Consider the following 115,343-nt stretch of genomic DNA (forward strand, 5'->3'; position numbering starts at 1 on the left):
ATTACAAATAAGATATGGAAATCAATGATGTTGTTAGGAGAGAAAAATCTCCTAACAACATCATTGATTGATAAAATATGGATAAATAAATTTGGATTTCAACATAGAAGGACCTCGCACAAGCAGGGCTTTCTTTCTCTTGAGAGGTCCTGAAATAAATTCAGGATGACGGTAGTGATCCACGGCTCAAGATGACGGTAGTGATCCGCTTCAACATTAACAATTACAAGTTACTTTCAATAGCGCCTACTTTTTCTCTATACAAATCAACTGGCCCATCAAGTAAAACAGCAACTACGGTAAGGTCTTTATCAAGCCTGTCAGTTGGAAGAGGGATATAAACTATGCCCGGTACAGCACTCCAATACAATTTATTGTAAATCTGAGGTTCAACCATTGTGCCTTCACCAACAATTCTAATACGACTAATTTTGTTTTTAATTCCTTTTAGTGCAATAGGGCCAGTTGGTTTACCTTCAACAAAAAGATATACAGTTTGTTTATCTGCCGATAATGCACTTAACCCTTGATAATGCCCATCAGGCAATCCTTTTCCTGTTTTGTACAAGCATTCAGCATTTTTTGTAACCCAGTTGTATACTTCTGGCTTAAGTGTTTTTTTACCACTTTCAAAGTTCAAACCATCTACAGCTAAATCGGTATCATTAAATGGGTTAACTCCATTGTGAAGCGAAGTTGCAATATTGTTAATTTGAGACTTGTAATCAGCTTTTTTATCAGCAAGGTCATTAAAGCTTAAAGAAACAGAAGGTTTATTACTTACTTCAACCGGGCTATCAAATTTTAAAGCAATTACGGTAACATCCTGATCCGCTGCGGAAGCAGGGATTTTAATAGAAATGTTTTCGCCTTTGTTTTCAATTGTAACTTTCGAAGCTGAACCTACTATTTTAGCAGAGCTAACCTTCGATTTGATACCGGTTAACAATAAACCAGCATTGTCTGGAGTCCAGTCAGCATATAAGTAAAGTGTTTTTTTATCAGCAGACAATGCAGTTTTTCCAGTAAAATGACCTGCAGGTAAGCCTTCATGCGTTCCATAAATAGCTTCAGCATGTTTCTTAGTCCACCTGCCCAGTCCTTTAAGGATGTTTACCTGTTCAGTAGCAATAGTTCCATCAGCTTTGGGGCCAATATCAAGCAATAAATTACCACCCATGCTAATGCAATCAACCAATGTACGGATAATCATGTTTGGCGATTTATACTTAAAATCATAAGGCTGGTAGCCCCACGAATCATTCATGGTATAGCATAGTTCCCAATACTCACTATTTGGTTTAAGAACTGGAATTCCTTGTTCAGGAGTTTCATAATCGCCATGGTGATTTAGGCGAGAGTTAATAATGATATTCGGATTGTATTTTTTAAGATCTGAAGAGATTTTTCCGGCTTGCCATTCCTCAGCAGAGTGTTCCCAATCGCCATCAAACCAAAGTAAGTCTGGTTTAAAATTTAAGGAAAGCTCATTCATCTGCGTATGTAAATACGTTTGGAATTTATCCCAGCGTTTAGGTTCCTCGCTTAATTTATATTTTTTTCTGTCCCTTGTAAAGCCATCATAGTCAGGATGACTCCAGTCTGGTAAAGAAAAATATATACCGGTTTTAAGACCAGCTTTTTTAACTTCTTTAACAAAAGGAGTAATTACATCTTTTTTTGCAGCACTTTGCTTTAATGTAGTAGTTGCGTCGATAGCCTTAGTATCCCACAGAGACACACCATCATGGTGTTTTGTGGTGATAACAGTGTATTTAGCGCCACTTTCTTTAATCAGTTTAACCCATTCTTCAGGATTGTAATTGGCGGCCGTAAAACCATTCAATTGTTTCATGTAGTTATCATGGTTGATGTAATTGTTGAAAAACGACCATGATTCGGAAATGCCATTTACCGAATAAATGCCCCAATGTATAAATATTCCAAGTTTTGCATTGGCAAACCATTCCATCTTTTGTTTTTTGTCATCAGTCTCCTTGGTACTTAACTGCTGACCATTTACTTTGCTACATAGCGCCACTACAAACAGCAAAAGGGTTATTCTTTTTTTCATTTTATGAATTAGTAATTGTGTTATTTTTGTAAATATGATTTTTGGTAGGAAAGAGGGCTTTTTCCTGTTATTATCTTAAAATGTTTGTGGAAACTGGCAAAATTATGGAAGCCACTTTCATAGCAAATCTGTTTAACGTTCATGCTGTCTTCAATTAATAGTTTGCAGGCATGGCCAACCCTTATTTCGCTTATAAATTGGGTATAAGTTTTACGGGTTCTCGATTTAAAGTATCTGCAAAAAGAATTAGGACTGATGTTGGCAACTGCTGCCATTTCCTCCATTTGAATTTTTCTTTTAAAGTTTGCCAGCGAGTAATTGTAAATCGCATTAATTCGGTCGTTTTCAGTTTCCTCAAAATCATGACGAAACCCAATTGAAGAGAGTAGGCTGCTCTGCGAGTGGTTTTCGATAGCCAGTAATGCCTCTACAAGTAAAATAATTCTTTTTGGGCCTTCAGATAGGAGTATAGATTCAATAAGTTCACCAATCAGTTTTTTACTTTTATCCTGAACCTGAACACCTCTCTGAGCGCGTTCTAATAATAGTTTGATGGATTTATTTTCAGGTAAGTTTAAAAACGAATTACCCCAAAAGTTCTCGCAAAAGTGTACCACAACCACATCAGCATTGCTTTTTTCGTCATTAAAGTAGTTGTCATCAAATCGCCAGTAATGAGGTAGGTGAGCACCAACAAGTACTACATCGCCAGATCTAAATCGTTTAATGCTATCGCCAATAAACTGAGTACCATTACCTTTTTTAAAATAAATCAGTTCAACCTCAGCATGGTAATGCCAGCGGTTGTTAATGTAGGGTACATTGTCTCTTCGCGCGCTAAATGAATTTACAGGATTGTTAGCAACTTTAAGCAATTGAGGTTTCATCTTCGTGTCTAGGTTTAGTTGTCAGATGTAGGTCACTTAACTCTGTTTTTTCAGAAAAAACAAAGCCAAGATTCGGTTCATTTGATTTGGTTAGGTTTCAATATATAAAAGTATAAAAATCTTTTATAATTACATATAATGTTGAATAAATGCTTTTATCTTGTAAAAATCGCTTAATATTTGGTGTTTTTTTACCTAAACGGAAATCACGCAAACGTTTGATAATGGCTTTAAAGCCCGTTAATTATTTATTAATTCATCACATTTGTAATTGGCTATATATTGATTTAGAAAAATAAAACAGAATGATTTTTCGTTTGTTATACTAAGTCGTGTAATTAAAAATAGAATGACAGAATTATCCCCAATTATAGAGCGTAAATCAAAGAGTATACTAATTATTGAAAACGATGAAGGATTAGTAGAATTGTTAGAAGAATTATTTAATTACGAAGGTTACCAAGTTCGTTGTTATAAAGAGGCCGTGGATATTTCTTCCCTAATGGAAGATTTTACACCGGACATTGTGCTGATAGATTATTTATTGCCTGGAATTAATGGAGGCGAATTATGCGCCCAATTAAAACGTGAGCCATCTACAAAACACATTCCGGTAATTATATTTTCTGCTTATTCGCAAGTCCTGCTGTCATTAGGTAGTTATGGCTGTAATGCATTTATATCTAAACCTTTTGAATTGTCTTCGTTGTTAGATCAAATTAATAAATGTTTAGAAAACCCACTTAAAGTGTTTACAGGAGTGGGATTCGAAAAGAGAGCCGCTGCGACAGAGAAAGTAAATGGATAAATAACCATGAATGCAATTGGTTACATAAGGGTTTCGCCATATTTAGATTCAGTAATAGCACAGGAAATTGCTATTAAGGATTTTTGCGATAAAAAAGGGCTAAATCTATTAATCGTATTTAAAGATACAGGAGAGTATAACGAAGATATGGAACGCGAAAGCTGGTTGGCTTTAGAAGAATATGTAAGATACAATACAGAAAATGTTCATTTTTTATTATTCGTATTGCCTGCCAAAATTACCCGGTTCAATAAGATGATAGATCATATTCAGGATCATTTTAAACAGCAGTATGGCGTAATGTTGCTAGCAGTTTTATAGCGTATCCAGATGTTTGCTGATTGCTGCGCCTAACTCATCAACCTGTTTGTGGGTTAATGAGCCCCATATTTGTTCCCATTTTTCGTCTTTTCTAATCTGTGCTTCTTTGCCTTCTACTTTGCATATATAGTAAGGTATGCCATCAGTAGTTTCGGCGTGCCTTATTTCAACTTCAGTTTCTTTTAATTCGTTGTTATGAACTATAACAGTGAACTTAATGTCTTCAGATGCTTCCATGATTCTGTTATTTAGTTTCGTTGCTTTATATAACAACTGATGGGAGGTAAAGTTTAGTGAATAAAAAAGATACACTATCAAAATTTTTAAGATGCTTATATTTGAGTGAACACAAATGTTCATTTTTGGAAAATGATAAAAGGATTAGCGAAATTGTCTTCATTAGGAATTTGGGTTTGGATGGTTTTAACACCAGCCATTGTTAATGCTCAGCTAAAGAAGAGCACCCCTTCTAAACCTAATATCATCTTCATTTTAACAGACGACCTTGGCTATGGCGATCTGGGTGTGTTTTTTCAGAACCAGCGAAGAGAAAAAGCAGATCCAAAACTTCCCTTTCAGTTTACCCCAAATCTAGATAAAATGGCCGCCAGTGGGGCTCAGTTAACTAATCAGTACTGTAATGCTCCGGTATGTGCACCCTCAAGGGCATCTCTTTTAACTGGCCTTAATCAAGGAAATGCAAAAGTAAGAGACAATCAATTCGACAAGCAAATAGAAAATAATCACACCATTGCTACTGTATTAAAAACAGCGGGCTATGCCACCTCTGTTATTGGGAAATGGGGTTTGCAAGGCGAAACCAAAGATGAGCCCAACTGGCCTGCACATCCTCAGAAAAGAGGTTTCGATGATTTCTTTGGCTATATGCGTCATGCCGACGGTCATGAACATTATCCTTATGAGGGAGTTTACCGAGGTAAAAAGGAAGTGTGGGATAATTATAAGAATGTAGCCGATAGTCTAAGTAAATGTTATACTACTGATTTGTGGACTGCCAGGGCTAAAAAGTGGATAGTAGATCATGAAATTTCTAAAGGTGCAGATAAACCTTTCTTTATGTTTCTTGCTTATGATTCTCCCCATGCTGTTTTGGAATTGCCAACGCAAGCATATCCAGAAGGTAAAGGCTTAAAAGGCGGAATACAATGGCTTGGTACTCCCGGAAATATGATAAATACGGCATCCGGTAAGGTAGATTCTTTTGTGCATCCTGATTACCAAAATGCAACTTACGATGATGGAAAAGTGAAAAACGCCCCATGGCCTGATACTTTTAAGCGATATGCTACTGCTACCAGAAGAATAGATGATGCGGTAGGCGATATTTTACAACTTTTAGAGGACTTGAAGATTTCGGAAAATACTATAGTTGTGTTTACTTCTGATAATGGGCCATCAATTGAAGCCTATTTGCCAGCAGAATACGTACCAAATACTCCTCAGTTTTTTGCAAGTTATGGCCCATTTGATGGAATAAAGCGAGATGTATGGGAGGGAGGCTTAAGAATGCCTACTCTAGTAACCTGGGCGCAGCATATTCCGGCCGGAAAAGTTGTAGTATCACCGAGTATGTTATCGGATTGGCTACCTACTTTTGCTGATGTTGCCGGGGTAAGCGCACCTGCCAGAACGGATGGGGTTTCTTTGGTTCCATCTTTAACAGGTAAGGGCACCCAGGCCGAAAGTTTAATTTATTCTGAGTATTCTGAAGGGGGTAAAACTCCCGATTTTAAAGAATTTGAAGCCAGCAGGCGAGGTAGAAAAAGAGGACAGATGCAAATGATCCGTCTTGGAGATTTTGTTGGGGTGCGTTATGATATTAAATCGGCAGATGATGATTTCGAAATTTATGATATTGTAAGCGATCCAAAGCAAACTACCAATCTTGCAGCAGTGCCTTCGTGCGAAGGCCTACAGGCTCAAATGAAAGCGAAATCATTGCAGGTTAGAAAAGCAGATCTGGAAGCTCCAAGGCCTTATGATAAAGCACAAATCCCTTCTGTTGAGCTTTTAGATAAAACAATTCCGGGTCTTTCATGGAAGTTTTTTAAAGGTGATTTTCCATATGTTGTTTCAGAAACCGGTCTAGTTGAAAGTTCAAGTGGGGTTAGCAAACATCTTGGCGAAGAAATGCCCAAATCAAGACCTGGGATGACTTTGTATGAAGGTTATATAAAAGTAGCTACTGATGGCGAGTATAGTTTTTCTTTGCAGGCAAGCGGTAAAGCATATATGCGAATGCATGAAGCTGAATTGATTGATGCCGATTTTGGTTATCAGTCCGTTAGTCAGGAAACTCAACGTGTTTATCTTAAAGCAGGATATCATCCTGTAAAAATTTATTACCTGAGAGAAGCTGGTAAGCAACCAATACTTTCATTAAAGATGAGGTATGGAGGGACTGATTGGAAACCTTTAAAATCGACAGATTTTTATCACACAAAATAAATACGACTAAATTTGTAGTATTCATTGAGAATAATTACTTTTATAGTGAGAGCGTTAATTTTAGGGAGTAGGCCGAAAGGCTTATTCCCTTCTTTTTTATCCGCAAAATTCTAGCCCCTTAAAATTAAATTCATTTCTCATGTTTTGCTGTGTACCCGGTCGGTACCGACTGTATACTGGCTCGGGAATAATGAGGCTTTTCTGAGGGGTTTCTCAGGCTCTTCTCAGGCCAACGTGAGGTAAATCGCCTGAGTTGTCCCTGCCTTTGGCCTCGTTGATGCCTGGGTAATTTGCCCGAGGAATTGGGGCGAAGTTGCAGTCAATTGCAGAAAAAGCAGGTCGGTTTTTCTGTTAGAGGAAGAATTGAAGAAATAAATTTGCATTAGTTTTTGTTACGCAATTTCGTCTTGCAAGAATCTGTAATACAGTTGTTAATGCTGTTTTTTTGGGTTGCGAAATTATCGAGAAACAGCTCTAAAACGATTTAAATAAAGAAGTGTTTTTTGTGCTAATTAAATATATTTCAAAATTAATATGTTTAAACTTTCATTTATTCAAAAAGATAATTACATTTGAGCTTACCCTTTCGGGGGTATGTTTTTCATAGGTAGATGTAGGGTCGAAAATTAATTTTTCGGCCCTTTTTTGTTATCTAAGGTTCCGTATCTTTATCCGAGCTATGAGGAAGAAGAAAATTATTGTCGCAATTACCGGAGCCAGTGGATCTATTTATGCTAAATTGTTGTTAGATAGTTTGTTGAAATTATCAGACCAAATTGAGAAAGTAGGTGTGGTAATGTCTGATAATGCCAAGGAGGTATGGCGCTTTGAGCTTCAAAACCAGGACTACGACAATTATCCCTTTACTTTTTATCCTAAAATGGATTTTAATGCTCCGTTTGCATCTGGCTCAGCTAAATTTGATACCATGATTATTATTCCGTGTTCAATGGGTACATTGGGTAGGATTGCACATGGGATTTCTAATGATTTGATTTCAAGAGCTGCAGATGTAGTGCTAAAAGAACGCAGAAAATTAATAGCAGTGGTTAGAGATACACCTTTTAGCCTTATCCATATCAATAACATGAAAACGGTAACTGAAGCCGGGGGTATTATTTGCCCTGCCAGTCCTTCTTTTTATTCGTTACCAAAAACTATCGAAGAGGTTGCGCAGACGGTTGTTAGCCGTGTAATTGATCTTGCAGGGTTAGAGCAAGATAGTTATCGGTGGAATGAATCGTAATTTCATTTAAAACCTTATCTTTGCAGGCTTATTGGGATATCGAATACTGAATGAAGAAGGTTGCATTTTATACACTAGGTTGTAAGTTGAATTTCTCTGAAACTTCAACAATTGGCAGGTTATTTACCGATGCAGGATATGCTGTGGTAGAATTTACAGAGGGGGCAGATGTGTATGTAATTAATACCTGTTCTGTTACTGAACACGCAGATAAAAAATGCCGTAAGGTAGTTAAAGAAGCATTAAAATATTCTCCTAACGCATACGTAACCATAGTTGGATGCTATGCTCAATTAAAGCCTGTTGAAATTGCCGAAATTGAAGGTGTGGATATGGTGCTTGGTGCGGCAGAAAAGTTTCGTATAGTAGAGTATATCTCTGATCTTACTAAGCAACCTAAAGCTGTTATTCATCAGCAAAATATCGAAAAAGTAAACCATAACTTTATTGCAGCTTATTCAATTGGCGATAGAACGCGTACTTTCTTAAAAGTACAAGACGGTTGTGATTATCCATGTACTTATTGCACTATACCTTTAGCACGTGGTGGCAGCAGAAGCGATACCATAGAAAATGTGGTAAACCGTGCTACGCAAATAGCAGAAAGCGGTGTTAAAGAAATTGTACTAACCGGTGTAAACCTTGGTGATTTTGGTATAAGAAATGGAGAACGTGAAGATAAATTCTTTGATCTGGTAAAAGCACTTGATGAGGTTGAGGGGATAGAGAGGATAAGAATTTCATCAATAGAACCAAACTTATTGAGCAACGAAATCATTGAATTTGTAGCAACATCAAAAAGATTTGTACCTCATTTTCATATTCCACTACAATCGGGTTCTAATAAAATATTAGGCTTAATGCGCAGACGTTACCAAAGAGAATTGTACACTGAGCGCGTTGCTACAATTAAAGCATTAATACCAAATTGCTGTATCGGAGTTGATGTGATTGTTGGATTCCCTGGTGAAACACACGAAGACTTTTTAGATACTTACCAGTTCTTAAATGAACTTGATATATCGTATTTACACGTATTTACTTATTCTGAACGTGAGCAAACAGCTGCAGCCGAAATGAAAGGTGTTGTTGCCGGAAGTGCCCGTGCTGATAGAAGCAAAATGCTACACATTTTGTCTGATAAAAAGAGAAGAGCCTTTTACCAATCGCAGATTGGAACTGTAGGCGAAGTACTTTTTGAGGACGATCAGAAGAATGGTTTTATGCATGGTTTTACCAAAAACTATGTAAAAGTTAAAGCTAAATACGACCCGGTAATGGTAAATGAAATCAAAACCGTTAAACTTGTTGAGCTTACAGCTGATGGTGAGGTAGAAGTTGCGGAAACACAAGAAGTTTTAGCGCATTAATCCTATATTCGCATAAAACTTTTTTATACGTATGTTTCCTACTGTATCTCATTTTTTAGAATATCTTCTCGGTATACAAGTCCCTTTACCATTTAATACATTTGGTGTTTTTGTCGCACTGGCTTTTATTGCAGGTTACTGGGCTTTTACTCAGGAGTTTAAACGTAAAGAAGCATTAGGTATTCTTCATCCGATAAAAAAAACAATAACTGTTGGTAAACCTGCTACTACAATTGAACTGGTTTATAATGGAATATTTGGTTTCCTGATAGGCTATAAATTGGTTTACGCGCTTTTAAATTATCAACTTTTTGTGAGTGATGCTCAAACGGTACTACTTTCATTAAAAGGTAATATACTTGGAGGTTTGTTTTTTGCCGGCCTGTTTGCGTATTGGGATTATAAAGAGAAAAATGCTCATAAATTACCAAAACCAAAAACTGTTGAAGTAGTACAACACCCTTACGAATTAATGGGTTCATTGATAGTTTGGGCTGCTGTATGGGGATTCCTTGGGGCAAAGATATTTGACAACCTTGAGCATTGGGATACTTTTGTAAAAGATCCGATTGGTAGTTTATTGTCGTTTAGTGGTTTAACGTTTTACGGTGGACTGATTTGCGGTGGTGCTGCGGTTTTATATATCGCAAGGAAAAACAACATTAAAGTATTACATATGCTTGATATTGGCGGACCGGGTATGATGCTTGCGTATAGCGTAGGCAGAATTGGTTGCCATATGTCGGGAGATGGAGATTGGGGTATCCCTAATTTAAATCCTAAGCCACTTTCATGGCTTCCAGACTGGTTATGGGCTTATACTTATCCAAATAACGTTGCTAACGAAGGAAATCCAATTGCAGGTTGTGTAGGTAGGTTCTGTAATGAATTGCCTCAACCGGTATATCCAACACCAATATACGAGGTAATAGTATGTTTTATACTGTTCCTAATCTTATGGAAGATTCGTGACCGCATTAAATCTCCCGGAACGATGTTTGGTATATATTTAATGTTAAACGGTCTGGAACGCTTCTTTGTTGAGTTGATCAGGGTAAATACTAAATATAATGTTGCCGGTATACATTTTACCCAAGCTGAATTAATTTCAAGTATCCTGTTTTTGTCGGGTCTAGCACTGGTTTCATATTCTTTGAAAAACAAAGAAAAGCTGGCTAATTATTAAAATCTGTTTCTGAATTGAATTACGAATTAATATGTTCTAAAGTAATTGCTGTTACTCGTTTAACAGGCAATTTTATACGAAAAGAGTCAATGAATTTCGATGCAGCTGCTGTCGAATTTAAAGGCTTAAATGACATGGTTTCTTATGTTGATAAGAGCGCCGAGAAGTTGTTGGTTAGAAATTTATCCAAACTGATTCCGGAAGCAGGCTTCACTACAGAAGAAGAAACGATAAATACTAAGGGGCCTGTGTACAATTGGATTATAGATCCATTAGATGGTACTACTAACTTTATTCATGGTGTACCTACCTATTCTATAAGTATTGCATTGTACGAAGAGGATAAGCCTGTTGTTGGTGTAGTTTACGAGATAAACCGTGGTGAGATGTTTTATACTTACAAAGGCGGCGAAGCTTTCTTAAATAACAAAGCGATTAGGGTTTCTTCCAGACCTACTTTAGCAGATTGTTTACTTGCTACAGGGTTTCCATATTATCAATTTGAAAAACAAGCGCAATACATGAAACTGCTTTCAGAAATGATGCAGAAAAGTCATGGTTTAAGGCGTATAGGTTCAGCTGCGGTTGATTTGGCCTATGTGGCTTGTGGTAGATTTGATGCTTTCTTTGAGTATAATCTAAATGCATGGGATGTTGCTGCCGGAGCTTATCTGGTACAGCAGGCCGGGGGAAATGTAATGAACTTTACAGGAGGTGAGGAGTTCATTGAAACCAGAGAAATTCTGGCTACAAATGCATTGATTGATGGAGAAATACTAGAGGCTATTAAACGAACCTTTAATAGTTAATCAGATAGGTATACACCTCGTCATCCTGAATTTATTTCAGGACCTCGCACTAGCAAGGCTTTCTTTCTCTTGAGAGGTCCTGACCCTGAACTAAATTCAGGATTACAATCGGCTAAAGGCCGAGTATATATTATAACAAAAAAGGCTCTGTATCATCGATACAGAGCCTTTTTTGTTATAATATATAAATCAGCTTACAAAGCTTCAGATACTACTTCTTTTACTTCAGGAACCATACGTTGCAATAGGTTCTGAATTCCAGATTTCAAAGTGATTGTAGATGATGGACATCCGCTGCATGAACCTCTAAGTTCAACAGTTACCACGCCGTCATCAAATGATTTGTAGCTGATTGCACCACCATCCTGTTCAACTGCAGGGCGAACATAATCGTGCAAGATTTGTTGTATTTTAATCTCAAGATCCGTTCCTTCAAAAGTAGGCGTCTCATCAGATGTTTCTTCTTTTATTTTATATTCAGACTCAACCGCTCCTTTAACAAATTCTTTAAGAATCGGTTCGATATCTGGCCATTCAACACCTTCAGTTTTTGTAATTGTAACAAAGTTACTTGCAAAAAACACACCATTAACAAAGTTGAATTTAAACAGTTCCTTTGCAAATGGAGAGTGCTCAGCACTTTCTTTAGTTGCGAAATCTTCACTGCCATTGATCAATAACTTATTGACCATGAATTTCATTGTAGCAGGGTTCGGAGTTTGTTCAGTATATACGTTGATAGTCATTGTCTTCTTTTTTTCTACAAAAATAAATAATTCGCCGATGCAATTTCAGGTATCGATGTCTGTTTTAGGTCATTATATCTAAAACACGCCTGTGTAGTTAAAAGGAGTAATTTTCTTTAGCTCCTGTTTAATCTGATCACTTACCGCTAATCCATCAATGAAGTCGGCCATAGTTGTAGCTGTAATCTTCTGATTGGTACGTGTAAGGTCTTTAAGTGCCTCATATGGATTCGGATAAGCCTCTCTTCTAAGAACAGTCTGTATAGCCTCTGCTACAACAGCCCAGTTGTTTTCAAGATCAGCTTCGATAGCATCATTATTTAGTAATAATTTATTTAAACCTCTTAAAGTAGATGCCATAGCAATGTTAGTGTGAGCCAAAGGAACACCTACATTTCTAAGTACAGTCGAATCTGTAAGATCTCTTTGTAAACGAGAAATTGGCAATTTAGCAGCAAAGAATTCAAATAAAGCATTTGCGATACCGGCATTACCTTCAGCGTTTTCAAAATCAATAGGGTTTACTTTATGAGGCATTGCAGAAGAACCAACTTCACCTTCTTTAATTTTTTGCTTAAAGTAGTTTTTAGAAATGTAGGCCCAAATATCTCTGTCGAGATCAATAATGATGTTGTTAATTCTTTTTAAAGCATCACATTGCGCCGCAAACTGATCATAATGTTCAATTTGAGTGGTGTATTGAGGACGAGTAAGACCTAATATTTCGTTTACAAAGTTATTAGAGAAATCTACCCAGTTTACATTAGGGTAAGCAATGTGGTGTGCATTAAAGTTTCCTGTTGCACCGCCAAATTTTGCGCTGTTAGGAATGTTCTTTAAAGCGTTTAATTGAATCTCTAAACGTTCTGCAAATACCATAAACTCTTTACCTAGTTTAGTAGGAGAGGCAGGTTGGCCATGCGTATGTGCAAGTAAAGGCACATCTTTCCATTCGGTAGCCAGGCTTTTTATTTTAGCTATTAATTCTGCAATTTGAGGATAGTAAACCTCGTTTAGCGCAAGTTTAATAGTATATGGTATCGCGGTGTTGTTAATATCCTGAGATGTTAACCCGAAATGGATAAATTCTTTATAAGCTTCAAGACCTAATTGATCAAATTGTTTCTTTATAAAATATTCAACCGCTTTAACGTCGTGATTAGTGATTTTTTCAGTGTCTTTAATTTCCTGAGCATGAGTATCGTTGAACTGCTCATGAATTAGGCGTAATTTACTATAAATAGATTTATCGAATTCTTTTAAACCAGGCAGGCCAGTTTCGCAAAGTGCTATAAAGTATTCGATTTCTACAAATACTCTGTATTTTATTAAAGCTGACTCTGAAAAATATTTAGAAAGGCTTTGTGTAGTGTTTCTATAACGACCATCAACTGGAGAAATAGCTTGAAGAGGAGATAAATTCATGAATTTGACTTATTTTACAAGCGCAAATGTAGCATTTATTAGCCTTTTAATGAAGTAAGGTTGCTGAAAAGCAAAAGTTTGGACAAGAAAAAAGGCTTTGGAAATATCCAAAGCCTTTTTTATAAGTTGCTTTTTGACTAGTGTTTAGCAGCTGAATCAACAGGAGCAGTAACAGCTGCAGCTGAATCTTTCTTAGCAGTATCAACAACAGTAGTATCAACAGTTGCAACAGCTGAAGAATCAACTACTGAAGTGTCAGTAGTATCTGCTTTTTTCTCAGAGTTACAAGCTGCTACTGATAAAGAGATTGCTAAAGCTAAAAAGCCAAATTTAAATGCGTTTTTCATTCTAATTCTATTTTAAATAATTAATTAATTTTACAGATTAATACAGTAAAGTCTAAAAGGTAACCCACCTAATTAAAAAAAAATAAAAAATATTTTAATGGCGGGTTACTGGGTTACTCTTTATAGTATTGCCGTATTAAAGGAAGAAATAAAAAAAGTAATTTTTTTTGTTATCATTGGGTTACCATTCACGTTTAAATGTATTAATTGGTGAGTAATAAGTTAAGCAGTTCAGTTCCAACAGATAGAGAGGTAGTTTTAGGGGTCTTAAATAACTCAGAAGAAGCGCTAAATAAATTGTATACGGGGTATTTTCCGATGATTTTGCAGTTTATTTTAAATAATAACGGTGATGAAGATGATGCGAAAGATGTGTATCAGGAAGGCATAATTGTTTTATATAATAAAATTAAAAGCGGAGATTTCGAGTTAAGCAGCAAACTAAAAACATATATATACTCAGTTTGCAGACGTATTTGGTTAAAGAAACTTGCCCAGCAAAGCAAGAAAACAAATAACATCTCTGACTTTGAGGATGTGATAGCGATAGATGAGGATGTTGAACAGCACGAAGAGAAGGATAGGCAGTTTGATAAAATGCAAGAAGCACTCCTTCACCTAGGTGAACCCTGCAAAACCATTATTCAGGACTTTTATATTAACAACCTTTCCATGCAGGAAATTTGTGAAAAGTTTGGGTATACAAATACCGATAACGCTAAAACACAAAAGTATAAATGCTTGCAAAGGTTAAAGAAATTATTTTTTCAATCGTGATATGAGGAACGAAATAGAGTTAGAGGGTATAATTGAAGATTACCTAAATGGTAAACTTTCTGAAGCAGAAGCTACCGCTTTTGAGCAATTGCGCTTAAATGATCCAACTGTTGATCATAAAGTTGTTGCACATAAGGTTTTTCTGGATTCATTGAAAGATTATGCTTCAAATCTTGATTTGAAAAACAAGATGGATCATGCACATGATCAGATCGATGTTGATGCATTGAGTAAAAAGCTTGGGCCCCACCCTTCGTTTATTGTTAATCTGTGGCGCAAAAATAAATCAGCGATCGCCGTGGCTGCCTCTTTTATATTGTTAACAGTTGTTACTATTTACTCTATACAACAAACTACAGAGCAGACAGGAAGCTACAAGCAGATGAGCGCAGAGCTTAGTAAACTTAAAAGTTCTACTAGTAACTTAATAAGAGAAGTAAAATCAAGTCAGACCACTAAGGCTGCAGTGAAACCTGTTAAATTTGGTGGAACTGGTTTTGCTATTTCATCTAATGGTTATATTTTAACTAGTTACCATGTAATTGAAAAATCTGATAGTATTTATGTGCAGAACAGTAAAGGTGACATGTATAAGGTAGATATTACCTATAAAGATCCTACAAATGACATTGCCATTCTTAAAATTATAGATAAAAACTTCTCATTGGCCTCTTTACCTTATTCATTGAAAAAAGGAAGAGTTGGAATGGGAGAGTCTGTTTATACCCTTGGTTATCCTAAAGATGATATCGTATTTGGAAAAGGTTATTTAAGTTCACAAAGTGGTTTTAATGGTGATACTTTAGCTTACCAGGTTTCTCTTGATGTTAATCCGGGTAATAGCGGAGGTCCATTATTAGATAACAACGGGAATATCATTGGTATAATCAATGCTAAAGAAAGCTATACAGATGGAGCAACATTTGCCGTAAAAGCTAAGTTTCTTCAGGAAGCATTAAGCTCAATCCCTCAGGATTCTGTTGTTGGAAAGATATCTTCAGTTAGAAAAAGCCAATTGTATAAATTAGAGCCATCAAAACAACTTTCTAAGGTTCAAGAATATGTTTTCATGGTAAAAGGTTATAATTAATAGGTAAGAGATAGTTAACGCATCTAATAAAGGGTTTGTATCATTGATACAGACCTTTTGTATTTATATAGCCGTCATCCTGATATCCCCTTGTATTGGCTAGATTTTATTTACAAGCTATCAGGTTTAAATCCAATTCGTATTCTTGGAGGATTTGGATTTTCATGCCTTTCAAGTAACTCATCGAGATAACGAAATACGATTTCCATGTTTTTATCCTGATTGTCTAGTTTGTTCTTGATTTTCTCGATCTCTAATCGGATTTCTGTATTGTCTGCTAGCATATGGCGTATACGGGTAAATATCCTCATGATTTGAATGTTTACTGCTATAGCTCTGTCACTGTTAAGTATACCGGACAACATAGCCACTCCCTGTTCCGTGAAAACGTAAGGAGATTTTCGTGTTCCGCCCCAACTTGATGTTCCATTTTGGAACATCAAGTTTTTAAACTCATCATCTGTTAATTGAAACATAAAATCTTCATCAGGAAAACGTTTTAAATTTCTGCTAACTGCTTTATTTAGATTACGTGTCTGTACCTCATATAATTCTGCAAGATCTTTGTCAATCATCACTTTCATCCCTCTGATGTGATATATTTTATTCATTACTAATTCATCAGGAACTAATAGCTCATTAGTTTTTTTACTCATGTAGCTCAATTATTTAAATAATAAACTTGATATTTAACAAGGTCAAATCTATATCCAAATATTGCACAAGTGTTAATTTCTTTTAAGGAATATTTCACCTCACAGCCTCCTTGCGTTTTTAATTCGACGAGGATTGCAAATAAATTATGCCCTGAAAATAAAGTAAACCGCTCCAATCAGTAAGCTAAACCCAATTAGATGATTGTAATTTAAACTCACATTTTTAAATACCAAGCTTGAGAAAATAACAAAAACAATTAGTGTAATTACCTCCTGTAGCACTTTCAATTGCATAAGCGAAAAAGGACCTCCCAGTTCAGATGAACCAATACGATTTGCAGGTACTTGAAAGCAGTATTCAAAAAATGCAATTGCCCAACTCAGTAAGATGATTGTCCACAATGACGAAGAGTAAGCAGAGTTTTTTGGAAAGAACTTTAAATGACCATACCAGGCAAGTGTCATGAAGCTATTAGATAGTATAAGCAGGCCTATGGTATAAAAATATTTCATATCGGTAAGTTGTTGAGTTTTGATTTAAAAATATCGTTATAAAAGTAGTGTTTTATTGAATTTGTGAATAAACATATAGGTATTTAAGCTAATTTTAAATTAATTATAAACTATAGAAAATTACAAAGCCAAAAGGAATTTCTCTACTCTCATGGCATTGTTTTGTATAAAGCTTTAAATATGGATTTCGGAAAGGTAGCAGACAGTCAGATAAAAGATGTAGATTTTACATTGCCACAAGATGGTATACAAACTTCAAAAACATTGGCGAAGGGTAAACCGGCTAAAAACCCTGAGTTTTACGTTGGTTGTGCTAAATGGGGTAGAAAAGAATGGTTGAATATGATCTATCCACCAAAAACTAAAGAGGCTGACTTTCTGGATCAATATGTAAAACACTTTAACTCTATTGAGCTGAATGCCGTTTTTTACAGCATCCCAAATGTAGAACTGATCAAGAAATGGAAGGCTAAGGCTGAAGAGAATTCCAGCAATAGCTTTATTTTCTGTCCTAAGTTTTCGAGAACAATTAGTCATATCAAAAGATTAAAAGATGCAGAAGTGCCTACAGATCTTTTTCTCGCTAGTATTTCTGAGTTTGGCCAGTTTCTAGGTCCATGCTTTTTGCAATTGGGAGATAACTTTACGCCTAAAAGTCTCCCTATTCTAGAAGAATATCTAAAATATTTGCCGACAGATCTAGCTGTTTTTGTAGAGTTAAGGCACGAAGGTTGGTTTTTAGATGAAACAAACAGAAATCAAGTATTTGATATGTTTACTAAACTAAATAAAGGCGCTGTAATAACAGATGCAAGTGGTAGAAGAGACTGTTTACACATGGAATTAACCATCCCCGAAATATTTATTCGCTTTGTGGGTAATGGATCAGCACATCAGGATTCTGATTTTGCACGGATCGACGATTGGGTGGTAAGAATTAAAGAATGGCTAGAAAAAGGACTAGAAAAAGTATATTTCTTTCTGCATCAGCACGATGAAAAGGATACTCCAATTTTGGCCGATTACACGATTAAACAATTCAATAAACACTTGGGAAGTAAGATCCCAAATATTAATTTTATTACAAAAACAGGAGAATTATTTTAAATAGTATACTTAACTTGTAGACATTAATATTTACTTTTAAACATTGTTATTTACTACTAAAATATATAATTATGAGTTTAAGAATAGGGGACGCAGCTCCCAATTTTAAAGCAGAAACATCTATTGGAGATATCGATTTTTATGAATTCCTAGGAGATAGCTGGGGAGTTTTATTTTCTCACCCTGCAGATTATACTCCGGTATGTACCACAGAACTTGGTCGCACTGCATCTTTAAAAGGAGAATTCGAAAAAAGAAATGTTAAAGTATTGGCGCTTAGCGTTGATTCTGCTGAGTCTCATAAAGGCTGGATTAAAGACATCAATGAAACTCAAAATACAAATGTAGAGTTTCCTATTATAGCTGATGAGGACAAGAAAATTGCGGATTTATATGATATGATTCATCCGAATGCTTCTGAAACCTTAACCGTGCGTTCATTGTTCGTAATCTCTCCTGATAAAAAAGTTAAATTGATGTTGACTTACCCTGCATCTACAGGTCGTAACTTTAACGAAGTGTTGAGAGTTATCGATTCATTGCAACTTACCGCTAATTACAGCGTTGCAACACCTGCTGATTGGGAAGATGGACAAGATGTTGTGGTAATGAACAGCATTAAAACGGAAGACATTCCTGCAAGATTCCCTAAAGGACATAAAGTGATTAAACCTTATTTAAGAACTACACCTCAACCTAACAAATAAGGGTGGTTTGATAAATCGTTAAACAACAAAAGGGGCTTTAAGCCCCTTTTGTCATATTAACTAAATTTCGCTTGCAGCTCTTCAAACTTTTTAGCGATTTTATCACTCAAGTCAGTTTGCTTATAACCAGCCGAAATCCTGTGAAGATTATTTAAAACATACATCCCCAACTGAATATCCCTAGTATAAGAATTATAGCGTTCAGGTTCTAAAGAAGAAATGTAGGTTAGTTCTTTGTCCAAAAATTCAAGCGTTTCAGCTGTCAATGCATTAGCAGCTTTAGTTTCACTTAAAGCATACATATTCTGTATGGTTTGATACCTGTTTATGGTATCATCAATTGAATAGTTTTTCAAAGGAATATCTTTGATGCTCTTTGTTAAAAGTTTATGTGCCTGAGTCGTTTTGCCTTCCATAAAGAGGTTGGTTGTAAGCGAGTTTGATATACTCCATGTACCCTGAGCAACCCTTCTGCTTTCAGGATCCATGTATTTGGCAGTTTTAAAACCTTTCAAATCAAATCGGTTCATTATGTTATCATACATGGCGTCGCTATTGGTTTTCTCCATTTTATCGCGGGTATCTTTAGGATCCGTTTTAAAAGGAAGCAAACGAAGTGCATAGCCCTCAAGGTATAAGTATTTACCTAGCCCAACATAAGTATCCTCAGATACATTAGACTCAAAATATATTGGCCTTTCCCAATTGTTATTTGCAAGGATATCCAACAAGGCCAGATCAGATTTAAGCATGATATTCTTGTTGTAGTTCCACTCCATTTGTGGGGTAACTTTGTCTTTATCCTTGGCTGAAATGGTACCGGTTTTTATAAGCTGATCAGTATTTACAGTTAGCTTAAAGTTTTTGGTAGGGATGAAATTCATATAGGTTCCATCCGTTAATTGTAGTTGATCAGCCTTTTCATCGGAAGTTAAAACCGCTATAAGATCTTTTAATTCGACACTGTCTTTAAAGCCGTAATCATTATAGTACATGTAATCTCTAACCCCATTTACATATTTCTCTGTAGGCATTGTAATAGGTAATGGAGCAGATTTACGCAGCTTTAACTTCATCTGATCGATGTAAGCATCATCAGAAAGGTATTGAATGTTTACCACTCTAATGTCCGTACGGATGCCTTCAACCTCCTGAGCATACCACAATGGGAACGTGTCGTTGTCTGCGGTAACAAATAGGATAGCGTTTGGTGCACAAGAGTTCAGGTAATTTTTGGCCCAGTCTAGTGCTGTCGTTTTTCCGGAGCGATCATGATCGCCCCAGCCCTGAAATCCCATAATTGCGGGAGCTGCCAATAAACCAATTAGAGAGGCTACAATAAGGCTTAGTTTAGGCGCATTAAAGCGTGACAACCATTCTCTAATAGCAAATACCCCAAAGCCAATAAAAATGGCGAAGGCATAAAAGGAACCTACATATGCGTAATCTCTTTCTCTAACCTGTCTTGGATCCTGATTTAAATAAACAATAATAGCCAATCCGGTAAACAAGAACAAGGTTGTAATAATTAAAGCGTCATTTCTGTTTCGGCGATATAAAAATAATAGCCCTGCAATACCTAATATTAAAGGTAAACCATAAAATCTGTTAAACCCTTCATTTGCTACAATAGTTGGTGGCAGATTAGTCTGACTTCCCAATCTTGCTGCATCTAATGGTTTAATACCTGATATCCAGTTTCCTTCACTGTAACCTCCCTGGCCCTGGTTATCATTTTGTCGACCAATAAAATTCCAGAAAAAATAGCGCCAGTACATAAAGCCCATCTGATACGAAGCGAAGAACTTTAAATTCTGAGCGAAAGAAGGAGTTTCTCCATCAGCAAGGTTTAGCCATTGCTTGTAAAAGTTGATGTGATCCGGTTTGTCGCTGTATGTTCTTGGGAAGAATAAGTTCTTGTCGTATTCAATGTCTACGCCTTTTCCAGAAACCTCATATTTGTCCTTTCCTTTTCTGTATTTGGTGAAGGTATCCTTTCCGTCAATTTGCTTGGCATCAAAAGTTTGTCCATATAAAAGGGGTGTTTTCTCATAATTTGTACGTCCTAAGTAACCATATAACGCAAAAGCATTATCCGGGTTAGAAAGGTTTAAACTTGGTTTTGCATCTGCCCTTATTAGAATTAAAAAGTAAGAGCTAAAGCCAAAGAGCACAAACGTAAGACATATCATTGCCAGATTAAGATTGTACTTTTTATGTTTAATGGAGTAATAGATGGCGTAAGTAATACTGCCAGCTAAAAGGAACAAAAATGCCATTGCGCCATAGCCAAACCCAAAACCTAGTGTGTTTACAAATAACAAGTCGAACTTAGCAGCAAAAAGCACAAAATATTGGATAATTACAAACTGAACCACTACCCATATAACACCGGCAACACCAATTGCCTTAATGATGCCAAATGTGGTCGGCTTTTCCGTTTTTTTGAAGTAATAAACAAGTACTACTGCCGGGATTGCTAATAAGCTTAATAGGTGAACGCCTATGGATAAGCCAATTACGAAAGCTATAAGCACTAACCAGCGGTCGTCGGTATTCTGTTCCCATTTTAAAATTGCCCAAAATACAAGGGCGGTAAATAACATGGAAAGCGAGTAAACTTCAGCTTCTACTGCCGAGAACCAAAAGGTGTCAGAGAAAGTAAATGCCAATGCACCCACAACACCCGTTGCGATGATGGTAAGCATATCTGCTTTAGTTTTTTCCTGCTTATAAAGTTTACTGGCTATTAATGTGATAGTCCAGTACAGAAACATTACGGTGGCTGCACTGGCAACTACCGAGCTAAAGTTGATCCAGTAAGCGACTTTTGCAGTATTGCCAGCGGCGAGTAACGAGAATAACTTGCCAATCATAAGAAATAGTGGAGCTCCCGGTTGGTGGCCTACCTGTAATTTATCGGCTGCTGTAATGAATTCTCCGCAGTCCCAAAAGCTTACGGTCGGTTCCATAGTGAGCCAGTAGACAACTCCTGCAATAAGGAAAAGCAGAAATCCTACAAGATTGTTGGTTTTTTGGTATAGGTTCATGGTTTGAGGGTAATTTACTTAATAGTAAAAATAAGTAAAACATTGAAAGCTAGGTTTTTTAGGAGTGTTAAAGTATGTTAAAGAATGTTAAAATTGGATATGTTATTAGCATTGGGCATTGAATATATCAGAAGTTTGAATGATGTTTAATCTCATTAATGTTGCTACTTTTATATCAAAGAGCCAAAGTTTTGTGTTGGCCTAAATTATTAGCTATATGGAAATTAATGTGATCATTACTGGAGCTACAGGGATGGTAGGAGAAGGAGTACTGTTAGAATGCTTGTCAAATCCTCAGATAAAGGAAGTTTTGTCGGTTAGTAGGAAGGCCTATGCCGGTGCTAAACATCCTAAATTGAAGGAATGCATTGTGCCAGACTTCTTTAATCTGGATAGTATACAAGATCAGTTAATTGGCTACGATGCCTGCTTTTACTGTGCTGGTATAAGTTCAAATGGGCTCAATGAATCAGAGTATACACATATTACTTACGATACAGTTATGCATTTTGCCAATAAACTGGTTAGCCTTAGTCCTGAAATGATTTTTGGCCATATATCAGGAAGCCATACAGATAGCTCTGAAAAAGGAAGAATTATGTGGGCACGGGTAAAAGGTAGAACTGAGAATGCTTTAATGAAGCTTCCATTTAAAAAGGTGTATAATTTTAGACCAGCCTTTATGAAACCAACCGAAGGACAAGTAAATGTTAAGGGCTTTTATAAAGCTATAGCTTCTTTGTATCCTTTGTTACGATTCTTAATGCCCGGACGCGTAAGTACTTTGCGTGAAGTAGGGCAGGCTATGATTAATAGCGTGCTAAAGGGTTACCCTAAGCCAATATTGGAAGTAACGGACATTAAGGAATTGGCTAATAACTAAACAAATATCAATTATGAGGAGTTGCAGATTCCCAAACTGAATAATCTGTTAGCATTTTTTCATGTTCTTTTATCCACTTTTTCTTTTCTTCCTGATCGGAAGTAAAGCTTACAATGCGCGCTATTAATGGCATATACTCTGATTTAGATAGTTTATAAAAGTAATCGGCATAAAAAGTCCAGAAAAAATCCTTGTCTTTTTTCTTCTCAGAAAGTTCACCTACAATGCCTAAAATAGTTTTTAGTTGCAGTTCTAGTTGGTCTGTTTCAGATAAATTAGCAATTCCAGGCGAAAATGATGCCATTGAAATTGCTAGGTTTGCAGCATCATAGCTAGGGTTCTTTTTATTTGAACTGATAGTAATATTATTTGTTCCTTCTGTTTTAGGAACACCTAGATTTAGAATTTTTTTAATGTCCTGATAAGCTTTTACTGAGCGCTCAGAAGTTGTTTCCAGTATCAGGAAATTACAATAGGCAAGGAGGGCAGCAATTTTATTTGCAGGCTCAGCCATATTAATTACTGCATATAATCTATGACTACTTGCGTGTTTTGGATTAATCTGTAAGGATTTTGTAGCACATTGTAGTGCCTCTTCATTTTTTCCTGCTCGTACATATGTTATTGCCAGATTGTAATATAAACCCTGATATTCAGGGTATGCTTTTATGCCAAGTTTATAGGTTTCAATGGCTTTATCTGTATTTCCTTCGTTGTCATATATACTGCCTAGCATATCATAAGCGCTGGCAGCATTAGGAGCCTTTCCATCAATTAACTTGTTGATATAAGTGATGGCCTCTTTGGTTTTCTTAGTACTAAGAAGTGAAAAGGCAATTTCATAATTGGCTGTCGGATTATTTGGCTCTAGTTCCAGTGCTTCCTTGTACTTTACAATGGCATCCTCAAACTTGCCTGCATCATGTAATTTAACTCCTTCAGTGATCAGCACTGAGGCCTTACTTTTATCTTGTGATAAAACAGTAAAAGAAATAAATAGGGATAGGAGAATGAGCGTTAATGGTTTCATTACAAGCGAAAATTTGGTTAGTGTGTATTCACTATCATAAAGCTAAATTAAATTGCTCAATAATGTTGCACTATCTCGGCATCTATTATTAAATAACCATCATTTGCACCTTGGGTAAAGATGAGGAATTTGTGATGATCGGGTTTTATTTTATATTTCTTAACTAGGTTTTCTGCCTTATCACGATAGTTTCTGACAATAACATTGGCCTTTAGCGTCTTTTCTTTTTTAAGATCACTGGCAGAGATCATCTGGTTAATCTTAAAAATTCGTCCTGGAAAGGAAGAGTCTATATGCTCTGAAACATACAATTGTGTTTGGTGATGTAGTTTTTTTAATCCGAATCGGGTAGCTATTAAGTTAAAGGCCCCACTTTTAAGCAAGGCCGTATCCGGTTCATACAGATAGCCTGAAGGGGTAGCGCTTAGCAATTCAGCTTCTGTTTCTTCTTCGCCCTTTAAAAAAACAAACTCCTTTTGAGATTCATTGAGCGTAACCGCTACTATTTTTGGTTCCTGTACAGATTTATTGCTATCAATAACCCATAGCAACTCCTTGCACTCATTTTTTACACTTACAATATGAACTTCAGAAACGTTGCCAAGTTCCTTTAAACCGGCAGTTATGTCTAATAAAGGGGCTGTTTTAATAATGATGCGCTTTGATTTATTTAAAAGCAGATCCAAATGTTCAACAACATTTGGAGTACAATCTTTTAGCATAAAAACCTTACCTACAGTACTTCTTCTGGCGGGATCTACATAAATAGTATCAAAGGTTTCATCAGTATTCGCTAAAAGAGCCAAACCATCTTCTGCTAAGCATTGGATGTTTGGTTGCTGTAATACGCTATAGTTATGAGCAGTAATTTCAGAAAGATCTGCATTGATTTCGCAATGCGTTAAGGTTTTTACTGCTTTTGCAAAGTAATAACTATCAACTCCGAAACCTCCGGTAAGGTCTATTAGGCTATCGCCAATAGCCAATCCTGCTTTGTAGGCTGCTGTGGTTTCTGATGAACATTGTTCAATAGAAAGTAAGGCAGGGTAGTAAATCGAGTCAGTTTTATACCAGGTAGGTAGCTTTTTTGCCGACTTATTTTTTGCTGCAATCTGGTTGGCCAGGTCTTTGGAATCAACTTGCTTAAACGGACTTTTAGACATAGCGAGCTTGTGCACATCATCATTTAAATGATTTTTGATGTACTCCTGAACCTCGCTATCTAAAACATATCTATTCAACGGTTGTTTTGTCCCTCATTACAATTTGGCAAGTATATCTGCTTTTAACTTCCAGTAAGATGTTTTTGTTTACTGTAACCCTATCTATAGTTTGTTGGTTGTAATACCTAATGGTAACTAATTCTAAGCCTGTGTTGTATTTAACCTTATAATGCTGCGAAAGATCAGCTATCAGGGCTTCCAGTTTTTTAGGATCATGATCAAAACTTACCGAAAAACTGATGGCAGAATTTAACATGGTGGTTATTTTCACCTTGTGCTTATGGAACAAACTAAAAATATCACTCAGATTTTCTTCAATGATGAATGAAAAATCTTTAGGAAAAATAGAGATCAATGCTTGGTTTACTTTAAATATAAAGGATGGAACCGGCAGGTGATTGTTCTCGCCTGTGATGTCTGTGCCCTCTGCTGTATGGTCAAGAAAAGAGCGTACATACAAAGGAATGTTCTTGTTCTGTATTGGCTTTATTGTTTTCGGGTGAATAATAGTTGCACCGTAATAAGCCAGCTCAATTGCATCATGATAAGACAAACGAGGGATTCTCTCTGTTTCATCAAACCACTTAGGGTCTGCATTTAAAACTCCGGGTACATCTTTCCAAATGGTAAGTGAACTTGCATCCAAGCAGGAAGCAAATATTGCTGCCGAGTAATCAGAACCATCTCTGCCAAGTGTAGTAGTAAAGTTTTCACTTGTACTACCAATAAAACCTTGAGTTACAGCAACACATTTTTCTAAAACAGGAGCAAGCTTTTTCTGTATTTCCTGTTCTGTTTTTTCCCAGTTTACCTGTGCTTCGCGGTAACTGTTATCTGTATGGATAAAATTACGTGCATCAACCCATTGCACATTGCAGCCTGTTTCGTTTAAATAAGCTGCGGCAATTTTAGTAGAAACGATCTCACCGATTGAAACAATCTGATCGTAAATATAATCTGCAGCATTATCCGGTTCTTCCTCAAGTAACCAGTCAATCTCTACAAATGAATTGGCAACATCATTATAAACCGGGTTACTATGATCAGGAAATAACTCACTGATAATATTGAAATGGAATTGTTTTACTTCTTCAAGTATCTCATGCGTATCATTGAGGCCCGATAAATAAGCTTTTGTTAATTCCTCAAGCTTATTTGTCATCTTACCCATTGCTGAGATAACGATTAACAGGTTGTTTTTTTGATTACGTTCTTTAATGATTTTGGCAAGATTTCTTACTCCTTCGGCATCTTTAACTGATGCACCTCCAAACTTGTATACCTCCATTAATTTGTTGGACTTAGTAGTGAATTAGGTTTAGCAATTTCTTTTAGCTCACTGAATGGGATAACCAGTTCTGTTGTTCCATATACATAAGCCTTAATTTCGTAAGGGTTGTAAAGGAATTTTAAGCCCTGATCAGTAACTGTAAAGTTGTCATTCAGTTTAAAAGTATCTTTTTCAAAGAAATAGCCGTCTTTTAAGCTTGCAGTAGGGCTAAGCTTTTCATTCTTTCTGAATATTTTTTCGGCTACAGCAGTAAGCTTTGCCATTGAACCCGGTTGAATCAGTGAATCTAAAAGGATCTCCTGATGGGTAGTTGGATTGTAATTGATGTAAGTGAATACACTATTAGGGTGTGCACCACCAGAGTAATTCATGTAGATGCTTAGCAACGACAAATAAGCCGGTTTTTGTGTAACAACCCTAGCTTTTATAGCTAATATCCAGGTTTGTGGATAATCTTTTTCGGACGTCCTAAAATCATCGTAGCCTTTTACAAAATCTGCAGCATAGTCGTTGTATGTTTTGTAGTTTTTGCCAGAATCTGCTGTAAGTTTTATTTTACTTTCAACAAACTGATTCACTTTTTTATCAGAGAATAACGGGAACACAATAACTGCCTTAGTAGTATCATTCTTTTTATTGATGATTACCGGAGTTTTACTGTAAACTTTTACCGAATCATATTTAAAAGATAATGAATCTGCGCTCGTTACCAGATTTGTTGTATCGGCGGTGCCATTTGTTTTGTTTTCACTCTGACAAGCAATAAAGCCTATCGCAATTATTAAAAGCCCTAATTTTTTCATATTACTTTAAGATTTGTTCCTTTGATAAGGACGCATTTAACCATCCCGCCTCTAAGTCGGCAGCGTACTTATTGTAAAAATTAATTGCCGGTTCGTTCCAGTCCAGAACCTGCCAAACCATACCGTTGTAGTTTTTATCTTTTGCTTCCTGAATAACAGTTTCAAAAAGAAGTTTTCCAACTCCTTTTCCTCGGCATTCTTCAGTAACAATAAAATCTTCCAGATATAATCGACAACCTTTCCAGGTTGAGTATCTTACATAATATAAGGCAAAGCCGACAATCCTGCTGTTATCTTCAGCAACAAAAGCTTTCCATACTTTGTTTTCTCCAAAACCTGCATCTTCAAATTCGGCTATAGTTACGGTTACTTCCTGTGGTGCTTTTTCATAAAGAGCCAATTCATGAATTAATTCTAATAATCTCGGACAATCTTCTCGCTCAGCAACTCTTATTGTAATGCTCATTCTGTTTTGTAATGTTTAATTTTTCATTGGGTTTTTATTGTTTTTTATTTGTGATGAAGCTATCAGAAACTTAGTTTTCATTTTTCTTTGCCAGTTTCTGATGGTTCCTTTTACCAAAAATACTGCTTCCAACTCTTACCATAGTACTGCCTGCTTCGATTGCCAATTTGTAATCGCCCGACATACCCATTGATACTTCCTTAAAGTAATCATCTTTTCTAAAAAAGCTAACTTTTATCCCGTCAAAAAGCACTTTTAGCTCAGTAAATTCATCTAAAGTCTGTTTCTCAGGAGCGTTATTACTTGCAATTCCCATTAAACCTACAATGCGTACGTTTTTAAGAGTAGCAAATTCTTCTGATCTAAGCAGCTCAATTGCTTCATCAAATCCAAGGCCGAATTTGGTGTCTTCATCAGCAATATAGATTTGTAGCAAACAGTCTATTACTCTTTTATTTTTTAAAGCCTGTTTGTTAATTTCAATCAACAACTTTAAGCTATCAACCGAGTGAATTAATTTTATAAATGGGGCAATGTATTTTACCTTGTTGGTTTGCAGATGGCCGATTAAATGCCATTCAATATCTTTAGGTAGTAATGCTTGTTTGTCAACTAATTCCTGCACTATGTTCTCTCCAAAAACACGTTGCCCTGCATTGTAAGCTTCCATAATTGCATCCGGTTCCTGATATTTTGAAACCGCAATTAATTCCGCCTCTGTATTGTCTAATTCGCTTTTATATTTTAATAAGTTATCTGCTATACTCATTTATCAGTATTTTTGGTAAAAATAAGAACCTTAGCGAACTTTGTCTAAGAAATAATGATGTTTTAGCGCATAATGAAGAACTTTATATACACAGCCTTCCTTTTATTATTCATTGCAGGCTGTAAGCCGGGTATTCCTTCTGATATTATTCAGCCAGATAAAATGGCCTTGGTATTGAATGATATTCACATTGCGGATGCCTATATCACTACCATTCCTAACCTTGATAGCTCAAAAGCCACAGCCGCATCTTATTATAATGGAATTTATAAGCGATATGAGATAGACTCTGCACTTTATAATAAAAGCATGATTTATTATGCTCAGCACCCTAAGGTATTAGATGAAATTTATGATAAGGTAACCAAGGGTTTAACAAAGCAGAAAAATGTTTTGGTAAAAGCTGATTCATTGGCGAATGCTAAAATTGCAAAAGCATTGAAAGTAAAAATGAAGGCAGATTCTGTGAAACGTGTAGATTCCTTAAAAAAGGTTACAGCACCACAGAAAGCCAAGTTTAAAGCAGATTCTTTAAAGAAAGTTTTAGCAGTTAAAAAGGCTGATTCCATTAAGAAAATAGACTCAACCAAAAAATCTAAAGCTCTTTTGAGAAAGATTAAAAGGAAAAAGAGAGCTGATTCTATAAAGGCTGCTGAGTTAATTAAGAAGACGATTAAGAAAAAATAAGATAGAAATAGGAATGTTATATCCGGAGAATTGTTTAGAGCGTTTGGGGTTTAATGAGGTAAAACAGCTTATTTACGCACACTGCCTGAGCCCAATGGGACAGCAGATGGTGAGCAAAATGCAGGTGATGACCAAGTTTGATCAGATTAATAAGTTTCTGAGACAAACGCATGAGTTTAAAAGTATCCTCGAAAATCAGGAACCACTGCAAATCAGTACATTTTTCGACATAAAGTCACTTGCTGATAAGATCAGGGTTGAGGGAACTTATCTGGTAGAGGATGAGTTGCATCAAATGTATGCTTCATTGCAAACGGTATTTTCTGTATTGAGGTTTTTTGACGAAAGAAAAGAAATATATCCTAACCTGGAAGCTTTGTTTGAACATCTTCCGGTTGAAAAGAATATCCTCAAACGCATAGAGTCTGTATTGGATCCGAAAGGAAAGATAAAACCCAATGCTTCAGTGGCGCTTCAAAACATAATTGGTGAAATTGCAAAAGCGGAGCAGGATGTAAGAAAGCGAATGGATTCTATTTACAAGCAAGCTATTAGTAATAATTGGGTTGCCGATGGTAGTTTAACTATACGCGATGGCAGAATGTGTATTCCGGTACTGGCCGAAAATAAAAGGAAACTGAAAGGTTTTATTCATGATGAATCGGCCAGTGGACAAACGGTATATATAGAGCCTGAAGAGGTGTTCTCGCTAAATAATAAGCTTAGGGATTTGGAGTTTGATAAACGCAGGGAGATTATAAAGATCCTGATTGCGCTTACCAATGATTTGAGACCATATACGCCATTATTATTATCGTACCATGGCTTTCTAACCAAGTTAGATTTTGTACGGGCTAAGGCTTTGTTTGCTATTGACGTTGAGGCCGATATGCCTGTTTTAATAAAGGAGGCAAAAACAAAATTGGTAAATGCTCGTCATCCTTTATTGTATCTTTCGTTTAAGCAGGACAAGAAATCTGTAGTTCCATTGAACTTTCATATTAATGAAAATATGAGGGTTGTATTGGTGTCAGGTCCCAATGCCGGGGGTAAGTCGGTATGTATGAAAACTGTGGGTTTACTGCAGTTGATGGTACAATCGGGATTACTGATCCCTGTGCACGAATCTAGTGAGGTTGGTATCTTCGACAATATCTTTGCCGATATCGGCGATGACCAGTCGATAGAAAGTGATTTGAGTACTTACAGTGCACACCTTACCAAAATGAGATATTTTGTTGCACATGCAACACCTAAATCTCTTGTGTTAATTGATGAGTTTGGAACTGGTACCGATCCGCAGTTTGGTGGCCCTATGGCTGAGGCTGTGCTTGAAGTATTGAACAATAAAAAAGTAAGGGGTGTAATTACTACCCACTACTCTAATTTGAAGCTTTTTGCCGGGAATACTCCTGGTCTAGAAAACGCGTCGATGTTGTTTGATAACGACAAAATGAAGCCTATGTACGTACTGGAAATTGGTAAGCCGGGTAGTTCTTATGCTTTTGAAATTGCGCAAAATATTGGTTTGCAAAAAGAAGTGCTTGAACTGGCAAGAGCTAAAACCGGAACTAATCAGAACAGAATAGATAGTTTACTGGTTGATCTGGAACGTGAAAAGAAACAGATTTACGATACCAAAGTGAATCTTTCAAATCAGCAGAATAAAGTAAAAAACTTAGTAGCTGAAAATGAAAAGTTGAAACTGTTCTTGGATGAAAATAAGAAAATACTGATTAAGGAAGCGAAACTGGAAGCTCAGGCTATCATTAAAAATGCCAATAAGCTGGTTGAAAATACAATAGCGGAGATTAAAGAAAGTAAAGCAGATAAGGTAGTAACTAAAGAACTGAGACAAAATCTGCACAGGGAATTGGTTCAGAATCATGTAAAAGAAGAGAAGAAACCTGAAGTTCCGGTAATCAGTAATACGCCTATTGAAGTAGGAGATTGGGTGCAGCTAAATAATAGCGAAACCATGGGACAGGTGTTAGAGATTAATCGTGATAATCTGGTGGTTGCACTAGGTGATCTGCGTTCGGTACTAAAGAAAAACCGTGTACAGAAAATCAGTAACAAGCAGGCCAAAAAGGCAGTTCAGAATAATTCATTTACAGGTAGTATTTCTGAAGCAATATCAAGTTTTACGGCCGAGCTAGACCTGCGAGGAATGCGTGGCGAAAATGCCTTGCATGAAGTAGAAAAATATCTTGATAAGTCAATTATGCTTGGTTTTCCTTTTATTAAAATTATCCATGGAAAAGGAGATGGTATTTTAAGGAAACTGGTTCGTGAATATTTAAAGAAATATAGTCAGGTAAACAGGGTAGAGGATGAGCATGCCGATAGAGGTGGCGATGGCATCACTTATGTTTATTTTAATTAGGTAAACTTATTTACTTTTAGGGTGTTGTATAAAAAACGACATCCTATGAAGCTTTTAATTGTAAGTCTGTTTGCGCTCTTTGTAAGTGTTTCTTCCTGCAAGAAAAGCAAATCCGGAGCCTCACAGAATCCTGGCGATGTTACTATTAAAACCAAGGTTTTAGCCGCTGGGCTATCCCATATTTGGGAGGTGGTTTACGGCCCGGATCAACAATTGTGGATTACTGAACGTTCAGGTAAAATCAGCAGGGTAAATCCAGGATCAGGGGTAGTATCCCCACTTCATACTATTGCCGAAGTGGTATCAAAAGGAGAGGGCGGTTTGTTGGGGATGGTTTTAAATCCCGACTTTCAAGCTAATCCATGGGTATATGTGGTTTATGATTATGGTTCAAATTATAAAGGAAAGGTAGTTCGGTTTACTTACTCAGATGGTAAACTGAATTCACCTCTTACTATTCTTGATCAAATTCCTGCAGCATCAATACATAACGGTTCAAGGTTGCTGATTACGGAAGATAAGAAACTACTGATTACAACAGGTGATGCGAGTGATGCTGATAATGCCCAGGACATGAATTCTTTGTCGGGTAAAATACTAAGAGTAAATCTTGATGGTTCCATACCTGCAGATAATCCTGTTGCAGGTAGCAGAATATGGAGTTTGGGACATAGAAATCCGCAGGGTTTGGTAATGGCCAATGGCAAGCTATACGAATCGGAGCATGGTCCCAATAACGATGATGAGGTAAACATTATTCTGAAAGGCAGAAACTATGGTTGGCCAGAAGTTGAAGGCTATTGCGATGGCAACTCCGAAAAAGTATTCTGTGCTGCACACAACGTAGTAGAGCCAATTAAAGCCTGGACACCTACAATTGCTACCAGTGGTTTAACTTATTATGGTAGTGATTTGATCTCCGAGTGGAAAAACTCTTTATTATTAGTTAGTCTAAAAGCTTCTAAACTAACTCAGCTACAACTTAATGCTGCCGGCGATAAGATAGATAGTAGTAAAGATTATCTGATAAATGAATATGGAAGGTTAAGAGCAATATGTACCGCGCCAAATGGAAAAGTATATATAGGCAGTAGTAATGGAGGTGATGATAAAATTCTAGAAATATCGAAATAGTTTGGTTCTAACATAATTTATAGCATAATTTAGTAACAAAACGTTTAGTATGATAAACAAAGTTGTAGCGGGCGCTGATGAAGCGATCAGGGACATAAAAGACGGTAGTACATTAATGCTTGGAGGTTTTGGTTTGTGTGGAATACCTGAAAACTGCATCACCGCATTGGTAAAAAAAGGAGTTAAAAGACTTACTTGTATTTCAAATAATGCCGGGGTTGATGATTTCGGGATTGGCTTGATGTTGCAGCAGCGTCAGGTTAAAAAAATGATCTCATCGTATGTAGGGGAGAACGCCGAATTTGAACGTCAGTTGTTAAGTGGTGAGCTGGAAGTGGAGTTGATACCTCAGGGTACATTAGCCACAAGGTGCATGGCAGCAGGATATGGTATGCCCGCAATTTTTACACCTGCAGGTGTTGGTACTGAGGTAGCAGAGGGTAAAGAAATTAGAAATTTTAATGGTAAGGATTATTTAATGGAATATGCATTTGATGCAGATTTTGCATTAGTAAAAGCCTGGAAAGGTGATACTGCCGGCAATTTAATCTTCAGATCTACAAGCCGAAATTTTAATCCTGTTATGGCTATGGCCGGAAAGATCACGATTGCAGAAGTTGAAGAACTTGTTGAAGCGGGAACGCTTGATCCTGATCATGTTCATACTCCTGGTGTTTATGTGCATCGCATTTTTCAGGGTGCTAATTATGAGAAAAGAATAGAACAACGTACGGTTAGACCAAGAAATTAACTTTTATGCTCGATAAGAACGGAATTGCGAAACGTATCGCAAAGGAAATTAGAGACGGCTACTATGTGAATTTAGGAATTGGTATTCCAACTCTGGTAGCTAATTTTATACCTGATGGAATTAATGTAGTGCTTCAATCCGAGAATGGTTTATTGGGCATGGGGCCTTTCCCATTTGAAGGGGAAGAGGATGCTGACTTAATTAATGCAGGTAAGCAAACGATTACTACTTTGCCTGGCTCATCAATATTTGATTCGGCGATGAGTTTTGGAATGATCAGAAGTCAGAAAATTGACTTAACGATATTAGGTGCAATGGAAGTATCCGAAAATGGTGATATTGCCAATTGGAAAATACCGGGTAAAATGGTTAAAGGAATGGGAGGAGCTATGGATCTTGTAGCTTCTGCAAAGAATATAATTGTTGCTATGCAACATGTAAATAAAGCAGGGGAGAGTAAATTATTGCCAAAGTGCTCCTTGCCGCTTACTGGAGTAAACTGTATTAGAAAAGTAGTAACGGAACTAGCTGTATTGGATATATTGCCTGAAGGTGGCTTTAAGTTAATTGAAAGAGCTCCGGGAGTAAGTGTTGATTACATTAAACAAGTTACGGCCGGCAGGCTTTTCGCTGATGACGGTGCACCGGAAATGATATTGGATTAGTTATGTCTAGTACGATCGTCATGTTGAATTTACGTAATCGTCATCCTGATATACTGTCGTCATCCTGAATTTATTTCAGGACCTCTCAAGAGAAAGGAAGCCTTGTTGGTGCGAGGTCCTGAAATAAATTCAGGATGACGACAGTGTAAACATAAACAGGCCTATTCGGCCTGTTTATGTTTACAATATTTTACTTTCAGATCTACAGAGATCTCTTCAGTTATTTTAATGATATCCTCAGGTGTATCATGATTGTTGATGATAACCTGATCGCATTGGCCTTTATAAGGCAACAAGAACTCTTTGTAAGCCGGAACCACATGATTGTGCCATTTGTAAGTAACATCTTCCTCAGGGTAGCCACGTTCCATACCATCGCGTTTAATTCTGCGATCTAACGCTACAGATTCATCTGCCTCAACAAAAATTCTATGATCAAGAAGTTGAGCAATTTCTTTAAAATGGAGAATAAAAAGCCCTTCTACAATGATAATTGGTGCAGGGTTAATCTCCAATATTTTGGTTATTGCCAATGGATTATTAAAGTTGTATTCTTTCTTATAAACAACTTCTCCCTTTATAAGTTTCTTAATATCCAGTAAAAATTGCTGATCATCAATGGTTGATGGTAAATCAAAGTTGTATAATTTGTTCTCTTCCTGAGTCATTTCACCAGCCGGGATGTAATAATCATCCTGTGAAACTAATGTTACCTCATCATTTTTAAAATGATGTAGGAAACAATTTAAAAAGAAGGTTTTGCCGGATCCACTACCACCCGCAATACCGATAATAAAAGGCTTATTATTGTTCATTCTCTTGTCCGCCGTATGTTAAATTGCAATAAAATCTCTTGTCTAAAGCACCTAGTGCATCAGCAACCGCTTTAGTCATTACAATTATAACATCTTTTGTGGACTCATTTTCAGTAAATTTACCAACAACCTTTGCAAAAGCGGATCTGTTGGTCATGGGGTTAGTGATTTTCATTACCGTTCCAATAGGAGCTGTGCGGTGTAAAACCAACATTTTTGCTGGATCAAGATCACTGTCAGTAATCCATGCTGCAGTACCTTTTTCATCAATCTGATTTAGGCCATATCTGCTAGCAGCATACTTTAATGAAGGATCTTTGATAGAGTTCAACGTGTCAGGATTAGCAGGATGTTTAGCATTTTCAGTAACTACCGGATACTGACCTCTGATTAATAACCTTTGACCAACACTTAGTGAGTTATCAGTTAAGTTGTTTTTAGCTTTTAACTGATCCATTGTTAATTTGTATCGCGTTGCAATAGAATACATGGTTTCGTTAGAAGCAACTGTATGCACTAACAATGGTCCTTCATCTTGTTTTGTAGAATCAGGATTTGAGGTGTCAGGTTTAACAGGTGTAGGTTTTTGAGTTGACTTTGTACTGTCTTTTTTAACTACGATTGCTACAGGATCTTTTGCTGTGTTTTCAACCGGTGGAGTATTGATTTTCTCCGGGTCTACAGTTTCTGTAGGTGTTTCTTCCGGAGTTTTAGTCGCGGGAATTTTTAACAGCTGACCTATTTTTAAATTTATAGTACGCAGATTGTTAACTTTTTTAATCTCATTTACAGTTGTTCCGTATTTTTCGGCCAACATATTAAGGTTTTCCTTTTTCTGTACAGCATGCTCTATAAGGTTGCCTTCAACCGGTGTATCAGTAGCTGTTGCCGGGACTATAGTTTCTTTTGAGTTTGTATTATTTGCAGTGCTTGCAGTAGGGGAAAACGGAATGTCGGTAGGTACTTTAATAATGACCCCAATTTGAAGGTATTTGTTATCATTAAATGTCATTAACGTTTTAGGAACAATGTTGTATCTTCTTCCTATGGAATAGTAGGTGTCTTTTGCAACCACCTTGTGCACGATCAATTTTTTACCGTTATAATTTTCTACACCTATTGAATCTCTGGTGTTTGCCTCGGCAGCAGTTAAATTAAGAAGTACGGCAAAGAATGATACTATATAATATTTATACATTAATTTTCTGATAAAGTAATTTCGCAATAATACGAATAATAAAAGTAACCCCTGAATTGATACTATAAACGTTTCTTATGATTTCCTATTGTATGTTTAAGAACATTTTTCAAACCATTTTAATTGCACATTGTTATATTCTCAATTCCTAGAAGGACGACAAAATAAAAAAATAAATACTATGGACGCAAAAGAAATCAGTTTAAATGAAAAGAAAGTAAAACCCGTTGTAGATATGTTAAATGATTATTTAGCTAACTACCATATTCATTATCAGAAGTTAAGAGGCTGTCATTGGAATATTAAAGGTCAGAATTTTTTTACCCTGCACCTTAAGTTCGAAGAGTTGTATACAAATGCCCAGCTTACGATAGATGAAATTGCAGAGCGTGTTTTAACTCTTGGAAAACCTCCTCATAGTCGCTTTGCTGATTATATTAAAGAATCTACAATAAAAGAAATTGATACCATAGGTTTAAAAGATATGGATATGGTTGAAGCTATACTTGATGATATGGCTAAGCTAATTGAATTGGAACGTGACCTGCTTGATGCAACAGATAAAGCCGGTGATGATGGCTCGAATGATATGGTAAATAGGTTTATGCAATTTAAAGAGAAAAACACCTGGATGCTGCGCTCTTTTGCAGGTAAAAAATAGTGTGGTTTTTATAATTGTTTGATAAGACAAGTCTTACTGGCTTGTCTTATTTTTTTCAATGTCTTTTAATACCCATTCAAGTTCCAATTCTTTAATATCTTTGGCATGTAATGGGATGTAAAAGTCTTGAAGACTATGAATGCAGATCAATTTACATGCAAGCCAACGAAACAGGCAAGCTTTACTCCACAGTTTCCGAACCTATAATCCGCTAATGGCCTCTTGCAACTCCTGGTCAGTAATGCCTGTAGGAAGTATTGGGTCATAATATGCCTGGGCGATCTCAATCGCCTCCGGCGTTAGTAATATGCGACCATTGATCTCTTTGAACGGATTTGGATATGAATTCAGGCAAATCACATTAAACAAAGCATTCGATAATGCGAGAGGTACCAAGCTTTCATCGGAGTAGGTCAATACAATTTTGCTGGTACCGATCAGTTCGTATTTGAGGTCGTGATAAATAGTATTGGATATGTGCGTTTTGACTCTCTGGGGGAGATCAGGCTTAAATACAATGCTAATAAAGATACCCTCTCCCGGTCTACAAGTAGCTGAGTCGACCTTAGCTAATTTGATTTTTTTGGAAGCTTTGTTCAAGTTTGTGATAGCATCGTCGATTGAAGAGTTGAAGTTGTGTTTAGCATCTATGATTACCCTTGCCGGAAAACTGAATTTGACTAATTCGCGAGGCTTAGCGGCTTTTTGGTCATAGAGACCAAACCTTAGAATTTCGCTGTATACTTTCTGCAATCCGTGTCGCTTGACATGTACCCTTAGTTTGGGCTTAGCATTGACATGCACAAGGATATCAGCATAGTCCTCCTCGAAGTCTTTACCCTCATATCCGCAAGGAATTTCAGTTTCATAAAGCAGCTTAATTACGGACTGATCAATAGGTTTTAATTCTGTGTTACAGTTCGTGCTTAAAGTTCCGTTTGAAAACCTGTTACTGTGGCCATGCAGCCCTAAGCAATGCATTAATTCATGTAATATAACTGAACGTCGTGTTCCATCATTCATCGAAGTTGTCAAGGTGGAGTCGCTAAGTATCTCTATGTGTGCCTTTTTAATTGCATAGTCTATTGCTATTGTTGTAGTTACACCGAGTTGTTCCTTATCTTTCTGATTTCTATGGCCCGTAAAATTGAGAATCACATTCGCACCACTAGTGTCGTTTGTCAACCTCATTTTAATAGGTAACTTTAAATCTTGAAATTGCCTAATTGCAGCGCTAATTCGATGCTGATCTCCAGGGATTGTGTCACCGGTCACGGCAATGCTAATATCGGACTCCCATTTTTGCAACTTCTGAATGGTCTTTGGATGTTCAGAATCAAAAAATGCCAGTTCGAAAAAATAATTTATTTCGTCAGTGCTGTATTTGGAACTGATTTTTTTTGAAAAACATCCAAGCATGCTAAAGCTAATACAAAGTAGCAAAGCCAAGGTTGCAAGGAATGTGTTAGAGCGCATATGGTTTGGTTATAAACAAATATACTAGAAGTATATACTATTCTCTAAACTGATTTTCAAAAGGGTGAATGGGAACTTTTGGAAAGCGGTAACTGAACCTTAAACCGATTAGTTCTAATAGCAGAAGTTTTGCATAACAAGTTTTATAAACTGAGTACTAAATGAAGCTTTTACGCTTATTGAGCATTTTCAACTGCTCTTCGGCTTCCTTTCTGATATCAATAGCTGTTTTTTTTTCTCGAGGCAATGATCCACTTCTTAAGATCGGACTTGCTGAAATACAGCATTTCTTCCGGAAGGATTTAAAATTAGTAAGTGGTGTTTAAACAATAATACATAATATTTCTTTAATATCTTTGGCATGTAATGGGATATAAAAGTTTAGCAGACTGCGTTGCCGATCTGGAAAAGCATGGGCATTTAATTAGGATAAAAGAAGAGGTAGATCCTTATCTTGAAATGGCTGCAATACACCTTAGGGTATATGAGCAACAAGGACCGGCATTGTACTTCGAGAAAGTTAAGGGAAGTAAGTTTCCGGCCGTTTCTAATTTATTTGGAACATTGGAGCGTTCTAAGTTTATGTTTCGCGATAGCTTGCCTAAGGTAGAGCAGTTAGTAAACCTGAGGTCAGATCCCGTTAAGGCTTTAAAAAATCCTTTTAAATTACCTGGTATCGCTTTTACAGCATTAACAGCGCTGCCTTTAAAACAGAGTTTGTTTAAAGCTACTTTTAGTAAAACCACCATTAGCGAGTTGCCTCAAATTGTAAACTGGCCAATGGATGGTGGACCTTTTATTACCATGCCGCAGGTTTATACGGAAGATATTGACAAGCCGGGAGTGCTAAACGCCAATCTTGGAATGTACAGAATACAGTTGGCTGGTAATGATTACGAGACCAATAAAGAAATAGGATTACATTATCAAATACATAGAGGAATTGGAGTTCATCAATCGAAAGCCAATGCAAAAGGCCTGCCTTTAAAGGTGAGCATTTTTGTAGGCGGGCCTCCTTCTCATCCATTAGCTGCGGTAATGCCATTGCCCGAAGGCCTGTCAGAAATGACTTTTGCAGGTGCTTTAGGTAATAGAAGGTTCAGATATTTTTATGATGATGAAGGATTTTGCATTTCAGCAGATGCTGATTTTGTGATAACCGGTACTGTTTATCCTCAGGATAATAAACCGGAAGGACCATTTGGCGACCATTTGGGTTATTACAGCCTTACCCATCCGTTTCCTTTAATGAAGGTGCATAATGTTTATCACCGAAATGATGCGATATGGTCGTTTACCGTTGTAGGTAGGCCTCCTCAGGAAGACACCAGTTTTGGAGCTTTAATTCATGAAATTGCCGGATCGGCTTTGCCTAAAGAAATTCATGGATTAAAGGAAGTGAATGCAGTTGATGCAGCAGGTGTACATCCGTTATTATTTGCAATCGGGAGTGAACGTTACACACCATATTTAAATGAAAGAAGACCTCAGGAAATATTAACGATTGCAAATCATATTCTTGGTAAAAATCAATTGAGCTTGGCTAAGTACTTGTTTATTGCTGCAAGGGAGGATGATGAGCAATTAGATACGCATGATCTTTCCCGTTTTATACAGCATGTATTGGAGAGAATTGATCTGACGAGGGATTTACATTTCCATACTCAAACGACTATCGATACATTAGATTATAGTGGCGAGGGATTGAATAGTGGATCAAAAGTGGTTTTTGCTGCTGCAGGGGAGAAAAAGAGAACGTTAGCTACTGAGTTGCCAGTTGATTTGATTCCTTCTGCCGGCTTTTCGGATTTAAAACTTGCCATTCCGGGCGTGTTGGTTGCGCAGCTTCCTAAGTATGTTACTGCTGAAATTGCTAAGAATGAAATAGCGGCGCTAGAAGAATCATTAAAAGGCAAAGATTTATATGGAACTCCTTTAATTGTACTTTGTGATGATGCCGCATTTACAGCTGAAAGCATAAACAATCTGGTTTGGGTTACCTTTACAAGAAGTAATCCGGCAACAGATATTCATGGTATTTCTGAATTTATCAATAATAAACATTGGGGTTGCAATGGTCCTGTTATAATCGATGCACGTAAAAAACCGCATCATGCACCTGAGCTGTTGAAAGTGCCAGAGGTAGAAGAAAAAGTGAACAAGTTGAGAGAGAAGGGGGCTTCTTTGTTTGGTGTAATCTAGAATTTAATAGAGAGTAATGAGAGACTGCGCTTGGTGTAAGAAAAGAGTGTTTTAGGACTTTAGGTCCTATATTAGTCCTATGAAAGTCCTACAATAGTCCTACAAAAATCCGAGAAGTTATAAAGTATAATGGGTGTTATTAAGAAAGCCCAATATTCTGAATTTATTTCAGGACCTCGTTTGGCCAGGTATTTAATACCATGTGTGAGGTCCTGAAATAAATTCAGGATATCGGGCGTATTATTTGAATTAGCTTTTAATTCCTAAAACCTCAATCCTAGGGTTAAGAATATATTGTTTCTTGAAGTTTTAATATCAGCAACTGGCTCAAGAGGATTATCGTTGTCACCAAGCAAATAGGGCGACAACTCTGTATTTGTCTCCATACGTTGGTAAGCAATATCTACATAGTAGTTGTTCACTCGGTAGCCAAGTCCACCAGAATAAAACTGAGTAGCAAAATGTTCCTTCTTGTCGCCTTGTATAGCACTGCCATTAACTCCGTAACCACCTCTTAAGCTAAAGGCGTTATCTATTTTATATTCTGCACCAATTCTGTAATTCACAGCTTGTTTGTAATTCGCCCTTATTGCATTGTTTTCATCTAAAATTCTATCTGGTGCCAGACCTTGATCTGTTGAGAAACGGATAGTACTATAATCTATATAGTCAACATCTGCAGAAATCAATGCTTTGCCTGCAATTACATAGCTAGCACCTAAGGATCCTTTTAAAGGTGTTCTAACACGATAATTAAATGGATAGTCTTGCGGATTACCATTAAGGATTCCTGAATTTGCACCACCGGTAATTTTAGAATCTAAAGTCCACGTAGTATTGTCTTCAATCAGCATCCATGAAGGAGATTGTAAAGTCGCTCCAATTCTAAAGTTTTCAACCGGTCTAAGAATAACACCTAAACGGGCGTTATATCCCGAACCTCTTGATTCTTGATTTTGTCTGAAAGATAAGCTGTATTTGGAATTGTCAGGCTCTATAGTACCTGATTCTGTGAATTCGCTATCATTTACATAACGAACATTCACCAATGAAACACTAGCTCCGATGTAAACCTGATTAGAGATATTAATTGCTCCTGAGGCTGTCAGTTCTGATGTTGAACCAGATCTTATTTCACTTTTTAATTGTGTATTGGGTACTTTAGTTACTGCATAGTAATCCTTATTTACAGCATCATAATCTAAAAGATATCCATCGTAGGCATATTGCTGTAAGGAACCATTTGGAAGACCATTGGCATTTGCTTCTTCAGCAAAATGATCAACTATAGAGTTGTTTGGGTTAGATCCACCGTAGGTGAAATTACCGCCAAAATCATTATTCCTGTTATAAGCAATCCCGAATACTGAACTAACAACACCTTTTTGGGTGTCTTGTCCACGTACCCTAATTGAAGGGCTAAATAGAACAACACCAATATGGTTAAGGTTTAAATTATCCTTTGACGATTGAGTATTTTGGTTTAGGAAGTTTGCATTTCCTGAGAAGTTATTGAATTCGGGAGTTAAACTAAATTCAGATTTAGTGAATAATCCAAGTCCTGCAGGGTTACCGCCAATTGAACTCATATCTCCACCAACACCAATTTGCGCACCACCCATACTTTTAAATCTGGAGGTACTGCCATAATTGGTCTGAGAGAATTTTAAAGCATCAGGCGAGTAAATCTGGGCGTATGTTGTTCCTGAGATGGCTACTGTAGCCACCAGAGATAGTATCAGTTTTTTCATGTATCGTAAATAATGATAGGTTTTAAGTGTGCCCTGCAGGAGCAGGGCACTTTAATTATCCTCTTCCGGATCTAGATGATCTTCCACCACCGCCTCCACCGCCGCTACTTCCACTGCTACCTCTTCCTGAAGAAGAACCACCACTGCTTTCTCTGGCAGGAGGGCTGTAACTAGGTCTGCTTTCGGGTTGACGGGCCGGAGCACTTTCTCTTGTTGGTCTTGTGCTTTCGGTGCGTACAGGTCTTGTGTTCTCACTAGGTGCTGGTCTTGAGTTATCAGGACGCGCAGGTCTTGTACTTTGACCATCATTAACAGGCGTTCTGCCTGGTCTGGTTGAAACAGTTCCATCAGGGTTTACTCTAGATGGTCTTGTTCTGTTTGGAATAACATTTCCATCAGCATCTACCCTTGTACCACCCGCAGGTCTTGCGTATCTACGATTAGTTCCTATGCCATTATCTCTGCCCATAGAAGGTCTTGGTCTGTAATCAGGTACGTTGGTAGTTCTGCCGGTGTAATAGCCACCGCCATAGTATCCACCCCCACCCCATAAACCTCCACCCCAAAGGCCACCGCCTCCGAAATATCCGCCTCCACCAAAATAACCACCACCATAGTAGTAATTATTCCAGCCTAAGCTGTTCGAACCCCAGAAAGGAGAATATGCATATCCCCATCCAGAATAAGGTGAATTCCAGTAGCTGTTGTAAAATGGACTATATCCAAAATCTAAGTTCCCAGAAGCGTACCATCCAGAATTATAATATGGATCGTAATATGTTCTGAAAGGACTTGAATAATAAAATCTGTTTATACGTGATGAATAATCCTGATCGTAATAAGGATCACTTGTTCCGTAATAATCACTCTCATCATATTGTTCGTCAGCATATTGCTGATCATCATATTGAGGTTGTTGCACTTGTTGAGGAGCAGGAGTATAAACCTTCGCCTTCACCGTACTACTGTAAACATCATCATCCGTATTGGCACTTTGCTGCGCAAGCCTTGGCGCAGAGCAGGACGTAACAGCTATTGCCGTTATGACGAGCATTCCCGTGAATAAATGGTTAGGTTTCATAACTATATGTGTTCTTTGTGTGTTGCAATTTTTTTGTAGGTATAAATTTATAAATTTGTAGTCTACATTACAAGTCATTTAACACAAAAAACGTTCCATTCAGCTATGAGCAAAGGCATTACAAGTAAAAACGAAGATTATTCCCAGTGGTATAACGACATTGTTATAAAAGCTGACCTGGCAGAACACTCATCCGTTAAGGGATGTATGGTGATAAAACCCTATGGATACTCCATTTGGGAGAAGATGCAGGGTATTTTAGACCAAAAATTTAAAGATACAGGACACAGTAATGCTTATTTTCCATTATTCATTCCAAAGTCATATTTTTCTAAGGAAGCTTCGCACGTTGAAGGTTTTGCAACGGAATGTGCCGTTGTGACACATTATCGTCTTAAAAATGACGGAAATGGAAATATTATTGTTGATGAAACTGCCAAATTAGAGGAAGAATTGATCGTTAGACCAACTTCTGAGACCATCATTTGGAATACTTATAGAGGCTGGATTCAGTCGTACAGAGACCTACCTTTACTAATAAATCAGTGGGCAAATGTTGTACGTTGGGAAATGCGTACCCGTTTATTTTTGCGTACTACAGAATTTTTATGGCAAGAAGGACATACTGCTCACTCAACTGCTGATGAGGCAATTGAAGAGACAAGAAAAATGCTTGATGTTTATGCTGATTTTGCTGAAAGCTTTATGGGCTTGCCGGTTGTAAAAGGTGTAAAAACTGCCAATGAGCGTTTTGCAGGAGCTTTAGATACTTATTGCATCGAAGCATTAATGCAAGATGGAAAGGCACTACAGGCTGGTACTTCTCACTTCCTTGGTCAGAATTTCGCTAAAGCTTTTGACGTAAAATTCACTAATAAAGAAGGTAAAATTGAACATGTTTGGGCAAGTTCATGGGGTGTTTCAACACGTTTAATCGGTGCATTAATTATGGCACATAGTGATGATGCCGGTTTGGTATTGCCTCCAAAATTAGCGCCTATACAAGTAGTTATCGTTCCTATTTATAAAAGTGATGAGGAACTACAGAAAATCTCAACTTTTGTTGATGAATTAATGCCAAAACTGAAAGCTTTAGGTGTTTCTGTGAAATACGATGATCGCGATACACAACGTCCGGGCTTTAAGTTTGCAGAATATGAGCTTAAAGGTGTGCCAATTCGTTTGGCAATTGGTGGCAGAGATATGGAGAATGGAACTGTTGAGCTTGCAAGAAGAGATACCAGAGAGAAGCAAACTGTTGCTCAGGAAGGTCTTGAAATCTTTATCACACAGCTTTTAGAAGACATTCAGCAAAGCATTTACAATAAAGCTTTAAACTATAGAACTGAGCATACTACTGATGCTAATTCTTACGATGAGTTTAAAGAATTACTTGATGGTAAAGCTGGTTTTATTGCTGCGCATTGGGATGGAACTCCGGAAACTGAACAGAAAATTAAAGAAGAAACAAAAGCTACTATCAGATGTATTCCTTTGGATAACAAGCAGGAAGAGGGCGTTTGTATCTACTCTGGTAAGCCATCTACTCAAAGGGTATTATTTGCGCGAGCATACTAAACTTTATTGGAATGGAAACTGATAATTATAGCAAAATACTTAGTGAATTTGAGCGTAAAGCTTCGTTAAAACAGAAAATTTTTAGGAATACTACTGAGGTCTTCGGCTTGCTGAAGACCCAGCTTTCCAAAATTGCTGTTAAGCTGCAAACGGATTATGTAGCTAAGGATCCTTCGGTTGAAGTACACTTTAAGGAAAGTGGTAAATTTGAAGGTCAGCTTAAATTTTCAGGTGATATGTTGATGGTTTCTATGCATACCAATGTGTTTGCTTTTGATAAATCACATTCCATTCATCAAACCAAATACATTAAGGATGATGAAACTTTGAGCTATTGCGGCACAATTTATATTCATAATTTCCTGGCTGATTCGATCAAATACAACCGTTTATCGGACGAAGGATCGCTGATTGCGCGTATACTGGTTAATAAGGAAAAACATTTTATGGTTGAGGGTGAAGGGGCGCTTGATTTCTTATACCAGAGTATGGCCGATAACGTTATAACTGAAGAAAAACTTACTGATATTATTGAGCGATCTATTCTTCATTGTTTAGATGAAGATCTTTTGTTGCCGCCTTTTGCAGGAATAAAAGAAGTAACTTTAAATCAAAAACAATCAATGCTGGCTTCAAGTGGTTATCCAACCAGTAAAAATCTTGGTTACCAGTTTAAATCAGAAATTGAGCAAAACGACAATATATGAAATTTGCAACTAAAGCTATCCACGCCGGACAAGAGCCTGATCCAACAACTGGAGCAGTGATGACTCCGATATATCAAACCTCTACTTACTGGCAGAAATCTCCCGGTGATCATAAAGGTTTTGAATATTCGAGAGGTACTAATCCAACTCGTAAAGCGCTTGAAGATTGTTTAGCGGCATTAGAAAATGCTAAATACGGTCTTGCTTTTTCAAGCGGAATGGGCGCAACTGATACTGTTTTGCGATTATTAAAGCCTGGCGATGAGGTGATCACAGGAAACGATCTTTATGGTGGTTCTTATCGCATCTTTACCAAGGTGTATGAGAAATATGGCATTAAGTTTCATTTCTTGGATTTGTCTAAACCTGAAAACATAATTCCTCATATCAATGAAAATACCAAATTGGTTTGGATAGAAACACCAACCAATCCAACAATGAGAATTATTGACATTGAGGGGGTTGCTAAAATCACCAAACAGCATAAATTATTACTTACTGTTGATAACACATTTGCTTCGCCTTATTTGCAGAATCCAATGGATTTGGGTGCTGATATTGTAATGCATTCGGTAACCAAATACATTGGTGGGCACTCTGATGTGGTAATGGGCGCTTTGCTTGTTAACGACGATCAGTTATATAAAGACCTTTGGTTTATTTACAATGCTTGTGGAGCGACACCTGGCCCACAGGATTCATTTTTAGTATTGAGAGGGATTAAAACGCTTCACTTAAGAATGAAAGCACATTGCGAAAACGGTGAAAAGGTAGCACGCTATCTTAAAACTCATCCAAAAATCGACAAGATCTATTGGCCGGGCTTTGAAGATCATCCTAATCATGACATTGCCAAAAAGCAAATGCGTGGTTTTGGAGGTATGGTATCTATTACTTTAAAGGATGCCGATCTAAAGGAAACATTCCGTGTGGCTTCTTCTTTTAAAGTTTTTACACTTGCAGAATCACTTGGTGGAGTAGAGTCATTAATTAATCATCCAACTACCATGACTCATGGTTCTATCCCTAAAGAGGAACGTGAGAAAGTAGGAGTTACAGATAACCTGTTACGCCTGAGTGTTGGGGTGGAGGATATTGATGATTTGCTTGCTGACTTAGAGCAGGCGCTTAAATAATACGATATTTTTAAATGACAAGCAGTTGGAATTTTTAGAACTTAAAGAATTTTTGGATGTAAAGGTTGATCAGTATAACAGACCAAACTTTATTGAAAATGACCCAATTTGTATTCCGCATCAGTATACTAAAAAACAAGATATCGAGATTGCCGCATTTTTTGCGGCAATTTTAGCTTGGGGGCAACGCAAAACAATTATTAACAAGTGTAATGAGTTGTTTGCGCGGATGGATAATGATCCGCATAATTTTATGTTGCATCATGGTGAGGATGATTTGAAACGATTGCTAGGATTTAAACACAGGACGTTTAATGATACTGATCTGTTGTATTTTGTTTCCTTTTTTAATCAGCATTATCATCAGTTTGATAGTCTTGAAACAGCGTTTTTATCACCCTCAGATGTTTTTAGGACGGACTTTTTAACTGATGAAATTCAGCATGGATACACGCAGTATGCTTCTTCAAGCTGCATGTTGCCGGAATTAGCTAAGCAAGCACCTAAATCTGAAAGGTCTCTTAATTATTTTAGGTCTTACTTTTTTTCTCTTCCTGATTATCCAAGGAGAACGATAAAGCACATTTCATCACCATTGCAAAAGTCGACCTGTAAACGTTTAAATATGTTTTTGAGGTGGATGGTTAGGAAAGACCGTAATGGCGTTGATTTTGGAATATGGAGCACCATTAAGCCTTCAGACTTGGTATGCCCGTGTGATGTGCATGTGGATAGGGTGGCGCGAAAGCTTGGCTTAATTGAAAGAAAACAGACGGATTGGCGTACAGCAGTAGAGCTTACAAATGAACTGCTTAAATTTGATCCTATGGATCCGGTTAAATATGATTTTGCATTGTTTGGTTTAGGTGTTGAAGAGAAATTTTAAAAATTCATATTATTCTTTCGTCATCCTGAATTTATTTCAGGATCTCACACTAGCAGGGCTTCCTTTCTCTTGTGAGATGCTGAAATAAATTCAGCATGACGATAGTATTATAGCGCATCACAAATCTTTTTTGATACTAAATTGTTCCTTATCTTTAAAACCACGTATGGTAACTTTCAAAGCAGAGATAGAGCGTTTTGCTGAAATGGGCGAGAAGTCGGGGTGGACTTATGTTTTCATTCCATTGGCTATTGCCAATGAGATTAAACCTGATTGCAGGAAGAGCTATCGTGTGAAGGGGCGTTTAGATCATTTTGAGATAGAGGGGATAGCGTTAGTTCCAATGGGAGAGGGGGATTTCATTATGGCGCTAAATGGCGGTATGCGTAAGCAGCTTAAGAAAGATCTGGGAGGAGTTTTGGAGCTGTCTTTAGAAGAGGATACAACTTTTAAAATAGAGATGCCTGAAGACCTGGAGCTTTGTCTTTCTGATGAGCCACATTTGCTTAAAAATTTTTTAAAGCAACCTAAATCACATCAGAACTGGTATATCAATTGGATTAATTCTGCCAAGACAGAGCCTACCCGTACCAAAAGAATTGTAAGGATCGTTTCGGCTATGGATAAAGGTTGGGATTTCGGAACAATGATGCGTGACGGAAAACCTAGAAAAGAAGAATAGATTAAGCTCTATCGTATTTTCTAAACCAACTCCATACCTTCATTTGTAGTACACCAATAAATGCTTCCCTGAAAATTCTGGTGCTCATTTTTGAAGTGCCTTCCGTACGATCTGTAAATATAATCGGAACTTCTTCAACTTTAAACCCGTATTTAATGGCTGTAAACTTCATCTCTATCTGAAAGGCATAGCCAACAAATTTAATCTTGTCTAAAGGAATAGTAGCTAATACTTCTCTACGGTAGCATTTAAACCCAGCTGTTGCATCCTGTATGTCGATACGTGTGATTAAGCGTACATACATTGAGGCAAAATACGACATTAAAACTCTGCTCATAGGCCAGTTTACTACATTAACTCCTCTAACATAGCGAGAGCCAATTGCAACGTCTGCACCGTTTACACAAGCTTCACGTAGGCGTACCAAGTCATCAGGATTATGAGAGAAATCAGCATCCATCTCAAAAATATACTGATACTGAGGTTTGGCTAACGCCCATCTGAAACCGTGAATATAGGCAGTTCCAAGTCCCAGCTTACCTGTTCTTTGCTCTAAATGAAGGGCAGGATATTCTTGTTGAAGCTTTTTAACTATTTCGGCTGTGCCATCTGGTGAACCATCATCAATAATTAATATTTCAAAAAAGTAACTCAAAGAAAAAACCTTCCTAATGATTCTCTCAATATTCTCTTTCTCGTTGTAGGTAGGTATAATTACTAGACTGTCTGACACGTAAAATAAATTAAGTAGCGAAATTATGGATTCTAAATGAAAAAACCCGCAACCGGTTTAGGGTTACGGGTTAAAATATGTTAAATAAACGCAATTTTAGCTTACGCCTTGCATTAAACGCTTGATTAAAGGAGAGAAGAGTATTAAGAACACCCCAGCAATGCCCGCATAAATTGCCAAATTGTAATACCCTGCAGTATAAGATTCCAGCTTGGTGAGTAGAGATACATTGTCGCCACTTACCGACATTTCTGCACCGAATTTACCCGCTGCGAACTGTCCGAATGCACTGGCTAAAAACCACATCCCCATCATCATACCTGTTAATTTTTTAGGTGATAATTGGGTAACCAGCGACATGCCGATTGGTCCCAGGCAAAGCTCACCAATTGTGGTTACGAAATAACCCAGAGTAAACAGGTTTAATGAAGTTACGCCATTGGCATCAGCAAAGAAACGGGTAAAAAAGAAGATGTAAAAGGAAGCTCCCAGGAACAAAAATCCAATACCGAATTTAATGATAGAATTTGGTTCCATTTTCTTTTTAGCGAGCCACAACCACAATAAACCAATCAGCGGACTCAATATAATCACAAAAAGAGAGTTTGAACTGTTATTAACTACGTTAGGGTCGATATTAAAGAACAACAGGGTGTGGGATAAGTTCTTTTCCGCGAAAAGAGCTAAAGAACCGCCACTTTGTTCATAGATGGCATTGAATAAGAAGTAACAGAATATAAAGATAAACGCAGCAAACAATTTCATTTGAAACTTCCGGTCTTTCACTTTATAAGTTTCATATAAGAAATAAATGACAGATAAAGGCGCAATTGTATACATGAAATAGTCTGTATAATGCGTGTTTTGTACCATGATCAGGATCAAAGGGATAGAAATCAGAGAGAAAAGGTATACGCCAATTTCACGCATTCTTTTCTTACCCACCGGCATGTTTTTCAAAGGTGAATCGCCAATAGGTCCAAGTGTTTTCTTGGTAAACAAGAAGGTGATTAAGCCTATAGCCATTACAATAGCTGCTGCCAGGAATGCATAGTTCCAGGAAACATATTTACCCAGATATACACACAAACCACCACCTAGTAAACCACCAATATTGATGCCTGCATAGAACATTCCGTAGCCAGCATCTCTACGTCCATCACCTTCTTTATACAAATCGCCAACCATTGAGGAAACGTTTGGTTTGAAAAAGCCAGTTCCAATAATGGAAAGCGTGATCCCGATATAGAAGAATTCTCTTGGTGATGCTGCAATAATTAAGTTTCCAAGAATCATAATCATCCCTCCAAAGAAAAGTGATTTTCTGAAACCTAAAATCTTATCTGCAAAAATACCACCGAGGAAGGTAAATGCGTACACAAATGCCTGGATGGCCGCGTACTGTAAGTTTGCATTCTTATCACTAAGGGCAAGGCCTACAATCTTGTCGATCATAAAGATAGTGAGCATTCCACGCATGCCATAAAAGCAAAAGCGTTCCCACATCTCTACCAAAAATAAGGCCCAAAGTTGCTTTGGGTATTTACCTTCGAAATTCTGAATCTCGTCTAGTGTAATGTCTTTCTGCATTGTTTTTTAGCTTATCGTACTTCGTGCATTAATTTTTTAATCACTGGAGTTAACAGGATTGATAAAACTCCAATTGCAACAGCAACACCGGTTATGATTAAGAAGAAATAGCTAATCCCTTTTTCAGCTGCAATACTATCAGCGTTTTCTCCAAGAATACCAGCTACTTTATTAGCGATAGCAATAGCCAGGTACCAAACTCCAAACATAAAGGCGATCATTCTGGCAGGAACAAGCTTACTTACATAAGATAAACCTACCGGAGAGATACAAAGCTCAGCCATGGTATGGAATAGGTAAACCATGATTAACCAGAAAATACTTACCGAAGCCGTTTTTGCTCCTGGTATGATGTCTCTTGCTCCAAAAACAAGGAACGCCATTCCTAGTCCTAATAAGATCATACCAATACCAAACTTAACGTTTGCACTTGGGTTAAATCTGCTTTCCCACCATTTAGAGAATAATGGAGCAAGTGTAATAATGAATAAAGAGTTAAGTACACTAAACCATGAAGCCGGGATTTGAGTAAGGCTTTCTTTTACTTTTTCTATTTTAAGCGAAGCTAAAGTAGAGTCTGATAAGTTCAGGAATCCTGCACCGTAAAAATCACGTACCAACATCCAGATGGTAATGATCCAGATGATTACAAAGCTGATGCTTAGGATAATATTTGCCAAACCATATTTTTTAAAGGTTTGCTTGAAAAGTAGTAATAAAACCCATGTAATAATACCTAAAGGTACTACTGCAATTAGAGAGTTGGCAATTAAGAAAATTAAGCTGGAGTTACCTACTAAAATTCTATCTGTGTAATCTCTGGCGAATAGTGTTAATGTACCCGGTGCTTGTTCAAAAACAGCAAAGAATGAGAAGGTTAAGAATGCGAAAAAGGTAACTGCGTATAATTTTTCCTTAGTTACCTTTGAGTATTTTGTTAGTCTGTAAAACAATAAGAATAGAAATAGGCCTAATGCTAATAAGATAGTGAAATTGGTTCCTTCCATTCCAAAAATATTGAAATTCAGTAGGTTGCTTTTTCCATGGGATATCTTTGAAATAGGGTCGTTAATAACCCAGATTAAGCCTAAACCTGAACAAAGAAGAACAACTGCTACCTGCCACAATGTAAATGGAACTCTGTTGTCAACATCATCTTTATCTATTACGATATCTCTAGTTTTAAGTGGTTTTAAACCAATGTTTCCAAAGATATTCTGAGTGAAATAGAACTGTAATAAGCCAAAAAGCATGAAAACCCCTGCTAATCCAAATCCAATACTCCATCCAACTTTTTCGCCAAGGTAACCGCATAATAATATTCCAAAAAATGCACCTGCGTTTACCCCCATGTAGAAAATAGTATATGCACCATCTTTCTTTTCAGGATGATCTTTGTACATTAAAGAGACTATTGAAGTCATGTTTGGTTTGAAAAAACCTGTTCCAAAAACCAATAGACCAAGGCCCAGGTAAATGAAAAATGGCGTTTCTACCGCCATGCAACCGTGACCTAAGGTCATTAATAAAGCCCCAACAATTACAGCCCATCTAAATCCAATTAATTTATCAGCAAAGTAACCGCCAAGCATGGTGGATAAATATACTAAGGCAGTATAAGATCCAAAAAGAGACATTGCATGTTCACGTGGCCAACCCCAGCCCGGATGATCTCCTAAAACCGATGCAGTAAAGAACATGACCAATAGGGCCCGCATACCGTAGTATGAAAATCTCTCCCACATTTCCGTGAAGAATAAAACAAACAGTCCAGCGGGATGCCCCAGTACTTTACTTTCAAAAAAGTTATTTGGCGTATCCAAATTTTTTGTATCCATTTTAGTTTTCTTGTGTATTATTTATAGTAAGTTCAGTTAGTTCACCTGTATTAATTTAAAACTATTTAGGCCTGACATGTGTTTTACATCAGGAATAATGTTTTTTGTCGGAGTTATTAAAGTTGTTAGAAAGCGCTATTCCCAGTTTTTGTAAAAATAAGCATCGCGCAAGATAGGTACATGATGGCAAACTCCCAAATTTTTAATTTACGTCAAAGGTGTATTAAATACACTTAAAGCTTCTTTATTGCCTTAATTTTCTTGTCTTTTGGGTCTGCAAAAAGATCATCCATCGCATTCGGCTCATTCTTTAACTCTATGTTTTCTACTAATTTTAATCTCCCATTTAATAGTTTATACGCATCAAAACTTAAATCGGATGCGTAATATTCGAAGTTTCCACTCATTTCTTCTGAAATAGGGGCAAGGTGGTCGAATACAATCATATTCACATTCTTGTCCAGTGTTACTGTCATTGTATTTTGTTTGTTGTACTCAAAAATAATTCTGTTCTTGGTGGAGGTGCTTTTGGCCTCTTCAAATACAGGTTTACCAAATACAGGCTGTTGTTCTTTATTAAAAGAAAGCACATCAATCACTTTCTTAGAAGTTTTTGAACTGTTGCCTTTCCACCCAATCAATACATAGTAGGGTGGACGACCGTTCATAATTACAGGAACAATTTCGTAATATCTGGCGCCATACCAGTTTTTATTACTGGAGATCACATTTGCATCCTTAATATTATCTGTATCGTCAATTAAGGGGTACATTTTTAGTTTCCCATCTTTTGTGGCCATCTGAATGGTGCCAAAAAAACGATAAGATCCATCATCAAGAGGGACATACCATGAGAATATCCTGAAAGAATTGTCTGGCGACTTTAGGATCGTTATTTTCTTTAAGGAATCGAAGGGATAAAGAAATGAACCCTGAACTTTTAGTGAATTAACCAGTGTTTTTATAAAGGCTGCATTTTTGATATAGCGTTCAGAATTGCTGGTTGCATTGAATGTGTCGTCACTAAGTCTGCTTAACGAATCCTGAAATTTACTCATTGCAGGGCCATTGTTAAAAGCAAAACTATGCTGAGCCTTAAGCTTTGCCGTGGCACAGCATAGTATGATTATCAGTATTAAAGGTTTTAACCTCTTTCGCATTTATATAATATTTTCTAAAACTATAGCACTAGCACCACCACCACCATTACATATTCCGGCTACACCGATTTTCCCGTTGTTTTGTGCAAGAACAGAAAGTAGTGTAACTACAATTCTTGCACCCGAAGCACCTAGTGGGTGACCTAGGGAAACGGCACCACCGTTTACATTTACTTTATCTGCTGCCAAGCCAAGTTCTTTGTTGTTGGCAAGTGAAACTACAGAAAATGCTTCATTAATTTCAAAATAATCTACATCGGCAATACTTTTGCCAGCCCTTTTTAAAGCTAATGGAATAGCTTTAGATGGAGCAGTTGTAAACCATTCTGGTGCCTGTTGTGCATCGGCATAAGCCAGGATTTTAGCGAGTGGCTTTAATCCAAGCTCTTTAGCCTTATCAGCACTCATTAAAACAAGGGCTGCGGCGCCATCATTAAGAGTAGAAGCGTTAGCTGCGGTAACGGTTCCATCTTTTTTAAATACCGGTTTTAAACCAGGTATTTTATCAAATTTAACAGCAAAGGGCTCTTCGTCTTTAGACACAAGAGTGATTTCGCCTTTGCGATCTTTTATTTCTACGGGGATTATTTCTGAATCAAACTTGCCTTCAGTTTGAGCTGATTGAGCTCTTTTATAAGAGGTAATTGCAAAAGCATCCTGGTCTTCTCGACTAATTCCACATTCTGAGGCACATAATTCGGCAGCAGACCCCATGTGGTAATCATTGTAAACATCCCAAAGACCATCTTTTAAGAGGCCATCAGTAATTTGGCCATGCCCCAAACGGTAACCAGTACGAGCTTTATCCAGATAATATGGCACATTGCTCATGCTTTCCATTCCTCCGGCAACAATAATGTCAATTTCGCCAAGTGCAATGCTTTGAGCGGCAAGCATAATTGCTTTTGTACCTGATGCACAAACTTTATTGATTGTGGTTGCTGGAAGATCGGGCAGTCCGGCAAATTTAGCTGCCTGTGTTGCAGGTGCCTGACCAATATTGGCCGATAAAACATTGCCCATGTAAACTTCCTGAATATCTGAGGGCTTAAGTCCTGCTTTTTCCACTGCCGCTTTAATAGCTAAAGCGCCTAATTGGGTAGCAGAAAAGCTTGATAATGCACCTCCAAAGCTACCAATTGGAGTTCTGATAGCAGATACAATTACTACTTCTCTCATTTACTGTGTTTTAAGTTAGTTGGAAGCAAAGTTATATAATTACTGTCATTTGGTGGTTAAAACTTACCATTTTTAACATTATTGATCTGTATCATTTTTGTTTATCACATTTCAACGTCTATTTCCGCACTTTATAATTTTTCATTTAGTCTAACCTAAGGTTATAAACTTGCCGTATCTTTTAAGGTAATATAAAAGCTGGTCAAGCCTTAAAGCCAATAAATCAGACATTCAAATGAAAATTAATGTTATTTTTGAATTAAATTCAACATAAATCGCTTTGGCAAAAATCAAAAAGAATTCTCATAGGGTGCTTTACCGTAAGTATTCATCAAACATCAAGTATATCATGATGGTGCTTTCTGTATTGATAATCACTACTTTTTTACCAAAACAACCACGTTTCAGGTACGAGTTTGAAAAGGGTGAAATCTGGAAAAATAAAGATCTTATCTCTCCATTTAACTTTGCAATCCTAAAAACTAATCCACAGGTAGATACTGATAAAAAGGATGCTTTGAATAATGTATTGCCAATTTATACCATAAACAAGTATTTAATTAATGATGTTGAAGAGGCTTATTTAAATGAGTTTGATGTAAAGTGGAGAAGTAATGCACTTCCTGAAAATGAAAAGGACATGTATAGGGAATCTTCATTTAAGCTCTTGAAATCGATATATGATAAGGGAATTATTGCAATTAATGCAAAGCATCAGAAGGGAAGCCAAAATTATGATTTCTCATTGCTGGATAATAATGTAAGCAGAGCTGTTAACAGTCAGGATGTATTTACAGTTCAAACTGCGCTTGATTATTTTAAAGACAATTTTCAGTCGGTGAATTTGAAAGCAAAAGAGGTAATTGTCAATCTTGTAGAAGACCATTTACAGCCTAACATTATCTTTAATGAGAAGCTAACTGGTATTGTGCAAGAGAATGCGATAAATAGTCTTTCTACAACTAGGGGGATGGTTCAGAAAGGTGAACTTATCATTGCAAAGAATAATGTAATTGATGACGAAATTTATCAAAAGCTGCAATCGTTTAAGGAAATATATGAAGCTCAGTCTAAAACAATTGGTGATAGTAGCTTAGTTTATTTTGGACAGATCTTGTTGGTAGGCTTTAATGTTTGTTTGTTAATGGTGTTTTTGCATCTGTTTCGTAAGGATATATTTGCAGATAACCGTCAGCTTTCTCTGATATTGCTGGTTACAACAACTATGCTCTTAGCTTTATCATGGGCAATAAAGCTAAATCTACCTAGTTTATATTACATACCCTATTGTATAGTCCCCATTATTATAAGGATACTATTTGATACAAGGTTGGCTTTATACTTGCATTTACTGGTGATCTTGATTGCCGGTTTCTTTGTGCCAAACAGCTTTGAGTTTGTATATTATCAAGTAACCGCAGGTATGGTTGCAATTTATAGTATTCGGAACTTAGTTAAAAGGGAGCAATTGCTATTATCGGCATTGTTTATTCTTACGGCCTATTTTATTTCTTTTGTTGGCATTGCTTTATTGAGAGAAGGATCTATTGGTCAGATAGAATGGCTTAATTTTGTTCCCTTTATAGTAAGTGTGCTACTTTCTTTACTTGCTTATCCTTTAATTTATGCTTTTGAACGACTTTTTGGAATTACATCTGATGTGGCGTTAATTGAACTTACCAATACCAATAATAAGTTGTTGAGGGAGCTTGCTTTTAAAGCACCGGGTACATTTCAACACTCCTTACAGGTGGCAAACCTGGCAGAAGCTGCTATATTCAAAATAGGAGGGAACTCGCTACTAGTTCGGGCTGGCGCATTGTATCATGACATTGGTAAAATAGAGAACCCTCAATATTTTATTGAGAATCAAAATACAGGGCTTAGTCCGCATGATAAGCTGCCTTACGAGCAAAGTGCTCAGATCATCATTAAGCACGTGCATAAGGGCATAGAAATTACTCGTAGGCATCAATTGCCGGAAAGTGTGATAGACTTTATTAGAACTCACCATGGTAATACTCGTGTAGATTATTTTTATCAGTCGTTTTTAAAGAATTCTCCTGAGAAATTTGTTGATGAGAATATTTTCCGCTACCCTGGGCCAATACCTTTTTCTAAAGAAACTGGTGTTTTAATGTTGGCAGATTCGGTGGAAGCGGCGTCAAGAAGTCTTAAAAATCCGGACGCTCAGAGCATAAATGACCTGGTTGAACGTATAATTGACTATAAACTTGAACAAAATCAACTAGATAATTGCGATATTACATTAAAAGATCTTGAAACTATAAAGTTGATATTCAAGACGATGCTTATGAGTATCTATCATGTTCGCATAGATTATCAACAAACTCTATAAAATTTCTTTTGTAAATATTAATGAATTGCTATATTTGCAACCTCGAAAGGGAGATTTCGAGATACGGAGGGATGCCTGAGTGGCCGAAAGGAACAGTTTGCTAAACTGTCGTACTGGCAACGGTACCGAGGGTTCGAATCCCTCTTCCTCCGCTGAACCGGAAAAGTGACTGTTATTAGGTCACCTTTCCGGTTTTTTTGTATATAGCCGAAAATGAATATGTTGTGTTTGTTTTTGAGTTTATCATAATAGGTGAGCTAAAAATTGCTCACTTATCCAATTTAATCATCTGAAAATATTTTAATATTTAAGTAGCTGTATAGCAATTTGTTATGGGATTTTGCGCGGCAAGTATAAATGAGGCCGAAATATTGAACTACTGAAAACTGTAAGATAGAGAACTGATACAACTAAAAAAACACTGAGAAATCACTAGGAAATTACTGGATTATATTATGGTTGGTTTATGGCTGCGTTATGGTTTCCTTATGATTGAATTATCTTATAGCATAACGCAACCATAAGGCAACCATAACGCAAGCATAAACCAACCTCGTCATTTTGTAATGATTTCTTAATTGTTTTTAGAGTCGATCTTACCAATTCAGAGTGATGATGAGGATAATCAAATAGTAATTAAACCTTTTTAGAAAATGCCAAAAAATAGGGCTATCATGGTGCGGAAATCGAATAAACCCAGATCTGATGGATACGGAGCTCTCTTTAGTAAATGTATGGTTGTTATGTTATTTGCAGCTAGGTGATAAGTATTATCTTTGTCTTGCTGATTAACTATGAAACCATTATGAGTTTACGCATTTACAAACAGAAATGCGCAGCACTCATGATAGCCTCACTACCATTAAAACAAATCATATACTGATGGAAATACTGCTGATAGAAGACGACCAAAGGGTGGCCGACCTGATAAAAAGGGGACTGGAAGAGCAGGACTTTAAGGTAACCGTTGCCTTTGATGGGGAAATGGGAAAAAAGCTGGCACTTTCCAAACCTTATGACTTGATCATCATGGATATCATTTTACCCAAAATAAATGGTTTGGATTTATGCAAGGAGATTAGGCATGTATATGCTAATATTCCCATTATTATGCTTACCGCATTGGGCACTACTGACGATAAGGTAGAAGGTTTTGATGCCGGAGCTGATGATTATCTGGTAAAGCCTTTTGAATTGAGAGAGCTTCATGTTCGCGTTCGGGCCTTGTTGAAAAGGAACCATGCGCCTGTAAAAGATCAGGGATTTATTTTGAAGTATGCGGATTTGGAGCTAAACAACCAAACCAAGACGGTATTCCGATCCGGTACCGAGATCAGTTTAACACCAAAGGAATTGAAATTGCTGGAATTTATGATGCGCAACAGTGAAAGGGTGCTTTCAAGAGCTGAAATAGCTGAGAAAGTATGGGATGCACATTTTGATACAGGTACCAATTTTATTGACGTGTATATCAATTACCTGAGAAAGAAGATTGATAAGGATTTTTCAACCCGACTGATCCATACCAAGCCTGGTCAGGGCTTTATATTCAGAAGCTTATAAAATTATCAGTAGTATGAAGATCAGGAATAGGTTAACTCTACTGTTTACGGCGATTATAGCTACGCTTTTGCTGGTATTTGCGCTAACAGTATACCTGTCTTATAGTAAAAATAGGGAAGAGGAGTATTATAAGGAACTGTATAAGTCGGCAACTACAAAAGCTAGCCTTTTACTGGATGCAAAAATTGCCCCGGCTGTGCTTCAGCTCATCTATAAAAATTCTTCTGATGAATTATATCCTGAAGAGGTAGCCATTTACGATACACACTTTAAGCTGCTTTATCATGATGCGGTAAGTATAGATAAAGTAAAAGAGACCAGAGCAATGATAGACGAGATCATTGCGCGTAAAAGGATAACATTTAATCAGGGTGAATTGCAGGTAATTGGGTTTCTTTATCCCCATCAGGGAAAATTTTATGTGATTACGGCAGCTGCAAAAGACGTTTATGGGTTAAATAATGCTGAAGTACTTAAATATACCTTGTTTGCCGGATTCCTGATTGCGATAGTTCTTGTGTTTATTTTTGGTAATTTCTTTGCTAAACAGGCACTTAAGCCAGTATCAGATCTGGTGGGTAAGGTAGCAGAGATCAATGCGAAAAGTCTGGATTCAAGGGTTACCGAAGGGAATGGGAAAGACGAGATTGCAGAGCTGGCCATTACCTTTAACCAAATGCTTGACAGACTGGAAAACTCATTTGATGCCCAGAAGCAATTTGTATCGAGCATCGCTCATGAACTCCGTACCCCTTTAGCGGCGATGCTTGGAGAGCTGGAACTGTCACTTCAGAAGGAACGTAGCACAACGGATTATAAGCAGGCGATTAGCCATGCCATTGAAGACGGCCGACAATTGGCCAAGTTGAGCAGTAATCTGCTCGATTTTGCAAAAGCCAGTTATGACCCTTCAAAAATCAGCTTTAAAGAATTGCGTTTGGATGAGATTTTAATGGATGCAAGAAGCCAGCTGTTACACCGCAGTCCTGGGTATCAGGTTAATTTGATTTTTGAAAAAGAAATTGAGGATGATGATTTCATCTCTATACAAGGGAATGAGTACCTGTTAAATACGGCATTTATAAACCTCATGGAAAATGGATGTAAATTCTCTGCCGATAAAGCCTGTCAGGTGGCTATCACTTATTATGCAGATAAAGTAATTATTCGCTTTCAGGATAATGGCATTGGTATTTCTGCCGAAGAACTGCCCCATATATTTAAACCATTTTACAGGGCCGAGAATAGCCAATATGCTGGAGGAAGTGGTATTGGGCTCTCCCTGACAAAAAAAATAGTGACCCTGCATAAAGGAGAGATATGGGTTTCTTCGGCAAAAAATGAGGGTGCAGTTTTTACTGTTGAATTTCCGCACGTTTAAAAATTCTAATGATTTTCTAATAAAATTCTAATTAGGCTCTAACCATGGGCAGGACTCTTTATGTCTACTTTTGTGGCACATTAAAAAATAATAAGCAATGGATTCTGGTCCGAGTTATTACAAGAAATCAAATTTTTAACCTCCCTGCAGATTGATCACGCATTTTTCTGTAAGGGAAAATGCTGCAATCATGAAACTGATACACCAAGTTGCTAAAAAAGAAAATCAGGAGAGCTTATTGCTTCTCAACAGTCACCAGGAAGGACTTACCGGCCGCATGGTCGGCCTCAAAAGAAAACAGTTCGGTTTAAACGAAGTTCAGCACAACAAGGCCCCGTCTTGGTATGTGCAGTTGTTTCAGGCTTTCCTCAATCCATTTATTGCAGTGTTGATTGTGTTGGCCATTATTTCTTTTGTAATGGATGTGCTGCTTGCTGATCCCGCTGAAAGGGAGTATAAAACCGTAATTGTAGTGGGGGTTATGGTGATGCTGAGTGTGCTGTTGCGATTCTGGCAGGAATTTACCAGTAGTAATGCTGCTGAACAATTAAAAAGCATGGTTAAAACCACAGCAACGGTGCTTAGGAAAACTTCAGGTAAAAGAGAGATCGATATTACTGAGTTGGTACCCGGCGATATTGTGCTGTTGAGTGCAGGGGATATGGTACCTGCTGACTGTCGTATTTTGCAATCAAAAGATCTTTTTATAAGTCAGGCCATGCTAACCGGCGAATCTTTCCCGGTAGAGAAAAGGCATGCTGCCATTTTAGATGCTGATCATAAGGCATTACTGGAGCTGGATAATATTTGTTTTATGGGAACCAATATTGTAAGTGGAACCGCATTGGCGCTGGTAGTTTGTACCGGAAACAGGACTTATTTTGGTGCCTTGGGTAAAACGCTGACAGGGAAAAGGGCTGAAACCAGTTTTGATAAGGGAGTAAACAAAGTAAGCTGGCTATTAATCCGGTTTATGCTGGTTATGGTGCCGCTTGTTTTCCTTATTAATGGGATTACCAAGGGGGATTGGATGGACGCTTTGCTCTTTGGTATCTCAGTAGCAGTAGGTTTAACTCCTGAGATGCTGCCGATGATTGTAACGGCAAATCTGGCCAAAGGAGCTAGAAATATGAGCAGATCCAATGTTATTGTTAAGCGTTTAAACGCCATTCAGAACATAGGGGCAATGGATGTATTGTGTACGGATAAGACTGGTACCTTAACCATGGATAAAATTGTATTGGAAAGGCACTTGAATGTGCAAGCCGAGCAGGATGATGAAGTGTTGAAGTGGGCTTATCTGAATAGTTTTCATCAAACTGGCTTGAAAAATCTGCTGGATGCTGCGATTCTTGAACACATAGAGTTACACGATTATTTGAAGGTTGATGAGGATTATCAGAAACTGGATGAGATCCCTTTTGATTTTCACCGTAGGAGGATGAGCGTGGTATTGAGGCAAAAGAACGGGAAACATTTGCTGATTTGCAAAGGGGCTGTTGAAGAAATGCTGGCACATTGCAGTCACAGTTTTGATCCGGGAGAAGACCGTCAGTTGCACAAGGAACAGGATAAGGTTGTTCCTATGGATAAACAGATGCGGGATACGGTACTCAATACTTCCAGAAAACTAAATGAGGAGGGGCTGAGGGTATTGCTGGTTGCCATTAAAGAATATGATGAACGCCCGCTTAATTATAGCATTAGTGACGAATCTAATATGGTTTTGACTGGTTTTATCGGTTTCCTTGATCCTGCAAAACCATCTGCAAAGCCTGCTATCGAAAGTTTACAGAAGCTAGGGGTGAGTATAAAGGTGCTTACCGGAGACAATGAGATCGTTACCCGTAAAATCTGCAGGGATGTAGGCATTCCGATTAATCATATTGTGTTGGGTGCTGAATTGGATAAACTAAGTGATGATGAGCTGTTGGAACAAATAGATCAGTTGAGTATCCTGGCTAAGTTAAGTCCGGTTCAAAAATCAAGAGTCGTTAAACTCCTGCAGCGTAAAGGACATACGGTTGGTTTTATGGGTGATGGTATTAATGATGCAGCAGCCTTAAGGGATGCAGATGTAGGCATATCTGTTGATACTGCGGTGGATATTGCCAAAGAAAATGCTGATATCATCCTACTTGAAAAAGACCTTATGGTGCTTAGAAAAGGAGTGATTTATGGTCGCCGGACTTTCGGTAATATCATTAAATATATAAAAATGACTGCCAGCAGCAATTTTGGGAATATGTTTAGCATGCTGGGCGCCAGTGCATTTTTGCCTTTTTTACCCATGTTGCCGATTCATCTGCTAATCCAGAACTTGTTGTACGACATTTCGCAGATTTCCATTCCATGGGATAGCATGGACAAGGAGTTTATTGAAAAGCCTCAAAAATGGGATGCAAGGGGTATTAGCCGTTTCATGGTCTTTATTGGCCCAATTAGTTCCATTTTTGATTATGCAACTTTTGCAGTCATGTTCTTTGTTTTTAAAGCGAACACTCCGGAACATCAAAGCCTGTTTCAATCGGGCTGGTTCATAGAGGGGCTGCTCTCACAAACGTTGATTGTACACATGATCCGTACTCGTAAAGTTCCCTTTATTCAAAGCTGGGCAGCTGCACCGGTAGTGGCACTAACCAGTCTGATTATGATTGTTGGTATTTTACTGCCTTTTTCGCCCTTTGCAGCAGCACTTAAACTTCAGCCTCTGCCATTAAGCTATTTTCCATGGCTGGTTGGCATCCTGTTTAGCTATTGCTTGCTTACTCAGATGGTTAAAAACTGGTTCATTAGAAAATTCAGCCAATGGCTTTAGGCTGATCAAAAGAAAAATTGGTAAAACCGAAGAGGATGTCCAAAAGGTGGGTGTTTAGCATTTGATTATGCTTATCGTTGTTCTGAGAGCCTAGCATTGGAAAGAATGCAAAAAAGTAGTAATGATAATTTTGTTTAATCGGTCGTCATCCTGAATTCGTCATACCGGCGAAGGCCGGTATCAGGACCCCGCAAGAGAAAGAAAGCCTCGCTAGTGCGAGATACCGCTCTTCAGCGGCATGACGACCGCTATATACAACGAGCAGAATAACCTCTTTGTCATTGGTAATTCGTCATGCCGGCGAAGGCCGGTATCAGGACCCCGCATTAGCAAGGCTTTCTTTCTCTTGCGGGGTCCTGATACCGGCCTTCGCCGGTATGACGAATTCAGAATGACGACCTAATCTTTTTGGACGCTCTCTTCTAAAAGACATTAAGGATGAAAAAACGACTAAACTATACCTTAGGGTATATCCTCAGTGTTGGCTTTTGTATCTGTAAATCATTAGCAGCAACAGGTCAAACACCGCCAGCTCAGGCAGGTGATACAAAGATGGACATCGATATCATTACTATACCTTTCAAGATAAGGCCCGGAGTTAGGGGGCTTCCAACTCAGTTGAATGCAAATTTAAGTACGGCCCTATATCTTGGGAAACGAAAAGAACTGCAGAACAGTGGGTATGGATATGGCGTATTTGCCGGACTGGGTTCAGTAACAATGAATCCTTATGTAACCAGACAGGCAATTGATTATGAATATGACGGGTTTGTAGGTAGTGTAGGCATTGCCGGAATATACGATGCGAAACGTTTCAATGTTGGTTTAGCAATGGGGATTGATCACTTGATGGATAAGAACAAGGCGAAGTGGATTTACCAGCATCAGCCATGGGTGGGCATTTTATTTGGTATTAATTTGAATTGATAAGTTCCTTTTTTAGGGTTTGTGCTATTGTCTAGTTGTTTGTCCACATTTATAACAAGCGAATATTGCTAATCCCATAACTAGCAAATAGTAAATCATACCTGTTTGTTCTACTCTGGTTTCAGATCCTTTTTCTATTACAGCTGTATAGATACCTGTGTCATTTTTAAAACCCCAGAACCATTGCCCAAAGTTCCAGGCAAAGTGAAGCCCAATAGGTAAAGCAATACCTTTAGATTTAAGTGCTGCTAAACCGAATAGTACAGCTCCGGTACCTGAGCCTAAAATTGCCTGCCACCAGGTCATCCCGCCTAGTATATGTTCAACTATGAAAATAACGACTATAAATACCTGGGCTACCCAAGGACCGGCAACATAATTTATACTGCGCAGCGGGAATCCACGAAAGGCAATTTCTTCTCTAAGGGCAATAAAGGCATACAATAACAAATTCAAACCAATAGGTGTAAAGCTCATCTGAGATGAAAGCGCTATACTCAAGTGCCCATTTAATGCAATTAAAAGAACCTGTAATGAGGCTAAAAACAACCCAATAATAAAGCCTATAGCTACACGGGATAGTGTTGAAACACCAGGGATTACACCTACATCTTTTAGCTGTAATCCCTCCCAGCGACAAAACAAAATTGTCAGTACAAATGAACCAAGAGCGGCAGAAGAAACTGTAAGTATCTGACCCCAAATCAGAGGTAATTGTTTAGTTAGTCCTGATGATATGGCCATAAACGCCATACAAATTACCCAGAATAACAATACCCTACTTAAGGTGTATATCTTTTTGGTTGGTTTGTCCGGCTCTTTCATAAATCCTATAATTGTTCGTTTAACCTCTTTCAGGTAATCTGCAAATATCTCTAAAGCATAGTGTTATGAATATAATAAAACTAACAATAGAACTAATTGTTAATTTCAATAATGTTTCTGGATGGACCTTGAAATCAGTAAAGAACATTAAAAAAGAATACATGTATGGATAGTAAATGATTTTATCCCAATCCATCAGAACAATACCCACTATCCAAAGTCCCATACCCACTCCAAGAGAGATCGCGAAATTCCTGAATCTTAAACTTAACCAGTATTGGATACTCATAACAGCCAACAAACCAAGATACACTCTTGATGATATAGTGAGCATCATCATCCATGGTACCCCATTCCAGGGAAATACATATTTTGGATTTATTTGACTGGTGAGCAATCCTGAAGCAACAATGGCTATGTTAAAAAGAACAAGGAAACTGAGCAGGAAGGTATGAATGACGATTACTTTTGAGAAAAAGATATCGGCAAATGTTCTGGGTAAGGCATAAACCTGTTTCCAGGTATGGTTGCGGTATTCAATCTGCACAATAAGGCTGGTCATTAGTATTCCATACAATGGGAGTATGATTGCAGCTACATTTTTCCAGTTAAACCTTAAGAACATCAACCAAGGTTCAGGACTAAGTTTCCCTACCATCACATCAGGTCGTTGCATACATATGATGAAATTGATACCGGGAACAAAAATAGCCCCGAGAATAGTTAACCAAACGGCGGCTGTGCCTTTGGTTTTAAAAAATTCAGCTTTCATATTTAAACAAAATCCTTTCATATCATTCAGCTATAGTTTTCATAAAAAGCTCTTCCAGATCATGGTTTACCAATCTTAATTGATAAACCATAATTCCGCCTAAAGCCAGAGTTTGATTGATTTCTGCAATTTGCTGGTCATTCTTAAAAGCTATCCGAAGTGTATCTCCTACTAAGGTTGCCTTAAATCTGGTCGCCAATAAGTCTTTAGCTGCCTGGGCTGAATTTACTCTTGCTTCAATAAAAGAATGATTGGATTGTAAATGTTGCAATTCTATCAGACTTCCCTGAAATAAGAGCTTACCGTTATGAATAATACCAACATCGGATGCAATTTTTTCTACTTCTGAAAGTAGATGGCTAGAAATCAAGATCGTTTTATGGTGCTTCTGATTAAGGTGTTTAAGCAGTTCCCGGATTTCTATAATTCCGTTAGGATCAAGACCATTAGTAGGTTCATCCAAGATAAGTAGCTCTGGGTCATGAAGCAGTGCAAGTGCAATTGCCAGTCGTTGCTTCATTCCCAATGAATAGGCTCTTACCTTTTTATCAGCTGCGCCCGACAACCCGACTATGCCTAATACTTCTTTTATTCGGGTTGGTGAAATGTTATAGGATAGGGCAAAAACCTCTAAGTTTTCATATCCGCTCAGGTGATGATATAAAGATGGTTGTTCAATTAGCGACCCAATTTTTTTGAGAATAGCGATTCTGTTATCGTTAATTCCCTTATCAAAAATCTTAATATTTGAGTTTCTGGTTTGAAGTAAACCAAGTAGTAGTTTTAGTGTGGTAGTTTTGCCTGCACCGTTTGGCCCTAAAAAACCATAAATGCTCCCTGTAGGCACTTCAAGGTTTACATCAAATAGAACCTGCTCTTTAGATGAAAAGGCGTAATCAAGATTGGTTGTTTTAATTATTGTAGACATTTTGTTCCTGCTTATGAGTTAAACACCGAAATCAATGGCTGATTTCTGGAACAAAAAAACAAGAAGGTAATTTAAAGCTGAAATAAAACTGGCAATGACCATATTTTTACCGTTAACAGTAAAATCAGCAAGCTAAATAAACAGCTAATAGTTAACTAATCCTTTTCATCAGCTCATCTCTAAACACATCGCCTATCGGAATCATTATTTCATCAATGTAAATATGATTTCGTTCAATACTTGTTATTTTATTAATAGAAACTACAAAAGACCTGTGAACGCGAATGAATTCAGCGGAAGGTAATTTCTCAAGAATAGAATTGATAGTTAACAGTGTAGGAATCTTGCGCTTTAAAGTATTTATAGAAATAAAGTCTTTCATTCCTTCTATAAACAGAATTTCATGATGGTCGACCCGGAAAGTTTTATAATCAGATTTGACAAATAAACAATTTTGTTGATTCCTATTGTCTTTCTGATTTAGTCTTTGTTGGGCTTTTTGAACTGCTTTTAAGAAACGTTCGAAAGGAATAGGTTTTATTAGATAATCAACGGCGTCTATTTCAAATGCTTCAGGAGCAAACTGCGAATAAGCAGTAGTAAAGATAATTAATGGTGGTTCCTTTAAAGACTGGACAAATTCAATTCCATTCATATCTGGCATATCAATATCCAAAAATACCAGATCAATATGATCAGTTCCGAGTATTGCTAAAGATTCTAAGGGATTGGTAAACGTTTGAACTAATTGTACAAGAGGTAATCGGTCAACATAGTTTTCGATAATCTCTAAAGCTAGGAATTCATCATCTATGGCTATTGATCGTATCATAATTGTTGATGTTGTATAGTCATTGTGGCTGTAAAGTTGTTGTCCTCCTTTATAATTTCAAAGTGGCAGCACCCGGGATATAACAGATGTAATCTCCTTTCTAAATTTTGTAGCCCGATACCCCCAATTGCTTTCTTTTTGTTGCTTTTAATCTGATTACTTGTTTTGAAAACAAACGTTTCTTTTGTAATGCTTAACTCTAAGCTTAGCGGATCTGCACCATGTTTAAATACATTTTCTACCAAAGGAAGAAATAATAAAGGTTCAACGGTAATATTGCCGATCTCTCCTCTGACAGTTAGTAATTCTTTGTGCTCATCTTTACTTTTCAACCCATGTAAGGCAATGTAGTCCTTTAGTATTTCTATTTCAATGGAAAGAGGTACCTGCTTATCACCTGTCTCATATAACAAATAACGCATGATCTTGGATATCTGCAATATGGTGCCTGGTGCCTGTGGTGAATTTTTTAGTGTTAAACTATAGAGGTTATTGAGGGCATTAAAAAAGAAATGTGGATTAATTTGAGATTTTAAGAAAGAGAGTTCTGTCTTAAGTTTTTCATTCTCCAGTTCCCGATCCCGATACTTTTGCTTAAACCAATCTACACTAAAGCGGATAACTATTGCCAATAATACAAACCAGCCATTACTGATTGCTCGTAAAAGAATTGGAAAAGAAGCAAAGATCTTGCTGGTCAGAAAGCCGGTATCCGAGAGCGGGAACTGGATAAATAAAAATAAGACAGAGAATAGATATAGCAGCCCAAGGTTGGTTAGTATCCAGGTTATAGGCTTAATTTTTTTATAAATATTTGGCAATAAATAACTGAAGTTGATATAAAAGATGATCGCCTGAAAAAAGATGCCCAAACCGTAATAAGTGATTAGCCTGTTTGAATTTGCACCTCTGTCATTCATACTATATACCAATACCAGATACATACACCATGCTATACTATGCAATAGTACCGGTAAGTATTTGTCTGTTTTTCCTTCTGTACTGATCATTTAATGCTATTTAATCATTTACCTGTGTTTTTAAAAATCTTTCTGTTAAAGCACACAATTAAGCCTCCAACAGGTAGTTTTTTAGTGTAAATGAACGCTATGCATATCCCAACTATTCTGGAGAAAATTGACCACTTGAAGTGAACCCCAAAAGTTTTTGACCACTTTTGGGGTTCACTTTATAATTTTTTTTGAGGATCGCCCCTAATAAATAAGGTTGGTAAATCTCATCCTTGCTTTACAAAATTTAAAAGCCTTGGGATTCTTCATAATTAGGGCCGTACATAGATGGTACTTTATTTCCCGTTACCCTAAGGTGTGAGATAAGCTCTCCGCGATGATGATACAAATGGTTATAAAGAAATCCTCTGATCACCTGAATTTTCGGCATTGGTGGCATAATTGGGTTACCTCCTGCAGACATTGTCCAGGTATTCATATACTGTGATTCATCAGAGTTTTCTATTACAGTCTTTGCACTTGCAACATTTTCTTCAAACTTTCCCAGTATGTTAGCGGCTTTGCTGATATCACCTTTGTCATATTTATAAGACCCCATATCAAATTCATCCTGGGCAAATGTAGGGCCATACCAGTTGTATACTTCGGCAATATGCGAAGCTAGCTGACCTACTGACCAAAGATGTGGCTGTGGACGGTATTCTAAAGCACTGTCCGGAATCATTGATAATAACTTTCTTGTGTTTTCTGCTTCATGCAGGAATTCACCAATTAATGCTTGTTTCATCATTTTTATAGTAATTTATTCAATATAAAGCTAAGGAATATTTCCCCGCGTTCATCCTAAAGTCAATTAAATTGTACGTGTGTATTTCGAGAAAAATGGGGTAGAGGATATTTGCTAATTATCGTCATCTGTCTATAGTTTAAGCTGATCACCAATTAAGGCCAAACTGGTTCTTGGTCACTTTTCTGCAAACTTCCGGCAAGTTGTAAAAGGACTGTAAAGCTTTAGGCGGATAAGACCCTTTGCTTGCACTGCCACAAAGTACACATTATGTACTGGATGGTTTTATTTGGAAATTGAAAAGCAGCGAGGAAAAATAGCCCAAAACATCGGCTCGTTTTTTACGATAAACCGCTCTAATAACAGCTAAAATAACTTCTAAATGTTCTAATAGGTTTCCAAATACCCCACTTAAGGGCACGAAAAAAGGATGAAATACGACAATGATAATAGGGAACTTATTCTCATTGGCCATTCTAACCCGTTAGTGGTTTTTTTTATGTATTTTTAGTCAGTAGCTATAAGTAAAATTTTTGATGACAAACGCTTTGACTTGCATTATTGTTGATGATAACTATTTGGATAGACTTGCTATTGAGATAGAGTTGAAAAATCTTGATAATATAAAATCGCTGGGAAGTTTTGCAAATGCAATGGAGGCCCTCGAAACCATTAGGAATTACAAGCCGGATATTTTATTTCTTGATGTAGATATGCCTGATGTAAATGGTTTACAGCTTTTTAGAAATATTAATTCCTATACTCCTATATGCGTTATCATTTCATCTTATCCTGAATACGCAGTAGAGGGGTTTGAATTGAAGGTGTTCGATTATATTTTAAAGCCGTTAACTCCCGAACGTTTTGATGTGGCTATGAAACGTTTGTTTGATTTTATCCAGATCAGAGAAAAAGCAATGGCATATACCACGTTATTTGAGAACGAAAAAGTGGTTTTCAAAGAAGGGCATAATGTCATCTACTTAAACATTCATGAGATCATTTATCTGGAGGCTTTTGGAGACTATACTAAAGTTGTCACCGGACTTAAGAGCTACCTAACGCTTGCTACTTTAACAAGTTTTCTTGAAGAACTTCCATCGGATAAATTTACCAGGATACACAGAAGCTATGCTATTGCCAGGGAAAGAATAAAGCTGATCTGTAATACATCAGTAGGGATTGGGGATGTGAATTTACCTATTGGCAAAACTTATCGTTCCTTATTATCTCAAATTAAGCCCTGATATGCTGCGACGCCCTATTTCACTTTCTCAGATTTTTAAATGCCTTATGTTATCGGTTTTTCTGATCTGGATATGGGATAAACCAGTCTTTGCGCAGGAGAGGCCCGATCTTTCTAAATATACTTCTTCAACGGAGAAGCTGGAGGCCTGGCGTTTATACTGTAATGAGCTGTTGCGTCAAAGTGAACTGACGACTAAATTAATCTCAGAAGCCAAATTTGGATTAAGTATGTGTAAGGCAGGTGATATTAAAAATCAAGCCATGTTCTCTTTATTTACAGGATGCGCTTATGAGAAAAGTTTAAAATATGATAGTGCCGTTTATTTTTTAGAACGGACGGTAACTTTGGCCAGAAAGATCAATAAAACAAGTTATCAAATAACTGCATTGAGCAGATTAGCCTATGTATATCATTATGTTTCAGATGTTCCCAAGCAAAAGTCCACTTTGAACAGAATGGTTAAAATTGCTGACACCTCAAAAGATCTTAATGTTAAGAGCCTTACAGCCACTGCTCTTGGTGGATATTATTATGACATAGATGATTATGAGAAATCAATCCAATATAGATTGCAGGAAGTTGAACTGTATAAACAACTGTTAAAGGTAGATACGGCAACTACTGATGTAGCAAATTTAGGGTATTCGTTAAGTAATATAGCCGCAATGTATAATAACCTTAGTCGGGAAAAAAAAGCAATTGAATATCTCGATGAGGCTAGAATATATATAGGTAAAAATATTCTCAGAAATGGGGAAGAGACCTTGTACCGAAATTATTTGATGTCGTATCTGGGATTAAATAATATTGACAGTGCTAAGGCTTACTATCAGCGTATTTATAAGGAGATGGGAAAGGACAGTCTTTACAGTCTGCTTACCTATGCGAACCAACAGATGGGCGAATACTATTTTGATCATGATAAGGTAGATTTAGCAGCTCATTATGTGAAGCTTGCCCTCCGTTATGCTAAAAACGCAGCTCAGGTTGATCCTGTTGTTGAAAGCGAACTGCTTTTTGGAAAGGTATTATACAAGCAAAAAAAATATAGCGAAGCCATCCGGGCCCTTAACTCTGCTTTAGGTGAAAATTCGTATGAGTTTGATAAAGCATCATTAGCCTCCATTTATGTGCACCTGGCTAAATCGTACGCGGCTTTAAACCAGTGGGATAAGGCTTATTCTCATCTGGAAAAATATAGTCTGCTGAATGATACGCTGAAGATTGCAGCAGCAAATAAGAACTTTAACGAGATTGAGGGCAAGTATCAGAATACCCAGAAATTACAGCAAATCAGACTTAAGAATCTGGAGCTAAACAAAGGAAAGACCGAACGGCTATGGTTAATTGCCGGACTTTTGTTAATGATTGCGGTCATTTCATTATTAGCTATTATTTACCGAAATAAGAAGAAGACTGCTGATGTACTGGATGAGAAAAACAGGGCACTTGCTAAGTTAAATAACGATCTGGAAGTAGCCAATCAAACTAAAGCCAAGCTCTTTAGTATCATTAGTCATGATCTCCGTTCACCAATCAGCCAGGTTTATCAGTACCTTAAGCTTCAACAACATAATCCACAGCTTCATACAGAAGAGCAAAAGAGTCAACTGAGTTCAAATATCCAGGAAGCAACTGGTACCTTACTGGAAACCATGGAAGATCTGCTTTTATGGAGTAAAACTCAGATGAACCATTTTAATCCGAGTTTCGAGAAGATAGAAATTTTGCCCTTAGTTGAACAATGTCAGCAATTGCTAAAGCTGAACAGTGACTCAAAAAATATTGTGGTGAAGAATAACCTAAATGCTTCAACATCTGTAACAACAGATCCCTATTTCTTACAGATTATTGTCCGTAACCTGCTTCAAAATGCAATAAAGGCTGCTCCTGAGTATTCGACTATTGAAATTGATAGTGAACAGCAAAACGATCAAGTCAGGCTCCAAATTACCAATCAGGGAAAAATGTTTGGCCAAAAGGAGTACGAAAGTCTGTTGAAAAATGAGAATATCGATAAAGGACTATCTGGTCTAGGTTTGAAACTGGTAGATGAGCTTGCTCTTAAACTTGGTTTATCAGTACGATTTGTTGATACAAGAGGCAGTATTATTACCGCAGAGATTCTATTTCCTAAAAACTAATCTCCTTCCCTTTCCTTCAACGATTATTTCTATTCGTTCATCGATCAGATAACGGTATGGCTAAATAGTGGCCATATCTTCAGCCTATTAATTATGCTCAACCAATCATTCTAAATACGCTGACTATGAAAACCAGAAATTTGTTGTTAATATTAATGATCCTCTGCTATGTTATTAGTGGATGTACATCAGAGGGACTTACCGGCCCGGAAGGACCTGCCGGAGCTCAAGGACCGCAAGGATCTCAAGGTGAAGCCGGAAGTGTTGGCCCAATTGGTGCCGCTGGAAAAGATGGAAGTATCATCTATAGCGGGGCTGGAACACCTCCTGCAGCTTCTGGCAGTGCGGGAGATTATTATCTCGACCGTTCTACAGGAAATTTGTATGGCCCAAAAACGGCTGCAGGATGGGGAACACCTCTATTATTAATGGGAGTTAAAGGTGCTACGGGAGCCACAGGTGCTGCCGGTACAAATGGCACAAATGGTACGAATGGCACCAATGGAGCCAATGGTACAAATGGCGCTGCAGGAAGTAAAACGTTAAGTGGCACTACTATTCCTTCAGTTACACTCGGAAGCACAGGGGATTACTATCTTGATAAAACTAGTTATTTACTTTATGGGCCTAAAACAAACGCAGGCTGGGGTATCCCGATCTTGTTGCGTGGGGCTACCGGAGCTCAAGGGCCAAATGGGGCTGCAGGGAAGGATGGAAGCATTATTTATAGCGGATCCGGAGTGCCGGTACCAACAATTGGAATAATTGGGGATTATTATCTTAACCGTAACAATGGAAATTTATATGGTCCTAAAATAGCCACTGGCTGGGGAACACCAATTATTTTAATGGGTGCCGCAGGTAAAGATGGGGTCAACGGCACCAACGGTACGGATGGCACAAATGGTACCAACGGTACTGATGGCGCAAATGGTACCAATGGAGTTAATGGAAGCACTACATTTAGTGGTTTTGATCTACCCGCACCAGCTTTAGGAGCAGTGGGCGATTATTATCTGAATAAATCGAGTTATCTGTTATATGGTCCTAAAACAAACGCAGGTTGGGGTATTCCGATCTTGTTAAGAGGGGCTGATGGGGCGCAAGGTCCTACTGGTCCTGCAGGAGCAGATGGAAGTGTGATTTATAGCGGAGACAATGCACCTGCAATTAATTTGGGTAAAGTTGGAGATTACTATTTCGCTCGTCTTTCTGTTACAATGTTTGGCCCTAAAACTACCACAGGATGGGGAACCGGCGTTTCTTTGAAAGGTGCAAATGGAACAAATGGCACCAACGGTAGCAATGGTACAAACGGCACGAATGGAACAAATGGTTCTTCTGTATTAAGCGGAGTAGGCATTCCAGCCAGTACTATCGGTAAAGATGGTGATTTTTACATAGACGTTTCAATTTATACCATATATGGCCCTAAAGCAGGTGGAGTTTGGGGTACCTCAGGTACTTCCCTAAAAGGGCAAAACGGTGCAGATGGTAGTGCCAATGTGATTGCTCTTGAAACTTCAGATAATGTAACTTTTAGCTGGGTACTTCAGTATGGTGATTATTTTTTGAGAAAACAAGGTGCCTCGGCTAATGACACCACCACGGTATATAATATTCCTGCCGCCAACATTAATGCCGTAAGTAAAGGTATTGTAATGGTCTATATCCGCAGAGCATATGGTGCACCGGGAACCTATAACTGGCAGCAGTTAAATTATACTCAGGCAACCTCGATGGGTTTCTCTCTCGTTTATACATATAGTTTAACTGTTAATGCCAGCAGTGCATTTACCAGGATTTCCTATAAGGATCCGAATGTGACCCATAATGCTTTTGTGGTTGATAAAGTAAGGATAGTTATTGTTCCACAGAGTTCATCGGGTGTGCTAAACAGCACAAATAAGAATATACCAATGCTTCAAACGATGCAGAAACTCAATCTGCAAGAAAAAGATTTCCAAAAACTGCAATAATAAGTTTTAACCGGGGTGCTTCATTCTGCATCCCGGATTCTTTAACTGAATTACATCTCTGATAATTATGCCTACTATGAAAAGCCTGGTCCTATGCTTATTTTTTCTGATGGTCAACGCCGGGTATCTGGCTGCTCAGGATTTGGAACAACTGGTAAAACAAAAACCATTTGCCATTAACGGAACCCTTGGTTTGGGGGTAGGTACCTATAATTCAAATGGTATCCCTGCCAGGCAAAGAGCATTTTCTTATATGCTTAGTGGTGCACCTACCATCTCAATATATGGTGTTTCTTTCCCCTTTAGTGTAGTGGTCAGCGATCAGCAAAGGGGCTTCAGACAACCATTTAATCAATATGGTATTAGCCCTAACTATAAATGGCTGACTTTGCACGCAGGTTGGCGCAGTCTTGAGTTTTCACCGTTTACATTGGCCGGACATACCTTTCTTGGGGGGGGTGTTGAAGCCAATCCAGGTAAATTGAGATTTGGATTTATTTATGGAAGGTTCAATAAGGCAATAGAAGAAGACCCATTGCAGTCCAGTGCATTCGGACAAACCCCTGCTTATAAAAGGGTGGGTTATAGTGCTAAACTTGGCTTGGGTACAGAAAATAACCACTTCGACCTTACATTTTTAAATGCAAAGGATGAAGTAAGCTCGTTAAAGAACCCGGTGTTGACCAGCGGATTAAAGCCTGCTGAAAACATGGTATTGGGCATATCGGCCAGATTCAACTTTTTAAAGCATTTTATATTTAATCTTGATGCCTCAGGCAGTATCTATACTAATAACAAGTTGTCGGATACGATAGACCACCTTCAGCTTGCAAAAGTAGCCTTTATCAGAAAGCTGATCACTTTAAATACTTCTACCCAGGCACTAACAGCCGGGCAAACCAGTTTAGGCTACCAGGGCAGTAATTATAATGTTCTATTAAAGTACCGCAGGGTAGACCCGGATTATAAGTCAATGGGAGCCTATTACTTCGAAACGGATGTACAGAATTATACGGTAGAAGGAGGAGTGAGGCTAATTAAGGGGCAAATGCAGATCAACGGTAGTCTGGGTTTACAGAACGACAATATCCTTCATGATAAATCTTATCGATCTAACCGTAAAATAGGGTCTTTAAATGTGTCGTATAATACCCAGAATTATGGCGTGGATTTAAGGTACTCCAACTATGGAATTACACAAGACAGGGGCCTGAACCCGATAATTGATACTTTAAGGGTAGCCCGTACAAATCACAATATCAATGCAATGTTAAGGTATAATATCCCAGGTGAAAGCATTAATCAAGGAATTGTGCTGGTGGGCAGCATCCAGTCGCTGGTAGATTTAAATAATTTCACTTCCGCTCAAAATAAATCAAATAGTAAAACTGTTAATCTATCCTATCAGCTCAGTTTTATACCGCAGGCAGCTGGCATTAATGCTGGTGTTAATTATACGGTTGCCAATATATCCTTTGGTAAAACAGTGTTTTACGGTCCTTCAGTGGGGGTCGATAAACAGTTTGAAAAGGGAAAGTACCTGGTTAACGCTTCCTTAAGTTACCAGCAGCAACAGAACAATGCTAAGAATGCCGGGAATATTCTGAATGGCACACTCAACGGATCCTACCGGATCACCCCAAGAAATGCAGCTGCTTTATCATTAAGTTATCTGAAGAGCAACTCAAAAGACATTACGCTGCCCTCTTTTAACGAACTGCGGAGCAGTCTGAATTTTACCCATTCTTTTTAACCTGTAAAAATAAACTACATGAACAAGTTATCTCTTATTAAGGTCTCAAAAAGAACAATAACCATACTTGCTGCTTTGATTTTTATGAGTAGTATGGTCTTTGCGCAGGCAACAAACAGTGTTAACATTACGGTTAATATCGTTCCTCCATATTCTCCATATTATGCCGACTATTCCGGTTCCAACGCAGGTAAGGTGCTACTCATTTTACAAAACCTTACCAATACGCAGAAGACGATAAAACTGGCAGGACAGCTAGAGGGCGACAATGGGATAAAGATCAGTACCAGGTCCAATTATGTGCCGCTGCAGGCCATTGTTTTAAATCCTAATGAGACCAAACAATTAAACGGACTGGCATTAAAGGATATTTTTGACATCAATACCTTAAATGTGTATGGGGTAGATAAGGTAAAGATCATACAGACATCGCGGTTGCCTGAAGGGAATTATTCGTTCTGTTTGCAAGCCCTTGATTACAATAATAATCAGCTGTTATCGGCATCTGCGCCTTTGGGTTGTACCAATATCAGCATTGCTTATCCTGAACCTCCGATCCTGATCTGGCCACAGAATTCTTCGGCGGTTCCTCCGGTAAATCCAACAGTGATTAATTTCAACTGGACCAATCCCGGTACTGTACCTATGGGTACCCAATATATTATTCAGATGGCCGCAATGCCTGATAATGTAGCTAAAGACCCAAATCAGCTGCTCAACGAAACCTCTTTTCCATTGCTTTCACAAACAGTTAACGGCTTTAGTTATAACTATACTATCGGTAATCTGGGGTTGCAACCGGGCAAGAAATATGCATGGCGTGTTCAGGCAGTTGATCCTTCTGGTAAGGTAGTTTTTAAAAATAATGGTTTCAGTGCAGCCAGCGTTTTTCTTTATGGAGAGCAGCTCCCGGCAACACAAATGCTAGCTGTTAATCAGATGAAAGAGATTTCGATCCTGATCCCTACTCCCGACTCAATGGGTAAGAAGATTGATGTAAACAATAAGCAGGCTTTATATCTCCGCTGGAAACTCATTAACAGCGACGTGGATATAACATCAACACCTAATCGTACACGAGGAAGAAATGGTGCTCCCAGAATGGTCAATACCAGTATTGAGGGAACTTATGTTCCGATGAAGTATACTATTGAGATCAGGGATAAAGCAACAAACAAGGTTGTGGACAACAGAGAGGCTTTAGATATGTTCTATTATACTGAAAAGGCAGATTCGCCTCCGGTATTTGTGAACGGCCGTGCTTATGATTTTTACATTAAGGCTTATTCTATCAAACAGCCGCAGAATGCAACTTCTGATAAAACCGCTATAAACATTCCGTCAGCTAGCCATTCGATGAAAGATTATACAGAAATAGCCGGAGAAAGTAAAAAAGGGTCATTTATCTATAATAAAATACCGGATACGACTGCGACACAGAAATATATGATTCTGGCTGGTACAGTAAAGTACAAATTTGATCAATACCCGGAAGTATATCCAGTTTCAGGAACATTGCAACTGACCCGATATTATCGTCAGCTTTCGGAAGATGGGAAAACAGTGATCAAGGATAACATAGCCCCAGGTGCTACTGAGCAGACTAAATTCGTTGTAAATGTAACAAAAGATGGATTGTTTAATGCTGTGGTTCCCGCTATAACCCCTCCTAAGGGTTTAATAACCTGTTACAGGATAGATTATCCGGCAAACAATTACTATAGCAGTCCGGAAAAAGTAATTGAACTGAGAAACCTGTCGGTAGGCAATGTAGAGGTAGGTGAGTACATTTCTAATGTATATAGCTATAACTTAAACCTTCACATCACCAAAGGATATAAACAAAAGTATAGTAAAAAGAATGTGGCAACTGTTTCTGAGGCAATTGGGGGCTTAAAAGTATTGCTATACCGGTTAACAAAAGGACCAGAGGTGCCACGTTATGAAGGTCAGGATACTTCGCTGAACGTTAGTCTGGCTAAGGATAAGGATGTGATGCCACCTGCTGTGCTTGTTGCTTCGGGGATAACTAAGGTTTCCAATATTCCGAATGCCTATAATGAGGCCGTTGTAAGTTTCAATCACCTGCTTTGTGCAATAAATGCCAACGACCTATACTGGATCAAAGTCTATGATCCGAAAAGCAATACGGTGGTAATCAATACGCCATTTAATTTCCGCAGACCGCAAAAAACGCTGGCACCACCGGTTAGGTATTATACCAGTTATGAAACGCTAAGTGATTATTCATACTTAGTAGAAAAAAATCTGACCTGGACAACAGAAGAGGCTCCTGTAGCTTCAGTGAAAGGACGTTTACTTTATAGATATAGTGATGGTATTAGTGGTGCAAAGCCTTTGGCCAATAAAGTAATCTCATTGAAGCCTTTTATTGTATTGCAAGCACCAGGCAGTAATAAGACCTATGCACTGCCTTTATCTAAAAGTGATTTCCTGAATTTGGACGGCAGGGATGAACCAACACCTGAAGACAAGAAGCTGTTTGGTTATATCAATGGTTTTAATGAGGGTGGGTCACATCCGGTTACAACAAATGCTGATGGGTCTTTCGAATTTAAAGATATCCCTTTATGGGACTCTGTTTTTGTTTCAAAAGGAATGTATAATTTTTTCTTCCCCTTTCCTAGTATACCAGAGCCTGAAAAAACTAATCCAGCAGGGAGTACGCTTAAAGATTTGTGGATGGCAGGAATTCTTGGTAATAAGGACGATGCCGATGCATTGGCTAAAGCATTCAAAAAGATGGTAGAGGAAGATTCAAAAAATCCGGTGCGGGATGAATTTGATCCACAAAAGATTGGTAACATGACCACCATCAAAGAAGGGGTTGATATAACAAAAAAGGCAACTACTAAACGAGGCGGTCAGCTCAATACAGTAGAAAACAACAGCGGCGGATATCAGATTACCAATGTCCAGGCTAATGTTGTTAAAGCTGTCGTTACGATTAAAAGTAATATTTTGAAAAAAGGACCAGCTGAAATAGAGGAAATGAGCAATACCGAAGTGCCGTTAAAGGATGTTCCTAAGGGAATTTCAGCTCCTGCTCCATGTAATGCAAAAGTAGTATATAGGATAGTAGTGCAAGATGAGGACGTTTATTGCAGTCCGGATAATAATATCGAAATTAATCCTTTACAAAGTCTGGATGCAGGAATTCTCTACAGTACAGTACGTACGATGAGGGTTAAAGCCAGGGTATTCAGAGCGGATGAATATGTTAAAGAACAAGGTATTAATAATAAACAGGTACTCAGCATTCCAGCCCATTTATACAATAAATTTTTAGTACCCGGTTTAAAGGGCGAAGGAGAAACACTTCATGCCCCTAAGGATAATAATAAAATGCTTTTGGATAAGGCTGTTACCGAGAAGGAGGGAATTACCTTTAATCACCTTATTAAAAACAGCGATTATGTGCTTAAAGCAATAATTGACGAGGAAGCCAATAACAGCACTTCTTATCAGGCCTCGGACCTTACGTTCAACTTTAGGTCGCCTGAAAAGGATGTAACTACTCAACTCGGTAAAACCTTTCTTTTTAATGATGATTTTAAAGAAGAAGAATTCGATGTTGATTTAAAACTACAGCCGGATCTTCCAATCATTGCCGGAAGGGTATTAAATGCAATTGGCACAAAAGGAATTGCAAGCGCCAATGTAACGCTCCTGGTAAATGTTGCCATGCCTAGTCCTTTTAATCCGGCATATCTGATACCAACCCCAGTACCAATATCTGTTCCGGTTGATAAAAATGGATATTTCTCCTACAAGTCATCTCTTTTTTCGGGAAGTGAGATCAGAGTAATTGTTGGGGCTAGCGGATACAAACCTTTAGCTCAGAACGACTCAACAAAAACCGGGATATATGATTTTAATGTTAGTAAAATGCAGAACGGACAAAAGGTATTTAAAAATCTTTATTTTATGCCTGCAGCCTCTATTAAAGGAAATGTGATAAATGCGAAAAAAGAGCATATTCCTGCTCTATACAAAATAGAGGATATTGATTATATTGAGGAAACGATACCGGAATGTAATGTAGGCCAGTCGGTTCAATCAGCTTCGAACACATCGGGAAAGATTATCGGAAATACATCGATATCAGGTGCAATGCAGAAGAAGGTCAACTCATCCCACCTGGCGTTTCTTGATAAACTAACGAGTTCATGTAAAGAGACTTTTGAGGCATTTACACCGATGGGTGCCCCAGCTAAACTGATCATCATTCCAAATGATCTGAAGTATTTCAACGATACTTTAAGCATAGCTAAAGTAACTGATGTATACAATTTATGGAACTTTGAACGGGTGCTTACCACCAGAGAACACCGCATTGAGTTTGAGGTTACAGGCCCCAATAAGAAACCGGTTAAGGATGCTAAAATTCAGATCCTGGATAAGGTGTTGTATACGAACATGTTTGGCAGGGTAAGAGTTAATTTTATGAACATCAGTGAAAGCAACTTCACTGTTAGGATAACACCTCCTGAAGGGCAGAATTATATTGAACGTGAATTTACCTTCACTAATGAAGAGACCAAAAATTTTGTAACCAAGTCTATTAAGTTGTCTGAAGGGCTGGTTATTGGGGGCACAGTAAGCCTTAATGGAGCTCCTGTGGGTGGTGCCGAGGTTTATATCAATAATGGTGGAGGTACACTGATTAAAACACTAACGGGAAATAATGGTGTTTATCACCTGGAAGGAATACGACCAGTAGTGGGGCGTGCCAGGAGATCAATGGTAACCATACACGTATCTGGCCCAGCCCGGTCTTCAGGTACGGTGCTTGCTCAAAAACAGACCATAGCTGTTGAGGATACTCAAACAGCCAACTTCGACCTTACTTTGCTAGAAGATGTAAATATCAGAAGTTTGCTGGGTTATGATGTAGCAATAACTACTGCAACTCCAACCGCAGATGGCTATAAACTAAGCGGTGAACTAAATTTAGGCAAGGCTGAGGGTGATTTTAAAGTGCCAGATGCAGATCTTCGCATTGGTTTTACAGACATCGAAGTGAAAACGAGCGGAAGGGATGATAAGGGGCTCTTCACAGTTGAGCCTAAAGGCGATATTGTGTTGGATAACAGTGTTTTTAAAGCCAGATTTAAAGATGCATATAATGCCAGGATCATGAGCAATCCAGATGAGGATGGCATGATTCTTAAAAAATTAAGTCCGGGAACTGGTGTTTTAAATGTTCATGCTAAAATTGTAGACAATTCCTTTTATTTCCCGAGTAGCTACCTGGCCTTTAAGGGTTCGGAGTTTTATTTTGCCACTAATAAAGGACAATTATCTAATGCGATTGACGCCTTTTCTACTGAAAAGAACTTTACCAGCCCTACCTATTATTTTACCAACAAGGATAAGGGGGCCATTCAATTCTCTTTACTACAGTTTCCTGCCAGTACATTGCCTTTGGAAACCTATTTTGCAAATGGTAAAATCAGGTTATTGCCCGTGATCACACCTTCAGGTATTAATACCTTAGGCACTCCTTTATCCATCAATTTACCCGAGATCTTGATAGACAAAACAAGCGTGAGTCAGATTAACGGGAAGGCTCCACTTGAATTTAAGCTGGATACAAAATGGACGGTGGTGGTGCCTAAATGGGAATTCTCTACAGAAGAGGCGGGAATTGTTGCGCTTAAAAATAGCGCTAATTCAATTAAAACGGGGGTGCTTGATATTCCGTTCTCTACCTTTCGTCTGCGTAATGACATCCTGCTAATCGATAATGCTAAACTAAACTCTATTAACCTGGGCGGAATTATACCCTTAAATGTGAGTACTGAAACAGAATCAACTTTTGGATTGGATCAGAAAATTGGTGCAGACCTGGGTAAACATTATATTTTGAGGCTACTTGGTAAAGGTGGTGTAGCTGCGGGCAGTATCCCTAAGCTTACCGGTTTTGACAAAGGGATTGATATTGCTGCGGTAACCCTGGTGAGCAACGGCGAACAGTATGTTGATTTTGCAGCCAATTCTAAAAGTATTAAGGCTTTTAGTCTGATAGATTTTCAGCCACTCATGATCGAATCATCGAATAACGATTTTACGATAATGGGTAATGTGGATTTGGGTATTCCAAGGGTACAATCCTTTTACGGGGGCTTTAAATACAGTTCTGTAACTAATGTTGTTCCTGAATTTAAGGCCGTTAAGTTTGATATTGGAAAAGGATATGTGGTATTTGAATCGCCTGTAAAAGCTAAAAAAACATTAACCGACGGACGTTTTGAATTTGAGGGTACAGTATCCGAGCCCAACGGTCAGCTGAATCCAATTAATGTTTCATTGGTTCGCGATTTAAATTCTACGATTATTTCGCAGCTTGGTGTGAATACATTTGATTACGGTTCGGGTACAACAATGGATGTCAGCAATGCGACTACCAGTGTGTTAGCAAAAGACAAGGACTGGGATTACCTCACTTTTACAGGCAGAATGAGGAATGGAGGAAAGCCGATGGAAGATTTCCAAAATGACAATCCGATTCCCTTTAAGGTTTATGGAGAGATTGCTTGCGATGACGGTGAGCTTTCGGTAAATAGCATTGGAACTCCTTTCGGACAAATGCGATTGGTATTCAACTGGCCTAAGAAAGAACTGATGGGGAACCTTCAGATTAAGGATCTGGATTTTGGTGGGGTAAAGATGACGGGAGAGGCCGAGGTAGCAATGGGTGCAAACGGATTTTACATGTTTGCCGCTGGTAATGTGAATTTCGGTGTAACTCCATTCAGCCCTGTAAGGGCAGGACTGCTGATCGGAAGGTACAAGAAGCTGCCTAAAAATGTGTTTTTCAGAGCCATCCAGTTTAACAGAAATAATAAAGATTTGCCGGTGCCCGTTTGTGGTACTGAGTATGATTTTAAAGGGATGTTTGTATCCGGAAGAAAAGATTTGTTTGAACCATTTGATTTTAAAATGGATCTGCCGCCGTTATTTCCATTATTAAGTGTGGGTCTTTCGGCCGAGGTTGGAGTTGATGCCTCCCTATTCTTAAATTTTGCCAGTACGCCAGAAATCACCCTCTCAGTTGGGGCATTTGGAAGTGTGGCTATTTCTGCTGCATCAATTACCGGAACTTCAGCTTCTGGTTCAATTAACGTAGATGTTACAGGAAGAGTAACTTATAGCAATGCTTTCAAAGCCACTTTCTTTTCAGGATTAAAGCTTGGTTATTCTGTAACACAGAAAATTCCTTTATTGCCGGATATTCATAAATCAGGTAGTTTGGAACTCTCTGCCCAGGCAACTTTTGATACCTCAGCCAAAGATGCAGTGAGCTTTAAACTCTCTACATCTAGTGCAACTGCTATAAAATGTGGCGAGGCCATTAAACAATAATATTGATTTTTAAGATTGATAACCATGAAAAAGATACTAATCACCCTTTGCTTCTTAATATCGGGAGCTTTGCTAGCTGCAAATGCGCAAGAGGCTAAAACTGCAGCCTCGGGTATTTACATTGATCTAGGTAAGGTAATTCCAAAACACACAAGCTACTCCATCAGTAGGAAAGCCGCAGACAGTACAACCTGGACAGAATTAGCAAACCTTAGTTTTCAACCAGATTCTGCGGTGTTTTTTGCCGCGCTGCGTGGGGCAGGAGCCAAGTATCCTACTTTTCAGATGCCTGATAAGCGCTTTTTTGCCAATATATGGAAGGTGGTTCTTGCAGCCGAGATTACCGACTCTTTATTTTATTATGGTAGCACACCAGCCTTTAAAGAAGCATTAGGTGCAGCATATTACGATGGAACAGCCAGACCAAACGTAAATTATGAATATAAAATCAGGCAAACCGGGAACAAAGGAACTATACTTCTTGAGGAAAAGACTGTTTCAGCAAAGTATCCACAAGAAAAGGTAATAGACTATCAGTTGGTTACCCGGAGTATTGAACCCTTTAAGCAAAGCCAGGTACTTAAATATTACAGTAATGGCATTCATCAGCCGGCAGGCATTACTTTGATGCGTAGTGTGTATATGCAAACTGCTTTTGAACCGCTTGCCGTTTATACCGGGATTACTCATCAGTCTGATTCTGTTATTTATCTGGCTGTAGATACTTTGATTAAGCCACGGACGGTCTATCAGTATGTTGCCATTCCCTTTGATGATCTCGGAAATCCTGGTTTACCATCAGATACCATCAGAGTTTCTACTACCACACTGAATAATACAGCATTTGTTGATAAAGTGAAAACGGAAAGCCTGGAAAAAGAGAGTGCCATAAAGCTGAGCTGGAAACTAAACAATACACCTCATCTAACCTCTATCAATATCTACAGATCTGAGTCGTACGACGGGGCAGATTATGTGGAAATTGGAACAGTAGCCGCAACAGATACGGTCTTTTTAGATAAAAAAGTTCATCCTGTAAAGAATTATTTTTACAGTTTACAGCCCAACACCATTTTTGGCCCAGGCGCATTGTCTGTAAGATTTTCTGGGATGTTAAAGGCAAATAAAAAAGCTGCGGTGCCTACAGACTTTAAGGCAGAGGCTGAAAACGGAAAGGTGAAGCTGAGCTGGAAAAGGCCTGAGTTTTACACCCGTGGGTATTATATCTATCGCCGGAAAAGCAACACGGATTCCCTTAAACAGGTTTCGGAACTTATTGTTACAGATAGTGCGCAGGTCACTTATTACGACACAACAGAGGTAACTCAAAATGCGCTATCGTATTCATATGCGATTAAGGCGGTCAATACCTCTTATGATATCAGTGGTTTTTCAGAAGTGATTTCTGTTGCCACACCTGGTAAGGTAAAGTTAAATACACCCTTAACGGTAAAGACCCGCGTTATTGATGATCAGGTGATGATTTTCTGGGATAATAAATCAGATAAAAACGCATTGGGTTACTTTCTGTTTAAAAGAGTTTACAAGGACAAAGATCCTGTGGAATTTACTCAGATCAATAGTTTGCCTTTAAATGCTTCATTCAATTATTATAATGATACGGCTACCGTAAAGGGGAGTATTTATGAATATGCGATACAATCAGTTAGTACCAATGGGCAGCTAAGCACTATGAGTGCACCGGTGAAAGTGGATGTTTTGGGTAAACGACTGCTGCCGGCAGGTGGTTTGCAGGTTTTAGCTGAAGACAGGTCGGTAATTATTTCATGGGATGTTACCGAGCAGGAAGAGGTAACAGGCTATAAGATTTATCGTTTACATGCTGATAATAAGGTGCTGCTTGCCGCTTTAGAAAAAGGAGCAGACTTTTATGAGGATAAAGACCCAGGAACAAAACAGCTAAATACATATGTGATAACCTGTACTTCGAAGGATAGAGAAAGTGAAGAAAGTATACCTGTAAGTATAAGGATGAAACAATAGTATAAAAGTTATATAAGGATAATACCGATTTCAATTAAGTATGTCTTTACTGATTTCTGCTTAGATCCTCTGCTACAAAATCAATCCATTTGTTAGGAGGAAGATGGTTGAGGCTTGTTTCAGGCTGGAATCCTTTGCCATTGATTGGAGCGGTATCTGTCCAGGATGCTTTCGTATTAGGAATAACAAGGTAGAATTCGCTGAATGGAAGTTTTGTTTCCTCCGACATACCCATGTAATCCATCATTCCATAGGTATGCGTACCGTATCTTTTTATCTTTTTGCTTTGTCTGGAAACGTAAAAGAAAAATTCAGTTGAGCTTCCTCCCAAGTCATCGAAGATAAGGGCAATATTGCGTGGACTTTTGGCAATGGAATCAGTTGTCAGAAGCATAGAGGGGATAGGGTAAAATGTTGCTTTGGATTGTGGGATTTCCAGGTAAGCTTTTTTATTGGCCGCAATAAGTTCTGGAGTATAGTTTTTTTTCAAAGAGGGATCCGTTGGGGGATTGTCCAGGAATGATTTTATTCTTGGCAGAGTACGCTTTTTGTTCTCTTCTGAAAGTCTTAGCACGGATGGACCTTGGTCGATAGGGTTGGTATAAAAATAAGGCATCAGGTAAAACCAGCCTGAGTTTCCGCCTGCATTCCCCCTAAGGTCAACGATAAGGTTCTCGCTGCTCCTGATTAAGGAGTCATTTTTGGTGATGATTTCCCGGATTTTATTATCGTTGTTAAATGAGGCTATTCTCAGCAAGGTAGTTTTGTCATTGAGCTTTGAAATGCCAAGTCCGAAATTATAGTTTTTCCAGGTAGACAGCTCAGTTTTTTCTGTGCTGCTCATAGGTGTCGGATATTCTCTGCCCCAGATTTCGAAGTTCCAGAGGAAGAGCAATCCACCTCTAACGCGCACAGGATAGTCTGGTGTGATCCAGTTGTATTTATCAAAGGTGTATCCCTTAGCAGTTTTGGTGATGGTGCTGTAAACGAGCCCCTTTGGAAGCTTTACATCATTGCTTTTTATGATGATGGCCTGATATACATTTTTTGTTTTGGGAATGATGGCAAACTTTATACTAGAGTCTGGGTTGGTCCAAATGCCTTCAACTGATCCTGGTTTTATTTTGCTGTAAGTACTACGGAATTGTGCTTCTGTGATTTGATGATATTCTTTATTGCTATCGTCGTTTATGGCATACTCAAAATCGAAGTGTTTGTCATTGAAATAACTGACGTATGCTTTGATGATCTTAAAGCATGCTATAGGATTGGATGTTCCAGTAGCATCTTTTTTTAGTTTTTTTACTAAGGTTTTATATTTAGATATCGTTTTGTCGGTAACTGCTGATGGAAAGCCTGCGTAGTTTATTTCTGTTTTTTCGATGACTTTGTCCAGGTTCTCCAGGCAGTTGCAGTTTTTTTGTTGGGAAAAGATATTTGTAGTCAATGCCAACATGAAAAAGGTCAGGTAGATTTTGTTCATATGATTTGTTTTATTTATATGCCTCCGCTTGTGATAAAAAGACCATCACTTAGATTTGCTTAAAAAACCTACCAGATCGATGATCTCCGTATTGCTCAAAGTCTCGAATAATCCATTCGGCATCATAGAAACAGGCATCACCTCTCTCGACTGGATGTTGGATTTGTTGATCACTGCAGCTTCCTGACCTACAATACGCATGGTAATCTGGCGCTCATTTTCGGCTATGATATTACCTGAGTATACCCTGCCATCACGTGAGGTGATTACCACTAGTTTATAGTCATCCTGTATCTCACCACTGGGCTCCAGTACGTTGAATAACAGGTAGTCAACTTTAGATCGGTTCGAACCAGTCAGATCCGGACCGATAATACCGCCTTCACCATACATCTTGTGGCAACTACCGCAGGTCCGTTTAAATAGGAGTTGACCTTTGCTAAGGCTAGCTTTTTCCAGTGCCTTTGGTGTGAGCAGTTCACGATACTTCTTGTAAGCCAGTTCATTGGATGGAAGCTGATCTATAGGCCCCCAGATCTCTACAAAACCACTACCTACAACTCTTCTTAGTTGTCTTGCCACACTTGCAGGTACATCACGTTTTTCTATGGTTTTATTTTTTATAGCCTGAGCCAGCATCCAGCCCGATCGCGATCTTGAAGCAAGTGTTTCAATTGCAGTAGCCTTGTCTTTCTCATTGAACTGCGGGTACTTTTTTAACAGCAGCTGCGCGATGTGTTCATCGTCAAAATTGGCTATCGAACGGATTGCATCGGAGCGGAGTTCATTGTCGTCCAGTAATGCTGGGAAATCTTTAAGTAATTCAATTCTCTGCTGAGCCGACAATGCCAGTAGAGCTTTACGACGGTCGCTAACGCCGGCATTTTTATTTCTGAGTGTATTAAAATATTGCGAGGCAGCTTCAGTATCCCCAAAGTACTGGGCTATTTCCAGCGATAGTAATTTATTTCTTTCGCCCTGCGACTGCAGTTTTGCGTAGGTTGTTTTCCAGTCTGGGGGAGTTTTCAGGTCTGTCCGGCCCTCTAGTCCATCCCGCATTCCGGTTACCATTGCGGTATCCGCGTTTTGCTTTGTGCCTAGCCAGGTTACCAGCGTATTTGTGGCATCTGCGTCTGTGGCTCTTCTTGCAGTAAATTTTTTAATCATACTGAGGTTTCCTTCAGCGGCTAGGTTCAGGGCACGTTTGGTGTCTTTTGAAACCAGAGGCTCTATACCATACCAAAGCATTTTTGGTAGGTTATGATCCTGTTCATCTTCTCCATGTTTAACCAATGCGGCAGCCAGGTCCCAGCGCTTATCTGCACTGATTCGCTGTAATGCGGCAGCCAGATACAAACGTACAACAGGAGAATTCTCTGATTTTGCAATTTCTCCGAATTTATGAATGGTGGCATTTGATGGTTCAGCGTCTTGGCTCAGGAACTGAATCGCCCAGCCACGGATGTATTCGTTTTTGTCGTTTAATGCAGCCGTTAATTGATCAGTGCTTAGGGCATTGCACACATAAAGTGTCCACATGGCTCTTAGGCGATAATTTGTTTCCTGATTGCCTGCATATATGCTGTTCAATGCATCAAAGGCTCCTTTTTTCACTTTACCTTTTGCCGCACGGTTTTGAAGGATAAGTCGCGCTCGTCTTGAGTGCCAGTCGCTCTTGCTCGTTTGTAGTTCCACCAGTTGTTTATCGCTAAGTTTATTCAGGTCAGTATAGCGATTCCTGAAGTTTTCAGCATTGCTCTCTTTGGGTGAAACGCGAAATATTCGGCCGGTTTCCTTGTTCAATACGGAACCACCGCAGATATCTGCATCATGCCAGTCTAACACATACAAACTACCATCAGGCCCTACAGAGGTACTAAAACCTACCCATTGTGCATTGTTTGCAGCCATCAGGTCTTCACCATGTGACCCTGTAAAGCCTGAACCCTTAGGTTTTAAAATATCGGTAAGTATGGCGTGTTCATGAATATTGGCCATAAATATTCTGCCTTGTTGATCGCGGGGGAAGGCATCAGACTGATAAATACTCGCACCGCCGTGTGCCGAACGGTGACTGTGATCGGCAATGGTTTTGATATCTGTGTAGGTATAAGGATTGAAATGCTGTCCGCCCTGTCTGTGATAAATGCCTCCCGGAATTACATACCAGAGATGAGGAATAACGCAGGCTGTGATAAAAATCTGGCCATTTGCATCATAGTCGATTCCCCATGGATTACTAAAACCATGTGCTACTACTTCGAACTTATCCTTAATAGGGTGGTAACGCCAAACTCCGCCGTTGATATCTACGCCTTCGCCTTTTAAAATTTCGTCATCCGGAAATGGCTCTTTATGGCTGTAAAGTTTTCCCTTTCCTGTAGGTTTACGTATACGGGATGGTGTTGCAAAGCCTTGACAGCCATATAGCCATCCGTCTGGCCCCCAGTGAAAACTGTTCATGGTTTCATGCCTGTCGCGGATACCCCATCCGGTAAGCCTCACCTCAATATCTTTCATGTCGGCCTTATCATCGTTGTCGCGGTCTGGTATAAATAATAAATTGGGCGGTGCTCCAATAAATACTCCGTCAAAACCTACAGCCATTGCAGCAGGGAAGGGGATACCATCGGCGAAAACTTTTTTAGTATCGGCCTTGCCATCATGATCCGTATCTTCAAGGATCAGAATCCTGCTATTGCCATCATTTGAAAAACCCGAAGAACGGGATTCATAATCCCGGTTTTCTGCAACCCATAAACGGCCTTTGTCATCCCAACAAAATGCCATAGGCTGGGTAATCATGGGTTCAGAGGCGTAAACATTTGCCATAAATCCATCTTTTAGGGTCATTGCTTTTACAGCCTCTTCAGGACTCAGGAATTTTGCATCCATTCCTTCTTTTTTAGCCAGCGCCCAAAGGTCAACTGTCGCCCACGAAGGGTCTTTTCCGGCAAATTTTGCCCAGGCATTATTGATCTGAATGTCATTGAATTCACCGGTGTAGATGATCAGCTGATGTTTGATCGTTTCTGTTTCGCCTTTTTTTAACATCCAGTCGGCATCATGAACTCGTACAGGACCAACACCCAGTTGTTCGTCAACCCGCCATTTTTGCGGATAGCCTTTGTTTTCAGGATGATCCAATATGGTTATGTGCGCCCTGTCATCGCGGCCATCTGTCTTTATACCTACATCTACCCATGTTGATGGCTGACCTTCAGCTTTTTGGTTGTGCTGACGGGCGGCATTAATCACTTCTCCATCTATTCCGGGTTTCCATGGCATTCTTAAAAACAACCCGCCATAAGGATATTTACCTACTTTAAGATCTGTTTTAGCTTCTCCTTTCCAGTCTAGAGTCAATAAGAATTTGCCGCTACTCTGTTCCATGCTCCAGTTTTGCGTTTCGGTCATTATCGGTACGCCTTTGTCATCCAAAAGATCATATACCGTTTGCCATTTTACCATTGTTCCTGATTTCTCTATAACTCTGGCTGCCACACGCTTCCAGTACCCATTACCCGGATTGGCAAAATAATTACGCCCATTTACATCTGTTAAACCCCAGTAGAGCCCGGTTTGGTGCTTGTGGTGTTCAGGACTGAATTCTGTAAGCGTACTTTTGCCGTCGGGCGATGCGATGGGGTGTATATACGGGCGGAAATCTTCACCGGCATTTTGTGTAAGTATGATTTGTTTCGTATCTGTCCTCTGGATGGTTATTGTTCCTGATTTTTCGTCCTGTATTGCTTCCAACCTGACTTCATCAGTCTTTAGGTTTTTAGGGCTGAACCATAAAATGAACAATAGCGTAATTAATAGAAGTATGGACTTCAGCATGGCGTTTCTGGTTTACATTTGGTTATTCTAAAGATATGTATTTCAGGTTATATACAATATGAAATTGTATTATTGCAGAAATTCTATCCATTATTTCATGTTAAACTTTAACGTTAAGCAAGCTTGTTTTTTATTATTTATCCTGACAGGTTTGTTCTCAACCTCTTTCGCGCAAAACAATACGGGTATCATCCTAAAAGGTATCATTAGAAATACGAACAATGAAGTTGTAGTTGGTGCAACTTTGTTTTTAAAGAAGGCTAGTGATGGGCAGGTAATTAAACAAACACTGAGCGATAATGAGGGAGGCTTTTCATTTACGTCTTCAACAACCGGAACTTATTTAGTTTCTGTGAGTTATTTAGGTGCGCTCGCTTACCAGAGTGACCTATTGAAATTAGCAGAAAATATGGATTTGGGTGTCATTAGACTTGAAACCACTGCCCGCAGTTTAAAGGAAGTTGTTATTCAAAGTTCCGGTAATAAACCTCTTATCAAAATCGAGGGCAGAAAAATGATTTATAACATAGAGAAAAGTATAACTGAGCAAGGTACAAATGCATTGGAAGCACTAAAAAAAACGCCTGGATTAATTGTTAATCAAGACAATACAGTCACACTGAATGGATCAAGTGGCGCCCTGGTGATGATTAATGGCAGACAAACCTATTTGCAGGCAGAGGAGCTGGCCCAACTGCTGAAATCTATGTCGGCATCCGACTTAAAGTCGATTGAAGTTATTAAAAACCCTTCGGCCGAATATGATGCTACAGGGACAGGAGGTATTGTTAATCTTGTACTTCAAAAATCAATTGCCGAAGGTTTTAACGGAAGTATCAATAATGGCATTGCGTATGGTATTACCATGAAGCAAAATACCAATATGAATCTTAATTTCCGAAAAGGAAAAGTAAATATGTTCGGCAGTTACAATCATAATTTTGGACATTTTGCAATGGATTACGACAATGACAGAACAACCAATGGAAAGGTCTATCTGAATTCTAACCATGACATAGATAAAAAACACAGCATAGGATCAACCCTCGGAGCAGATTACGCAATAGATACCACCAAAACACTTGGTATAGTCATAAATGCTAACTTTTCTGGCGGTGGTGGCCTGATTATTCCGGTTACAAATATCTATGATCAGGCAACAGGCGATCTTTTACAAATGCTTAGAAGCCAAAGTAGTTATCCAGATCAGAAGGCACACCGATACAATACCAATTTAAATTACAGGTACAAGGGCAGTAACAATACCAGTCTTGATATTGATGCAGACTATGGGATCTTTGATGCATCTACTAAAAACCTGAGCACTAACACTTTTTATTTACCTGATGGAACATTCCAGTCCGCTAACAATTTCCTTGTGGCCAATAGCCGGGACATCAAATTATATGCAGTTAAAGCCGACTATGGCTTTCCTATTTGGAGCGGAAAAATGTTAGTTGGCACAAAATTTTCTAACGTAAATGCTAACAATGTATTTAATCAGTATGATATGAATGGCAGCGATAATGTGATCGATATCAACCTGTCCAATACTTTTAAATATAAGGAACAAATAAGCGCTGGATACCTGAAATATGAAGCACCAATTACTGATAACCTGAGCATGGATGTGGGAGTAAGATTGGAAAATACACATTCTCAGGGTGACTTACAGCCGCGTAAAGGCAGCAGCCAGTTACCAACATCAGTAGTTCGAAATTACCTTGATGTCTTTCCTACGGCTGCAATTACTTATAAAACCACACAATCCGGTACTTATAATTTAAGTTTTTCACGCCGCGTTGACCGCCCTGCCTACAATAACCTGAATCCATTTTCATACCCTGTAGATGAACTTTCTTATTGGAAGGGTAATCCGTTTCTACAGCCACAGTATGCTAATACTTTGGCACTCCAGTATAGTTACAAAAGGACTACGATAGCTACTAGTTACACCCATACAAGTGATATCAGCAGCTCAATTACTGAAGTTATGGAGGGAAATATAATCAATATGGTGCCAAGAAATATTGGATTTCAGAACAATCTGAATCTGACCGTAACCCAGCAGCTAACAATGGCAAAATGGTGGAATATGAGCCTCACCGGCATAGGATACCGTTTGGAGAATAAAGTTGGAACTGTAGAGTATGGAAACTATAGCCGCAGTCGTTTTATTGGTGCCATTAATATTCAACAGAGCTTTAACCTGCCCGGTCATATTAATGCAGAGGTTACAGGTGTGGTTAACTCGAAAAGGATAAGTGGACTGAATACTTATATAAAGGGTAATTCGCAGATTGACCTTGGTTTGCAAAAGAATTTAATGAACGATAAGGCAACCCTTAGGCTGGCGGCTTCTGATATATTGAGGACAAATAGATACAATACAGATACCCAATTAAACAATTTATTGCTTCTTACAACCTATGTGGGCGAAACCCGTCAGCTACGAATAAATTTTACCTATAGGTTTGGTAACAGTAAGATTAAAACGAAAGACAGTCGTGAGTCGGGCTTAGAAAACGAATCACAGCGACTGTAAGGTTTTGGAATGAGCTAAATTATAAGGATAATAATCTGATATAATACACTTTGCATAGTTGTATTAAACACAAAATTTAAAACTTAACTACATTCCAGTAAGCAGCCTTAGGTTGCAGGTCTTTATCAAATAACAGAGGATAGTTTTTACGACCACGCACCGGAAAGTTATCCAGCCAGCTGTACCGATCGGATAAATTCCAGAACGTGACACCGGTTATAGATCCCTTGTATTGCCTGAAGATCTGGAAGAAATTAGCGTACTGATTGGCTTGCAGTTTCTGAAGCTCAGGACTGAAGCCAGAAGCGCCCTCCGCACCTGCGTTTTCAGGAATGTTGCCATCTGTATATATCGATACATCCAGTTCCGTAACCTGTACTTTAATACCAAGATCGGCATACTGCTGTATCGCCGCTCCGAGCATTTCTTTTGAGGGATCTTTGATAGACCAGTGCCCCTGCAATCCAACAGCATGAACCGGAACGCCCGCATCTATCAATTTCTTTAACAACTTAAAAATTCGTTGCCTTTTCTCTGGGGATTCGGTATTGTAATCATTATAAAACAATATAGCTTTGGGGTCTGCTTCATGAGCATATTCAAAGGCTTTAGCAATAAAGTCTTCACCACAAATCTGGTACCAGAGGGAGTTACGCAGAAACTCCTTCGGATTATCCGAAACCGCTTCATTAACCACATCCCAAGCGTAAATTTTGCCTTTGTAACGACCAACTACAGCTTTAATATGTTCTTTCAGCCGCCCAAGTAACACTTCCTTAGTTACCAAATTTCCGGCCTTATCATAAAACATCCATTTGGGCACCTGCGAATGCCAGCATAGGTTATGCCCTCTAACTTTCAGTCCGTTTGCTACCGCAAAATTGACTATGGCATCAGCGCCGGTCCATTCATAACGGTCTTCCTGCGGATGAATAGGCCCCATTTTCATGGCATTTTCCGCAGTAAGGCTATTGAAATGCGTTAAAATTAACCTGCGTTGAGCAGAATCCTTCAATTGCTGTGGTGTAACTGCAACCCCAATAGGGAAATAGCTGCTGTAATAGTCTTTCAGCCCCTTTTCAACCGGAACATTTTGCTGTGCAGTCAGTTTATTAGGATTGAACAAGCATACAAGTGCCAGCGTAGCAAGGTAGATTCCTATATTTGGGTTTAATTTCATCTGTTTAATGGTGGTTTATTTGTTCTTCTTTATCTAGATTTGCCATTCTTTTAAGGAATAAGTGGTATTCAAATATACATTACTTCTTAATTCAAAAATAATCTATTGCGAAGCCTACAAATGGACAATCTTTTAAAATATATTCATTCGTTAACGGAATTCTCTGAGCAAAGTTGGGAATTGCTACAACCTGCATTATCCAAGAGAGAGTTTAAGAAGAATGACTTTCTGCTTCAAGAGGGAAATATCTGCAATTCGTTGTTTTACATTGAATCTGGCTACTGCAAGAGTTATTATAACATAGATGGGACTATCAAAAACACAGGTTTTTTCTTTGAAAATGATATAGCAACAAATATCAATAGCTTTGGAAGCGAAGAAAAATCAGAATTTAATATCATTGCCTGCGAGCCATTAACAGTAATAGTTTTTAACAAACAAAAGTTATTTGAAGCTGCAAAGCAAGCTCGAGAAATTGAGGCTTTAGGGCGTAGCTGCATACGTTTGTTCGCATCAAAACAAGAAGAATTTTCGAACTTATTCAAACTTTATACAGCACAGGAACGTTTAAATTACTTAGAAGTCAATCACCCAAGCATCCTGCAAAGAGTATCACTTTCACAATTAGCATCATTTCTTGGTGTAGCAAGGGAAACATTAAGTAGGATAAGAAAACGGCGAAACCTTCGGTAGTTTTGTGACGATTGTCACAGGACTAGATCATATGTTTTTTTGAACTTTGCTTATAATAAAATTAAGTAAACGTTATGAATATGGAGACAAACAATCAATTGCTGAGAAAAATTGACGAAGAAACCAACATCCTAACTTGGTTTGAAATTCCTGTATCCGACATTGAAAGGGCAAAAACCTTTTACGAAACGATTCTGGATATTGAAATGGTTAAAAGAACAGATGGAAACGAAGAAGCTGTTTTCTTTCCGTTTAATCCGAATGTAATACAAGCAACATCTGGGAGGGTAACCGGTGTATTGTCCAAATCCGAAAGAAATAGCCCGTCATCGCAAGGCACATTAATTTATATTAATGCAAGTCCAAGTATACAAACAGTCCTTGATAAAGTAGAGCAGGCAGGAGGGAAGGTTATCTCACCTAAAATACAGATTCCGCCAGGGTTTATTGCCGTAATTATTGACTCAGAAGGAAACAGAGTTGGACTACATGCTGAAAAATAATTCATCATTAAAATTCTATAGAAAAGAGGAGTAACTGAATGTGCTCCCGCAAGCATTTTGTTTCGACTTTGAATCAGTCCAGCACCAATCAAAGTTAAGTCCACCTTGAGTCAACCTTTTTCCTAGTAAAACGTGGACTCAACGTGGACTCACTGTGGACTGACTATTGTTTACTTTATAGTTTTGAGGGGACCATCGCTGATGTTTTACTGTTTTTAAATACAGCCTTTATTCCATATTTAGCAGCTGTATTTGTATCAGTAAAAGCAGTCAGATTTCCATCTACAGAATCAAATTGTGTTAGTCCGCTTCCGTTGTCTTTATAGATGACATAATATGCTACCTCACCCTTTTTTGGTTTCTGCCAGGAAAGCGTGTTTTTGTTGTCTTTCATAATTACGGTAAAATGTTCTGGCACTGCGCTGTCGGTTGCATAAACAAATACCTGGAGTGGAAAGCTAATCTCCGACCATTTATTGTTTTGATCGACCGTAACTACCGCATATTCGTAATTACTACTTTCCTGTACCAAGCTATCTTTATAGCTTAAAACCGTTAGAGGAACATTGGCAATCGTATTCCAAACAGTGTCTCGGGCAATACGCCTCAATAGTTTAGTCGATTTACTATCCCTTGCTGGGGGTAACACCCAACTTAAGGTTACACCTCCATTGCTTACTGAATAATCTTTAATTACAGGCGAAGGTGTTTTTACCAATTTTGGCCGGATGGCAGTAACGATTTCTGAAAAGGGACTATGGTTATTGTTTCCATCAACCGCAACGATCCGATAATAGACCTCTTTATTAAGTACACTTTTATCCAACGTATCGGCAAACATGGTATCACGTACAAAGTCAGAGGAGATAGGAGAAAAAGACGCAGTTTTATGGTTAGCAGCAAAAATGCGATAACCTTGAATATTATCATTATAATCTATATTCCAGTGAAGTTTTACGATTCCGGTGGTATCAACAACCGCCTTTAAACCTGTTGGGGGGAGCGGAGGGATGCTATCGTATGCAAACACATATTGAACATTGGAACCTGAATAGTTACCTGATGTATCTACAGCTAAAACCTGGTAGTAGGAACCAGCAACTAAATTCACTTTTTCATCAATGAATTCATTTCGGTTTGCGGGTAACATTTTCTCAGTGATGTATTCATCAAGCAAATCTATAGCCTTACCTTTTCTGACGATAAAGCCTGCGATGGGGCGATGCTCCGTATTATCCTGAAGCCAATTCAGTTTCACTTTTTTACCGCCTAACACCGTAGCCGATAAATAACCTTTAGGGGGAGCAGTTAAGTTTTGTGCCATGCCCGACACGGTTGGCGCGTAGTAACTGGTGTCGGCAAATGCATCTATGCCATTAATCCGATAATAATACTTCTTATAATTGACAACAGAATCTACAAAAAGGAAGGTCGAGCTGCTGTCTAACCGATTAAAAACTACTGGCTTGTCATTAATTTTTGAGAATTTCTTTCCATCAGTACCACGTTCAATATTATAAGAAGTAAAGGTGTTGTAAACCCCGTCATTGGGAATTAAGATGTGAATGGCTTTGTCTTTACTTTTAGCTAGTACATTTCTGGGCGCTAATTTTTCGGCCTTTGATGATCCAGGAACCATGTAAAATGCTGTATCAACCACAAAAATACCAGGAGCTTTATCACTCAGGTATACCCGATAGGCGTATTTGTACTTTTCGTTTACCTTTAACCTATCTGTACAACGTTGGCCAAGTGCATTTGCAGCAAGGGTATCCATATCTGATGCCAGCATGGCCATGGTATATTTGTTTTCGAACTCCATACTCGCATCCATAAGTTCCGTTTGATTTTTAGTACTTGGTGATGCAATGCTTGCATTCCCAAAAAGTGCTTCCGCTGCTAACAGCAACGAATTGTTATTCTGGTTTTTCAAAACTGATTGTTGAAAATAATCTTTTCCCCATGGTTTGATCGGCTGTTGTAATATAGGTTCCCAGCCTTTGCCAAGCGGCTTATTGTTTTCGTCCAAAATAATCCGGTCAATTTTGATACCTAATTTATTGGCCAATAACCACACCCCAGAATGGTTAATTGCCCATCTTAGCACTATCCTGTTGTCGTAAGCCTTAACTTTTAAAAAGATGTTGCCTATAATTTTCTCATTAGCGGTGTCTGCTTTTATCACCTGTGCCTTAGCCTTTAAATTTATAATAATACACAGTAAAAGGCTGATTAATATTGCTCTAAAGGGGTCTATAGATACTTTCATGATTAACGCATTTTAAGATTTATTTTTGGTGACTGTATCGTTGGGGCAATTTGGATGCTGGCAGGTTGACTTATGCCTTTAACCTGATCCATAAAAACACCTGCTCTGGCCACAATATCAGGCGGATAACCCAGATTTTTCTTTGATTGTATTACCCGAAGAGCTTGATTAGTGACCAGAACTGCACCTTGACCGCTTTGATGATGTATGGTTTGGTCTAGGGTAAATACATATTTGTTAGCTGAATTAAGTAAAATATTTCTATTCGTGTTTACAAAATTAGCTGACATTATTGCTGTTGCATTTTGAGCAGCCATCACAATTGTGTTGACCTTGTTTTTCTCAGTTTTTTCGGGATCAGTACTAAAATCTTCAGCATAGGAGCCCTCAGCCGGTGGAATGCCGTAATTGTTATCATTGTAGTTTACATCAAACTGATCGGGAGGCATGATGGCGCTCAACCTTGGAAAAGATGGATCTGTATAGCTGCCTATGCCTCCGGTTATCGCATTCCAAGGTATATTGAGCAATTTGAGGTCTAAAGTTCGGTTCTCACCAAAGGCTTCAGTTACAAAACGATCCAATATATTGTTGAGATCAGTTACGCTTCTTCCATGATCATATACCATGTTTTTATAATCTCTTGCCAGTTTAGCTGCGGTGTTGCTGTTACCTAAATTTGGGAAAACATCACCTAAAGTCCAGTTTCCATCATCTAAAGCATTAAAATACTCAGGCCCTTCAAATTCGTAATGCACTTTGAATGCTGTTATAGATTTGGTTTCTTCGTTAAACCATTTAAATGCCTCCAGATTCTGGCTAATGTCTTTTCTGATGTCGGCTTCCATGTCACCTACCTTCAGTTTTCTTATTTTCAGTCCATTGTATTTGTCTTCAAAAGTTCTGTATTTACCGGTATTAAAATACCACGAAAACACATCGCGCTCTCCAGATCCCATTCGTAAACCGCTTTTAATAATATTCCGTTTGCTAGTGATGACATCGCCGCCAGCGGTAAGTGCATCACCCTCCATTTTTAAAACATCAATAGCCATTAATTTAGTTCCTGCTACCTGAGGTTCAGGAGATGGATTTATCGGATCGCCTTTAACATAGAAACGGATAGCGTAGTTTTGATTCGGTAAAAGACTTGTGGGTAATTTAAAAGTCCAATTTGTAGGATCCGCATTTTGTATTGGTAAGTCTATTTTATTAGTTTCAGCATTTCCGCTGCCCATATTTACGATGCGTACTCTTGTTTTAGGATTGTTTAAGTCTAAACCGAAGGAGCTGGCGTCGTAGCCTCTGTTTAATTTAAGGTAGGCTGTATTGTCATTTAATACACCAAATGGCAATGTTTTGTGGCGGTGTACAGGCATAATGTCGACCAAGTTTTCTAGAGATATTTTCTTTGGTCCTTTATCTGTTTTAAATACAATATCTTTTTTGTCGACGTAAACAGGGCCAAAAAAGCCAAGGTTACCCGTTTTTACATATTGAAATTGGGATTCGCTTAGTATATCTTTTTTAGCCGATTGATCAGCTTTTCGCTCTGTGGCACTTCTTTTATCGTCCTCGTAGGTTAGATCAGGAAAGTATTTAACCTTTGCTTCAACATTAACTTCAAACTCAGTATCTGGTTTAAGAAGTGGTAAATTTGGCTTTAGCGCTAATTTATAGATTGGACCATTGTAATACATTGACTTGTTTTCTGGCATTGCATTCTCGCCAACGGCCAAACCAAAATCATTGATGCTAAAGACCGGTTGATTACCTTCTTTTAAAGAAATTGTTACATATTCCTTTCTGAAGCGAAACAGATCGTACTTGACCGCCTTAATGTTGCCATCGTTATCTGTTGAAGTTATGGGTACAATAAAATCTTTATTTAAGGGATAATTAAAAGATACAGTAGGTGAAGCCAGTGTACTTACTTCGCCTCCGTCCGGATAGATGTCGGAGATGAGTTTAAGTTCACGTGAGTCTTGTTTGTCGTCACAAATGGTTCCGACTACAAATCGGATATTAAAGCGACCAGATATTAATCCATCTAAAACGGCAAATCTGCCTCCCAGTGTTCCCCGTACATAAAGTGGGGCAGGGCCACCCAATTCGGCCGAAGCACCTAAACCAGCTCGTATAAATTCTATTTGTTTCTTAATCCCAAAAACATTGATGTTTACACCACAGGCTGCTTCGGCACCAACGTAGGCTTGCCCGCGTGCGTACCATGAACCGGCCGGTTGATCACATTCGGGTTTATCCCTTTGTAATATACTTACATCAAAACCGATGCCCGCATATATACTGGCATAAAATATTAGAAACTTAGGGTTTGCTTTAATTTCGGTAAGTGCGCCGAATATCATTCCTTTACCGGTGACAGCTGCGTCTTCGTCGCGTGTTTTTTTAACTTGCGAATATTCTATTTGATCAAAACTACCTTCTTCGTCGGTATTTTTTTTCTCAACCCCCATGATTTCGAGTATGCGATCTGGTATTTTTGGCATAGGATCAATTGGATTTCCCATTTGGAAATAGGCATCTGATTTGATGAAACCATTTAAAAAACTAATGCTATTAGGTTGAAAAGGCCTTGGCCTTCCCATTCTAAAATACCAGAGTGTTCCCTCCTTGGATTGTGAATTAATTGCTAAAGTATTTTCTATGTAAAACTCTAGCATTCCTTTGGCTGATACCAAAGGAGCACTTCTGGGGAATGCCATATCATAATCAAATTCGGCTCTAAACGTATGAAATAGGTTGTTAATCATTTTTATTTCTAAAAGCATATTTGCTTGTGCCAAAGCGTTTTCATAACGCTCTAAGAAGGAACCACCTGCACCACTTAAGATGCTGGCCTTTCCGGCCAGATTGAATTTATCAAAGCCACCATTGTTATTGAAAGCAATTTCCATAGATAACAATCCTTCTAAAGTAGACCGGCTGCTTAAACCAAAATAAACTCCAGCTATTATGCCGAATTGCCCTCCATTTGAATTGTTCGGTGTGTATTTATTACCCGAAAAACTGGTAATTTGCACTGCAGTTGGGTCTTCTGTGTTCGAATTATCTTTGGGCATTTCGGCGCCCACACTATTTTTACGTCCGGAAACATCCTGACTCATGTTGTAATAAACGCCGCCGGCAAATCCATACAGTGCTGTTCCAGGGAAAAGCGGAATGCCCGACTGCCCAAAATCAACCAAAGCATCAATATAAAAATATTGGAAACTCTGCGTACTTGCCCTACTACCAAATAAAGCTTGCATCTGAAATTGTGCTCCAGCACCTGGCAATAGTACATTTAACCGACCACCCAATCCATAATCCCGTACGCCATTAGCTTCTATATCGTGGTAATAAACAGAACCTTCTACATCCAAAGGGCCTAGTTTGGCTTTGGCTTCCAGTTGTACTTTTTCTATTTTACCTTTTACTCCACGCCAAAACTTTCTTTGCCCTGCAGCGGGATCTATTTCGCCATATACCTTAAAATCAATACTGGCTTTAGGGATAAAGTTTACGTTATTAACCAATTGAAGGCTGCCTCCAAATCTAAAACCAATTTGACCTCCATCAACAACAGGCGTAATTTTGGTCTCAGTTATTCCAAATCCAAGTACGCTACCACCTCCACTTGCAGATAACCAATTGCTTTCTTCGGGAAGGTTTTGAATATCACTTGGGCCTTTTACATTTTGCTGGGCATAAAATTCATTCAAATTATCCTGGTTGATCATTGCCCTTGGGTTATTTCCACCCGTATGAAAATCTATCTGACCCGGCTCAAAGTAAGGTGACCGGGAGGATATCTTCATATTTTGGAAGGTCATTTCCCCAAGTGTAAGCTTAGGTAGTTTAGCGATATCTGTTTTAAAAGCCATACTTCCGGTTAACAGTGCCTCAGCTTTAAATCCATCTCCATCAACACGAACTGTAATTTTTGATGATTTATCGATATTTACGGTGGTCCATAAAGCACTGAAATTTAGGTCGTTTTTCGGATTTGCACTAAACTCAAATGCCATTGCTTCCCCTGCGGGCTTTGTTAGGGTGCAGGAATAATCGATTTGATTATTCGTTTTGCTATACTCGGATCCCGAGGGCGGTAGAACCAATTTTCCTTTTAGGTAGCTTTTCTTGAAGCTATTTTTCCAAAAGTTAAGTCCGATCTCATCGATGGATAAAAACCAACCGTCTAAACTTCCTTCTCCAACGGTTAATATATTTGTTGCAGTAACCTGACCACAAATGCCTTCCTGGTAAATTAAATTCTTTGCGGCAAAAGTCACTGGATCACCATTGAATTTTTTAATTGCAGCTGGAAGCTGCACATCAATTTGTGGGATATAAATGCCAGTCCAGGAATCATCGAGAACTATAGGTGCGTCGCTGGGATCTCCGCTTTCTATTCGCTTAGGCATGTTTTCCCAGTTTTTAGTATCAGAGTGATCGTAAATGATTGTTGATGAGGCCCCGATTTTACCAAACTGAACATCACTTATAGTGCCCACTTTAAATGGTGAAACAGATACCTCTGCAATCCAATCTGCCCAGCCAACTTCTGTTTTAGCTTTGATGGTCAATGATATCGGCTGATTGCTGACAGCATCTAAAAGTGGTGTTCCCTGAGGGAATTGATAATTGGCAGCTATTTTAAGCAGCTTAAATCCCTTACTGTCGAATATGAGTTGCGTACCCTCGTTGCCTCCCAGTAGCTTAAGTCCGGTAGAGGCTAAAAGAGCGTCTTCGCTTAAATATAAAGAGGCTTCTCCGCACAAACTAGTTGGACTTATACAAATGCCTTTGCCCGAAAAAGCAATTTTCATGTTCGCATCGGGCATATTCATTACCGATATGGCTTCGAACCAACTCTGGGTTGCAGTAAAAAACACATTGGTGATGCCTATGGTAAAAGCTCCCTTATCGAGGCCTAAGGGCAATTCGGCGCCTGCTGATGCGGCTGATTGTGTTAATTTAGAAACCAGCTGGTTGGTGTTATTTTTAAAGTACTGATCGAGTTGGTTAATTTCGTTAGAGGTAAGCGGACTACTATTTAATTCAGGTTGATCCGCATTGGGTAGAAAGCTAAAATCAGCACGTTTTATTCCATGTACATTTCCCTCTAGCATTTCGAATTTACTATTAATAGAAAGCTCACTAAAGGCAACTCTTAGTTTTATTGCAGAAGAAATATTTCCTATAACAGGTAGGGTTATGGTGCCGGTTCCACTTAACTTGCCATTACTTGCATTAACTGTTAGCACCTTCATTTCAAACTGATTTACTTTGATTATGCGATTAGGAGCGTCTTGTAAAATCAAATCATTCGCTGCATTTCCACCAGGTTTAGCTGTATTACAATTGGCACAATTGGGCACATTTGCTGCAAATGGAGCACTGGCTGCTTTAACCATCATATTTTCGGGAAGACTAATCCCTTCTTTTTGATAAGTAAACTGAATTACCTCACTTTGTCCTCCATTGCGGTAGTTTATCCTACCTGATGGATCAATGGCTTTTACCATTAAAGCATACTTTCGGCCTGGAGTTAATTGAGGGTCGGCAGGGCCATAAAGTAGAGTGTTTGTATTAACTTCTTTCTCGAAAAAGGGGGGGCTAAATGATGAACGCATTGCGTCATTGGGATTAAGGTTGCCCAGAATCTCAACCATTTTTACGTAATAGGTTGGTAGGACAGGACCTCCAGGAGAGGAGCTCCAGGTAATCGGGAAGGACTGTGCTGCATTAAATTTGATTTCCTGATCGTTAAATGGAGATAGAATGCGCGGAGGTTCTACATTAGAAATCACCAGATTTGAGCACCCTATGGGCTGATCGGGACTGATTGGTTGTCTGGTGTTATAATCTAAAGCCCTGATACAAATCTGATAGTTCCCTTCGGGTAATCCTACGCCTCTGGTAAAATCTGCAACACTCACACCGGTATATTCGATTTGATTGTAATCAAACAACTGAGCAATGTCGTTACCATTTAGTAAAATCATTTGTCCAGGAGCCATTTCAATAGGCTGAGGGCTTTTATAGCCCGGTTTTAGCCAGGCTGCTACTCCATTATTTCCGGTAATTGTTCCGCTGAGTTGTATTTGCCTGGTAACAGTACTGGTATTTGAAAGCGTTAACACCATCAAATCAGGACGTGAGGCATAGTCCGAAATTCTACTTTGGTATGGTGGAAGGACCTTTAGGGTAACGTTAATTTGAGCCCTTAAGGTTACTGATGCCAATATCAATAAGCTAATTAAACAAATTCGAAGTAACAAGTTCAAGTTTTTCATAATCCAAAGTTGATTTGGTAGGCTATTTCCCCACGTGATTCGCTGAAACCAGGGTATCCTCCGCTTATTATGGTTCCTGGATTGTTTTTTGTCCAAAAGAATGATGATCGAAGCGATTGTCTTTTGTCAATTTTATAGTTCAAATTCGCTGAACTATTAATAATTAAACTATTACTGTCTCCGGTTTTTCCATTTAAAACACTACAATTTAGGCCAGTGGTTAATTTCTTATTTAGCAAAGTATAGTTACCTCCCAAAGTAATGCCTGAATAGCTGGTTTTAATTCCCATACCTCCCATTTTACTGTAGTTTAAACTTCCGAATAAGCTTAAAGCCCTTTTAAGAAAGCTTATGTTGTAATTGAGCATATATTGTTGGGTAGTTACATTTCTGCTTGGGGCATCGGTACCGAAATATGAATTGTAATCGTTCAAATTACTCATGTTTACAGTAGCCATAATCATGTGTGTTATGTCTTCTCCTATAATCATATAGCGAGGCATTAAACTTAGATTTTGAGTGACTTGTACAATTTTTAGTGAATCTGCAAAACGAAGGGTATTGGGTTTTTGGTTGTTCGAAAAATTGCTATAAAAAGCATCTAAGCCAAAACGTTCTGTAATATCTGCACTCAAATTACCGTTGGCGATAATTCGCTTTGTAGTTGAGGTTTTTTGAAGCCTGACATTATCATGCTCTACCCCAAAACTGCCGTTGAAACGGAGTTTTCCTTCCTTTAGATTGAAGTTGGGGCTTATGGTAAGGTTTTCTATATCATTTGAGAAAAAGTAAGCCCCCATTGATTTAAAATCAGGCTCAACTCGTCTATAGTTTACTTTTAGCCCATAATTTTTAGCGGTGTAGCCAACTCCGGCACTGAAGGCTAAAAATAATTCTGTACTGCCATTCACATTTAATAATCCTTTTAGTTTATTTAAAGTTGGATCTTCAATCTTTTCGAATTGTATTGGTGAGTTGATGTCGCGAGTATAAATGCTTACCGCCCCATCACTTTCAAAGAAAAAACGCTTAAACAATGTAAACTTGGTGCCATAACCCAGTACCGAATTTGCAGCAGCGGTTACCTTGTTGCTATCTGTTGGATTAATAGATGTTATAGAGGTGCTGTCGTCTTTGGCGTGCAAAAAACTCAGATCAAAATAATTGGATGATGAACCGTAGCCTAACTTGGCGGCAAAGCCTTTTCTCGAAAATGAGTAGGGTACTAAAGCCATTGTTGCGGTATCTATCACCGTAGCTTTATTTAGCCTGCCGTACATAAAACCAATCCTTATTTTACCCGGCTTAAGTTCAAAACCACCGCCAAGCATGGTATGTCCGGCTAAGGTGTAGGGTGAAAAGTTTATACTCCGGTGCCCCGCATGTAACGTAATCCATTTGTAAGTAGGACTAAAGCCATATTGGTTAAAAGGCTGTTGAAAAGAATTTTGCTCTTTGCTTATGGTAAAACTTGTTGGTATGCTCCAACCATAAATATTTATAGTTGGGCTACCACTTAATAAATAGGTAAAAGGTTGTCGGCGGTTTGCTATGCCATTTGCATGGTAAAAGATACCACGTAATTCCAGGCCTCCATTAAATTCAAATGGTTTTTGTGTGCCTAAATTGGTCAAATCTTGTCCTAAACAAGTATTTGACCAAAGTAGCACACCAACTAAAAGTAAAAAGATGGAGCGTTTCATTTTCGGGTAATTAATTTAATAATGGCCTTAATCAGGTATGTTGTACATTCTTTTTACCACATTATAATCGCGGAGTTGGCTGCGGGTATCAGGAGAGAAAATCCCACCCGGTATAATGATGTAGCGGAATTCGGTACCCCAGTTATCTAATACTTTTCCATTAGAATAGACGGTAATGGTATTCAAACTAAGCTTAAACTCAATCAAAGTGCCTGTATGTCTTGAGATATAGGGAAGCTGATTTAAGCCCAAAAGAAGATCACCTTTGTATTCTTTTGCATAAACAGCTACATGACCTCCATCTAAAATGACCTGATTTAGTTCTTTTGCCGGAATTTCATAAATGCCCGATTGTGAGCTGGATACAAGCATCCATGGGCTATAAATTACATTTGCAGTTCCCGGAGGGCCTTGGGGGCCTGTAGGCCCTTTTAAATTAACGGGAGTGCCCCAGCCGGTTCCGCTTTTGGGGCCATATAAATCGGCTGTATTGCGATTGAAATAAAAATCTCCTGCTCGTCCAAGGGTTGAACTTGGTGCCGTAGTTCCACTAAGAATTTGTGAGCCTGCTACACCTGCAGCTCCATTTGAACCTTTTAAATTTGTAGGAACACCCCAACCTGTTGCGGTTTTAGGGCCATAAAAGTTACCAACTAATAAATGAAAGTAAAAATCACCTAACTTCCCTATTGCTGCTGTAGGAACGGCTACTCCACTTATAATCGTAGAGCCGTCTGCACCTTTAGGCCCAACGGAGCCCTTTAAACTTACAGCCGTACCCCAACCTGCAGTTGTTTTAGGACCGTACAGATCTCCATTACTGCGATTGAAGTAAAAATCTCCTGTAACGCCTAACGTAATGCCGGGAACTGTAGATCCGTTAAGAATTTGTGATCCTGGCAATCCTGCTGAACCTGTAGCGCCAGTGGCACCGGTTGCTCCTAAAGCACCTTTTAAGTTAGTAGGAGTACCCCATCCATTTGCTGTTTTAGGTCCATAAAAATTACCAAGTAATACCTGAAAGTAGAAATCGCCTATTGTACCGATTGCATCTGTTGGTGCAGCTGCTCCACTAATAATGGTTGCACCATCGGAGCCTTTAGTTCCCGCTGTACCTTTTAAATTTATAGCCAAACCCCAACCTGCATTGGTCTTAGGTCCATAGAAGTCGCCAGTGTTAATTTTGAAATAAAAATCACCAACGCCACCTTGTGCAGCATTAGGCACAGCTGTTCCGCTAAGAATCGTTGAACCTTCTGCACCGGGTGCTCCCTTTAAATTTGCAGCCGTACCCCAGCCGCTGGCCGTTTTAGGGCCATAAAAATCATTGTTACCTAATCTAAAATAATAATCACCAACTTTTCCTATAGTAGGATCAGGTTCAGTGTTGCCACTTAAAATAGTAGAACCATCTTCACCAAGTTCACCCCTGGGACCCACTGCACCTTCTTTTGTACAGCTAGCCAGTATAGCCATCACCCATATTACTATAAACATGGATTTTAGTAATTTGATTAATTTCATGTCTGATTTATTTAAATACATAGAATAGGATTCGAAATTTCTAAACCTAAATTGTGTATTTAAACCATTGGTTTTTATCAGAACTAGCGAACAATAAGGCTCATTGAGTGAACATGGTTGTTCAATGAGTGAATAACTATTTTAACTGGAAAATAGTCGTGGCAAGTAAATGATAACAACTGTACCTCTGCTGTTATCTCCTTCACTAATACTAATTTTTGCGCTGGTTGTTTGATATTGAAGATTGATCATTTCAATTCTTTCCTTGACTGAAGCTATTCCCATTGATTTTTCCTTAATGCCGCCAATTTTTTTAGACGTCGAAGCAGAATTTCCAATCCCCACACCATTATCAGATACAGTTATACAGACTGTTGTATTTGTGGTTTGTAATTTAACTTCTAAATGGGCTCCACTTTTGTTTTCAACTATTAGACCATGTAAAATAGCATTTTCTATTATCGGCTGTATTAACATGGGAGGCAGTAGTAATGTTTTCAATTGCAATTGCTCAGCAACAATAAATTCATAACTGAATGAATTACTATACCGCATAGCCTCCAGCTCTGTGTATAATACTAAGGCTTTCCATTCTTTATCAGCAGTTACCAAATTCTTAGTAGAGTTTTCCAGAATTAACCTGCTTAATGAGGCGAATTTTTGAATTAGTCTTGATGCTATCACTTTTTCATTATCCATAATGTAAGCTTCGATAGAATTTAATACATTAAAAATAAAATGAGGGTTCATCTGTGCACGCATTGCTTTTAACTCACTTTCTGAGAGTTTTTGCTTAAACAAGAATTGGTTGCGAACAAAGTTTATCCGTCTTTTTAGCAAAATGAAAATAATAACAGCAATTGAAAGTAGGCATAAGATGATAAACAAATTTGTTTCGTACCAGTGTGGCAAAACTTTAATAAGTAATTTTTCTTCTTTGCTAAACACATCATCGTTATTACTGCCTTTAACGTATAGCTCGTATTCGCCTTTTGGCATAATTCCTAAAGCAATATTCCCATTTTCAACTTGTTGCCAATGTTTAGTAGCCTTACCAATTTTATAAAAATAACTGTTCTCTTGAGCAGCGGTATAATTGGTTAATGCGAACTGAATATTTATAATTTTTGCTCCAGGGGGTACTATTAGCTTTTTTTCGTTGTTAATATTCTGTAAGATTGTTTCTTCACCATCAATACTTATATCCATAAAGATGGCTCTTGGGATATCTGTGTTTGTTTTTATGTGGTAGGGATCAAATCTTGTCACAAAACCACTAAAGCTCAATAGTAAATTGTTTTGTTTGTCTTTTTCAAAGAAACCATGTCCTTCATATTGAAATGGAAGCCCATTATTAATGTTAAAATAAATGAAGCTCTTTTTCCTATCGTATTTTATTATTCCTTGCTGCGAGGGAATCCATAAGTTGCCAAGGGTATCTATCGATATTCTTTTTAAGTAATTTTCCGGCAATCCATCGTTATGGTCAATCAGTAGTCCAATGCCTTTAGTTTTATCAATTTTAAGCAGTCCGGCATCAGAAACCGCCCATATTACATTTTCATTGTCCTCAGTTATATCGGTTATCCAACCAATGGCAGATTCTTTTCCTTTCTTGTTTAGGATTTTGATTTTGCTAAAGGCATCATTTGATGGGTTGTACCGACTAATTCCCTTGGTTGTACCCGCCCAAAGGTTATTTTGTTTATCCATGAAACCCGAGTATACCGGCCCATCAATATTTATTCCGTCGGGTTTATATTGTTTTATAAATCTGCCTTTAATCGGATCAAAAAGATATAATCCATTTTGTCTGGCCCTTATCCAAAACAAACCATCACTTCTTTTATATAGTTTGGATACACCGAGGTTTTCTTTAATAGTTAAATCTATTGGTGGTAAATAAATTTCATAACCTCCATGATGTTGTTTTACCAGACCAGAATCGGTGCTAAACCAAAGATTGTTACTGTTATCCTTATAAATACTGTTTATGGACTTACTTAAAGCACTTTTAGAGTTTTGAGGTATTTGTAAAACATGCTTTACCAGCTTCCATTTTTTATCAAATACGTAAAAACCCTTTCCATAATAACCCGTTACATAAAAATAATCATCAGTTTCTAACATATTGTTTGGAAGCCCAAAAAGTTTAGGGTTATTTAAGTTTAGTTGCTGATACAATGGAATGTTGTCGAAATTCTGCAGATTAGGATCAATAATGCTAATGCCATTATCAGTTGATAGCCATAAGCGGTTCTGCCTGTCTTTAGTAATATGGAATACTGAAAATGCGTTTAATGACGTTGGGTTTAAATTATTAGAAACATATGTTTTTAGTTGATTAGTTTTTATATCCATCAATGCAAAGCCACCACCCGCAGCAATGCATAGCCAATTATTTTGTTGGTTATCGGACCACTCGGTAATATCATTTACCCTTAAATATGGCATTTGAAAAAGCGTTTGATAGATTGACTGATATGTATTGAGCTTTGGATCAAAGCTCTTAAGCCCTCCCTCAGCCTGGCCTAAATAAATAGTGCCGTTTTTGCTCTGATAAAAGGCTATGTTTTCATTAAACGTAGGTTGCTTGTACAGTTTCAGATTTCTATTTTGTTCATCTATTAAATACAAACCATAAGCACTTAATGCCCACAAGCGTTTCTTTTCATCTTCTCTAACCAGGTTAAATGAATTATATGCCGGTTTTGGATCAGGCTTATTTATCTCAGGAGCGTTGTAGGTAGTAAAAGTGTTTGTTTTATAATCGAATAATTGAATGCCGGCATCAGTAGCAAGCCATAAGCGCCCCTTACTATCCAGATATGGGATACATTTCCAAGTACCCGACAGGCTGTTTTTATTTCCTTCCTGATGAAAAAAGTTCTTCGCCTTTCCGGTATTTGGATTAAAACGGGCCAGGCCTCCAAATGTACTTAACCATAAATAACCATCTGTATCAGCAACAATATAAGTTACTACATTATTACATATTGAGGTACTATCATTGGGGTTATGTATAAATTCCTTTATACTCGCTCCATCATATCTATTTAGTCCTTTGCTAGTGGCAATCCAGATAATACCATTCTTATCCTCATAAGTACATCTCACCGCATTTGTGCTTAAGCCATCTTTAATGTTAATCTGACTAAACTTTAAATTAGGAAACACCGGGGCGTTGGTTTTTTGTCCAAAAACATCCATTGTGGTTAGCGCAAATAACCACATCACAATGAGGGAGAGTAATAGAGGAAGCTTTATTCTCATTTGATTTAAGCGTTAACAGGAGATATACAAAATAACAAAATATTGTATTGAATGCGAATATTATATCCTAATTGGAAGTACTACTTCGCTCATTATTAAGTAGATTTCACTCATTATATAGAAATATGACCAGTAAGCTTTATAAGTTTGATCAAGCAAATCAAACAACATTAAAACGAGGATAATTGTCATGCTAAAAATGTTGAATGGATTAATTGTTTAGAAAAAAAAGACGAAATTTAATTATAAAAATTAAGTAATGTTAAAGGTTGCTATATTAGACGATGAGGTTAAGGGTAGTAAATTACTCTGTCAAAAGCTTGAGTTTTTTGAGGATGAGTTGCAGGTGGTTTGCATTTTTAATCAACCCGCCAAAGCATTGCATACCATTACTGAGCTAAAACCAGATGTACTTTTTTTGGATGTAGAAATGCCGGGAATGAATGGTTTTCAGTTTTTAGAACGCCTTGGTAGCTTTGATTTTGAAGTGATATTTACTACCGCATATGACAGTTACACGCTCGAAGCACTTCGTTTAAGTGCTGTTGATTATTTACTTAAGCCTATTGATCAAGAAGAGCTGAAAGCAGCGATTACCAGATTAAGAAAAAGAGTAGTTGAAAAATCAGGTATCAAGGCTGTAAAAAAGGAAAAAGGAAATAGCAACCGCTTGGCTTTAACCACCGCAGAGGGGGTCTACTTTGTTGATAAGACCAATATCATAAAAATTGAGGCCATGAGTAACTACAGTGTTTTCATATTGGCTGACACCAAGAAAATTGTGGTATCCAAAACCCTTAAGGAATTTGAGACCATTTTAGATGACGAGTTTTTCATTCGAATTAGCCGTTCAATGATCATCAATTTAAATTATGTAGTTAAATATCGTAAAGGCGACGGGGGAACTGTGGAACTTTCTGATGGTTCCGAAGTAGAGGTTTCAGTTCAGAGAAAGGATAGCCTTTTACAAAAACTATTCTGATATAGTCGCAATAGTTCTTCGGGGTCCCGAAGCTGCATTCTTCATGCAATATTTTATGATCTCATATAAAACGATTTCACATTGTGAGATTTGGTATTTCTATATAATCATTCCGATAAGTCTGCCCTGTCAATAGGTGTTCTTCGAACACTTTTTTTTTAGCTAACTGGTTAAATTGCCTGCCATCGTCCATAGAATAATGGACTAGCTAATATTATTCATTCAAAAACTGAAGCATGAAATTAAGATTACTATTCAAAATGATCTTCCTGTTGCTTTTTTGTTATGGAGCAGTTGCCCAGAACAAGAAAATATCAGGACAAGTGACCGATTCCGATGGCGGCGGGCCGCTACCGGGTGTTAGTGTAAAAGTTAGGGGGAAGCAGCAGGGTACGGTAACAGGGCCTGATGGGAAATATATTCTGGAAGCGGCAGAGGGTGTTATCCTTGAGTTTGCTTACGTTGGATATGTTGGGCAAACCAGAACTGTGGGTAATGACCCGATTATTAATGTGGTACTAAGTGGCGAAAATAAATCACTTACCGAAGTGGTAGTAACTGCATTTGGTATCAACAGGGCAAGCCGAACAAATGGCTATTCGGTTGCTCAGGTTGGGGGCGAAGAAATCAACAGGGCATCCCCTTTAAATCTAATGGCAGGTTTACAAGGCAAGGTGGCCGGTGTTGATATCTCTGCCACTTCGGGTTCACCAGGCGGATCCAGCAAAACGGTCATCAGGGGGTTCTCCTCAATCGCTGGCAGCAACCAGCCTTTGTATGTTATTGATGGTGTGCCAGTAAACAACTCGAGGCCAGGTGATGCTTCACCTGTGAACAGTCTTGGAGATTTAAAAGAGAGTTATGATTTTGGTAATGCTGCCAATGACATCAATCCGGGAGATATAGAGACAATCAGTATCCTAAAAGGAGCCGCAGCAAGTTCTCTCTATGGATCTAGGGCTTCTAATGGTGTCATTTTGATCACCACTAAAAAAGGAAAAGCAGGTGCTTTTAAAGTTGATGTTAGTTCTGCTGCGGCTTTTTCGCAAGTAACCAATGTGCCCAAACTACAGGATAAATACGGACAAGGCTTTGCCTACGAAAGTTGGGTTGCTGAAAACGGTAGCTGGGGAGCAAGATTTGACGGGAAAACACGGGATTGGGGATCTGAAGTAGATGGAGAACGTTTGTCGCAGACTTTTGTGGCAGCAAAGAATAGCTTTAAAGATGCCTTTGATACTAGCCAGGAATATAATAATACAATCTCTTTCAGTGGAGGTACTGATCAATCAACATTTAGGCTTTCTTACGGAAATGTAAATAGCGATGGTATTTTGCCCGGTTCAAGTGATGTATATAAAAGAAATACAATCAGCTTAAACGGATCTACTAAGTTTAAGGACTTATCCATAACTGCAGGTTTAAATTACCTTGGAAAGAATACCAGAACGGTACAAACAGGTCAGGCAAATTCAGGAGTAGGCTCTTCTTTTTATGAAGATATCCTACAGATCCCAGTTAATTTTGAGATTTCAAAATTCAAAGACTACAAAAATAAATACTTCGATGTAGATGGCTTCTATAGCCCTTTTACTCAGAATCCATACTATTCTATTTTCGAAAACGGCGCTACATTTAAAAGCGACAGGTTTTATGGGAACATTGACCTGAAAATAAAACCATTGGAATGGTTAACCCTTCAATTTCAACAAGGCGTGGATGTGAGTAATATCGTTGATAAGATCTGGAATGCCAAGAACTCGCCAACGCCCGGATCATGGGCCGGAGGGGGTAACGATGAGCAAATTGTTAGACAGGCAAGTGTTGGAAATGTTGTTGATGGTTCAGAAAAATACTTTGAGTTCGATTCCAAGCTGAATGCGCTGTTTGATCATAAATTCTCAGATCGGTTTGATGTGACGGGATTGGTTGGTTTAAACTTTAACGACAGGGGTTCAAGAGTTTTATATACAGGCATCGAAGATCTGCTGATTCCCGGTTTATTTCAAATTGATAACTCAGGAAATGCCCCAACCAGCAGTCAGACCAGTAAGGAGCGCAGGCTTTTCGGCGCATATGCCTCTGCAACCTTAGGATATGATTCTTTTGCATATTTAACTTTGAATGCAAGAAACGATTGGAGTTCAACCCTGCCTAGCGCACAAAGAAGCTATTTCTATCCTGGTGCCAATCTTTCGTTGATCTTGTCTCGTCTTATAGACATGAGTAGTGCTAAAGTTTCATTATTAAAACTAAGAGTGGCCTATGGTAAAACCGGAAGTGATACGGATCCTTATAATGTGTTAAACATATTGAATAAAACCAATATTTCTTTAGGAGGAGTGGCTTATACCTCATTCCCTTTTGGAGGAGTTGGTGGTTATAGTATTTCCAATACTTTAAAAAATAACAAACTGAGACCGGAGATCAGTACAGAAACTGAATTTGGAACCGAGATAAAGCTTTTTGATAATCGTCTTGGGCTTGATATCTCTTATTACAACCGGGTTACCAATGATCAGATCCTGCCAATTGTGGCTTCACCATCTACAGGAGTAAATTTTAGGGTAGTAAACTTTGGGAAGGTACGCAACAGAGGTATTGAGATTTCACTTACCGGAGTTCCGATAAGAACTGATGATATGACCTGGAACATTGGATATACTTTTACAAGAAACAGAAATGTTGTTCTCGAATTGCCGGATGGACTGAGCAAAGTTGTACTAAACGCTGCATATGATGCTCAGTTTGTGGCCAAGGTTGGTCAACCTTTAGGTGTATTTGAAGCCCCTGTGCCACTTTACGATCCTGAGGGCCACATTGTGGTAAGTTCTAACGGATTTCCGGCCTCTGCCCCTGATCTGGGTACCTATGGTTCATCCCAACGCGATTTTGTGATGGGTTTTACCAACACTTTTACCTATAAGGATTTTATGCTCGGCTTTACATTGGATTTTAAAAAGGGAGGCTTATTCTATTCAGGCACAGCAGATTTGTTAAATTTTGTGGGTAATGCGGCGAATACGGTTTTTAACGACAGACGTACATTTATTGTACCTAATTCTGTGGTAAGAGTAGTGGATGGTGAGGGTAAAACGACTTATGTAGAAAATACAAATCCGATTACCGAGAACAACATCTATTCTTATTATTATACCAACTCAGGAAGGGCAGTTTCTTATAAGAACATGATTGTTGACAGAACTTATCTAAAGTTAAGAGATCTTACACTGGGGTATTCTTTACCTAAAAAAGTTGCAAGAAGGATAGGGACTGACCGGGCCATGATCACCCTATACGGTAGAAATTTGCTTACCTGGCTGCCAAAACAAAATATAACCATAGATCCGGAGGTTTCAAATTTCGGCAATGACCTTTCCAGTGAATTCGGAGAGTTCAGAACAGGTCCATCTACAAGGAATTTCGGTGTTTCTTTAAGCCTAACCTTTTAGTCATCATTTAATTGTGTATACAAATGAAAAATTTAAATAAAGTCACTATCGCATTTTTACTTGCAGGATTCATAGCAAGTACCGGGTGCAACAAGTTGGATATAAATATAGATCCCAATAACCCATTGGTTGAAAAAGCAAATGCGGAATCACTGATCCCTTCGGGGGTAGTTTCAACAGCAGGAAGAGTTGGTGGGGATTTGTCGATTGTTGGTGGACTATGGGCTCAGTATTGGACACAAAACAACTCTTCAAGTCAATACATCTCGGTTGATACTTATGATGTCCCTAATTCATCGGCTTTTGTCAATGGGCCATATCAGGAGCTTTATTCGGGAGCACTGGCAGATTACCAGCTGGCAATTGAGAAAGCTGTTGCTGCAAAAGATTGGCGCTATAATCTCATGGCTACCGTTATGCGCGCCTATACCTATCAAGTTCTTGTAGATTTGTTTGATAAAGTTCCCTATACGGAAGCCTTAAAAGTAGGCACATTTTTGCAACCCAAGTTTGATGATGGGTATACCATTTACAAATCATTGATTCAAGAGATCGATGCAG

At 38.3% G+C, this 115,343-nt stretch carries 80 protein-coding genes and 1 tRNA gene (1 of these 81 running past the window's edge); 42 read left to right on the forward strand and 39 right to left on the reverse strand.

Annotation, left to right across the window (positions count from 1 at the left end; all coding sequences use genetic code 11):
• Positions 1-223: 223 nt before the first annotated feature.
• Together HQN83_RS11820 and HQN83_RS11825 are read right to left on the reverse strand one after the other, a co-directional pair.
• The gene (locus HQN83_RS11820; RefSeq protein ID WP_173090557.1) at positions 224-2,074 is read right to left on the reverse strand and encodes an alpha-L-fucosidase; all 1,851 of its coding nucleotides are present in this window, start codon (positions 2,072-2,074) and stop codon (positions 224-226) included.
• A 20-nt stretch (positions 2,075-2,094) separates the two neighbouring features.
• Positions 2,095-2,961: an AraC family transcriptional regulator gene (locus tag HQN83_RS11825; RefSeq protein WP_173090558.1), complete on the reverse strand. Its 867-nt coding sequence runs from the start codon at positions 2,959-2,961 to the stop codon at positions 2,095-2,097.
• 349 nt (positions 2,962-3,310) lie between these two features.
• Here HQN83_RS11825 and HQN83_RS11830 point away from each other — a divergent pair, with 349 nt between their 5' ends.
• Positions 3,311-3,769, forward strand: coding sequence for a response regulator (locus HQN83_RS11830; protein WP_173090559.1), 459 nt, complete (start codon positions 3,311-3,313; stop codon positions 3,767-3,769).
• A gap of 6 nt (positions 3,770-3,775) precedes the next feature.
• Positions 3,776-4,090, forward strand: coding sequence for a recombinase family protein (locus tag HQN83_RS11835; RefSeq protein WP_173090560.1), 315 nt, complete (start codon positions 3,776-3,778; stop codon positions 4,088-4,090).
• On the opposite strand, the gene HQN83_RS11840 is transcribed toward HQN83_RS11835, so the two are convergent.
• Positions 4,085-4,327: a hypothetical protein gene (locus HQN83_RS11840; protein WP_173090561.1), complete on the reverse strand. Its 243-nt coding sequence runs from the start codon at positions 4,325-4,327 to the stop codon at positions 4,085-4,087. The genes HQN83_RS11835 and HQN83_RS11840 overlap by 6 nt on opposite strands.
• A gap of 132 nt (positions 4,328-4,459) precedes the next feature.
• Here HQN83_RS11840 and HQN83_RS11845 point away from each other — a divergent pair, with 132 nt between their 5' ends.
• The 5 genes from HQN83_RS11845 to HQN83_RS11865 all read left to right on the forward strand — a co-directional run bounded on the left by HQN83_RS11845 (position 4,460) and on the right by HQN83_RS11865 (position 11,170).
• Complete coding sequence (locus tag HQN83_RS11845; protein ID WP_173090562.1) at positions 4,460-6,559, forward strand: sulfatase-like hydrolase/transferase; 2,100 nt, start codon at positions 4,460-4,462, stop codon at positions 6,557-6,559.
• A gap of 679 nt (positions 6,560-7,238) precedes the next feature.
• The gene (locus HQN83_RS11850) at positions 7,239-7,805 is read left to right on the forward strand and encodes a UbiX family flavin prenyltransferase (protein WP_173090563.1); all 567 of its coding nucleotides are present in this window, start codon (positions 7,239-7,241) and stop codon (positions 7,803-7,805) included.
• A 50-nt stretch (positions 7,806-7,855) separates the two neighbouring features.
• Positions 7,856-9,175: a tRNA (N(6)-L-threonylcarbamoyladenosine(37)-C(2))-methylthiotransferase MtaB gene (gene mtaB / locus HQN83_RS11855; protein ID WP_173090564.1), complete on the forward strand. Its 1,320-nt coding sequence runs from the start codon at positions 7,856-7,858 to the stop codon at positions 9,173-9,175.
• A 31-nt stretch (positions 9,176-9,206) separates the two neighbouring features.
• Entirely contained in the window at positions 9,207-10,361 is a 1,155-nt protein-coding gene (locus HQN83_RS11860; protein WP_173090565.1) for a prolipoprotein diacylglyceryl transferase, read from the forward strand.
• A gap of 14 nt (positions 10,362-10,375) precedes the next feature.
• Positions 10,376-11,170, forward strand: coding sequence for an inositol monophosphatase family protein (locus tag HQN83_RS11865; protein ID WP_173090566.1), 795 nt, complete (start codon positions 10,376-10,378; stop codon positions 11,168-11,170).
• Positions 11,171-11,364: 194 nt separating this feature from the next.
• Here the strand turns inward: HQN83_RS11865 and HQN83_RS11870 are convergent, their stop codons facing one another.
• From HQN83_RS11870 to HQN83_RS11880, 3 genes are all read right to left on the reverse strand, one after another.
• A complete protein-coding gene (locus tag HQN83_RS11870) occupies positions 11,365-11,916 on the reverse strand; it encodes a NifU family protein (protein WP_173090567.1) in 552 nt (183 codons plus the stop codon).
• A 78-nt stretch (positions 11,917-11,994) separates the two neighbouring features.
• Complete coding sequence (gene purB, locus HQN83_RS11875; protein WP_173090568.1) at positions 11,995-13,341, reverse strand: adenylosuccinate lyase; 1,347 nt, start codon at positions 13,339-13,341, stop codon at positions 11,995-11,997.
• Positions 13,342-13,478: 137 nt separating this feature from the next.
• Positions 13,479-13,688 (reverse strand): hypothetical protein, encoded by a 210-nt coding sequence (locus tag HQN83_RS11880; RefSeq protein WP_173090569.1) that lies wholly within the window; start codon positions 13,686-13,688, stop codon positions 13,479-13,481.
• Between the two features lie 210 nt (positions 13,689-13,898).
• Between HQN83_RS11880 and HQN83_RS11885 the strand changes: the two genes are divergently transcribed.
• A complete protein-coding gene (locus HQN83_RS11885) occupies positions 13,899-14,465 on the forward strand; it encodes an RNA polymerase sigma factor (RefSeq protein ID WP_108205930.1) in 567 nt (188 codons plus the stop codon).
• 1 nt (position 14,466) lies between these two features.
• Positions 14,467-15,555 (forward strand): S1 family peptidase, encoded by a 1,089-nt coding sequence (locus HQN83_RS11890; RefSeq protein ID WP_173090570.1) that lies wholly within the window; start codon positions 14,467-14,469, stop codon positions 15,553-15,555.
• Between the two features lie 110 nt (positions 15,556-15,665).
• Here the strand turns inward: HQN83_RS11890 and HQN83_RS11895 are convergent, their stop codons facing one another.
• Positions 15,666-16,211, reverse strand: coding sequence for an ORF6N domain-containing protein (locus tag HQN83_RS11895; RefSeq protein ID WP_173090571.1), 546 nt, complete (start codon positions 16,209-16,211; stop codon positions 15,666-15,668).
• A gap of 144 nt (positions 16,212-16,355) precedes the next feature.
• Positions 16,356-16,724: a DMT family protein gene (locus HQN83_RS11900; RefSeq protein ID WP_173090572.1), complete on the reverse strand. Its 369-nt coding sequence runs from the start codon at positions 16,722-16,724 to the stop codon at positions 16,356-16,358.
• 180 nt (positions 16,725-16,904) lie between these two features.
• On the opposite strand from HQN83_RS11900, the gene HQN83_RS11905 reads away from it, so the two are divergent.
• Both HQN83_RS11905 and HQN83_RS11910 read left to right on the forward strand, forming a co-directional pair.
• A complete protein-coding gene (locus tag HQN83_RS11905; protein WP_173090573.1) occupies positions 16,905-17,831 on the forward strand; it encodes a DUF72 domain-containing protein in 927 nt (308 codons plus the stop codon).
• Positions 17,832-17,902: 71 nt separating this feature from the next.
• Positions 17,903-18,538, forward strand: coding sequence for a peroxiredoxin (locus tag HQN83_RS11910; RefSeq protein WP_173090574.1), 636 nt, complete (start codon positions 17,903-17,905; stop codon positions 18,536-18,538).
• Positions 18,539-18,594: 56 nt separating this feature from the next.
• On the opposite strand, the gene HQN83_RS11915 is transcribed toward HQN83_RS11910, so the two are convergent.
• Positions 18,595-21,588 (reverse strand): glycosyltransferase family 117 protein, encoded by a 2,994-nt coding sequence (locus HQN83_RS11915; protein WP_173090575.1) that lies wholly within the window; start codon positions 21,586-21,588, stop codon positions 18,595-18,597.
• Positions 21,589-21,805: 217 nt separating this feature from the next.
• Between HQN83_RS11915 and HQN83_RS11920 the strand changes: the two genes are divergently transcribed.
• Positions 21,806-22,471: an NAD-dependent epimerase/dehydratase family protein gene (locus tag HQN83_RS11920; protein ID WP_173090576.1), complete on the forward strand. Its 666-nt coding sequence runs from the start codon at positions 21,806-21,808 to the stop codon at positions 22,469-22,471.
• A 7-nt stretch (positions 22,472-22,478) separates the two neighbouring features.
• On the opposite strand, the gene HQN83_RS11925 is transcribed toward HQN83_RS11920, so the two are convergent.
• The 6 genes from HQN83_RS11925 to HQN83_RS11950 all read right to left on the reverse strand — a co-directional run bounded on the left by HQN83_RS11925 (position 22,479) and on the right by HQN83_RS11950 (position 28,053).
• On the reverse strand, positions 22,479-23,501 hold the full coding sequence (locus HQN83_RS11925; protein ID WP_173090577.1) for a tetratricopeptide repeat protein: 1,023 nt from the start codon (positions 23,499-23,501) through the stop codon (positions 22,479-22,481).
• A gap of 56 nt (positions 23,502-23,557) precedes the next feature.
• Entirely contained in the window at positions 23,558-24,742 is a 1,185-nt protein-coding gene (locus tag HQN83_RS11930) for a class I SAM-dependent methyltransferase (RefSeq protein ID WP_173090578.1), read from the reverse strand.
• Positions 24,735-26,012, reverse strand: coding sequence for an aspartate kinase (locus tag HQN83_RS11935; RefSeq protein ID WP_173090579.1), 1,278 nt, complete (start codon positions 26,010-26,012; stop codon positions 24,735-24,737). Before HQN83_RS11935 ends, HQN83_RS11930 begins: the two co-directional genes overlap by 8 nt.
• Positions 26,012-26,818, reverse strand: coding sequence for a DUF3298 and DUF4163 domain-containing protein (locus tag HQN83_RS11940; protein ID WP_173090580.1), 807 nt, complete (start codon positions 26,816-26,818; stop codon positions 26,012-26,014). Before HQN83_RS11940 ends, HQN83_RS11935 begins: the two co-directional genes overlap by 1 nt.
• Position 26,819: 1 nt before the next feature.
• Positions 26,820-27,284: a GNAT family N-acetyltransferase gene (locus HQN83_RS11945; protein ID WP_173090581.1), complete on the reverse strand. Its 465-nt coding sequence runs from the start codon at positions 27,282-27,284 to the stop codon at positions 26,820-26,822.
• Between the two features lie 70 nt (positions 27,285-27,354).
• Positions 27,355-28,053 carry a YggS family pyridoxal phosphate-dependent enzyme gene (locus HQN83_RS11950; RefSeq protein ID WP_173090582.1) on the reverse strand — a complete coding sequence of 233 codons (699 nt, stop codon included), beginning with the start codon at positions 28,051-28,053 and terminating at the stop codon, positions 27,355-27,357.
• A gap of 72 nt (positions 28,054-28,125) precedes the next feature.
• Between HQN83_RS11950 and HQN83_RS11955 the strand changes: the two genes are divergently transcribed.
• Genes HQN83_RS11955 through HQN83_RS11975 form a run of 5 tightly spaced genes read left to right on the forward strand, consistent with a single transcriptional unit; the run spans position 28,126 to position 33,676 of the window.
• On the forward strand, positions 28,126-28,740 hold the full coding sequence (locus tag HQN83_RS11955) for a DUF4296 domain-containing protein (RefSeq protein ID WP_173090583.1): 615 nt from the start codon (positions 28,126-28,128) through the stop codon (positions 28,738-28,740).
• A 13-nt stretch (positions 28,741-28,753) separates the two neighbouring features.
• Entirely contained in the window at positions 28,754-31,126 is a 2,373-nt protein-coding gene (locus tag HQN83_RS11960; protein WP_173090584.1) for an endonuclease MutS2, read from the forward strand.
• Between the two features lie 45 nt (positions 31,127-31,171).
• A complete protein-coding gene (locus HQN83_RS11965) occupies positions 31,172-32,260 on the forward strand; it encodes a PQQ-dependent sugar dehydrogenase (protein ID WP_173090585.1) in 1,089 nt (362 codons plus the stop codon).
• 49 nt (positions 32,261-32,309) lie between these two features.
• Complete coding sequence (locus HQN83_RS11970; protein ID WP_173090586.1) at positions 32,310-33,011, forward strand: CoA transferase subunit A; 702 nt, start codon at positions 32,310-32,312, stop codon at positions 33,009-33,011.
• Positions 33,012-33,016: 5 nt separating this feature from the next.
• Positions 33,017-33,676 carry a 3-oxoacid CoA-transferase subunit B gene (locus HQN83_RS11975; protein WP_173090587.1) on the forward strand — a complete coding sequence of 220 codons (660 nt, stop codon included), beginning with the start codon at positions 33,017-33,019 and terminating at the stop codon, positions 33,674-33,676.
• Positions 33,677-33,837: 161 nt separating this feature from the next.
• Here the strand turns inward: HQN83_RS11975 and HQN83_RS11980 are convergent, their stop codons facing one another.
• Both HQN83_RS11980 and HQN83_RS11985 read right to left on the reverse strand, forming a co-directional pair.
• Positions 33,838-34,491: a uridine kinase family protein gene (locus tag HQN83_RS11980; protein WP_173090588.1), complete on the reverse strand. Its 654-nt coding sequence runs from the start codon at positions 34,489-34,491 to the stop codon at positions 33,838-33,840.
• Positions 34,481-35,689, reverse strand: coding sequence for a LysM peptidoglycan-binding domain-containing protein (locus HQN83_RS11985; RefSeq protein ID WP_173090589.1), 1,209 nt, complete (start codon positions 35,687-35,689; stop codon positions 34,481-34,483). The genes HQN83_RS11980 and HQN83_RS11985 overlap by 11 nt, the downstream gene beginning before the upstream one ends.
• A gap of 181 nt (positions 35,690-35,870) precedes the next feature.
• On the opposite strand from HQN83_RS11985, the gene HQN83_RS11990 reads away from it, so the two are divergent.
• A complete protein-coding gene (locus tag HQN83_RS11990) occupies positions 35,871-36,350 on the forward strand; it encodes a Dps family protein (RefSeq protein ID WP_173090590.1) in 480 nt (159 codons plus the stop codon).
• Positions 36,351-36,551: 201 nt separating this feature from the next.
• Here the strand turns inward: HQN83_RS11990 and HQN83_RS11995 are convergent, their stop codons facing one another.
• Positions 36,552-37,826: a DUF2927 domain-containing protein gene (locus tag HQN83_RS11995; RefSeq protein WP_173090591.1), complete on the reverse strand. Its 1,275-nt coding sequence runs from the start codon at positions 37,824-37,826 to the stop codon at positions 36,552-36,554.
• A gap of 366 nt (positions 37,827-38,192) precedes the next feature.
• On the opposite strand from HQN83_RS11995, the gene HQN83_RS12000 reads away from it, so the two are divergent.
• Positions 38,193-40,028 carry a UbiD family decarboxylase gene (locus HQN83_RS12000; protein ID WP_173090592.1) on the forward strand — a complete coding sequence of 612 codons (1,836 nt, stop codon included), beginning with the start codon at positions 38,193-38,195 and terminating at the stop codon, positions 40,026-40,028.
• Positions 40,029-40,291: 263 nt separating this feature from the next.
• Here HQN83_RS12000 and HQN83_RS12005 read toward each other — a convergent pair whose 3' ends face one another.
• Together HQN83_RS12005 and HQN83_RS12010 are read right to left on the reverse strand one after the other, a co-directional pair.
• Complete coding sequence (locus HQN83_RS12005; RefSeq protein ID WP_173090593.1) at positions 40,292-41,779, reverse strand: OmpP1/FadL family transporter; 1,488 nt, start codon at positions 41,777-41,779, stop codon at positions 40,292-40,294.
• 55 nt (positions 41,780-41,834) lie between these two features.
• On the reverse strand, positions 41,835-42,860 hold the full coding sequence (locus tag HQN83_RS12010; RefSeq protein ID WP_173090594.1) for a hypothetical protein: 1,026 nt from the start codon (positions 42,858-42,860) through the stop codon (positions 41,835-41,837).
• 105 nt (positions 42,861-42,965) lie between these two features.
• Here HQN83_RS12010 and proS point away from each other — a divergent pair, with 105 nt between their 5' ends.
• From proS to HQN83_RS12035, 5 genes are all read left to right on the forward strand, one after another.
• Positions 42,966-44,438, forward strand: a complete 1,473-nt coding sequence (gene proS / locus HQN83_RS12015) for a proline--tRNA ligase (protein WP_173090595.1) — start codon at positions 42,966-42,968, stop codon at positions 44,436-44,438.
• A gap of 11 nt (positions 44,439-44,449) precedes the next feature.
• Positions 44,450-45,145 (forward strand): hypothetical protein, encoded by a 696-nt coding sequence (locus HQN83_RS12020; RefSeq protein ID WP_173090596.1) that lies wholly within the window; start codon positions 44,450-44,452, stop codon positions 45,143-45,145.
• Positions 45,142-46,281, forward strand: a complete 1,140-nt coding sequence (locus HQN83_RS12025) for a cystathionine gamma-synthase (RefSeq protein ID WP_173090597.1) — start codon at positions 45,142-45,144, stop codon at positions 46,279-46,281. The genes HQN83_RS12020 and HQN83_RS12025 overlap by 4 nt, the downstream gene beginning before the upstream one ends.
• Before the next feature lie 25 nt (positions 46,282-46,306).
• Positions 46,307-47,167, forward strand: a complete 861-nt coding sequence (locus tag HQN83_RS12030) for a TIGR02757 family protein (RefSeq protein ID WP_173090598.1) — start codon at positions 46,307-46,309, stop codon at positions 47,165-47,167.
• A gap of 166 nt (positions 47,168-47,333) precedes the next feature.
• Complete coding sequence (locus HQN83_RS12035) at positions 47,334-47,849, forward strand: YdeI/OmpD-associated family protein (RefSeq protein ID WP_173090599.1); 516 nt, start codon at positions 47,334-47,336, stop codon at positions 47,847-47,849.
• A gap of 1 nt (position 47,850) precedes the next feature.
• On the opposite strand, the gene HQN83_RS12040 is transcribed toward HQN83_RS12035, so the two are convergent.
• The 5 genes from HQN83_RS12040 to HQN83_RS12060 all read right to left on the reverse strand — a co-directional run bounded on the left by HQN83_RS12040 (position 47,851) and on the right by HQN83_RS12060 (position 54,349).
• Entirely contained in the window at positions 47,851-48,582 is a 732-nt protein-coding gene (locus tag HQN83_RS12040) for a polyprenol monophosphomannose synthase (RefSeq protein WP_173090600.1), read from the reverse strand.
• Between the two features lie 96 nt (positions 48,583-48,678).
• Complete coding sequence (locus HQN83_RS12045; protein ID WP_173090601.1) at positions 48,679-50,172, reverse strand: peptide MFS transporter; 1,494 nt, start codon at positions 50,170-50,172, stop codon at positions 48,679-48,681.
• 11 nt (positions 50,173-50,183) lie between these two features.
• Positions 50,184-52,010, reverse strand: a complete 1,827-nt coding sequence (locus tag HQN83_RS12050) for a peptide MFS transporter (RefSeq protein ID WP_173090602.1) — start codon at positions 52,008-52,010, stop codon at positions 50,184-50,186.
• A gap of 233 nt (positions 52,011-52,243) precedes the next feature.
• Positions 52,244-53,170 carry a hypothetical protein gene (locus HQN83_RS12055; protein WP_173090603.1) on the reverse strand — a complete coding sequence of 309 codons (927 nt, stop codon included), beginning with the start codon at positions 53,168-53,170 and terminating at the stop codon, positions 52,244-52,246.
• On the reverse strand, positions 53,171-54,349 hold the full coding sequence (locus tag HQN83_RS12060; protein WP_173090604.1) for an acetyl-CoA C-acyltransferase: 1,179 nt from the start codon (positions 54,347-54,349) through the stop codon (positions 53,171-53,173). It abuts the gene before it with no gap.
• A gap of 280 nt (positions 54,350-54,629) precedes the next feature.
• On the opposite strand from HQN83_RS12060, the gene HQN83_RS12065 reads away from it, so the two are divergent.
• The 6 genes from HQN83_RS12065 to HQN83_RS12090 all read left to right on the forward strand — a co-directional run bounded on the left by HQN83_RS12065 (position 54,630) and on the right by HQN83_RS12090 (position 63,397).
• Positions 54,630-56,708, forward strand: coding sequence for an HD family phosphohydrolase (locus HQN83_RS12065; RefSeq protein WP_173090605.1), 2,079 nt, complete (start codon positions 54,630-54,632; stop codon positions 56,706-56,708).
• A 65-nt stretch (positions 56,709-56,773) separates the two neighbouring features.
• A tRNA-Ser gene (locus tag HQN83_RS12070) sits at positions 56,774-56,860 on the forward strand.
• Positions 56,861-57,590: 730 nt separating this feature from the next.
• Positions 57,591-58,271 (forward strand): response regulator transcription factor, encoded by a 681-nt coding sequence (locus HQN83_RS12075; RefSeq protein WP_173090606.1) that lies wholly within the window; start codon positions 57,591-57,593, stop codon positions 58,269-58,271.
• 13 nt (positions 58,272-58,284) lie between these two features.
• The gene (locus tag HQN83_RS12080; protein WP_173090607.1) at positions 58,285-59,652 is read left to right on the forward strand and encodes a HAMP domain-containing sensor histidine kinase; all 1,368 of its coding nucleotides are present in this window, start codon (positions 58,285-58,287) and stop codon (positions 59,650-59,652) included.
• A gap of 151 nt (positions 59,653-59,803) precedes the next feature.
• Positions 59,804-62,470: a magnesium-translocating P-type ATPase gene (mgtA, locus tag HQN83_RS12085; RefSeq protein WP_262890056.1), complete on the forward strand. Its 2,667-nt coding sequence runs from the start codon at positions 59,804-59,806 to the stop codon at positions 62,468-62,470.
• A gap of 438 nt (positions 62,471-62,908) precedes the next feature.
• Positions 62,909-63,397 carry a hypothetical protein gene (locus tag HQN83_RS12090; protein WP_173090609.1) on the forward strand — a complete coding sequence of 163 codons (489 nt, stop codon included), beginning with the start codon at positions 62,909-62,911 and terminating at the stop codon, positions 63,395-63,397.
• A gap of 24 nt (positions 63,398-63,421) precedes the next feature.
• Here HQN83_RS12090 and HQN83_RS12095 read toward each other — a convergent pair whose 3' ends face one another.
• From HQN83_RS12095 to HQN83_RS12120, 6 genes are all read right to left on the reverse strand, one after another.
• On the reverse strand, positions 63,422-64,222 hold the full coding sequence (locus HQN83_RS12095) for a CPBP family intramembrane glutamic endopeptidase (protein ID WP_173090610.1): 801 nt from the start codon (positions 64,220-64,222) through the stop codon (positions 63,422-63,424).
• 19 nt (positions 64,223-64,241) lie between these two features.
• Complete coding sequence (locus HQN83_RS12100; RefSeq protein WP_173090611.1) at positions 64,242-64,994, reverse strand: ABC transporter permease; 753 nt, start codon at positions 64,992-64,994, stop codon at positions 64,242-64,244.
• Positions 64,995-65,016: 22 nt separating this feature from the next.
• Positions 65,017-65,922, reverse strand: a complete 906-nt coding sequence (locus HQN83_RS12105) for an ATP-binding cassette domain-containing protein (RefSeq protein WP_173090612.1) — start codon at positions 65,920-65,922, stop codon at positions 65,017-65,019.
• A gap of 151 nt (positions 65,923-66,073) precedes the next feature.
• On the reverse strand, positions 66,074-66,754 hold the full coding sequence (locus HQN83_RS12110) for a LytR/AlgR family response regulator transcription factor (RefSeq protein WP_217277380.1): 681 nt from the start codon (positions 66,752-66,754) through the stop codon (positions 66,074-66,076).
• On the reverse strand, positions 66,751-67,764 hold the full coding sequence (locus HQN83_RS12115) for a sensor histidine kinase (protein WP_173090613.1): 1,014 nt from the start codon (positions 67,762-67,764) through the stop codon (positions 66,751-66,753). The genes HQN83_RS12110 and HQN83_RS12115 overlap by 4 nt, the downstream gene beginning before the upstream one ends.
• Positions 67,765-68,011: 247 nt before the next feature.
• A complete protein-coding gene (locus HQN83_RS12120; RefSeq protein WP_173090614.1) occupies positions 68,012-68,515 on the reverse strand; it encodes a DinB family protein in 504 nt (167 codons plus the stop codon).
• Positions 68,516-69,048: 533 nt separating this feature from the next.
• Between HQN83_RS12120 and HQN83_RS12125 the strand changes: the two genes are divergently transcribed.
• The 6 genes from HQN83_RS12125 (at position 69,049) to HQN83_RS12150 (ending at position 85,030) form a co-directional block, all read left to right on the forward strand.
• Positions 69,049-69,759, forward strand: coding sequence for a LytR/AlgR family response regulator transcription factor (locus HQN83_RS12125; RefSeq protein ID WP_173090615.1), 711 nt, complete (start codon positions 69,049-69,051; stop codon positions 69,757-69,759).
• A 46-nt stretch (positions 69,760-69,805) separates the two neighbouring features.
• Positions 69,806-71,905: a tetratricopeptide repeat-containing sensor histidine kinase gene (locus HQN83_RS12130; RefSeq protein ID WP_173090616.1), complete on the forward strand. Its 2,100-nt coding sequence runs from the start codon at positions 69,806-69,808 to the stop codon at positions 71,903-71,905.
• 125 nt (positions 71,906-72,030) lie between these two features.
• Complete coding sequence (locus tag HQN83_RS12135) at positions 72,031-73,884, forward strand: collagen-like domain-containing protein (RefSeq protein WP_173090617.1); 1,854 nt, start codon at positions 72,031-72,033, stop codon at positions 73,882-73,884.
• A gap of 76 nt (positions 73,885-73,960) precedes the next feature.
• Positions 73,961-75,637, forward strand: coding sequence for a hypothetical protein (locus HQN83_RS12140; RefSeq protein WP_173090618.1), 1,677 nt, complete (start codon positions 73,961-73,963; stop codon positions 75,635-75,637).
• An 18-nt stretch (positions 75,638-75,655) separates the two neighbouring features.
• Positions 75,656-83,026, forward strand: coding sequence for a carboxypeptidase-like regulatory domain-containing protein (locus HQN83_RS12145; RefSeq protein ID WP_173090619.1), 7,371 nt, complete (start codon positions 75,656-75,658; stop codon positions 83,024-83,026).
• Positions 83,027-83,050: 24 nt separating this feature from the next.
• Positions 83,051-85,030 (forward strand): fibronectin type III domain-containing protein, encoded by a 1,980-nt coding sequence (locus HQN83_RS12150; RefSeq protein ID WP_173090620.1) that lies wholly within the window; start codon positions 83,051-83,053, stop codon positions 85,028-85,030.
• Positions 85,031-85,076: 46 nt separating this feature from the next.
• Here HQN83_RS12150 and HQN83_RS12155 read toward each other — a convergent pair whose 3' ends face one another.
• Together HQN83_RS12155 and HQN83_RS12160 are read right to left on the reverse strand one after the other, a co-directional pair.
• Positions 85,077-86,513, reverse strand: coding sequence for a S41 family peptidase (locus tag HQN83_RS12155; protein ID WP_173090621.1), 1,437 nt, complete (start codon positions 86,511-86,513; stop codon positions 85,077-85,079).
• A gap of 45 nt (positions 86,514-86,558) precedes the next feature.
• Entirely contained in the window at positions 86,559-90,356 is a 3,798-nt protein-coding gene (locus HQN83_RS12160) for a PVC-type heme-binding CxxCH protein (RefSeq protein ID WP_173090622.1), read from the reverse strand.
• A 97-nt stretch (positions 90,357-90,453) separates the two neighbouring features.
• Between HQN83_RS12160 and HQN83_RS12165 the strand changes: the two genes are divergently transcribed.
• Positions 90,454-92,901 (forward strand): outer membrane beta-barrel protein, encoded by a 2,448-nt coding sequence (locus HQN83_RS12165; RefSeq protein ID WP_173090623.1) that lies wholly within the window; start codon positions 90,454-90,456, stop codon positions 92,899-92,901.
• A 76-nt stretch (positions 92,902-92,977) separates the two neighbouring features.
• Here the strand turns inward: HQN83_RS12165 and HQN83_RS12170 are convergent, their stop codons facing one another.
• Positions 92,978-94,081, reverse strand: a complete 1,104-nt coding sequence (locus HQN83_RS12170; protein WP_173090624.1) for an endo-1,4-beta-xylanase — start codon at positions 94,079-94,081, stop codon at positions 92,978-92,980.
• A gap of 120 nt (positions 94,082-94,201) precedes the next feature.
• Here HQN83_RS12170 and HQN83_RS12175 point away from each other — a divergent pair, with 120 nt between their 5' ends.
• Together HQN83_RS12175 and HQN83_RS12180 are read left to right on the forward strand one after the other, a co-directional pair.
• A complete protein-coding gene (locus HQN83_RS12175) occupies positions 94,202-94,774 on the forward strand; it encodes a Crp/Fnr family transcriptional regulator (RefSeq protein WP_173090625.1) in 573 nt (190 codons plus the stop codon).
• 80 nt (positions 94,775-94,854) lie between these two features.
• The gene (locus tag HQN83_RS12180; RefSeq protein ID WP_173090626.1) at positions 94,855-95,277 is read left to right on the forward strand and encodes a VOC family protein; all 423 of its coding nucleotides are present in this window, start codon (positions 94,855-94,857) and stop codon (positions 95,275-95,277) included.
• A 175-nt stretch (positions 95,278-95,452) separates the two neighbouring features.
• Here HQN83_RS12180 and HQN83_RS12185 read toward each other — a convergent pair whose 3' ends face one another.
• The 5 genes from HQN83_RS12185 to HQN83_RS12205 form a co-directional block, all read right to left on the reverse strand.
• Complete coding sequence (locus tag HQN83_RS12185; RefSeq protein WP_173090627.1) at positions 95,453-97,546, reverse strand: fibronectin type III domain-containing protein; 2,094 nt, start codon at positions 97,544-97,546, stop codon at positions 95,453-95,455.
• A gap of 2 nt (positions 97,547-97,548) precedes the next feature.
• Entirely contained in the window at positions 97,549-103,848 is a 6,300-nt protein-coding gene (locus HQN83_RS12190) for a hypothetical protein (protein WP_173090628.1), read from the reverse strand.
• Positions 103,845-105,551, reverse strand: coding sequence for a hypothetical protein (locus HQN83_RS12195; RefSeq protein WP_173090629.1), 1,707 nt, complete (start codon positions 105,549-105,551; stop codon positions 103,845-103,847). Before HQN83_RS12195 ends, HQN83_RS12190 begins: the two co-directional genes overlap by 4 nt.
• 27 nt (positions 105,552-105,578) lie before the next feature.
• Positions 105,579-107,075 carry a hypothetical protein gene (locus HQN83_RS12200; protein WP_173090630.1) on the reverse strand — a complete coding sequence of 499 codons (1,497 nt, stop codon included), beginning with the start codon at positions 107,073-107,075 and terminating at the stop codon, positions 105,579-105,581.
• Between the two features lie 141 nt (positions 107,076-107,216).
• Positions 107,217-110,348 (reverse strand): ligand-binding sensor domain-containing protein, encoded by a 3,132-nt coding sequence (locus HQN83_RS12205; RefSeq protein ID WP_173090631.1) that lies wholly within the window; start codon positions 110,346-110,348, stop codon positions 107,217-107,219.
• Positions 110,349-110,607: 259 nt separating this feature from the next.
• On the opposite strand from HQN83_RS12205, the gene HQN83_RS12210 reads away from it, so the two are divergent.
• The 3 genes from HQN83_RS12210 to HQN83_RS12220 all read left to right on the forward strand — a co-directional run.
• A complete protein-coding gene (locus HQN83_RS12210; protein WP_173090632.1) occupies positions 110,608-111,330 on the forward strand; it encodes a LytR/AlgR family response regulator transcription factor in 723 nt (240 codons plus the stop codon).
• Between the two features lie 236 nt (positions 111,331-111,566).
• Complete coding sequence (locus HQN83_RS12215) at positions 111,567-114,782, forward strand: SusC/RagA family TonB-linked outer membrane protein (protein WP_173090633.1); 3,216 nt, start codon at positions 111,567-111,569, stop codon at positions 114,780-114,782.
• A 23-nt stretch (positions 114,783-114,805) separates the two neighbouring features.
• Positions 114,806-115,343, forward strand: partial view of a SusD/RagB family nutrient-binding outer membrane lipoprotein gene (locus HQN83_RS12220; RefSeq protein ID WP_173090634.1) — the 5' end (the start) only. The gene runs 968 nt beyond the window's last position; only the first 538 of its 1,506 coding nucleotides appear in the window; the start codon lies at positions 114,806-114,808; the stop codon falls past the right edge of the window.

Source organism: Pedobacter foliorum, assembly GCF_013266735.1.
In the GTDB taxonomy this organism is placed as follows: Bacteria; Bacteroidota; Bacteroidia; order Sphingobacteriales; family Sphingobacteriaceae; genus Pedobacter; species Pedobacter foliorum.

Excerpts from the sequence above, each read along its gene's own strand:
- HQN83_RS12205 (WP_173090631.1), bottom strand. The coding sequence starts at position 110,348 with ATGAGAATAAAGCTTCCTCTATTACTCTCCCTCATTGTGATGTGGTTA.
- HQN83_RS11990 (WP_173090590.1), top strand. The coding sequence starts at position 35,871 with ATGGACGCAAAAGAAATCAGTTTAAATGAAAAGAAAGTAAAACCCGTT.
- HQN83_RS11955 (WP_173090583.1), top strand. The coding sequence starts at position 28,126 with ATGAAGAACTTTATATACACAGCCTTCCTTTTATTATTCATTGCAGGC.
- HQN83_RS11835 (WP_173090560.1), top strand. The coding sequence starts at position 3,776 with ATGAATGCAATTGGTTACATAAGGGTTTCGCCATATTTAGATTCAGTA.
- HQN83_RS11980 (WP_173090588.1), bottom strand. The coding sequence starts at position 34,491 with ATGAACAATAATAAGCCTTTTATTATCGGTATTGCGGGTGGTAGTGGA.
- HQN83_RS12075 (WP_173090606.1), top strand. The coding sequence starts at position 57,591 with ATGGAAATACTGCTGATAGAAGACGACCAAAGGGTGGCCGACCTGATA.
- HQN83_RS12005 (WP_173090593.1), bottom strand. The coding sequence starts at position 41,779 with ATGAAAAAACTGATACTATCTCTGGTGGCTACAGTAGCCATCTCAGGA.
- mtaB (WP_173090564.1), top strand. The coding sequence starts at position 7,856 with ATGAAGAAGGTTGCATTTTATACACTAGGTTGTAAGTTGAATTTCTCT.
- HQN83_RS11995 (WP_173090591.1), bottom strand. The coding sequence starts at position 37,826 with ATGCGCTCTAACACATTCCTTGCAACCTTGGCTTTGCTACTTTGTATT.
- HQN83_RS11840 (WP_173090561.1), bottom strand. The coding sequence starts at position 4,327 with ATGGAAGCATCTGAAGACATTAAGTTCACTGTTATAGTTCATAACAAC.
- HQN83_RS11880 (WP_173090569.1), bottom strand. The coding sequence starts at position 13,688 with ATGAAAAACGCATTTAAATTTGGCTTTTTAGCTTTAGCAATCTCTTTA.
- HQN83_RS12105 (WP_173090612.1), bottom strand. The coding sequence starts at position 65,922 with ATGTCTACAATAATTAAAACAACCAATCTTGATTACGCCTTTTCATCT.
- purB (WP_173090568.1), bottom strand. The coding sequence starts at position 13,341 with ATGAATTTATCTCCTCTTCAAGCTATTTCTCCAGTTGATGGTCGTTAT.
- HQN83_RS11900 (WP_173090572.1), bottom strand. The coding sequence starts at position 16,724 with ATGAAATATTTTTATACCATAGGCCTGCTTATACTATCTAATAGCTTC.
- HQN83_RS11950 (WP_173090582.1), bottom strand. The coding sequence starts at position 28,053 with ATGAGTATAGCAGATAACTTATTAAAATATAAAAGCGAATTAGACAAT.
- HQN83_RS11975 (WP_173090587.1), top strand. The coding sequence starts at position 33,017 with ATGCTCGATAAGAACGGAATTGCGAAACGTATCGCAAAGGAAATTAGA.
- HQN83_RS12115 (WP_173090613.1), bottom strand. The coding sequence starts at position 67,764 with ATGATCAGTACAGAAGGAAAAACAGACAAATACTTACCGGTACTATTG.
- HQN83_RS12140 (WP_173090618.1), top strand. The coding sequence starts at position 73,961 with ATGAAAAGCCTGGTCCTATGCTTATTTTTTCTGATGGTCAACGCCGGG.
- HQN83_RS11830 (WP_173090559.1), top strand. The coding sequence starts at position 3,311 with ATGACAGAATTATCCCCAATTATAGAGCGTAAATCAAAGAGTATACTA.
- HQN83_RS12145 (WP_173090619.1), top strand. The coding sequence starts at position 75,656 with ATGAACAAGTTATCTCTTATTAAGGTCTCAAAAAGAACAATAACCATA.
- HQN83_RS12130 (WP_173090616.1), top strand. The coding sequence starts at position 69,806 with ATGTTATCGGTTTTTCTGATCTGGATATGGGATAAACCAGTCTTTGCG.
- HQN83_RS12180 (WP_173090626.1), top strand. The coding sequence starts at position 94,855 with ATGGAGACAAACAATCAATTGCTGAGAAAAATTGACGAAGAAACCAAC.
- HQN83_RS12025 (WP_173090597.1), top strand. The coding sequence starts at position 45,142 with ATGAAATTTGCAACTAAAGCTATCCACGCCGGACAAGAGCCTGATCCA.
- HQN83_RS11925 (WP_173090577.1), bottom strand. The coding sequence starts at position 23,501 with ATGAAACCATTAACGCTCATTCTCCTATCCCTATTTATTTCTTTTACT.
- HQN83_RS11910 (WP_173090574.1), top strand. The coding sequence starts at position 17,903 with ATGAGTTTAAGAATAGGGGACGCAGCTCCCAATTTTAAAGCAGAAACA.
- HQN83_RS12195 (WP_173090629.1), bottom strand. The coding sequence starts at position 105,551 with ATGAAACGCTCCATCTTTTTACTTTTAGTTGGTGTGCTACTTTGGTCA.
- HQN83_RS12155 (WP_173090621.1), bottom strand. The coding sequence starts at position 86,513 with ATGAACAAAATCTACCTGACCTTTTTCATGTTGGCATTGACTACAAAT.
- HQN83_RS12125 (WP_173090615.1), top strand. The coding sequence starts at position 69,049 with ATGACAAACGCTTTGACTTGCATTATTGTTGATGATAACTATTTGGAT.
- HQN83_RS12035 (WP_173090599.1), top strand. The coding sequence starts at position 47,334 with ATGGTAACTTTCAAAGCAGAGATAGAGCGTTTTGCTGAAATGGGCGAG.
- HQN83_RS11915 (WP_173090575.1), bottom strand. The coding sequence starts at position 21,588 with ATGAACCTATACCAAAAAACCAACAATCTTGTAGGATTTCTGCTTTTC.
- HQN83_RS12170 (WP_173090624.1), bottom strand. The coding sequence starts at position 94,081 with ATGAAATTAAACCCAAATATAGGAATCTACCTTGCTACGCTGGCACTT.
- HQN83_RS12120 (WP_173090614.1), bottom strand. The coding sequence starts at position 68,515 with ATGATGAAACAAGCATTAATTGGTGAATTCCTGCATGAAGCAGAAAAC.
- HQN83_RS12175 (WP_173090625.1), top strand. The coding sequence starts at position 94,202 with ATGGACAATCTTTTAAAATATATTCATTCGTTAACGGAATTCTCTGAG.
- HQN83_RS12160 (WP_173090622.1), bottom strand. The coding sequence starts at position 90,356 with ATGCTGAAGTCCATACTTCTATTAATTACGCTATTGTTCATTTTATGG.
- HQN83_RS11935 (WP_173090579.1), bottom strand. The coding sequence starts at position 26,012 with ATGGAGGTATACAAGTTTGGAGGTGCATCAGTTAAAGATGCCGAAGGA.
- HQN83_RS12190 (WP_173090628.1), bottom strand. The coding sequence starts at position 103,848 with ATGAAAAACTTGAACTTGTTACTTCGAATTTGTTTAATTAGCTTATTG.
- HQN83_RS11905 (WP_173090573.1), top strand. The coding sequence starts at position 16,905 with ATGGATTTCGGAAAGGTAGCAGACAGTCAGATAAAAGATGTAGATTTT.
- HQN83_RS12060 (WP_173090604.1), bottom strand. The coding sequence starts at position 54,349 with ATGAGAGAAGTAGTAATTGTATCTGCTATCAGAACTCCAATTGGTAGC.
- HQN83_RS11965 (WP_173090585.1), top strand. The coding sequence starts at position 31,172 with ATGAAGCTTTTAATTGTAAGTCTGTTTGCGCTCTTTGTAAGTGTTTCT.
- HQN83_RS12210 (WP_173090632.1), top strand. The coding sequence starts at position 110,608 with ATGTTAAAGGTTGCTATATTAGACGATGAGGTTAAGGGTAGTAAATTA.
- HQN83_RS11825 (WP_173090558.1), bottom strand. The coding sequence starts at position 2,961 with ATGAAACCTCAATTGCTTAAAGTTGCTAACAATCCTGTAAATTCATTT.
- proS (WP_173090595.1), top strand. The coding sequence starts at position 42,966 with ATGAGCAAAGGCATTACAAGTAAAAACGAAGATTATTCCCAGTGGTAT.
- HQN83_RS11890 (WP_173090570.1), top strand. The coding sequence starts at position 14,467 with ATGAGGAACGAAATAGAGTTAGAGGGTATAATTGAAGATTACCTAAAT.
- HQN83_RS12000 (WP_173090592.1), top strand. The coding sequence starts at position 38,193 with ATGGGATATAAAAGTTTAGCAGACTGCGTTGCCGATCTGGAAAAGCAT.
- HQN83_RS12010 (WP_173090594.1), bottom strand. The coding sequence starts at position 42,860 with ATGAAACCTAACCATTTATTCACGGGAATGCTCGTCATAACGGCAATA.
- HQN83_RS12020 (WP_173090596.1), top strand. The coding sequence starts at position 44,450 with ATGGAAACTGATAATTATAGCAAAATACTTAGTGAATTTGAGCGTAAA.
- HQN83_RS12185 (WP_173090627.1), bottom strand. The coding sequence starts at position 97,546 with ATGAAAGTATCTATAGACCCCTTTAGAGCAATATTAATCAGCCTTTTA.
- HQN83_RS12100 (WP_173090611.1), bottom strand. The coding sequence starts at position 64,994 with ATGAAAGCTGAATTTTTTAAAACCAAAGGCACAGCCGCCGTTTGGTTA.
- HQN83_RS11970 (WP_173090586.1), top strand. The coding sequence starts at position 32,310 with ATGATAAACAAAGTTGTAGCGGGCGCTGATGAAGCGATCAGGGACATA.
- HQN83_RS12150 (WP_173090620.1), top strand. The coding sequence starts at position 83,051 with ATGAAAAAGATACTAATCACCCTTTGCTTCTTAATATCGGGAGCTTTG.
- HQN83_RS11820 (WP_173090557.1), bottom strand. The coding sequence starts at position 2,074 with ATGAAAAAAAGAATAACCCTTTTGCTGTTTGTAGTGGCGCTATGTAGC.
- HQN83_RS12135 (WP_173090617.1), top strand. The coding sequence starts at position 72,031 with ATGAAAACCAGAAATTTGTTGTTAATATTAATGATCCTCTGCTATGTT.
- HQN83_RS11870 (WP_173090567.1), bottom strand. The coding sequence starts at position 11,916 with ATGACTATCAACGTATATACTGAACAAACTCCGAACCCTGCTACAATG.
- HQN83_RS12090 (WP_173090609.1), top strand. The coding sequence starts at position 62,909 with ATGAAAAAACGACTAAACTATACCTTAGGGTATATCCTCAGTGTTGGC.
- HQN83_RS11960 (WP_173090584.1), top strand. The coding sequence starts at position 28,754 with ATGTTATATCCGGAGAATTGTTTAGAGCGTTTGGGGTTTAATGAGGTA.
- HQN83_RS11845 (WP_173090562.1), top strand. The coding sequence starts at position 4,460 with ATGATAAAAGGATTAGCGAAATTGTCTTCATTAGGAATTTGGGTTTGG.
- HQN83_RS11895 (WP_173090571.1), bottom strand. The coding sequence starts at position 16,211 with ATGAGTAAAAAAACTAATGAGCTATTAGTTCCTGATGAATTAGTAATG.
- HQN83_RS11945 (WP_173090581.1), bottom strand. The coding sequence starts at position 27,284 with ATGAGCATTACAATAAGAGTTGCTGAGCGAGAAGATTGTCCGAGATTA.
- HQN83_RS12050 (WP_173090602.1), bottom strand. The coding sequence starts at position 52,010 with ATGGATACAAAAAATTTGGATACGCCAAATAACTTTTTTGAAAGTAAA.
- HQN83_RS11985 (WP_173090589.1), bottom strand. The coding sequence starts at position 35,689 with ATGTATAAATATTATATAGTATCATTCTTTGCCGTACTTCTTAATTTA.
- HQN83_RS12045 (WP_173090601.1), bottom strand. The coding sequence starts at position 50,172 with ATGCAGAAAGACATTACACTAGACGAGATTCAGAATTTCGAAGGTAAA.
- HQN83_RS11940 (WP_173090580.1), bottom strand. The coding sequence starts at position 26,818 with ATGAAAAAATTAGGGCTTTTAATAATTGCGATAGGCTTTATTGCTTGT.
- HQN83_RS12165 (WP_173090623.1), top strand. The coding sequence starts at position 90,454 with ATGTTAAACTTTAACGTTAAGCAAGCTTGTTTTTTATTATTTATCCTG.
- HQN83_RS12095 (WP_173090610.1), bottom strand. The coding sequence starts at position 64,222 with ATGAAAGAGCCGGACAAACCAACCAAAAAGATATACACCTTAAGTAGG.
- HQN83_RS12080 (WP_173090607.1), top strand. The coding sequence starts at position 58,285 with ATGAAGATCAGGAATAGGTTAACTCTACTGTTTACGGCGATTATAGCT.
- HQN83_RS12215 (WP_173090633.1), top strand. The coding sequence starts at position 111,567 with ATGAAATTAAGATTACTATTCAAAATGATCTTCCTGTTGCTTTTTTGT.
- HQN83_RS12200 (WP_173090630.1), bottom strand. The coding sequence starts at position 107,075 with ATGAAATTAATCAAATTACTAAAATCCATGTTTATAGTAATATGGGTG.
- HQN83_RS12055 (WP_173090603.1), bottom strand. The coding sequence starts at position 53,170 with ATGCGAAAGAGGTTAAAACCTTTAATACTGATAATCATACTATGCTGT.
- HQN83_RS11920 (WP_173090576.1), top strand. The coding sequence starts at position 21,806 with ATGGAAATTAATGTGATCATTACTGGAGCTACAGGGATGGTAGGAGAA.
- HQN83_RS11860 (WP_173090565.1), top strand. The coding sequence starts at position 9,207 with ATGTTTCCTACTGTATCTCATTTTTTAGAATATCTTCTCGGTATACAA.
- HQN83_RS12110 (WP_217277380.1), bottom strand. The coding sequence starts at position 66,754 with ATGATACGATCAATAGCCATAGATGATGAATTCCTAGCTTTAGAGATT.
- HQN83_RS11850 (WP_173090563.1), top strand. The coding sequence starts at position 7,239 with ATGAGGAAGAAGAAAATTATTGTCGCAATTACCGGAGCCAGTGGATCT.